Here is a 110081-nt window from a genome sequence, read left to right on the forward strand (position 1 = left end):
CCAATGCCCCGGGACCGCCCGATCGGCGGCCTCGGCGGGGCGTGCGGAGATCGGGACCATCTCGGCGATCTTGCCCTGACGGGTCCGGCGCCCGTCAGGCATCCGCTGCGGACGGCGGATCGCTCGCCCGGTCCGCAAACACGCCGCGAGCTCACGCCGCAGCGCGCCCCGTCCTTGGACGTAGATGGCCTGGTAGATCGTCTCGTGACTCACGTGCATCCTCGGCTGGTCGGGAAAGTCCCGGACCAGCCTGGCAGCGACCTGTTCCGGAGACCATCGCGCCCGCAGATCTGCCTGCACTCTGTCCCGGAGCACCGGGTCCACGGCCAGCTTCGCCGGTTTCGGCCGTTTCGCTCGCTGCTCGGTCATCTGCTGGGCACTGCTGGCCCGATAGCCCTGCCCGGTGCTGTTGCGGCCCAGTTCCCGCCCGATCGTGGAGCGATCCCGGCCCAGCCGGCGCCCGATCTCCGCGTCCGACTCGCCCTGGGCATGCAGGATCATGATCTCCTCCCGCTCAGCCAGCGAGAGATAACGGCCCGACCCAGACTTCGGCGCATTACTGATCACACCGCCAGCCTCGCCGAACAACCTTCTCCCGCTGGCCCGCGACACACCCACAGCCACCGCCGCCCGCTCCACCGGCAACCCCGCCCGAACCCGGCCCCAGAACGCCACCCGAACATCCCGCGGCAACCAACGACGACGTTTCCCAGCCATCACAACACCTCCACACCAGATGTTGCGACGACCGCTAGAACCCAAGCGGTTCTAACCGTCCTTACCACTCACGAGCCGTATCAGTAGTCCTTGAGTACCAAGGCGTTCGCGGCCTCGGTCAACGGTCGCATGGCCGCCTTCATGATCCGGCCCCGGAACGGCAGATAGGGCAGCGCCCGCATCGACTGGATCTGCTTCCATTGCGTGAACCGGGTCTGCTTCTTCTGGTTCATCGAGGCCAGCGCTTGGTTCTTGAGTACGAACGGCCGCATTTCCTTTTCGTACGAAGCGAAAGCGGCGCGATGATCCGGCGAAGACGCGAGTGACCCGGCCAGCACGTAAGCCCCGACGAGCGCCAAGCTGGTGCCCTGTCCCGAAAGGGGCGACGGGCCGTAGCCCGCGTCGCCCACCAGTGTGACCCGTCCTTCGCTGAAGCGGTCCATCCGGATCTGGGTCATCGAATCGAAGTACAGCTCGCTCGACTCCATTTCGCGGAGCAGCCGCGGCACTTCCCAGTTGTGGCCGAGGAAGTGGTCGGCGAGGAGTTTTCGTTGCTGCGCAAGGTCGTGCCGGTCGAAGTCGAGCTCCGGAGACTGGAAGCCGAGTATCACCCGCGCCTCCGTGTTGTTCCGCGCGCTGTACAGGCCGGCCATCTTCCCCGGTGTCATGTGGAAGGTCTGCCAGCGGTCCAGGTCGAGGAAGTTCGGCACGGTGAACACCCCGAGGTAGGTGTCCATATGGTGCGAAAACTGTTTCTCCGCCCCGAAAACCAGCGATCGCACGGCCGAGTGCAGTCCGTCCGCGCCGACGACGAGGTCGAAGTCGCGCGGTCCGCCCTGGGCGAAGGTGACCCGCACGCCGCCGGTTCGTTGCGCGATCCCGGTGATCCAGTCGCCGTACACGTACTCGATGCCGTCCTGGGCGACCGAGGCCAGCGTGTCCGTGAGGTCGTCTCGAAGGATCTCGACGTCTTCGCTGTCGGTGAGCCCGCCGGTCAGCGTGTGGTCGGTGACCTTCACCAGCGTCTTCCCGGCCCCGTTCACGAACGACATCCCTAGCGTGTCCGTGCCCAGCTCCCGGAGGCGCCCGAGCACCCCCATCCGGTCGACGACGCCGAGCGCCGTGCCGCGGATGTCGACCGCGTGCCCGCCGGTCCGGGGTGCGGGCGCCCGCTCGACGACCGTCGGTGCGAAACCGTGCCGCCGCAGCCAGTACGCCAGCGTCGTACCGGCGATTCCCGCGCCCGAAATCAGCACCTGCTGCATGTGAACTCCCCTGTGTACGCTGTTTTGAAGCACTGCGTACAACGTATGGACAGCACGCCCTTGCTCGAGGAAAACAGCGAGAAAGCATCGACCGCACTAGTGCGATTGAGCTAGTGCGGTGGCCGGATCGGGGTGCGGTGCCCGCGAAGTGCACTATGGCAAGGAGTCGACCATGACCGAGCCGCCCTACCTGCGGATCGCCGCCGAGATCCGCCGCCGCATCGTCATCGGCGAGCTGCGCGAGGGCGACAAGGTCCCGTCGACGCGCGGGATCATCGCCGAGTGGGGGGTCGCGATGGCGACCGCGACGAAGGTGCTCGCCACGCTCAAACGGGACGGCTTGGTCATCGCCAAACCCGGTGCCGGCACGGTCGTCGCGGGCCGCGCCCGGACGGCCGTGCCGAGAACCGAAGCGGAGCTTTCCCGCGATCGGGTGGTGAAGGCCGCGATCCGGATCGCGGACGCCGAGGGCATCCGCGCGCTCTCCATGCGCCGCATCGCGTCCGGCCTCGGCGTCGCGACGATGGCGCTTTATCGCCATGTCACCGCGAAGGAGGAGCTGATCCTCGAGATGGCCGACATGGCGCTCGGCGAGATCCGCTTCCCGCCCGAACCGCCGCCCGGCTGGCGGGTTCAGCTGGAGCTGATGGCCAGGGCCCAGTGGGCGTTGTTCCGGCGGCACCCTTGGCTGGCGCAGGCGCTCTCGATCACCCGCCCGCAACCGTTGGCGAACCTGCTGCGCCACGCGGACTGGGCCACCCGCGCACTGGACGGTCACGGCCTCCCGGCATCGACGATCATGTACGCGCACATCACGATCTTCAACCACGTGCGCGGTATCGCCCTCAGTTTCGAGTCCGAGGCCGAGAGCGAATCCGGGACGGCCGTCTCGGCCGACGCCTGGCTCGCCGTGCACGAGCCGATCCTCCGGGACCTGGTCGCCGGAGGCCGGTTCCCGAACTTCGCCGACGTCGCCTCGCGCGCCCCGTTCGACTATGACCTCGACACGCTCTTCGAGTTCGGCCTCCAACGACTCCTCGACGGTTTCTCGGTTCTCCTGGCGAAGGCGAGTTAGCCTCACCCCATGTCCTTCCCCGGTCCCGCCGCTCGTTCCGACGTCCCGCCGTTCCACGTCATGGACGTCCTTTCGGCCGCGCAGGCACGGCAGCGCAGCCACGGCGATCTGGTCCCGCTGGTCGCGGGGCAGCCGTCCGCGCCGGCGCCGCGTCCGGTGCTCGAAGCCGCCGAGCGGGCGTTGAAGGATCAGACCCTCGGCTACACCGAACAGCTCGGCATCCCGGAACTGCGCGAAGCCGTCGCGGCGCACTACCACCGCACGTACTCGGTCGACGTGAGCCCGCAGGACGTCATCATGACGACCGGTTCTTCCGGCGGCTTCCTGCTCTCGTTCCTCAGCGCCTTCGAGGCGGGCGACCGGGTCGCGATGGCACGTCCCGGCTACCCGGCCTACCGCAACCTGCTGAAGGTGCTCGGTTGCGAGGTCGTCGAGTTCGCCACCGGGGCGGAGACGAACTTCCAGCCGACGACGGCCCTGCTGGACGAACTCGGGCCGATCAAGGGGCTCATCGTGGCCAGCCCCAGCAACCCGACGGGCACCGTCCTGCCACCGGGTGAACTGGCCGCGATCAGCGGCTGGTGCGCGTCACACGGCGTGCAGTTGATCAGCGACGAGATCTACCACGGGATCTCCTACGGCGCCGGACTCGACTGCGCCTGGCAGTACGGGAGCGAGGCGCTCGTCCTCGGCTCGTTCTCGAAGTACTTCGCCATGACCGGCTGGCGGCTCGGCTGGATGCTCGCGCCCCAGCGGTTGCACCGCGCGATCGACGTCCTGACCGGCAACTTCACCATCTGCCCGCCCGCGGTCTCCCAGCACGCCGCGGTCGCCGCGTTCACCCAGGAGTCGTACGCGGAGGCCGACGGTCACGTCGAGCGCTACCGCGCCAACCGCGACGTGCTTTTCGCCGGACTCAAGGGCATCGGCATCGACAAGCTCGCGCCCGCCGACGGCGCCTTCTATGCCTACGCCGACGTCTCCGCGTACACGAACGACAGTCTCAGCTGGTGCCAGCGCATCCTCGCCGACACCGGCGTCGCGATCGCCCCCGGTATCGACTTCGACCCGGTCGACGGCGGCCGGTTCGTGCGGTTCTCCTTCGCGGGCTCGCGCGAGGACATCGACGAGGGCATCCGCAGGCTCGGCGACTGGCTCACGGCTCAGGGGGAACCCGGAATTCACCCTGAACGTTAGGCAGAACGCAGGCAATTACGAGCTCAGCCTGACAACCTGGACTCACCGGGCCCGCTTGGGCACGGTGAGGCAATCGGAGGATGCCATGTTCTGGAAGATCGTCGGCGGGCTGATTCTGGCTTGGGTGGCCTTCATGGTGCTCGGGTCCGTGCTCGGTTTCCTCGTGAAGGCCGTCTTTTGGATCGCCATCATCGGTGGCGCGGTCTTCCTCGGCACGGCCGCCTATGGCGCCATCAAGGGCAAGGGCACCCCGAAGCAGCTTCGCCGCTGAATCACTGAGCCGCTGAGTCACCGAGGGCTAGGGCTTGCGCGCCACCCCGCCGAGCGACGTGAAGTTCACGGTCGAGAGCGGGGTGAAGCGCGGGCCGTCCGGCCACCACAGATGCGGGTAGGTCAGCCCGGGTTCGACGAGGTCGAGTCCCTCGAAGAACGACTCGATCTCCTCGCGTGAGCGGTACAGCGTGTCGAGGCCGGTGCCGTTGAAGCGCTTCTCCAGCGACGTCGCGACGTCGGCGGCTTCGGAGCCGTCGGCGGGGTTGTGCTGGTGCAGCAGCACGACGAACGAGCCCGGGGCCAGCGCGTCGACGTAGGCGCGGACGATCTTCCGCGCCTGGTCGAGGTCCTGGATGTGATGGATGATCGCGCACAGGATCAGCCCGACCGGCCGGTCGAACTCCAGCCGGTGAGTGCGTGCGAGGCCCTCGATGACCTCGGCGGGTTCGGTCAGGTCGTTGCCCGCCATATGCGCGAAGTCGTTCGCCGCGAGCAGCGCGCGGCCGTGTGCCTGGACCACCGGATCATGGTCGACGTAGACGACCCGCGCCTCGGGGTTGTACCGCTGCGCGACCTGATGCGTGTTGTCCACGGTCGGGAAGCCGGAACCGAGGTCGAGGAACTGGTCGATGCCCTCCCGGTCGGTCAGGTAGCGCACGGTCCTGACCAGCCAGTGCCGGACCTCCTTGGCCATGACCTGCGCCTCCGGCGCGAGCTCCAGGATCTGGCGCAGCACCACCCTGTCGGCCTCGTAATTGTCCTGGCCACCCATGAGCGCGTCGAAGACACGCGCGATGCTCGGCCGGTCGAAATCGACGGGCACGAACGGACGCCGGTCGTCGGGACCTGGCATGGGCACCTACCGTGAAAACTCGGTTCGGGACACAGATCAGCTTAGGTCATCCGGATCACCGCGCGTAAGCGGATGAACGTCGAGGGTGAATTATTCCTCCGAAGAGCCGAAGGCAGATTGCGCTGTTGTCACGCCGACCCAGCGCTCCGCCTTCATCCCCACCGCCCGTGCACCGTCCACATTGGACTGACGGTCGTCGAAGAACAGGCAGTCCGCCGGTTCGGCGCCGAGTTCGCCGAGCAGGATCCGGAAGATCTTCGCGTCGGGTTTCATGCAGCCGAGATCGCCGGAAAAGAGCGTCACGCGGAACAGGCTCGCCCATTCCTGTTCGCGCACCCAACGTCCGAAGGTCGACGACGCGTTGGAGAGCAGCGCGAGCGCCGCGCCCGCTTCGTGCAGGCCCTGGAGCAACTCCAGCACGTCGGGTTCGAGGTGTGTCCAGCCCTCGACGTCGATGCGGGTCAGTTCTTCGGCGAAAGCCTTGTCGACCGGGACGTCCAGTGCGCGGCCGACGCTCTGCCAGTACTCGAGGTCCGAGCCGCCGGAGTCGTACCGGTCCCGTTCGGCCCAGTAGTGCGGCTCGAAATCGGCGAGCTCGTGGCCGAACGCCTTGGCCAGGGTGGGCAGCGCGTCGGTGTGCTCACTGATGACGTCGCCGTAGTCGAAGACGATCCAGTTCATGTTCAGCCCCCGGTCTTGATGCGATCGATGGTTTCTTCGACGTCGGCCGCCGAAAGGTCCCGGTGCAGCACGAAGCGGATCCGGCCCGCCGACGGCAGCACCTGGATCCCGAGCCGGTCCAGCCACGCCAGGCGGCCGACGAGGTCGGGCGCGGTGACCTGCACGATGTTGGTCTCGGGTGTGTTGACCTCCCAGCCGTGCTCGGCGAACCCGGCCGCGAGCCGTGTCGCGTTCTCGTGCGTCTCGGCCAGGTCGCCGACGCGGTCCAGCGCGACCAGCCCGGCCGCGGCCAGGACCCCGCCCTGCCGGACGCCGCCGCCGAGCATCTGCCGCATCCGCCGCGCCTTCTCGACGAACTCCGGGCTGCCCGCCACCACTGAGCCGACAGGCGCGCCGAGGCCCTTGGAGAAGCAAGCGGAGACGGTGTCGGCGCCGACCGTGAGAGCCGCGGGCGGAACCCCCAGCGCGACCGCCGCGTGCCAGATGCGGGCGCCGTCGAGGTGCACGGTCAGGCCCGCCTCTTTCGCCACCGCGACCAGCTGGGCGTGCTCGTCGGGCGGGGTGACCGCGCCGCCCGCCGAGTTGTGCGTGTTCTCCAGGCACAACAGCGGCGTGCGCAGCGCGTAGTACGGCCCGCGCGGGATGCCGATCGCGGCGGAAAGCGTGTCCGGCGTGGGCCGCCCCGGACCGGCGTCGTGCTCCAGCGGCTCCGCCATACCGCCCGCGAGCCAGGCGGCGGAACCGAGTTCGTCGGTGATCACGTGCGCGCCGCGCGGCGCGAGGAACCGGTCGCCGCGCTGGAGGTGGAGGCACAGCGCGATCAGGTTCGCCATGGTGCCGGTCGGCGTCCAGAGCGCGGCGGGCATGCCGAGGACCTTCGCGGCGCGCTGTTCGAGGGCGGTGATGGTCGGATCACCGTCGAGGACGTTGTCACCGACCTCGGCGTTCGCCATGGCCTGGCGCATGACGTCGTCCGGCCGGGTCACGGTGTCGGAGCGGAAATCGATCAGCGAAAGCGGGCTCGAGGTCACGGTACGATCACATCACATCGACGGGCATGCCATGAATCTCCTCCCCGGCTGGTCCGCTGAGCCCGCTCATGCAACCGTGGACGCCCCCGGTTCCGTCCTACCCATCGACGAGGCAAGAGCGGAGACAACAACCGCGTGAACCAGCGCGACGAACAAGAGTTCGCGGAGTACTTCGCCGCGAAGCGGGACTCCGTGCGCAGGACCGCGTACATGCTCTGCGGTGACTGGCATCGTGCGGACGACCTCGCGCAGACGGCGTTCGTCGCGCTGCACCGGAGGTGGAAGAAGATCAGGGAACGGGCGGCGACCGACGCCTACGTGCGGAAGACGCTGGTCAGGGCGGCCATCGACGAGTCGAGGCGGCCGTGGCGGCGGGAGTGGCAGACCGAAGAGCTGCCCGAACCGCCGCAGGACGGCTTCGACCTCGGCGAACAGGTCGTCACCAGGGAAGACCTGCTGGCCGCGTTGCGCGAAGTGCCCCCGAAACAGCGGGCCGTGCTGGTGCTCCGGTTCTTCGAGGGGCTGGACGTCGGTGCCGCGGCGAAGGTGCTCGGCTGCAGCGAAGGAAACGTGAAAAGCCAGACCGCACGCGGGCTGGCGAACCTCAGGCAGGTCATGGAGAAGGAGGAGGTGGCACGGGATGGACGAGAATGACCTGAAGGCGTTGTTCCGTGACGCCCCCGGCGACGCCCCGGCGTCGAGCTTCGACACGGCCGACGTCGTCCACGCCTCCCGGCGCGCGACCGCCCGGCGCCGCAACGGCATCGCGGTGGCCTGTAGCGCGGTGGTTTTGGTGCTCGCCGGAGTGGGCATGTTCGGCGTGCTCGGCGGAACCGATTTCCAGATGGGTACCGCGGCCAAGTCCGGCAACGAAGCCGCTTCCCCGGGGCAACCCGGGGCGGCGTCCGCACGTCCTCTTGACAGCGGGGAGTCCTCGAACTTCTCGAACCCGCCGCCTCAGCAGGGGGGCGGAGGGCCAGAGAAGACCGGCCAGATGACGGCCGAAGGCACCTACGGGTGCGACCAGGTGGACCGGGAGCTCGCCACCGCCCTCGCTGGCGAGCTCCCGGTCCCCGTGGATGTCGCCAAGTCGACGCCCGGCGACATCTGTACGACGGGGGCCAGGTCCGCGGGGTTCCAGGTGCCGGGTGGCTCGGTCGCCGTCGCGGTCTTCCCGGCGGGCGCGTCCGTGCCGCCGGTGCCCATCGGGGCGTCCAGCGCGCAGCGGACGACGGCCAAGGGATCACTGGTGGTCGTGGTGAGCCTCGGTGACGGCTCCGGCAGGCCCGCCTTCCCCGAGTCCGACGTCGACAGGTTCGTCGCCGTGCTCGCCGCCCGCTACTGAAGGCACCTGGCAAAATAGCCCGTCATGACCGTCGCAGCGACAACGCCGAAGGGTGAGCGAAGGCGCGCCGAACTCATCGAGTCCGCCGCGGCGCTGCTCGCCGAAGGCGGGTTCGACGCCGTGCGGCACCGTGCGGTCGCCGAGCGCGCGGGTTTGCCGCTGGCCTCGACGACGTACTACTTCGACTCGCTCGACGAGCTCGTCACCGCCGCTGTCGAGCACCACGCGAACCAGGAACTCGAAACCGGACGGCGACGGCTCGACGAGCTGGCGACCCGCAACCGCGGTGTCGAGGCCACCGTCGACCTGGTGCTGGACATGCTCCTCGGCCCGCTCCGCCCGGATCGCGAGGCCGACGCCGAAGCGGTCCTCCTGCGCTACGAGCGTTTGGTCGGGACAGGGCGTCGTCCGTACCTTCGCCCCCTGATGCGGACGCTGTCCGCGCAGCTGTACGAACTGCTCCACGAGATCTTCGAGCGCTCCGGCACGCCGGTGGACGGCGTCGAACTGGAGCGACTGGTCGCCCTGGTCGACGGCGCCGTGGTCAACGCGCTGATCGAGGTCGACCCGGAACCGAGGGCCGCCGCCGCGCGCATGCTGCAAGCCGCCCTGGCCTAGGCCGGATGGCGGCCGGTTAGTCTGGCCGCGTGACGGACAAGCCCCTCATCCCCAACGTGCTCGCCGGCCGCTACGCCTCGCGTGAGCTGGTCGAACTGTGGTCCCCGGAACGCAAGGTCGTGCTGGAGCGCGAGCTCTGGCTCGCCGTGCTCCGGGCGCAGGCCGACCTCGGCGTCGAGGTGGGAGAAGGTGTCGTCGCCGACTACGAGCGCGTGCTGGAGCAGGTCGACCTCGACTCGATCGCCGCCCGCGAGCGGGTCACCCGCCACGACGTCAAGGCCCGGATCGAGGAGTTCAACGCGCTCGCCGGGCACGAGCACGTCCACAAGGGCATGACGTCGCGTGACCTCACCGAGAACGTCGAGCAGCTGCAGGTGCGGCGCTCGTTGGAGCTGGTCCGCAGCCGCGTCGGCGCGGTACTCGCGCGGCTCGCGTCGATCGCGGTCGAGCACTCCGACACGGTGATGGCGGGACGTTCGCACAACGTCGCCGCGCAGGCGACGACGCTGGGCAAGCGGTTCGCCACCGCCGCCGACGAACTGCTCGTCGCGTTCGAGCGGCTCGACGAGCTGATCGGCCGCTACCCGCTGCGCGGGATCAAGGGACCGGTCGGCACCGCGCAGGACATGCTCGACCTCCTCGGCGACGAGTCCACTTTGGACGAACTGGAGTCGCGGGTCGCGGCCCACCTCGGCTTCGAGCGGGTGTTCACCAGCGTCGGCCAGGTGTACCCGCGGTCGCTCGACTTCGACGTGCTGTCCACGGTGGTCCAGCTGGCCGCGGCCCCGTCGAGCCTGGCGAAGACGATCCGCCTGATGGCGGGCCACGAGCTGGTCACCGAGGGCTTCAAGCCGGGCCAGGTCGGCTCGTCGGCCATGCCGCACAAGATGAACACGCGTTCGTGCGAGCGGGTCAACGGCCTCGCCGTGGTGCTGCGCGGTTACCTGTCGATGATCGGCGAGCTCTCCGGCGACCAGTGGAACGAAGGCGACGTCTCCGACTCCGTCGTCCGCCGGGTCGCGCTGCCCGACGCGTTCTTCGCGCTCGACGGCCTGCTGGAGACCTTCCTCACGGTGCTGGCCGAGTTCGGCGCTTTCCCGGCCGTCATCGGACGTGAGCTCGATCGCTATCTGCCGTTCCTCGCGACCACCAAGGTGCTCATGGCATCGGTCCGCGCGGGCGTCGGGCGTGAAACCGCGCACGAGGCGATCAAGGAGAACGCCGTCGGTGTCGCGCTCGCGATGCGGGAGCAGGGGCTGGCGGAGAACGACCTCCTCGACCGCCTCGCCGCCGACGAGCGCATCCCGCTCGACCGCGGTGAGCTGGACAAACTCCTCGCCGACCGGATCTCGTTCACCGGTGTCGCGCCGCGTCAGGTGGCTGCGATCGCTTCGCGCGTCGAGGCGGTCCTGGAGCGTTTCCCGGAGGCCGCTGGTTACTCTCCGGCACCGATTCTCTAGCTGCAGCTGAAGGACGCTTTCCCCGCATGCGATGTGAGGAAAGCGTCCTTCGCCGCGTGAGACGAGGGCAAAGGCCCCTTCAGCCACGTTGTGAGCAGTCCCACCACGGAGCGTTCACAGAGTGAGATGGGATTACTCGATCGGGCGAAATGCCTAATCTCGATCGCTGAACCCGGAGCGCCAGGCCGCCCATGAGGCTGCCTGGCGTGCTTGTATCGCGCCTTGGCGCCGAAACCCACGGAAGAAGCGATGAGATCCACGCTGTCGAAAATCGTCGCCGTCGTCACGGCTGGAGCGGCCACCCTCGCCCTGGCCGCCTGCGGCTCCGGCGACCCCGCCGCGAGCGGCCAGAAGCTGCGCGTCGGCACCCTGACCGACGCGCCGCCGTCCATCTACCTGGAGAACGGCAACTTCACCGGCTACGACAACGAGCTGCTCCGCGACATCGCGAAGCGTGAGGGCTTCGAGGTCGAGTTCGTCGGTACCGAGTTCGCCGGTCTGCTGGCCGCCGTCGCCACCAACAAGTTCGACATCGGCAGCTCCACGATCTCCACCACCGAGGCCCGCAAGAAGACCGTCGCGTTCAGCAACGGCTACAGCACCGGGTTCACCACGATCCTCACCAAGAAGGACGCGAGCCTCAAGGACGTCGGCGCCTTCAACGGCAAGCGGCTCGGCGTCGTGCAGGCGTCGGTGCAGGACGACTTCGCGAGCGGCAAGGTCCCCGGCGCCAACGTCGTCCGGTTCCCCGACTACAACGCCGGTTTCGCGCAGCTGAAGGCCGGCAGCCTCGACGGCTGGGTCGTGCCGAAGGACATCGGGCAGAAGTACATCGACCAGAACCCGGGCGTGCCGCTGGAGTTCGGCTACACCGTCGAGACCAAGGACACGCCGTCCGCGTTCGCCGTCCGCAAGGACAACAAGGACCTGCTGAAGAAGCTCAACGACGGCCTCGCGAAGGCCGTGGCGGACGGCACCGTCGCCCGCCTGCACGCTCAGTTCTTCAAGACCGAGCCGCTGCCGAAGGAACTCGAGCAGGGCGGCCCCGGCCTGCCCGTCCAGAACCCGGGGGTCTGAAAATCATGAAGAAAACCCTGATCGCGACGCTCGCCGCCGGTCTCGTCGCCGTGCTCGCCGCTTGCGGTGGCGGGGAATCCGCCGCGGACAAGACCCTGCGCGTCGGCACCCTGAGCGACGCCCCGCCGAACATCTACGTCGAGAACGGCAACTTCACCGGCTTCGACAACGAGCTGCTGAAGGCCATCGCCGCCAAGCAGAACCTGAAGCTGGAGTTCGTTTCGACGGACTTCTCCTCCCTGCTCGGCCAGGTCTCGAGCAACCAGTTCGACATCGGCAGCTCGGCCATCGCGCAGACCGAAGAGCGCAAGAAGAACGTCGACTTCTCCAGCCCGTACAACTTCGAAGTGATGAGCATCCAGACCAAGGACGGCTCGCCGATCACCGAAGAGAAGGCCCTGTCGGGCAAGCGGGTCGCGGTCATCCAGGCGACCGTCGGCGACAAGTGGCTCACCTCGACCGTTCCCGACGCGCAGGCCGTGCGCTTCCCCGGGTACGCCCCGGCGCTGGCCGCGCTCAAGAGCGGTGCCGTCGACGCCTACATCCTCGACCAGGCGATCGCGGAGACGAACGTCAAGGAGAGCACCGACACGAAGCTCAAGGTCGTCAAGTCCTTCACCACCGACGTGCCCCACGGCTTCGCGGTGAAGAAGGGCAACACCGAACTGCAGACGAAGATCAACGATGGCCTGAAGCAGGTCATCGCCGACGGCACCTGGGTCAAGCTGCACGACAAGTTCCTGCCGACCGCCCCGGTGCCGGACCAGTTCAAGGCGTGAGGATCACGATGAAGAAGTCACTCGCCGCCGTCGTCAGCGCCGCCCTCTTGGCGGTACTGGCGGCGTGCGGCGGCGGTGAAGACGCCGGCGCGGGCACTCTGCGCGTCGGCACCCTCAGCGACTCGAAACCCAACGCCTATCAGGAAAACGGCGTGTTCACCGGGTTCGACAACGAGTTGCTGAAGGCCATCGCCGCGAACCAGAACCTGAAACTCGAGTTCGTCTCCACCGAGTTCGCGACGCTGCTGAGCCAGGTCGCCACCGGCAGGTTCGACATCGGCAGCTCCGGGATCTCCCAGACCGACGAGCGCCGCAAGACCGTCGACTTCTCCATGCCGTACAACTACCAGTCGCTCGGTATCGAGGCCCGCGAGGGCGCCGGCATCACCGACGAGAAATCCTTGGCGGGCAAGCGGATCGGGGTCGTGCAGGGCACGGTGTCGGACAGCTGGCTGGCGGCCAACGCGCCCGACGCGCAGGCCGTGAGGTTCCCGCAGGACGCGGCGACGCTGGCCGCGCTCAAGACCGGCGCGATCGACGGCGCCATCTTCGACCAGGCGACCGCCGAGGACTACGCGGCGAAGAACCCGGACGCGAAACTCAAGGTGGTCAAGGCGATCACCACGACCATCCCGCACGGTTTCGCGGTCAAGAAGGGCAACACCGAGCTGGCCGGCAAGATCAACGCCGGGCTCAAGGCGGTCATCGCCGACGGAACCTGGGAAAGGGTGCACCAGCGCTTCGAACCGAACGCGCCGGTGCCCGCGGAATTCAAAGCCGGGAAGCAGTAAGTGGACGACTTCTTCAACACCTTCCTGAAATGGGAGTACATCTGGGAGGTCTTCCCGGATCTCCTCGGCACGGGCCTGCTGAACACGCTGATCCTGTCGGTGTTCTCGGCACTGATCGGCACCGTGCTCGGCATGCTGCTGGCCACGATGGGCCTGTCCAGCAAGGCGTGGCTGCGCTGGCCCGCCCGGGTGTACACCGACATCTTCCGTGGCCTGCCCGCCATCCTGACCATCCTGGTGATCGGGCAGGGCGGTGGGATCCTCATCCCGTCGCTGTCGCGGAATCCCTATCCGCTGGGCATTCTGGCGCTGAGCCTGATCGCGGCCGCGTACATCGGCGAGATCTTCCGCGCCGGTATCCAGAGTGTCGAAAAAGGACAGATGGAGGCCAGCCGCGCGCTGGGCATGAGCTACACCAAGTCGATGGCGCTCGTCATCATCCCGCAGGGGGTGCGGCGGGTACTGCCCGCGCTGGTGAACCAGTTCATCGCGCTGGTCAAGGACTCCAGCCTGGTGTACTTCCTCGGTTTCCTCGCCGAGCAGCGCGACCTGTTCCGCATCGGGCAGGATCTCGCGGCCAACACCGGGAACCTGTCGCCGCTGGTCGCGGCGGGCGTCGTCTACCTGGTGATCACCGTGCCGCTGACGCATCTGGTCAACTACATCGACAAGAAGCTGCGCACCGGCAAGAAGGTCCGCGTTGACGACGACGGCGGCGAGCTGGGACTCCTGAACGCCGGAAAGGTGCCGATGTCATGACGGCCGCAGTACGTTCGTCGAGCGTCGAACTCCGCGACATCCACGTCTCCTTCGGCACCCTCGAAGTGCTCAAGGGCGTCGACCTCAAGGTCGAGAAGGGCCGCACGACCTGCATCATCGGGCCGTCGGGCTCCGGCAAGTCGACCCTGCTGCGCTGCGTGAACCGCCTCCAGGAGCCCGACTCGGGCGACCTCCTGCTGGGCGGCGAGAGCGTCATCTCCGCCGACCCGGACGCGCTGCGCCAGCGGGTCGGGATGGTGTTCCAGCACTTCAACCTGTTCGGCCACCGCAGTGTGCTGGACAACATCACCCTGCCGCTGCGCAGCGTGCGGAAGCTCGGCAAGGAGGAGGCGGCCGAGATCGCGCACGCCCGCCTCGCCGAGGTCGGCCTCGCCGACAAGGCGCCGTACCGGCCGAGCGCGCTTTCGGGCGGGCAGCAGCAGCGGGTCGCGATCGCGCGGGCGCTCGCGATGGAGCCCGAGGTCATGCTGTTCGACGAGGCCACCAGCGCTCTCGACCCGGAGCTGGTCAAGGGGGTCCTCAACCTGATGGCCGGCCTCGCGGAGCGCGGGCTGACGCTGCTCGTGGTCACCCATGAGATGGGCTTCGCGCGCGGCGTCGCCGACGAGGTCGCGTTCATGGACGACGGGAAGATCGTCGAACATGACGCTCCGGAGGCGATCTTCGACGCTCCGCAGAGCGATCGCCTGCAGCGTTTCCTGTCCCAGGTGCTCTGACGCGGGCGACTCGCTAATCTGCGGCCATGGCGAGAGTGGCGAAGCTGGTCTATTACCCGGTCAAAGGCTGCGCGGGGACGTCGGTCGAAACGGCCGACGTCACCCCGGCGGGCCTGAGGTTCGATCGTGCCTGGATGGTCGTGTCCCCGGAGGGGGAGTTCCGCAGCCAGCGGAAGCATCCGGTGATGGCCTCGATCCGGGCCGAGGTGCTCGACGACGGCGCCCGCCTGCGGCTCGCCGCTCCCGGTGCCGAAGATCTGCTGGTCGAGGTGATCTCGGACGGGCCGCGGCATCCCGCGGCGACGTTCACTTGGCAGGGCAAGGGCGTCCACCAGGGCGACGAGGCCGCCGAGTGGTTCTCCGACGTCCTCGGCCTGCCGTCGGTGTTCGTCGGGCTCTCGCCGGAGCACGAGCGCGTCACCAACGGCGAGATCGCGGGCACCGCGGCCTTCGCCGACGCGCACGCGATCCTGCTGACCTCAGAGTCCTCTTTGGACGGTCTGAACGAGCGGATCGCGTCCCGCGGCGCCGAGGCCGTGCCGATGGACCGTTTCCGGCCCAACATCGTCGTGGCGGGCTGGCCGGAGCCGCATCGAGAGGACGAAGTCCGCTCGCTCACCATCGGCGGCCTGGAGCTGGGTTACGCCAAGGTCTGCATCCGCTGCACCGTGCCGATGGTCGACCAGGAGACCGGCAAGAAGGCCGGTCCGGAGCCGATCCGTTCGCTCGCCGACTACCGCCGCGAACCCGAGGGCGGCGTCTCGTTCGGGATCAAGATGGCGGTGACCGGACCGGGTCAGCTGGCCGTCGGCGACGAGGTGATCGTGCACTCCTGGGCTGGCCCCAGCCGGAGCACGTCGGCGGCCGAACCGCCGTTCACGGCGACCGCGAGCCGTCCCGCGGAATCGGTGTAGAGCACGTTCCAGCCCGGCGGCACCGTGCCGAAGGTGTCGCCGACCAGTGCCTTCACCAGGACGTGTTCGCTGCTGACCGAGACCGTGCCGGACAGCCCGGACAAGGCGAGATCGGCGGGGCTCGCGGCGAGCTGGACGTTGCCGAAGTGGTCGACCGTGAGCACCTCGGACACCAGCTTGCCGGGGAACACCGCGACGAACGGATCCGGCAGCCGCACGAGGTTTTCGACGCTGGGGCCGAAACTGCCGGGCGGGACGCCGAGCGCGAGATGCGCCGCCGCGGGGGCGAAGATGTCGCGACCGTGGAACGTCGACGACATCACCGGAAGGCGGTATTCCGGGGCCGTCAATTCGAAGGCGGCTTTCACTCCCCCGAGTGCATCCGCCGCCGGGAGCAGAAGTCCGTTGTCGGGCCCGACGAGGATTCCGCGCTCCGCGACCACCACGACACCACGCCGCGCGGTGCCGACTCCGGGGTCGACGACGGCGAGGTGCACCGCCTCCGGCAGGAAGGGCGCGGTCTGCGCGAGCACTTCGGCCCCGGTCCTGACCTGCTGCGGAGGCACCTCGTGGGTCACGTCGATCAGCCGGACGGCGGGCGCGATCCGCGCGATCACCCCGTGGCACGCGGCCACGAAACCGTCGCTCAGCCCGTAGTCGGTGGTGAACGAAACGCAGTGGATCGGCATGATCAGCCATCATCCTTGATCGCTAGGGTGCAGCCGTGACGACGCTCGAATACCCGAAGATCGCCGCCGGCAAGGTCCGTGAGCTTTACGCCGTCGATGACGAGCATCTGCTGCTCGTCACTTCAGACCGGATCTCCGCCTACGACGTCATCTTCACCACGCCCATCCCGGACAAGGGTCGGGTGCTCACCGCGATGAGCGTGTTCTGGTTCTCCCAGCTCTCCGATGTCCTCCCCAACCATCTGGTCTCCTACGACGACGAACGCATCCCCGCCGAGGTCCGCGGGCGGGCACTGCTGGTGCGACGGCTGGCGATGCTGCCGTTCGAAGCCGTCGCCCGCGGCTATCTCACCGGCACCGGCCTCGCCGATTATCGCGCGCACGGCACCGTCTGCGGGGTCGAACTCCCGCCCGGTCTGACCGAATCCTCCCGGCTCCCCGAACCCATCTTCACTCCTGCGACCAAGGCCGACCACGGCTCGCACGACGAGAACATCGCCTTCGCCGACGTCGTCGGGCAACTCGGCCGCGAACGGGCCGAGGAAGTCCGCGAGGCGACCCTGGCGGTGTATCGCCGCGGGGCCGAGTTCGCCGCCGAACGCGGCATCCTGCTCGCGGACACGAAGCTCGAATTCGGCATCGACCCCGACGGGAACCTCGTGCTCGCCGACGAGGTCCTCACCCCGGACTCGTCCCGCTACTGGACCGCCGGCGGCTGCACACCGGGCCGCCCGCGGCCGTCGTTCGACAAGCAGCCGCTGCGCGACTGGCTCACCGGTCCGTTGTCGGGCTGGCACCGCCTCGAGAGACCGGAGCCGCCACCGTTGCCCGACGAGATCGTCGCCGCCACCAGGGCGAGGTACATCGAAGCGTACGAACGCATCACCGGCTGTTCGCTCGACGACTGGCCCGCCTGATTCGCCCGGCTGACCTGCGGCGTTTACTCCGCCGTCAGTCCGGCGCAAGACCGGTCTGGCCCAATGGGCATCGTGGACGCACGTTTGCTGGTTTCCCTGTCCGGCGTGACCACCCGGACGTTGCACCGCTGTGCCGACCTCGCGGCCGAGCTCGACAGGCGCAAGGTCCCGTTGTCCGTGCTCTACGCCGCTCGGACCGGCGAGGGCCCGGTGACCGAGTGGGTACGGACCCGCCGCACCCGCGGCGACTCTGTCCTCCTTCACGGCTACGACCACCAGATCACCCCTACCCATCGCGCTGTCTACCTGGGCAAACGCGCCGAGTTCGCGGCTCTTCCCGCCCACGAGGCGAGGCTGCGGCTGATCGCGGCGAAGGCGGCGCTCGACACCACCGGGATGGCCGTCGACGGATTCGCGCCACCGCGCTGGATCGCGTCGGAGGGCACCGTGCAGGCCCTGCGCGAGCACGGCTTCACCCTGTGCGCGGACCTGGTCTCGGTGCGGGACCTGGTGTCCGGCCGGGTCCAGCGCGCCAGGGTGCAGGAGTTCGGCGGCCCGTCGCACCGGACGGAGACCGTCCGGTGCTTCGCGCTGGTGCTGGCCGCCGCCCGGGCCGCCCGCCGCGGCGGGCTCGTGCGGCTCGGCATCGACGCCGCGGACCTCGCCCGGCCGGGACTGCGGCAGGCGTTCCTCGACGCCGTCGACGTCTCGCTGGAGAACCGCGCGTTCGGCACCACCTACGGCTCGCTCTCGCGAACGCGGGTTAAATTGACGGGATGACCGACGAGGCCGGCCGGAGTGACGCACAGGCGACGCTGATGCGGCTCTGGCGGCGGTCGGAGCGTCCGACGCGCGGCAGGCCGTCGGTGCTCGACATCGACAGTGTCGTGGCGGCCGCGGTGGCCCTCGCCGATCGCGAAGGCGTCGCGAACGTGACGCTGGCGAACGTGGCGAGCGACTTGGGCGTCACGAAGATGTCGCTCTATCGCCACATCGGCTCGAAGGCGGAACTGCTGGAGCTGATGGCGGACTTCGCGATCGGCGATCCGCCGTCGCCGGTGCCGTCGGGCGGCTGGCGGGCGGGGCTGACCAGGTTGGCCCGGGCCAACCGCGAGGTGCTGATGAGCCACCCGTGGCTCGTCGAACTCCCGCTCTCCGGTCCTCCGGCGGGCCCGAATTCGGTCGCCTGGATGGACGCGATCCTGCGCACGCTGCGCGATACCGGTCTCGACTGGGGCACCAAGGGCGGCGTCCTGGTCCTGATCGGCGGCTACGTCCGCCTCGCCTGCGCGCAGGCCATCCAACTCGCCGAGGGCCGGAAGGACAGCGGGTTGAGCCAGGCCCAGGCCGAGCAGGCCTACGGCAAGGGGCTCGCCGAGCTGATCGACCCGGAGCGCTTCCCCGACGCGGCGGGCTTCCTGACCGCCGGACTCGGCGGGCCTGAGCAGCCCGAGGACTCGGACTTCACCTTCGGCCTCGACGTCGTCCTCGACGGCGTCGCCGCTCTCATCGACGCGAACTGACAAGCCCCGCTTCGGCATTAGTATCCGTCGGACACTTTTTAGTGTACGTTGGATACTAATGGGGTTCGAAGGGGGAAACATGGAGTCGTTGCCGACGAGTGAGCGGGTGCTCGCACCGGATCTGGCCAGGGGTTTCGCGCTTTTGCTGGTCGCGCTGGCGCATACCGCGAGCATCTTCCTGGGGAACTCGCCGGGAGTCGATCAGACACCGGAAGGCCTGGAACGGCCGTACTTCGTGGTGCTGTTCGTGTTCGTGCACGCGTGCGCGCTGCCGCTGTTCGGCATGATGCTCGGCTACGGGCTGGTCCAGTTCGCCGACCGGCAGGAGGCGCTGGGGCAGCCGTGGAAGCGGACGCGCGGCGTCCTGCTGCGGCGGCACGCGTGGCTGCTGGTCTTCGGTGCCGTCGACGGGGTGCTGTTCTTCTCCGGTGACGTGCTCGGCGCGTACGGGCTCATCGGCGTCGTGTTCGTCCTGCTGCTCTTGCGACGCGGTAAAGGGTTCTATCGAATTCCGGCGCTGTACCTGGGTTTCGCCGGCTGCTACCTCGCCGTGCTGATGTATCTGGTGCTCACCGGGAACTCCGGCGGAGCGCCGGTCCCGTCGCCCGAGGACACGTCGTCCCTGGCGCCGGCCTATGGCGATGCCTTGCGTGCGCGCCTCACGGAATGGCCTGCCATCACGGCGATCCTGCTGCCTTCGATCCTCTTCGTCTGGGTCGGCGCGTGGGCCGCGAAGAAGCGGATTCTGGAGGAGCCGAATCGGAACCTTCTCCTCGTCGGCGTGTTCGGCGGATTCGGCGTCGCGATCGCGGCCGGGCTGCCGATGGGCCTCTTCGCCGGTGACTACCTGCAGCTCGACGCCGAGACCGCCGGATTCGCCAAGATGCTGTACGAGGGAGGCGGCCTGTTCGGCGCCGTCGGCTACATCAGCCTGTTCGGCCTCATCGGCATGGCGGTCGACAAGAAGCGAGGCGTGGTCGTCACCGCGATCTCCGCCCTCGGCCAGCGCACGCTGAGCGCCTACCTGTTCCAGTCGGTGGCGTGGCTGATCCTGGCGCCCCCGTTCATGCTGGGACTGGGCGGCCAGGCGAGCGATCCGACGTTCGTGGCGGCCGCCTGCGGGCTCGGCGTGTGGCTGCTGTCGGTCGTCGTCGCGTACCTGATGCACCGCAAGGGTTACCGGGGCCCTGCTGAGATCCTGGTGCGGAAGCTCGCTTACCGGCGCGCTAAAGCTTGACCGGCTCCCCGACGTCGAGGACCTTGACCTCGGTGCCTTCCGGGGCGAGGTTGGCGAACAGGCCGTAGTGCATCTGCGGCCGCGCGAGGACGGCTTCGTGGATCGGCACCGCGAGACGCGGGGAGACCGCGCGCAGGTAGTCGACCGCTTCGCCCGCCTTGAGCCAGGGCGCGCCGGTCGGCAGGCCGAGGACGTCGATCTTCTGCTCGGGCACGAAGAACGAGTCGCCCGGGTGGTAGAAGGCGCCGTGGTCGACGATGTAGCCGACGTTCGGGATCGCCGGGATGTCCTCGTGGATCACCGCGTGCTCGCCGCCGACGACGTTGACGCCGCTGGAGCCGATACCGAAGGCGTCCCCGGGATTCGCGATCTGGAACTCGGCGCCGAGCTTCCGCACGGCGTCGGCCGAACCCGGGTCGACGATCAGTTGCGCGCCGGGGTTCGCCTCCAGCAGCGCGGGCAGCCTCTCCGCGTCGAGGTGGTCGAAATGCTGGTGGGTGATCAGGATGGCGTCCAGCTCGCGTTCGCCTTCGAAACCCACCGAGAAGGTGCCTGGGTCGATCAGGATCCGCGCGCCCTCGGTCTCCAGAAGGGTGCAAGCATGTCCAAAGTGGACAATACGCATCGATGTTCTCCTTCGCGGTAGGTCATTTCCAGCCTATGCCCGGAGGAGGGCGTCGCCAAGTTCGGTGCGCAGATAGCGGACTTCGCGCCCGTGCCGCCGCGTGTCCAGCAGGCCCGCCGCGCGCATCGCGGTCAAGTGCTGTGAGACCGTCGGCGCGGAGAAGTCCAGCCTTCGCGCCAGCTCGGTGGTGCTCGCGGGTTCGTTGAGCGTCGTGAGCAGCGCGGCCTTGGTGCGACCGAGCACCCCGGCCAGCGCGCCGGACGGGCGGCCGGGCTCCGACCAGAGTTCGGCGACACCGCGCGCCGGGTAGAGCAGCGACGGCTGCCACGGTTCCATCGTGATCACCCCGACCGACGGCCAGGCGAAGACGCCGGGGATCAGCAGGAGTCCCCGCCGGTCGAGAGGGAAGCGGCTGCGTTCCTTCATCTCGATCACCAGGACGTCGTCGACGAGCCGCACGCGCGGGTGGATGTCGTCCAGCACCAGCGCGACGCCGCCCGCGGCCAGCCGTCGCGAGCGTTCCTCGATGTCGGCGACCAGGAACCGGCGCATCCGCGGCCAGTGCGGTTCGACCAGTTCGGTCCAGGCGATCTCCATCTGGGCGGCCAGCAGATCCCTGGCCTCGGCCGGGTCGTCGGGGAGCCCGCTCAGGTCGGCGTCCACTTTGGACAGTTCGCGCGCGACCTGCTCCGGCGGCGTGCGGCGGATTTCGGCGAGCTGGGCCGACGCGGTGGTCTCCGGCCCGCTCGGCGGCGGGCTGAGGAAGTCGGTGATGTAGTGCCGCGCGCTCATCACCTTGGCGAAGTCGTCGATGGGCAGGTCCGGCAGTTTCGCGGCGGCCTCGCGCAGCCACGGCAGGTGACTCGGATGCCCGCGCCGTCCGAGCAGGGTCTGCATCGCGCCCATGGTCTCGTCGAGCGGGGAGATGCCGAAGCGGACGCGGTTGGCGCTCTCGGCGGTCAGGACCAGCTCGATCATCTGATTAGGCTATGCCCTAATCAATGGTTCTTGCCAGGCCGCGTCCGGCAAGGTCTCCTGCTATGACCTTGCTCCGCAATTCCGGGTATTGGCGCTGGTCGGCGGGGGTGCAGCTGAACCGGCTGCCCGCCACGATGGCGCCGCTGGCCTTCACCGTGCTGACCACCGCGACGACCGGTTCGTACCGGCTCGGCGGGATCATGATGGCCGTTTTCGTCGCCGCCGAAATGGCAGGCGCCGTGCCGACCGGACGGCTGCTCGACCGCGTCGGACCCGCGCGGGGTCTCGTCGTGATGCTGTCGCTGGTCGCCGCGGGACTGTTCCTGCTGGCCGCGGTCGCGTCCGCGGGCGCCCCGGACCTGGTGCTGCTCGCGCTGGCGATCCCGCCGGGCCTGGTCGCGGGCGGGCTGAACGGCGGCTTCCGGACGCTGCTCGCCGGAACGGTGACCGAGGAGGAACTGCCTCGCGCCGTTTCGGTCGACGCGATGATCCTCGAAGGCGTCATCGTCGGAGGGCCGCTGCTGGTGGCGCTCCTGGCGACGTCCGGTCCGGCCGTCCCGGTGCTCGCGATGGCTGTCGTCGCGCTGCTCGCGGCCCTGTTCGTGCCACGGCGAACCGCTTCTCGTGATCCACAAAGGACGGTCGAGCGCCAGCCGATCCCGATCGCCGCCTGCGTGCCCTGGCTGATGGGGCTGTTCACCGTCGGACTGCTGCTGTCGACCATCGAAGTGGGCCTGCTGCCGCTCGTGCAGCGCCTCGGCGCCCCCGATTCGACGACGGCGATCGTCATCGTCGTGCTGTGCGCCGCCAGCATCACCGGGAGCGCGCTCTACGCGGCGCGGGGGAAGGTCGGCGATCCCCGGCTGTTCCTGGCGGGCTTCGTGCTCGGCGGGATCGTGGTGTCGGCGGGCTTCGGATGGGCCGGGCTGCTCGGCGGGGTCGCGCTGATCGGGCTCTGCACCGGCCCGCTGATGGCCGTTTCGTCGGTCAACCTGCAGAAACTCCTGCCGGAGCGACGCCGGGCGGAGGGCTTCTCGCTGGCTTTCACCGTGCAGGCTTCGGGGTTCGGGCTGGGTTCGCTGGCGATCGGGGTGCTGCCGGTGTGGCTGTGCCCGCTGCTCGGTGTCCTCGCGGCCCTTGTCTCCTGTGGAATGCTGGTGGCACACCCCAGAGCTATTGGCACGCCGTCAGTAACGTCGTAGCCTGGGCTTTGAGCCGAGACACGGGAGAAGTCGATGACCGCAGTCCAGCCGAAGCCGACCGCGCACAGCGTGGGGGAGACCTTCGATTCCCTCAGCCCGGCGACCGACGAGGTCGTCGGCACCTACCCGGTGCACAGCAGGGAGGACGTCCGCGCCGCCGTCGCCCGTGCGAGGGACGCCGCCGAGTGGTGGGCCGGGCTCGGTTACGACGGGCGCGCGGAGCGGCTGCGCCGCTGGAAGGGCGTCATCACCCGGCGGCTGCCGCAGCTGTGCCAGGTCGTGCGCGACGAAACCGGCAAGCCGCTCGCCGACGCGCAGCTGGAGAGCGTCCTCGCCATCGAGCACATCGCGTGGGCGGGCAAGAACGCGCGCAAGATCCTCGGCAAGCAGCGCCGCGCTGCCGGGCTGATGATGTCGAACCAGGCGGCGACGGTCGAGTACCAGCCGCTCGGCGTCGTGGGCGTGATCGGCCCCTGGAACTACCCCGTCTTCACCCCGCTGGGCTCCATCGCCTACGCCCTCGCAGCCGGCAACACCGTCGTCTTCAAGCCGAGCGAGTACACGCCGGGCGTCGGGAAATGGCTGGTCGACGCCTTCGCCGAGGTCGTCCCGGAGTGGCCGGTGCTGCAGCTGATCACCGGCTTCGGCGAGACCGGCGCGTCGCTCGTCAGCACAGGAGTCGACAAGATCGCCTTCACCGGCTCGACCGGCACAGGCAAGAAGATCATGGCCGCGGCCGCCGAGACCCTGACGCCGGTGATCATCGAGGCCGGCGGCAAGGACGCCGTCCTGGTCGACGCGGACGCCGACCTCGAAGCCGCCGCTGACGCGACCGTCTGGGGCGCGTTCTCCAACTCGGGCCAGACCTGCATCGGCGTCGAGCGCGTGTACGTCCACGAGCGCGTGCACGACGAGTTCGTCGCGAAGGTCGTCGAGAAGGCGAAGGACGTGCGGGCCGGTTCGGACGAGGCCGCGCAGTACGGCCCGGTGACGATGCCTTCGCAGCTCGCGGTGATCAAGCGCCACATCGCGGACGCCATCGAACGCGGCGGCAAGGCGCTGGTCGGCGGCGTCGACGCGGTCGGAGACCGCTACGTGCAGCCGACAGTGCTCGTCGACGTGCCGGAAGACTCCTCGGCGGTCCAGGAGGAGACGTTCGGCCCGACCGTCACCATCGCCAAGGTCCGCGACATGGACGAGGCCGTCGAGAAGGCCAACGACACGAAGTACGGACTCGGTTCGACGGTGTTCTCGAAGTCGCGCGGCCTCGAACTGGCCGCCCGCCTGCGCACCGGCATGACGTCGATCAACGCGCCGCTTTCCTTCGCCGGTATCGCTTCGCTGCCCTTCGGTGGCGTCGGCGACTCGGGCTTCGGCCGGATCCACGGCCCGGAAGGCCTGCGCGAGTTCGCCAGGCCGAAGGCCGTCGCGCGGCAGCGGTTCACCGCGCCGATCGTGCTGACCTCGTTCTCCCGCAAGGAAAAGACCGACGCCCTGGTGGCGAAGCTGATCACCGTCCTGCACGGGAAGCGCTGAGCCTCCCGTTCGTCACCCCCCCAGCGCGCGCTATGAAAGGCCCGTTACTTGCAAATTTTGCAAGTAACGGGCCTTTCATAGCATTCCCGGGAGCGTGAAAGGGACCGTCAAGCGCCCCGGATGAGGTCCGCCGCCTTCTCCGCGACCATGATCGTCGGCGCGTTCGTGTTCCCGCGCGGCACCACGGGCATCACCGACGCGTCCACCACCCGCAGCCCGTCCACCCCGCGCACCTTCAGCGACGGGTCGACGACGGCGTTCTCGCCCGTCCCCATCGAGCAGGTGCCCACCGGGTGATAGAGCGTCTGCGTCTTCTCGCGCACGTAGTCGGCAAGTTCGGTGTCGCTCAGGTCGTGGCGCTCCGGCAGGAACGGCTTGTCCAGGTAACGCGCCAGCGGACCGGACTTCCCGATCTCCACCAGAGCCCGCATCCCGGCCAGCATCTTCTCCATGTCCACGGATTCGGCGTAGTACGCCGGGTCGATTTCGGGCTTCCACAACGGATTCGACGACTTCAGCCGCAGGCGGCCCCGGCTCGCGACGTCGACCAGGGTCGCCGCCGACGTGAAGCCCGGCACCGTCGGCTCGCGCATCCCGTTGTCGTAGAACAACGTCGGCGCGACGTGGATCTGCATGTCCGGCGGCGAAGCGCCGTCCGCGGCGGGGAAGAACGCGCCCGCTTCGCCGATGTTCGAGGTCAGCGGGCCGCGTTTGGTGAGCTGGTAGCGCACCAGGCCGCCCGGCGTCGCCGCGTCCACCAGATCGGTGGTGCCGCGGGTCGACCAGATGATCCCGCAGGCCGGGTGGTCGTGCAGGTTCTCGCCGACGCCGGGAAGGGCGGCCACGACGTCGATCCCGTGCTCCCGCAGGTGTTCCGCCGGGCCGACGCCGGACAGCATCAGCAGCTGCGGCGAGTTCACCGCGCCGCCGCTGAGCAGGACCTCGGCGGACGCGCGCACCGTGGTCTCCACGCCTTTGTCCAAATAGGACACACCGACCGCGCGCGTGCCCTCGAAGACGATGCGGGTCGCCTGCGCGTGGGTTCGCACGGTGAGGTTCGGGCGGGTCAAAGCGGGCCGCAGGTACGCGTCGGCCGTCGACCATCGGCGGCCCTTCTTGCAGGTCACCTGGTAGACGCCGGCGCCTTCCTGCGACTCGCCGTTGAAGTCGTCAGTGCGTTTGAGACCCCACGCGACCGCGGAATCCACCCAGGCGTGGGAAAGCTCGTGGGTGAAGCGGCGGTCCTCGACGTTCAGCGGCCCATCGGTGCCGTGCAGCGGCCCGCCGAGCCGCTGGTTCCCCTCCGCCCGTTTGAAGTACGGCAGGACGTCGTCGAAACCCCAGCCCTCGGCGCCGTGCCCGTCACGCCAGCCGTCGTAGTCCGCGCGGTTGCCGCGGATGTAGATCATCGCGTTGATCGACGAGCAGCCGCCGAGCGTCTTCCCTCGCGGCCAGTACAGGGTCTTGCCGGTGTGCTTCTGCTCGACCGTCTCGTAGTTCCAGTCCCACTTCGTCTTGAACAGGCCGGGGAACGCGGCGGGGATGTGGATCTCGTCGGCGTCGTCCTCGCCGCCCGCCTCGAGCAGGAGCACCCGTGCTGACGGATCCTCGCTCAGCCGGTTCGCCAGTACGCATCCCGCGCTGCCCGCGCCGACGATGACGTAGTCGAAGGAGTCCTGATCGGCCACGGTGCCTCCTGCTGCTGCTCACCCGGTGTTGGCGCCCCGCCAATGGGCTCATCTTGGCCCAGCGCCGCGCTCCGAGCATCCCCCAGTCGAAGGATTGAGGCGCGCTCAGTCGGAGTCGGGTGAAAAAGAGGTCACGCAGGGGCCGCCTTCGGCGCCGTCCTCGGTCTCGATCCGCCCCGGGCCCTGCACACCGTCGATGAGACCGGAGAGGTGCAGGATCGTCTGCTCGGCGGTGGTCAGCACGTCGGCCTTGTCGACGGTGTAGCTCGCCTCACCGTGGATGACCTGCTGAACGCCGTCGCGGGTGGTGTCGGGCACCTTGTCGCACAGCACGGACAACGCGGCCGGGATGTCACGGGCGTTGATCGCGTCGACGAACTTGGTCCCCGCCTCCTCCCCGGTCTTGACGTCGGGGCGCGGCGACGGCCGCGTTTCGATGCCCGGCAGGGGCTCGGGCTCGCCGCCGACCTTGGCGTCGCGCACGCACCAGCCGCCTTCGCCGGGGATCATCGCGATCCCGACGGCCAGGCCGGCGGAGGTGAACGCGGCCGAGTACTCCTGTGCCGCACGCTGGTGCGCGGGCGTGCTGAGCTGTGCGCCCGCGGCGGTGGCCATGGCCTGCTCGAAGGCGTAAGACCGCTTCGACCGGATAGCGCACCAGAGCTGGCTGACCCGTTCTTCGTTGACGCCGTTCACGAACGACTGGCTGAGCTGCTCGGGCGTCGCGCGTGACGTGGTGTCGGCCTTCGACTTGAAGAACCCCGGCGTCACGAAGCCGGTGAACGCGACACCTCCCGCGATCAGGACGAAGACCAGCACGAGGGTGATCCAGAGCCAGGTCTTCGGCTTCTTCGGCGGCGCGTACTGCCCGTAGGTCATGCGGCAACCGTAGTGAAGTAGGCTCGGGCGGTACCCACGACCTGCGTGAATAAGGAGCAGCCTGCCGTGGCCCGAGTCGTCGTCGACGTCATGCCCAAGCCCGAAATCCTCGACCCGCAGGGGCAGGCCGCGCTCGGCGCGTCCGGTCGTCTCGGCTTCACGGGGATCGTTGAGATCCGCCAGGGCAAGCACTTCGAGATCGAGGTCGACGACTCCGTCGACGATGCGACACTCGAAAAGATCGCCGAAGGTTTCCTCGCGAACCCCGTCATCGAGCAGTGGACCATCAAGCGGGTCGACGCGTGAGCGCGCGGATCGGGGTCATCACCTTCCCGGGCACGCTCGACGACGGTGACGCGGCCCGCGCGGTCCGCTACGCCGACGCCGAAGCCGTCCCGCTGTGGCACGCCGACGAGGACCTCAAGGGTGTCGACGCGGTCGTCATCCCGGGTGGCTTCTCCTACGGCGACTACCTGCGCGCCGGCGTCATCGCGCGGTTCGCGCCGGTGATGTCGTCGGTGATCGACGCCGCCCACCAGGGCATGCCGGTGCTGGGCATCTGCAACGGCTTCCAGATCCTGTGCGAGGCCGGGCTGCTGCCGGGCGCGATGATCCGCAACGCGGGCCTGCACTTCATCTGCCGTGACCAGTGGCTGCGTGTCGAGAACAACGACACCGCGTGGACCACCCGGTACGACAAGGACGCCGAGATCCTCATCCCGATGAAGAACATCGACGGCTGCTTCGTCGCCGAGCAGGCCACCCTCGACGAGCTGGAGGGCGAAGGCCGCGTCGTGTTCCGCTACGCCGGCGGCAACCCGAACGGCTCGCGCAACGACATCGCCGGGATCCGCAGCGAGAACGGCCGCGTGGTCGGGCTCATGCCGCATCCGGAGCACGCCATCGACGCTCTCACCGGGCCCTCCGATGACGGCCTCGGCATGTTCTACAGCGCCGTGGACGCCCTGGTTTCCGCCTGAGCGCGTGCTATGAAAGGCCCGTTACTTGCAAAATTTGCAAGTAACGGGCCTTTCATAGCACTTCAGGAGGCAGCGGCCACCAGAGCCGCGTAAGGCCCATCCGCCGCCAAAAGCTCCGAGTGCGAACCCAGTTCGGTCACCTTGCCGCCCTCGATGACGGCGACCCGGTCCGCCGCGGCCGCGGTGTGCAGGCGGTGCGCGATCGCGATCACCGTGCGCCCCTCGAGCACCGCGCTCAGCGACCGCTCCAGTTCCCGCGCCGAACCCGTGTCCAGCAGCGACGTCGCCTCGTCCAGCACCAGGGTGTGCGGGTCGGCCAGGACCACCCGCGCCAGCGCCAGCTGCTGCGCCATCGCCGCCGGGACGGCGACCGCCCCGGCCCCGACCTTCGTGTCCAGCCCGTCCGGCAGCCCGGCCACCCACTCCGCCGCGCCGACCGAGGCCAGCGCGGCCAGCAGCCGCTCGTCGGACCAGTCACCGGCGGGCAGCGTGAGGTTGTCCCGCAGCGTTCCCGCGAACACGTGGTGCTCCTGGGTCAGCAGCAGGACCTCACCGCGCAGGACGTCGTCCGGCAGCGTCGACACTTCGGCCCCGCCGATCCGCACCGAACCCGACGTCGGCGCCGACATCCCGGCCAGCAGCCGTCCCAGCGTCGACTTGCCCGCGCCCGACGGTCCGACGATCGCCAGCCGTTCACCTGCGGGCACCCGCAGGTCGATCCCGTGCAGTACCTCGCGGTCCGCGTTGTAGCCGAAGCGCACGTCGCGGACCTCGATGTCCTGACCGCGCGGAGGTTCCGAAACCGAAGCCGCCGAGGAAGACGGCCGGACCCCCAGCAGCCGTCGCAGCGAGGCCCCGGCGACCTGCATGTCCGCGAGCCAGAACAGCGCTTCGTTCAGCGGACCCGTCATGACCTGCGAATACAGCAGCATCGCGGTGATCGTGCCGAGCCCCTCCCAGCCGTTCGAGTAGGCGAGCAGGCCCAGCCCGAGCATCACCGGCACCGGCAGCACGTAGCTGATCTCCAGCGACGGGATCCACCACATCTGCAGCGCCCGGATCTTGCGCTCGCCCAGCATCGCCTCGTCGAGACCGTCGTGCCCGCTCTTCACCCGGCGGCCGGTCAGGTTCAGCGCCTCGGCCGTCCGCGCGCCCTCCGCGGTCTCGTGCGTGGTCGACTGCAGCTCGGACCAGCGGTCCAGCATCCGCCGCATCACGTCCGGCACCCGTCGCTGGTACCAGATGTTCACCGGTACCAGCAGCGGCAGCGCGATCAGCAGGCCCAGCGCCAGGAACGGCGACGTGATCACCATCGCCACCACCGTGAACACCACCGTGACCGCGGCGATCAGGATCTCCGGCGCGCCGAACCGCACCGCGTGGTCGATGCGGCTGACGTCGGTGGTCGCCCGGCTGAGCAGGTCACCGGTACCCGCCGCTTCGACCGTGCCCAGCGGCAGGTTCAGCGCGTTCCCGACGAACTCCTCGCGGTTGCGCGCCAGGATCCGCTCACCGAACACCCGCGCGCGCAGCCGCGCCAGGCCCTTGAACCACGCCTGCGCGCCCAGTACGACCACGAACGCGACCGCGAGCCAGGTGATCGTGGTGGTCGTCGTGCCTTCGACGACCTCGTCCACCAGCGAACCCAGCAGTTGCGGCCCGGCCAGCCCGATCGCGGTCGCGACACAGAACAGGCCGAGCATCACGGAGAACTCGCGCTTGTTGGCCCGCGCGGTCTCTTTGATCCAGCGTCGGACGTCTTTCTTGTCTGCCAGCGGGAGCTTCTTCATGCGGGCACTTTCGTACTCACGACCACATCGGCCACATGAGTCCACAATGGACTCTGGCTGAACACGACGGTGGTCTTGCCGCGCCGCAGCTTCGCGACGCGTTCGGTTATGCGAGCTTCGGTATGCGCGTCGACGGCCGAGGTCGGCTCGTCGAGCAGCAGGACGTCGGCGTCGGTCGCCAGCGCGCGGGCCAGGTTCAGCCGTTGCCGCTGACCGCCGGAAACCTCGCGTCCGCGTTCGCCGATGACCTCGTCGACGCCGTTGGGCAGCGCCTCCACGATGTCGTCGGCGTCCGCCGCGTACAGCGCTTCGGTGATCTCGACGTCGCCAGGCTCCGCGGGGGCGACCTGCTCGCGCAGCACCCCGGAGAACCAGATGTCCTGGTTGTGCGCGTAGACCACCCGCCGCCGCAGTTCGCCGAGGGCGACCTGATCCACCGGGACCCCGCCGACCAGGGCAGGTTCACTCGGATCGGTGAACCGCGCCATCCGCGAAGCCACCGCCTCGGCATCGGCGCCGACGTCGATGACGGTCAGCTTCCCGGCCTCGGCCTTGATCCCGGACGTCCCGTCGTACAGGTCCAGCAGGCCTTCCGGCAGCGGGACCGGCGCCTCCGGTTCGGCGAGCGTGCGTTCGGTGGTCAGCAGTTTGCACACCTTGCGCGCCGAAACCAGCGCGGCGCTCAGCACTCCCGCGAACTCGGTCGCCGTCGTCACCGGGATCACCAGGAACACCGAGACGCCGTAGAACGTGATCAGTTCGCCGACGCCGATGGTGCCGTTGATCGCCAGCTGCGCGCCCAGCCAGGTGATGACCACCGTGACCAGGCCCGGCAGCGCGACCTCCGCCGCCGAAAGCCACGCCTCGCTGCGGCCGACCTGGACACCGGCCGCCCGGACCCGCTGACTGGAGCGGCGGAAGCGGTCGAGGAACTGCTTCTCACCGCCGACGCCGCGAAGGATCCGCAGGCCGGAGACGATGTCCGCGGCCAGCGCGTTGACGTCGGTCTTCTCCTCGCGCTGTTTCGTCTGGCGCTTCTCCAGCGGCTTCAGCAGCGGGCCGATGCCCACCACCGCCAGCGGCACACCGACCAGCGCGACCAGCCCGAGCAGCGGGGACGTCGTCAGCAGCGCCGTCGCGCACACGATGAACGCGATCAGCGAACCGAAGGCCCGGCCGAGTACTTCGAAGGAGTCGCCGATCGGGTTGATGTCGCTGGTGGTGATCGCGACCACGTCACCGGTGGTGGTCGTGTCCCGCAGGTTCACGCCCAGCTTCGCCGCGTGTTCGGTGGCGAGCCGCTGGGTGACCCCGGCGCCGTGGATCCAGCAGCCGTAGGACGCGAAGTGCTGCACCGTTCCCGCGAGTGTCTGCGCGATCCCGAGCCCGGCGGCCGCGAGCCCCCACTGCCAGACGTCGGCCGAGTCACCGCGGCCGATCGCGTCGATGCCCCGGCCGATCGCGACCGGCAGCAGCGCGATCGGCAGCGACCAGAGCGCACCGCTGATCGCCGAGACGGCGAGCAGTCCCGGGCGCGCGAGCATCATCCTGACGAGGTACCGCCAGGCCGTCGGCTTGGCGGGCAGGCGTAGTCGCGGAAGGGGGTATGTGGCGGAAAGCACGATTATCGACGGTAAGCGGATCACCACCATCGGCGCGACCGATTTATGCGTGGGCGACCGCACGGTGAACAACCCTCTCCCTTATTCTGGCGGCCGTGGCGAACCCTGATGTGGACACCGTGACCAGCACCGACGTCGACACCACCGCACGCGCCGAGGCAACTCCGGAGCAGACCCAGCCGTACGTCGAGCTCGGCCTCGCCGACGACGAGTACGCCCGGATCCGGGAGATCCTCGGCCGCCGTCCGACCGACGCCGAACTGGCGATGTACTCGGTGATGTGGAGCGAGCACTGCTCGTACAAGTCCTCGAAGAAGCACCTGCGCTACTTCGGTGAGACGGCCACTCCCGAGATGAAGGAGAAGATGCTCGCCGGCATCGGCGAGAACGCCGGCGTCGTCGACATCGGCGAGGGCTGGGCGGTCACCTTCAAGGTCGAGAGCCACAACCACCCGTCCTACGTGGAGCCGTACCAGGGCGCCGCGACCGGCGTCGGCGGCATCGTGCGCGACATCATGGCGATGGGCGCGCGCCCGCTGGCCGTGGCCGACGCGCTGCGGTTCGGCCCGGCCGACGCGCCCGACACGCGCCGCGTGCTGCCCGGTGTGGTCGCCGGCGTCGGCGGCTACGGCAACTGCCTCGGCCTGCCGAACATCGGCGGCGAGCTCGTGTTCGACCCGAGCTACTCCGGCAACCCGTTGGTCAACGCCCTGTGCGTCGGCGCGATGCGCGTCGAGGACCTGCACCTGGCCTTCGCCTCCGGCAAGGGCAACAAGATCATCCTGTTCGGCGCGCGCACCGGCCTCGACGGCATCGGCGGCGTGTCCGTGCTGGCGAGTGACACGTTCTCCGGCGACGAATCCTCGGGCGGCCGCAAGAAGCTGCCCAGCGTCCAGGTCGGCGACCCGTTCACCGAGAAGGTGCTCATCGAGTGCTGTCTCGAACTGTTCGCGCAGAAGCTCGTCGTCGGCATCCAGGACCTCGGCGGCGCCGGGCTCTCCTGCGCGACCTCGGAGCTGGCGGCCGCCGGTGACGGCGGCATGCACATCTACCTCGACCGGGTTCCCTTGCGCGCCACCGGGATGACCCCGGCGGAGGTGCTGTCCAGCGAGTCGCAGGAGCGCATGTGCGCGGTCGTCTCGCCGGAGAACGTCGAGGCGTTCATGAAGGTCTGCGAGAAGTGGGACGTCATCGCCACCGACATCGGCGAGGTCACCGACGGCGAGCACCTGGTCATCACCTGGGACGACGAGATCGTCGTCGACGTCCCGGCGCACACCGTGGCGCACCAGGGCCCGGTGTACGACCGCCCGATCCAGCGTCCGTCCACACAGGACGCCCTGCAGGCCGACACCTCGGCGAAGCTGCCGCGACCGTCGGATCCGGACGAACTGCGCGCCGACATCCTCAAGCTGATCTCGTCGCCGAACCAGGCGTCGAAGGAATGGGTGACCTCCCAGTACGACCGCTACGTGCGCGGTAACACCGTGTCCGCGCAGCCGTCGGACTCCGGCGTCATCCGGATCGACGAGTCGACCGGCCGCGGCGTCGCCGTCTCGACCGACTGCAACAGCAAGTTCGTCTTCCTCGACCCGTACGAGGGTGCGAAGCTCGCGCTGGCCGAGGCGTACCGCAACGTCGCCACCAGCGGCGCGAAGCCGGTCGCGGTGTCGGACTGCCTGAACTTCGGCGCGCCGACCGACCCGGGCGTGATGTGGCAGTTCGAGCGGGCCGTGCACGGGCTTGCCGACGGCTGTGTCGAACTCGGTATCCCGGTCACCGGCGGCAACGTCAGCTTCTTCAACCAGACCGGTGACGTGGCCATCCTGCCGACGCCGGTGGTCGGCGTGCTCGGCGTGATCGACGACGTCACCCGCCGCATCCCGACCGGCATCGGCGCCGAGGCCGGGGAAACCCTGCTGCTGCTGGGCGAGACCCACGACGAGCTGGACGGTTCCGCCTGGGCGCGCGAACTGCACGGCCACCTCGGCGGACGCCCGCCTCGCGTGGATCTGGCGCGCGAGAAGCTGCTCGCCGACATCCTCATCGCCGGTTCCCGCGACGGCATGATCTCCGCCGCGCACGACGTCTCCGACGGCGGCCTGATCCAGACGCTCGTCGAGACCGTCCTCATCGGACAGTGCGGCGCCCGCGTCTTCCTCGACTCGGAGCAGGACCCGTTCGTGCAGCTGTTCTCCGAGTCCGCGGGCCGGGTGCTGGTCGCCGTGCCGCGCACCGAGGAACTGCGGTTCACCGAGATGCTGACCGCGCGCGGCCTGCCGTGGCGCAAGACCGGTGTGGTGGACCCGGAGTCGGGCTCGCTCGAACTCCAGGACATCACCGAGTTCACCCTGGACGAGCTTCGGGAGACCTGGGAGAAGACCCTCCCGGCGCTCTTCAACTGAGCTGAAGGGGCCTTTCCCCGCGTAGGACGCGGCGAAGGACGCTTTCCTCCCATCACATGAGGGGAAAGCGTCCTTCAGCTTTCTCTAGGCAGAACCGACCCGGTCGCGAGTTTCGCGCCCTCCAGCGACGGCGGCTCCACAAAAGTAGCTTCACTAAAGTCGACAGGCGCCGAGACGACCGTGTTGACCAGCGACACCTTCCGCTCGAAGCTCGAGCGGGTGAGCACGAACTCACCGTGGATCGTCGCGTTCTCCAGCAGGAACTTCCCGGAGAGCTGGGTGTCGGTGAGGTCGAGATACGTCAGCACCTCGCAGCGATCCGCGCCGAACCAGCCGACCCGCCTGCCGAGCAGTCCCAGCTTGTCGAGCCGGGCGTCGCTGAGATTGAGCGAAAGCGTCGGCCCGGTGGTCCCGGTGTGGGGAAGGATGTCGCGGATCAGCCGTTCGGCCGCGCGCCGGACCAGCCGTTCGCGTTCGGCCTCGGCCTCTTTTTCCTTGTCCCACTCGGTGTCACTCGGGAACTTCGGATGGTCGAACGGCCGCCGTAGGTAGGCGCACAACACGTCGAGCACGGTCTGCCGGTACTCCGGCCGCGTCCTGGCCAGGCCCGCGAGTGAATGCATCGCCCCGACCCGGACCTGGTCGGCGTCGTTGCCCAGCAGTTCGATCGACTTGGCGAAGCGCTCGTCGGAGATCCGGCTGCGCTCGATCTCGTGCCGGTCCTCCTCGGTACGCCGTCGCCGGTCGTTGAGCCAGAGCCCGTAGAGCGCGGCGATCGCCCCGCCCGCCAGTGCACCGGTCTTGAGCGCGTCTCCGCGACTTGTCGCACGATCCATGAGCAGCCAGGCGGTGACCCCGACCAGCACCGCGACCGAAGACAGCAACGTCCACAAAAGCGGTGACCTGAGCAGACGTTTCATGAGTCCTTCACTGTCAGCCGGGCACGGCCGTCAGGCAGGGTCTCGACGGTCCAGCCCGCCGGGAGTTCGTGGTCCCTCGCCGGTTCCACCGTCGTGTTGTACAGCGACACCGTGCCGGGCGGCTCGCGGAAACTCAGGTCGCTGTAGCCCTCGAACCGCGCGCGGCGCAGATCCAGCGTCTCCTTGAACTCGGCTCCGGCGAAGACGGCGTCCTTCGCGAAGACGCTGTCCTTGAAGGAAGCCTCGCCCGCGAACACCGTGCCGCGGAACTCGACGTCTTCGCTGAACTGCACTCCGCTGAACCACGCCCGCTGCTCGAACCGGGCTTTGTCGCAGCGGAAGAAGCCGATCAGCTTCTTCTTGGCCGTCCCCGCTCCGGTCAGGTACACCGGCCCGAGGAACACGCAGCCGGACAGGTTGGTGCTGCTGTACAAACCCCCGTAGCGCAGCAGGAGTTTGCCGATCTTCCGTTCCGAAAGGTCGAAGTACTCCAGCACCGCCCCGGTCAGGTCGAGGTCGTACCCCGGCGTGCCCTCGGAATCCGCGGCCGGGAGCAGTTCCCCGATGAGCCGCTGAGCGGTCTGCCGGACCTGGAGTTCTTGGTCCTGCTCCACGCTTCCTTCTTCGGGAGGTGTGTTCCCTTGCCGCTTCGCCGTTTCGTACCGCGGATGCTCGAACGGCCGCCGCAGGTACGAGCACAGGATGTCCAGCACGGTCTGCTTGTAGATCGCCCGCCCGCGGGCCAGCCCGGCCAGTGCGTGCAGGGCCCCCACCCGGACCTGGTCGGCGTCGTGCCCGAGCAGTTCGACGGCCTTCGCGAACCGTTCGTCGGAGATCCGGTCCCGGTCCTGGTCGGCCCGCCGCAGTTCGAGTTCCTGCCGCTGCCGCTCGATCTCCTGCCGTCGCTCCTCGACCCGGCGCCGCCGGTCGTTGAGCCACAAGGCGTAGAGCGCGACGATGGCGCCACCGGCGATGCCGCCGGTTTTCAGCGCCTCGCTGCGGCTGGTCGCCGGATCGGTCAGCAACCAGCCGCCGACGGCGAGCAGCAGCACGAGGGAGACGACGAACGTCCAGAGCAACGGGGAGCGGAGCAACCGCTTCATTCGCTCAGAATACGAAGAAGTTGCGGACACAGAAGGACTTGTCCGGGTTGTCGTCCGAAGAGATCCCCGACCCGCTCACCTTCTTGCCCTTGACCGTGCCCTCGATGTCACCGGTGATGAAACCGTCGCCGATGCCCGCGGTCGAGGTGACTTCCAGCTGCGACGGCGCCGGGGCCATGATGTCGATCGAGTCGCCCATGGTCGCCTTCATGTCCGCGCAGACCAGCGACAGCGCGCCCGCCTTGTCCCCGGCGCTCACCTTGGCCAGGAAGTCCTTGAGGTTCTGGACGCCCTTCGGGTTGCCCTCGGAACCCGTGCCCCCGCTTTCGGTGCTCTTCGGGCTGCTCTTGGGCGAGCTCGACTTCGGGCTGCTCTTCGGCGCGGAAGTCGGCGCCTTGCTCGACGACGAAGCGGGCGGCGGCGCGGCCGTGTTGTTGCCGTCATCCTTGCTGAGCAGGAAGCCCGGCGCGAGGAAGCCGGTGACACCGAAGGCGATCAGCACGACCAAGCCGATCACGATCCCGATGATCAGCCCGGTCTTGCTCTTCGACGGCGGCGCGGGCGGGCCGCCGTAACCCTGCGGGTAGCCCGGGTTGTTCGGGTCCCAGCCCTGCTGCTGGGCGTTCGGGTCCCAGCCCTGCTGGGGCTGCTGGTACTGCTGGGTCTGGTCCCAGCCCTGTTGAGGCTGCTGCGCGTTCGGGTCCCAACCCTGCTGAGGCTGCTGCTGGTACTGCTGGGTCTGGTCCCAACCCTGCTGCTGCCCGTACTGCTGAGGCTGACCGTACTGCTGGGTCTGGTCCCAGCCACCCTGTTGAGGCTGCTGTCCCTGGGGATCCTGGCCGTAGGGCTGGCCTGGCTGGGGTGGGTAGGTCATCGGTCACGCCTTCCGTGCTGGGGCCTGAGGCTGGAGATCAGACGGCCGGCGGTCAGCGCTGGTTCCGGATCCGCCCGTGCCAGGGGTTTCTGCTCGGAAAGGTACCTCGCGTGGGAAAGCGGCTCCCGGCCCGCTCGTCCTTCGGGACGAGTGAGCCGGGAGCCGGTTGTTCACGAAATGCGCAGCTCAGCCGTTGGCCAGTGCCTGCAAGCGGTCGTAGGCGCCGTTGAAGGTGTTCTGGTCGAGCGGGCTCGAGGTGTACTGCCACACGGTGTAGAAGCCCCAGCCGTTGGGAAGGGCGCCCACGGTGGACGCGTACCGCGCGACCCACAGCGGGACCGTGCCACCGAAGTTCTGCGACGTGCCGACACAGGTGTTCCACCAGCTCGTCGAGGTGTAGATGACGGGCCAGCGACCGGTGCGCTGCTGGTAGCGGTCGTGGAACGCCCGGATCCATGCCCCCATGGACGCCTGGCTCAGGCCGTAACAGGTGGCGCCGTACGGGTTGTACTCCATGTCCAGCGCGCCCGGCAGCGTCTTGCCGTCCTTGGACCAGCCCCCGCCGTTGTTGACGAAGAAGTCGGCCTGCGCCGCGCCGCCGGAGACGTTGGGCAGGGCGAAGTGGTACGCGCCGCGGATGAAGCCCTGGCCGTAGGAACCGTTGTACTGCTGGGCGAAGTACGGGTTCTTGTAGCTCGTGCCCTCGGTGGCCTTCGTCCACACGAAGCGCTTGCCCTGACCCCACCAGTAGGCCCAGTCGACGTTCTGCTGGTAGCTGGCGACGTCCATCCCCGCGACGGTCGCGAGCACACCGGCTTCAGGCTGCGGCCGGGCCGCCTTCTCCTTGGATTCCGGGGTGGAGGTGTCGCCCTCGACCCGCCGGATCTGCGATCCGATCGTGTGGTCGTTCTGCACGAGATCCTGTTCGATCGACATGATCTCCGGGGACGGGGCGGCCGACGCCTGGACCGTGCTGCTGAGCAGGAGCAGCGCGGAACCGACGGCGATGGTGACTCTTCGGGAAGTGCGCATACGACAATCCCTTCACGGATAACCCTCGCTGAGGACGACTAACTGCAGGTAGCCGTCCGGGCACGATTGTTGACGACGAGTGCCGGGTTTGTCACTAACTTCCGTGAAATTGGTGCTACGTGTGGGTGATTTTCATTTCCATGTTGACGGTGTTCTGTGATCTTGTAACACCCGGTCGGAGGGGAGTTCAGCCGTTCGACATCGCGCGTACGCGATCTTCCGTGCCGTTGAACCAGTTCTGATCGCCGGGCAGGCTGCCCTTGTTCGAGAACTGCCAAATGGTGTGGGTCTTCCAGCTGGCGGGCAGCTCGCCGATCTCCGTGTTGTAGCGCGCGATCCACAGCGGGTTCTGCCAGAACATGTTGCTGTTCCCGGTACAACGCTTCCACCAGCTCGTCGACGTGTAGATCGCCGGATGCCGTCCGGTCCGCCAGAGATAGGTCTCGGCGAACGACGCCATCCACGCGACCATTTGCGCCGGCGTCCTGCCGTAACAGGTTTCGCCGTACGGGTTGTACTCGACGTCGAGCGCGCCCGGCAGCGTCTTGCCGTCCGCGGACCAGCCGCCGCCGTGGTCGACGAAGTAATGCGCCTGCGCGGCGCCGTCCGAGATGTCGGGACGCGCGAAGTGGTACGCGCCGCGGATCAGGCCGACACCGTAGGAACCGTTGTACTGCTGGGGAAACCGGGGATTGACGAATCCGGTGCCCTCGGTCGCCTTCACGTAGACGAACTTCGCGCCGGTCCTGGACGCGCCGGGCCAGTCGACCTCGCCCTGATGTCCGCTGACGTCATGACCGAGCGTCTGCGCTTCGCCGCCGTACAGCGGCCCTACCGACACATTGACGCCTTCGTGCAGCGCGATCTGTGAACCGGCGTAGTGCTCCTCGGCCCCGTCGTATCTGGGCCCCGCTTCCCGTGCGACGGCGGGGGTCTGTGCGAGCAGCAAGACCCCCGCCGCGAGGACGGCCCCCCAGCCTTTTGAACACACTCTGCGACTCATCACGTCGCCACGATCCCCCGGGACAAGGGAATCAGCGACTCGAACATCACTCGAAAGAGTTGCATTCAGGCCGAAAAAATTGGGCCGAGTGGGTTAATCGAGCCCTAGCGACGCTCGTCCGAAAGGGCTTTGTCGAGGTGCTCCGAGGGGACGATCGCGGTGAGCCGATCATGCGGATTGATGGTCACGGGGTGCCCGGCGAGCAGCGGGACCATGTCCCGGCCCAGCACCGCGCGGGCGTGCGGCCATTCGCGCGGGACCAGCGCCTTCGCCGTGTAGGCGGGCACCAGCACCTGGCCGTCGGTGTTGTGGAAGCCGATGACCGTGCGCTGCACCGGAGAAAGGGCGTAGACGAACAGCGTCGAGTCGAGGAAGACCCGCGGCAGGTCGGCGGCCGGGCGGTGGTTCGTCCGCACCAGCTGCAGCAACTGCTCCAGCTCGTTGCGGGGCTCCGGGAAGCCGAGCGCCTTGGGCGAGGGGCGGTAGCGGTCGTTGGGGTGGAAGTCCTCGACGATCTCGCCCGCGCCGTTCACCGGGTACGCGCCGACGACCGCCCAGGACGGCACCGGGCCGTCGGGGTCGAAGGCCTCGTCGATGACGTAAAGCCAGCTGTTCGGATTGGCCCTGGCGTTGGCGCGCATCTCTTCGGTGATCTTCGGCTTGCCCGGTTTCCGCTTGCCCGCCGGGCTCGACGCCAACCGATCCGCCTCGTCCCGCTGCGCCATCGCCATCCCCACGTTCCGGGTGCCTGAAGGTTTGTTCGCGCTCACTCTACTGTTCTCCCATGGCCTCTTCGCGTTCGGTCGACCCCGCTGAGTTACGTGCCGCGATCACGGCGATTTCCCCCTGGTTGAGCGGATCCGGGCCGGAGCCCGCCCGTCCTGAGCTGGCCGCGGCGGTGCGGCTGAGTCTGCGGACGCTGGCCGCGGACGCCCCGGGGAAGAGTGTCGAAGTGCGGGTGCCGCCGTTCGCGGCGGTGCAGTGTGTCGAAGGATTGCGTCATACGCGCGGGACGCCGCCGAACGTCGTCGAAACGGATCCGCGCACGTGGTTGGAACTGGCGACCGGGCGGCTCGGCTGGGCCGACGCCGTCGAGTCGGGGCGGGTCACCGCCTCCGGGAGCCGGGCCGATCTGGCCCACTGGCTGCCCCTGGTCCGCCTCTGAACCCGCCTCGCGCGTGCAATGAAAGGCCCGTTACTTGCAAATTTCGCAAGCAACGGGCCTTTCATTGCACGCGGGACCTGGGATTACGCCTTCCGGCCGATCCCGCCCGAGATCGTCCGCTGCGCGGTGTTCAGCTCCTTGATCCGCGGGCCGTCCGGCCACCAGTCGGCGCACAGCTTGACGCCGGGCTCGATCATCTCGAGATCGTGGAACAGCTCCTTGATCTCTTCCTGGGTACGGAAGGTGCCCGAGCCCATCGGGCTGTGGATGAAGAAGTCCTCCATCTTGCGCGCGACCTCGGACAAGTCGTCCTGAGGGTCGGAGAAGTGCGAGATCGCGACGTACGAACCCGACGGCAGCGCGTCGATGTACTTCTTCATGATCTTGGCGGGCTGGTCCTTCGGCCCGTTGAAGTGGTGCAGGGTCCCGAGCTGCAGCAACGCGATCGGCCGCGTGAAGTCGATGTGCCGGACGATGTCCGGGTTCGCCAGGATCCGCTCCGGCTCGAAGATGTCGTCCGAGACGAAGTGGGTGTTCTCGTTCTCTTCGAGCAGGGCCCGTCCGTGGGCGAGCACGACCGGGTCGTTGTCGACGTAGACGACCTTGATCTCGGGGTTGATCCGCTGCACGACCTGGTGCGTGTTCTCGGCCGTCGGCAGGCCGGATCCCAGGTCGAGGAACTGGGTGATGCCCGTCTGGCTGGCGAGGAACCGGCACGCGCGGATCAGGAAGCCGCGGTTCTCGGTCGCCAGGTCCTGCGCTTCGGGGGCCGCCTGCTGGACCTTCCGCAGCACCTCCCGGTCGATCTCGTAGTTGTCCTTGCCGAGAAGGAAGGCGTCGTACACCCGGGCGATGCTGGCCCGCGTCGGGTCGACACCCACAGGCACTCGTTCCGTCCGGGGCGGGGCGTCGGGCATCTTGAACCTCACAAAACTGTGTCGGAAGTCTCGGACTCTACGTAGAGTAGAACCACGTACGCGGCGGGTAAACCGAGCCATCCCTGTCGTGTCGAGGTCCAAACGTGTACTTTCAGTAATCGGCTAGTTCCCCTGGCGAGTGTTGGCGTACGAAAGGTCCCCGGTCGATGAACGCGGTCACCCCGTCCGGCGGTGAGCAGTCCCTGGGTCCCACCGCGCGGCGGATGATCCTCGGCTCACAGCTCCGCCGGATGCGCGAGGACGCGGGGATCACTCGCCAGGAGGCCGGCTACAGCATCCGCGGCTCCGAGTCGAAGATCAGCCGTCTCGAACTCGGCCGCGTGGGCTTCAAGGAACGCGACGTCGCCGATCTGCTGACCATGTACGGGATGACCGATCCCGACGAGCGGCAGCTGTTCCTCGACATGGTCAAGGAGTCGAACGAGCCGGGTTGGTGGCGCCGCTACGGCGACCTGATGCCGAGCTGGTTCAACGACCTCGTCGGGCTCGAAGAGGCCGCGGCCCGGATCCAGGTCTGGGAGCCGCTGTACGTCACGGGTCTGCTGCAGACCGAGGACTACGCGCGGGCGATCATGAGCCACGGCCGCAAGGACATGGTCAACGAGCAGATCGATCGCCGGGTCGCGCTGCGGATGCGGCGCCAGAAGATGCTCTCCCGGCCGGACGCGCCGCGGTTGTGGCTGGTGCTCGACGAGTCGGTGCTCCACCGTCCGATCGGCGACCGCGACGTGCTGAAGGGCCAGATCGACTACCTGCTGGAGATGATCCAGCAGCCGAACATCTCGGTCCAGGTCCTCCCGCTCGATCGGAGCGGCTACTCCGCGGACAGCGCGTTCTCGCTGCTCAGATTCGCGGAAGAGGAACTGCCGAACATCGCCTACACCGAATACCTGACCGGCGCGCACTACATCGACAAGCGCGACGAGATCGAGCGGTACAGCCGGGCGCTGGACATGCTCGCGGTCGACGCGGAGACGCCGGACCGCAGCCGTCAGATGCTGCTGAAGCGCCGCGCGGAAATCTGAGCCGCTCACCGTTGTGGGGTTCGCCGCCGTCCCGGTGACGGCCGGGGTTTTCTTTGCGTACACCCGAAAACCCCGCCACAAGCGGTAGTTGTTCACCCAATGGGGTCGATAGTCCTCACACGTTAGTGGGACCTCCGGGGACTTTCGTCATCACGGTATGCGAATACTGCAAAAACTTCTGCACGTGCATTTACCGCTGCAGCCACACGTGCTAACTTTGGGATCACAGGCAAATGCACATGCAGATGCATCGCCCAAAGCTTCGTCGGGGAAGGTGGGGACCATGGCTGAACAGTTCGACAACGGCATCCCGGCCGATCGTCTTACCGGTGCGCACTGGCGCAAAGCGAGCTACAGCAACGCGATCGGCAACTGCGTCGAGGTGGCTCCGCTCGCGTCCGGAGAGATCGCGATGCGCAACTCGCGCTTCCCGACCGGGCCGGCACTGATCTACACCCAGGCCGAGATGGCCGCGTTCCTCGCGGGTGCCAAGGACGGCGAATTCGATGATGTTCTCGGGTGACACCATCACCGCGGAAATCACCGATATCGAAAGCGGCCTGCAGGAACTGATCCACCGCGGGTACCAGTTCGTGCACCCGTGCGACGCGAACGGCGAGGTCATGGCCGTGGTCGGCGTGCGAGTCCACGACAACGTGGTCGACGTGGTCCGGCTCAACGCCGAGGACGACGTGATCGCGACCCGTATGCCGGGTACCGAGGAGGACATCCTCGAACCGGAAATGTGGCTGTGGCGATCCGCCGGCGACGCGGCGACGGTGCTGACGGCACTGCTCGCGCTCCCGGACGAGCGGACGCCCGGCTCGCTGTTCCTCCCGGAGACCGCGACCAAGGGCTGCTGGGTCCCTGGCCGCGGCGGCACGTCCAAGTGGCTGGCCGCCGGTTGATCTCCGACACCCCAATGCACAGTCGACCGCCTCTGTCGAGGGGGAGCGGTCGGCTGGTCGGGGGTCGTGAGTGACGGGTCTTGACACCCGCCCGTCACTCACGGTCATTGAACGCTGTCGGCGTCCCGGCAGGGTCGACCGTGGACGCAGTCTCACTCACAGTAGTCAGTTGAAGCGTGTCCAGTGCCACGTCGCACGGCGCGTTGATCTCCGGCCCACCGTTTACACTGGTGGCGGCCTGCCCTCTTCTCCCCTGGGAGCACCTCGGTGGTTTCCGACCCGTCCCTCGCCGGACAGCCCGTGACCGACCAGCCCGATCCGGAACCCCGCGAGGAATGCGGCGTCTTCGGTGTCTGGGCGCCCGGAGAAGAGGTCGCGAAGCTGACCTACTACGGGCTCTACGCACTTCAGCACCGCGGCCAGGAAGCGGCCGGCATCTCGGTCTCCGACGGTTCGCAGATCGTCGTCTTCAAGGATCTCGGCCTGGTCAGTCAGGTATTCGACGAGCAGGTCCTGCAGTCTCTGCAGGGACACATCGCCGTCGGGCACTGCCGCTACTCCACCACCGGCGCGACCATCTGGGAGAACGCGCAGCCGATCTTCCGGACCACCGCGACGGGCAGCGGATTGTCCTTCGCGCACAACGGAAACCTCGTCAACACCGCCGAACTCCGCGATCGCACCATCGAAGCGGGTATCAAACCGCACCTCGGCCTGACCGGTTCGTCCAGCGACTCCGACCTGGTGTGCGGGCTGCTCGCGGCCAACGCCGCCGACAAGGGCATCGAAGCCGCCGCGCTGGAACTGCTGCCCACCCTCAAGGGCGCTTTCTGCCTGGTCTTCGCCGACGAGTCCACGCTGTACGCCGCGCGTGACCCGCACGGTGTGCACCCGCTGGTGCTCGGCAGGCTCGAACGCGGCTGGGTGGTCGCGAGCGAGACGGCCGCGCTGGACATCTGCGGCGCGTCGTTCGTCCGCGAGGTCGAGCCCGGTGAGCTCATCGCGATCAACGCCGAGGGCCTGCGCTCCTCGCGGTTCGCGAACCCCGAGCCCAAGGGCTGCGTCTTCGAGTACGTCTACCTCGCGCGCCCCGACACCTCGATCGCCGGCCGCAGCGTGCACGCCACCCGCGTCGAGATCGGCCGCAAACTCGCCGGTGAGCACCCGGCCGACGCCGACCTGGTCATGCCGGTGCCCGAATCCGGTACCCCGGCCGCCATCGGCTACGCGCAGGGCTCCGGCATCCCCTACGGCACGGGCCTGGTGAAGAACGCCTACGTCGGCCGCACCTTCATCCAGCCGTCGCAGACCATCCGCCAGCTGGGCATCCGGTTGAAGCTGAACCCGCTGCGCGACGTCATCCGCGGCAAGCGGCTCGTCGTGGTCGACGACTCCATCGTCCGCGGCAACACCCAGCGCGCGCTGGTCCGCATGCTGCGGGAAGCCGGCGCGCTCGAGGTGCACGTCCGGATCGCGTCGCCGCCCGTCCGCTGGCCGTGTTTCTACGGGATCGACTTCGCGTCCCGTGCCGAACTGGTGGCCAACGGCGTCGACCTCGACGGCATCCGCCGCTCCATCGGGGCGGACACGCTGGGCTACATCTCCCTGGACGGGCTGGTCGCGGCTTCGGAGCAGCCGAAGTCGCGTCTGTGCACCGCCTGCTTCTCCGGCGAGTACCCGATCGCGCTCCCCGAGGACGCGCTGATCGGGAAGCACCTGCTGGAGAGCATGGACTCGGTCAATGGCGCGGCGAAGCCCGTCAGCGCTGCCGGGTACGGTGCTGAAGACGCCATCCGGCGTCCCTAGTGGTCACGATCGGAGATTCGCCGGGTGTCTCGACGGCCCAGGTTCCCGCTGGACGCACGGCCGGAAGACCCGAGTACAACACCGGTACACGGATCTCCCGGCCGCACGCCCAGCAGAAACCTGGATCCGCCGAATACCCCCGACGAACCTCCGATCGCAACCACTAGTCCTTTCTTCCAGAGTTGGAGTCCGCTTCCGTGAGCGAGTCCACGAGCGCCACGTACGCCGCCGCCGGAGTCAGCATCGACGCCGGTGACAAAGCCGTTGAGCTGCTCAAACCGCACGCCGAGAGGGCCACCAGGCCCGAGGTGATGGGCGGGGTCGGCGGTTTCGCCGGGCTGTTCTCCCTGAAGCTGGACAAGTGGAAAGAGCCGGTGCTGGCCTCGTCGACCGACGGGGTCGGCACCAAGATCGCCGTCGCGCAGGCGCTCGACAAGCACGACACCGTCGGCATCGACCTGGTCGCGATGGTCGTCGACGACCTGGTCGTCACCGGTGCCGAGCCGCTGTTCATGCAGGACTACATCGCCGTCGGCAAGGTCGTGCCGGAGAAGATCGCGGCGCTGGTCGGCGGCATCGCCGAAGGGTGTGTCCAGGCGGGCTGCGCGCTGCTCGGCGGCGAGACCGCGGAGCACCCCGGCCTGATGGGCGAGCACGACTACGACCTTTCGGGCACCGGCATCGGCGTCGTCGAAGCGTCGAAGGTGCTCGGCCCGGAGCGGGTCCGCCCCGGCGACGTCGTACTCGCGCTCGGCTCGTCCGGCCTGCACTCGAACGGTTACTCGCTCGCCCGGCGCGTGCTGCTGGAGATCGCGCGCATGCCGCTCGACGGGCACGTCGAGGAGTTCGGCCGCTCGCTGGGCGAGGAGATGCTGGAGCCGACCAGGATCTACGCGAAGGACTGCCTCGCGCTGGTCGCCGAGGCCGACGTCCGCACGTTCGCGCACGTCACCGGTGGCGGGCTGGAGCAGAACCTCGCCCGGGTCATGCCGCGCGGCCTGGTCGCGAAGCTCGAACGAGGCACCTGGACCCCGGCGCCGGTGTTCGCGCTGATCGGGCACCGCGGCAAGGTCGAGCGCGCCGAACTGGAGAAGACGTTCAACATGGGCGTCGGCATGGTCGCGATCGTCGGTCCCGACGACGTGGATCGCGCGCTCGCGATGCTGACCGCGCGGCACGTGCCGGCGTGGATCCTCGGCGACGTGCAGCCCGCGGAAGACCCGGACGGCCCGCGCGCCGTGCTCTCCGGTGACCACCCGCGCTTCTAAATCTGCTTGGACTCAGGTGACACACTGGGTCCGTGGCTGATGACGTGGTGATCGGTACCCGGTTCGTGATCCCGGGTGCCGAATTGAGCGAACGGTTCTCCCGGTCTTCGGGCCCGGGTGGGCAGGGCGTGAACACCACGGACTCGCGGGTCGAACTTTCCTTCGACGTGGCCGGTTCGGCTTCGATCCCGGAACATCTCCGGGCCCGGATGCTGGACCGGCTTTCGTCGCGTCTGGTCGACGGCGTCGTCACGATCGCCGCGTCCGAACATCGCTCCCAGCTGATGAACCGGGAAGCCGCGCGGGCCCGGCTGGTGATGTTGCTGGCCGACGCGTCGGCGCCCCCGGCCGCCAAGCGGCGTCCCACCAAACCTTCGAGAGGTTCGAAGGAACGCCGCCTGGCCTCGAAGAAGCGCCGCGGCGATGTCAAGAAGTCACGCCGCAGCGGTTACTCAGATGATTGACAGGTGCACGCACTCGGCCACGGTCTCGAAGCCGACACGGCCGTAGACGCGTTCCGCCTGTCCGGCGCCCGGCGTCAGGAACACCGACTCGCCGCCACGAGCATGGGCCTCACGGGCCAGGTGCTCGGTCAGCGCCGCGGCGATCCCGCGCTGCCGGTACCCGTCGAGGACCCCGATCCCCGCGATTTCACTCGCGCCGTCGAGGACCGCCGTCGCGACCCCGCCGCCGACACATTCACCGGTTTCGGTGACCGCCATGACCGAGATCGTCTCGCCGTTCAGCTGGGAAGAGGACGGCTCGGCTTGCTCACCGGGGTCGGGTTCGCCGAACGCCACGGTCTGCGCCCGGATCATCAACCGGAGTTCGGCGGGGGTGACGGGTGTCTTCAGCGTGATCCCGCCGGGAACCGGCTGCCCGACGACCCGCCCCGGCGGGCAGACCATCAACGGGATCCGCCGTTCCAAGGCGTAGCCGCCTTCGACGAGCACGGCTTCGGCCTCGGGAGCAGCCTCGGTCAGGAACTCCAACCGCGGCGTGAGCCCGCGTGCGCGGAACGCCTCGGTCAGCTTCGCGACGTCCTGCGCGGTGGGCTTCCCGCCGTTGTCGGGGATCGCGTAGTTGAGGAACATGTGGTCGTTCCCGGTGGTGAAGGTGGCCAGGAACGGCCCGATCCGCTCGGTTTCGCGGAAGTTCGCCGCGGTGGTGCGGATGTAGGACTGCAGAGCATCGATCGTGTCTGAACGCACTGGTGGAAAGCCTTTCGGGCAGGAGAAAGAGACGCACGGGAGATCCGCGTGCGTGGTGGAGCTGGCGTGAGCGCCGGCTAGCTCGTGCCGACGCCGCTGAAGGCGTCAGGCATGAGGCATCCCTCTTTCTGAACGGACACTGCCTGGTACGAAGGCTTTCGCGATCACTTTCGCACGGCGGTCAACCGGATTACCGCCGCTGCGGATGCGCGATGCTCGAATAGCGCTCGTCCCACACCGACCTCGGGACCCGCAGCCGGACGGGGGCGTCGCACACCCGCCGGACCTGCGCCGGGATCTTCACCGGTGGCCGGACGTCCAGCCGGTGCCAGAGACGTTTGCTCAACGCGGCGCCGATCACGGCGCCCAGCGTGTTCAGGAGGATGTCGTCGGCGGAGGTCACCCTGCCCGCCTGGATCAGATATTGCGTGCCCTCCACCAGCACCGAGACGGCCAGCGCGCCCAGCGCGATCCGGCCCAGTGACCGCAGACGGCGGGACCGCAAGGGAAGCAGCGCGCCGAGCGGGCTCAGCATGAGGACGTTGCCCAGTGCCTGCCAAAGGTTGGCGCCGTCGCTCAACGCGAGGCGCAGGTCGGTGCCGGGTTCGAGGCTCAGTCTGCTGCCCTGCGCGCCGGTCACCGGCATCGTGACCAGGCACAACACCAGGAAGCAGGCCAGCGCGAGCGTCATGTCCACGGCGGCTGTCGCCGACGCGGAGAAGCGGTCAGCTTGTCTTCGCCGTCGATGCGCCGCGAGCAGCGGCCACCCGAGCAAAGCGTAAGGAATCGCGGTGATCGTCAACGGGATCATCGCGCCGAAAGCGCGGAGCAGCTCGCCCATGGCCCTTCCTTTCCGGAGCGCTCAAAGATCACCTTCGCATCACAAGATCGACTCGGCATGGCGGGGCGACCGCACTAAAAGGTGATCTTTTCCGGTAGCGGAAAGGGCTTTGCCGTGCTGGGGACCGGGCGGCGACCGTCCACTTTGGAGCCTGTGGACAAACCTGTGGACGGCCGCGGCGCAACCGGAAGAAGGTGTTATCTCACAAGGAAAAGCCTTGTGAGTGACCTGTGTACTACTTGGCGTGTCCAGCGAGTTCGCGCGCGCGTTCGATCAGCTTCTGCAGGTGCAGTCCGCGTCGCACGTCGCACGGATGCGACGTCGTCCCGCTCGCGGCCATCGCGGCGAAATCGTCGAGAAGCGCGGTGTACGACTCGCCCGCCGAACCCGGTTTGCGCCCCAGCGTGCGGTAACCGTGCTCGCCGTAAACGGCCACTTCGACGACCGTCGGCTGGATCGGCAGCCGCAACGACAGGGTCGCCGTACTGGTCACGCCACCCGCGTGGGCGAACAGGAGCTGCCACAGATCGTCCTCGCTCCGGTGGGCGGCGAGCACTTCGGTGATCTCACCGAGCGCCGCGTCCAGCAGATCGAAGGCGTGCGGACCGATGTCGGCGAGCGCGCCGGAGTCGTGCCGCCACGCCGAATCCTGGTACTGCCCGCCGAGCAGCGCGCCCGAAAGCCAGCGCGCCCCACCGCCGCGCCAGCCGCCCGCTTCCTTGATCCCGTCGAGCCAGTCGCGGGTCATCGGCGAGAAACGCAAGGTCAGGACCACGAGAGCGGCCACTTCGGCGGCCTCGACCGCGTCTACGAGGCGTCGCGCGCCGTCGAGATCCGCGGCGATCGGCTTCTCCAGGATGAGGTGCTTGCCCGCCTCGGCGGCCTTGACCGCCAGCTCCGCCTGAACGGCGGGCGGCACGGCGAACGCGACCGCGTCGACCTGGTCGAGCAGTTCGTCGAAACTGCCGACGGCCTCGGCGCCGTGCGCCTCGGCCAGTTCCGTGGCGGCTTCGGGACGCCTGGTCCAGACCGCGCACAAGCTCGTCCCGGGATGATCGGCGAGGCCCGGCGCGTGCACCGTCTTCGCCCACGGACCGGCACCGACCAGACCTGCACGCAGCTGTCCCTGTCCCACGGCACCAAGTCTAGGTGTGCCGTCGCGCAAGCTGAACGCACCATCGAGTTGCGTTTATTGCGTTTATTGCGAATAATTCGTTGAGAGCCGATACTGGGACCACGCTGAACACGGGAGCAGTGATGACTGCGCTGACCATTGACCAGATCGTCCCTGGACGCCACGACATCGATGTGGCGCTCGAGGCGCTCCCGCACGTCGAGGCCTATCTGGCCCGGCGCCACGAGCGGGACACCGTGAGCGTCGTCGTTGACGAGAACGAAGAATCCTTGGTCGTTCCCCGTGGGGTCGTCGACCTGATGGCTCGGGTGCTGACCTTGGTGGCCGCGGGCGAGAGCGTGTCCATCGTCCCGTCGCGCGCCGAGCTGACCACTCAGCAGGCCGCCGACCTGCTCAACGTTTCCCGGCCCTTCCTCATCGGGCTGCTCGAGACGGGACAGATCGAGTACCGGACGGTCGGTAAGCATCGCCGCGTGAAGGCGGGTTCGCTGCACGACTACCTCCGCCAGGACGATCGACGGCGTCATGAGGCAGCGGACGAGCTTTCCCGGCTGAACCAGGAGATGGGGCTGACTTAGCAAGTGGCCTTTGTGGTCCTTCTCGACGCGAACGTGCTGTACCCCAACGCTCTGCGCGATCTCCTGATCCGGATCGCGCAGAGCGGGCTCGTTCAGGCCAAGTGGACGGACGAGATTCTCGACGAGGTCTTCCGGAACCTCAAGGAGAACCGCCCGGATCTCGATCCGGGAAAACTCGACCGGACGCGGGAACTGATGAATCGCTCGGTCCGTGACTGTTTGGTCACCGGCTATGAGCCGCTCGTTCCGGCGCTCGCTCTTCCGGATCCGGACGACCGCCACGTGCTCGCCGCGGCCATCAAGGCGCGGGCTCAGGTCATCGTGACCGAGAACCTGCGGGACTTTCCGGACCACGCCCTGAGGCGCTGGGACATCGAGGCTCAAGGCTCGGACGATTTCGTGCTCGACCGGATCGCTCTCAACCGGAGGCTGGTCGTCGAGGCGGTGCTTCGGATCGCGGATTCCCGGCGCTCCCCGCCGACGAGTTTCGCCGAGATCCTCGACGCGCTCGAGCGCGCTGGGCTCAAGAAGTCTGTCGCGGAGCTGCGTTCATAGCGCGCGGGCCAGCCGGTCGTAGAGGTCCAGGAGTTCGCCGAGCTTGGCCGAAGTGGGGACGTGCGCGGTGTCGAGGTCGAAGACCCGGAACCGGTTGCGCGGGGTGCGCCGGTCCGCCTCCCGGATCATCCGGTCCTGCAACGCGAGCGGGTTGATGTTGTCGCGCAGGTGCCGGACGTAGACGCGCGGGATGCGGCCCCAAGTACGCAGGTCACCGCGGGAGTCGACGGCGCCTTTCCCGGCCAGCTCGTCCGGCATCATCGAGTTCAGGAACGCGTGGAACTCGGCTTCGGTGCTGTCGCTCATGAAGGCCTCTTTCGCCTTCGCCAGGCGCGCCGGGTCGGCGATGCGCCAGTTCGAGCGGAACGCTCCGACCACCGCCGGGTCGCCCGCCATGAACTCCAGCAGCACCGCAGCGTGTGTCGCCTTCCCCTCGTCGGTCGAGAGGTACTCGTCGGGGGTGCGGAGTTCGCCGCAGCAGAACGCGGTGTCGTAGACCAGCAGGTCGATCAGCCGCGGCACCTGGTTCGCGACCAGGCTGATCGCCGCGCCGCCGATACTGGCGCCGACGAGGACGACCGGGCCGTGCGCGGCCGCCCGGCGGACGGTCTCCACGGTCGCGGCGATGTGGTCGGCCACGGTCACCCCGGCCAGCGGCGACGGCTCGGTCGCGAACGCCGCGAGATCCTGCGGAGCCTGGTACGAAAGCCGGAACTGGGCGTCGGTCGGCCGTTGTCCGGGCAGATCGACGCCGACGCAGCGATAGCCGCGCAGCACGAGTTCGTTCGGGACGCCGGAGACGCCGTTCGCGCCCGCGGCGAAGACGAACGTCGGGACGCCGCGGCGGTCACGCGCGGAAGCCGAGCCGGCGGTGGCGAGTCCGGTGAGGCCGGTCAGACCGGCGACGGTGAGTGCCTTACGACGCGTGTGCTCGTTCATGCCGTCCATGCAACCGGGCGAGCCGGTCGCATGGACAGCCGAAGAAGTGGTCGTCCGCCGCTACGAAAGTTGCGGATCAGGAGTAGCTGTAGAACCCGCGGCCGGTCTTCTTGCCGAGCAGGCCGGCGTCGACCATGCGCAGCAGCAGCGGCGGCGAGGAGTACAGCGGCTCCTTGAACTCGGCGTACATCGAGTCCGCGATCGCCTTGATGGTGTCCAGGCCGATCAGGTCCGACAGCCGCAGCGGGCCCATCGGGTGCGCGGTGCCCAGCTCCATGCCGCGGTCGATGTCCTCCGCCGACGCGAAGCCCGACTCGATCATCCGGATCGCCGAAAGCAGATACGGCACGAGCAGCGAGTTCACGATGAACCCGGCGCGGTCCTGCGACCGGATCACCGTCTTGTTCAACGCCGTCGTCGCGTGCTCCTCCGCGCGACGGGCGGTGTCGTCGCTGGTCAGCAGCGAAGGCACCAGCTCGACGAGCGGCAGCACCGGGACCGGGTTGAAGAAGTGGATACCGACCACCTGCTGCGGGCGGTTGGTCGCCATCCCGAGCTTCATGATCGGGATGGACGAGGTGTTGGACGCGAACACCGCGTCCTCGCGTTCGACGATCTTGTCCAGCGACCGGAACACCTCGACCTTGGCCTGCTCCTGTTCCAGGATGGCCTCGATGACGAGGTCGCGGTCGGCGAACTCGCCGATCTCGGTGGTGAAGCGGAGTCGTCCGAGTGCCGCGTCGGCGTCTTCCTGCGAGAGCTTCCCGCTCTTGACGCCGCGTTGCAGCGACTTCTCGATCCGCGCCCGTCCGGAGTCCAGCGCCGGCTGGCTCACCTCGGTGATGATCACGTCCAGTCCGGCACGTGCGTGCACCTCGGCGATACCGGAACCCATGAGCCCGGCTCCGATGACACCTACCCGCGTTACGTCAGACACGGAACCCTCCTCGTATTTTGGGCAGCACGCGACACGCGAGGGTGGACCACGGGGTTCAGCCCGTCCCACCCTCGCGTGTCACGCCTGCTCAGCGGCGGTATTCGTCGTACCCGTCGTACGGGTCGTCGTCGTCCCGCTTGTCGTCCTCGTGCCCGTAATCCGAGGAACTACTGGACAGCTCGCGCTGCAAAGCATCGAAGTCGGTTTCGTGCGAGCTGTACTTGAGCTCGCGCGCCACCTTCGTCTGCTTGGCCTTAGCCCGGCCGCGCCCCATGGCTCGACCCCCTCGCACAGGGGCGGGGCGGCCGGGGGAATCGGCGGCCCCGCATCGTCTCGACAATTATTTCCTGCTGACACCGTACCGTGTCCGGGGGGTTGGATGCGACGTGGCACGGTGTGCCGGTGGCGACAGTGTTCACCGAACGCCGGTTACCGGCCGGTCGGTGGCGATAGTCGCAGGTCGGCGTGCCACGATGCTCGTGTGCCCCGTCCGTTCGCGGCTTATCTCCGCGTCTATGAGCCCCTGCTCGCGCTGGGTGATCCACCGGACGAACGCCTGCTCGAGGCCGTCGAAGCGGCCCGGCTCGATCGTTCGGCCGCGGGCGAGCGCGAGCAGACACTGTGGCTCAAGTCACAGCATGTCGGACGGCTGTTGCCCGCCGAGCTCGCGGACGGCAGGGCCGCGCCCAGTCTCGTCACCGACGTCCTCGTCCTGGACCCCGAAGACGTACCGGAGGGTGAGCACGGCGACGCCGGTCCCGGGCCGTTGATCTGCCCGATGGAGATCCGCGCACGCTCGGCCGCCGCGCTGGTGACCTTCCTCGGCGACGCGCATCCGGCGTTGAAGAACGCGGTGCTCGGCGCGGGCGGCGCTTCGCTCGACATGATCCGCTCGCGGGCGAAGTCCGCCATCGGCGACTTGTCGGCCTCGGCCTCGCACACGCTCTCGACGACGTGGACCGTTCCTCTCCCGTGGTTCGTGCTGTTCGATCCCGGGATGCGCCGGGTCAAACTGGGCAAGGGCCGCGACGACCCCGAGCGTGAGGTGTCGTGGCGGGTCTCCATCGCCGACGCGAGGCATCGCGCCCGCGAGGTCGGTGACCTGCTCGAAGCGACCTTCGGCGATTCGGCGCCCGGCCGGGTGCTGACCGAGACGCGGCGCTGGCTCGACAGCTTCCACCCCGGCTCCGCGGTCGAACTCGACTACGGCGGCCTCGTGCAGCTCTTCGCCGACTCGATCCTGCAGGCCGACACGACCGCCGAAGAGGTGCACGACATCCTCGACGCGCTCCGCACCGGCAACGTCGACGAACTGGCGGAACTGTTCGCCGACCTGCGCGACTTCTGGGGCGACCTGGCCGCGCGGGAACGCGCGAACTAGCCGAAGAGACCGGCGGCGACCCGCAGTTCGCCGACCGGCTTCCCGCCGCCGAGGACCGCCGCCTTGGGCAGCTGCTCCGCCTCGGTGCCCGGGTCGATGCCGAGGTGGCGCAGGGTCGCGAGCAGCAGCGGGATCCGTGCCCGCGCGGCACCGTCGTCGATCTTCAACGCCAGCGCGGTGCCGTCCGGCAGCGCGAACGAGTGCACTCCCTCGGCGCCGCCCTTCGAGAACAGGCCGTCGACGTTCTTCATCAGCACGGTGTCCTCGCGTCCGGTGCCCGCGACCTGCCACGGATGCGCGCGGACGGCGTCCGCGACCCGGCGGTCCGGCCCGCCCATCGCGGTGACCAGCCTGCCGAAGGACCGGGCGAGGCCGGTGAGGGAGAACGCGAACAGCGGGGCGCCGCAGCCGTCGACGCCGACCGTCTCGATCGTCTCGCTGGTGAGGTCGGCGATGGTGGCCTGGATGACCTTCTGCAGCGGATGGGTCGCGGCCGCGTAGTCGCCGGTGGACCAGCCGAGCTGGGTGCAGGTCGTGAGCATCGCGGCGTGCTTGCCGGAGCAGTTCATGGCGGCGCGGCGTTTCCCGGCCGCGGCCACGGCGAGCATGCTCGGCTCGTGCAGCGGGAACGCGGGCGGGCAGGCCAGCGCGTCCTCGGTCAGCCTGGCGCGGGAAAGCATCGACAGCGCGCCCTCGACGTGGCCGGGTTCGCCGTTGTGCGATCCGCAGCCCAGCGCGAGATCTTCGTCGCCGATCGTGAGGCCGGCGCGCAGCATCCCGACGGCCTGGAGCGGTTTGTTGGAGGAGCGCGGGTAGATCGGCCGCGCGATGTCGCCGGCGGAGAACCGCACCGACCCGTCCGGGGCCGTGATCACCAGCGCGCCGCGGTGCGTGCTTTCGACGAAACCGGAACGGACGACCTCGACCAGGACGGGATTCGTCACTCGGGGCCGCCGCGTTCGGTGTCGAGCAGGTCGTCGACGGACGCCGTGCCCTTGCGGTAGCGGGTCGCGATCTCGGCGTTGATCGTGTCCATCACGCCCTGCACCTCACGGCGGTACGAGGAGACGGAGACCTCTTCGTCGGCGTACCTGTTGAGGGCGTTGACCAGCTTCTCGTCCGAGAGCGTGCTGACGTCTGAAAGGTCCGTGTCGCCGATGAGCGCCTCGGCGAACCGCCGGTGCTCACCCGCCCGTGACGGCTCCAGCCGCTGATGCCTGCCCGAACCCGTGGCCGGGCCGATCGCGTTGTCCGCCAGGATCGCGGCCAGCCGCTCGACGACGCTGCTCTCACCGCCCGAGCTCCGGCGCTCCTGCTCGGCCCGCACGATGTCGATCCGCGCGTGCAGCAGCCGCCGCAGGTACGACAGGTCGGTCTCCTCCTGCGCGGCCTCGTCACGGCGCTCGCGCAGCACGGAAAGGGCCAGCTCGCCGAGGTCGCTGAGATACCCAGGGCCGAGCACGCGGTCGATACGACGGCGACCACCGGGCCGGACTTCGATCACGCGCGTAGCTTATCGCGCTCCAGCGGAAATGTTCCGCAGGGCGCGATACCACAAGGATCTCCGCCCCTCCCGAAGACCTCCCGCGCGCCGCCGCTCTTTCGGTCCCTTCCAGAGCGCGCCCCCCACCCGTCCCGGGGGCGGCCCCTGGTCCAGTCTACCGGGGGTGGCGGGGGAAAAGTGCTGGTCGGCGGAGTTGTCCACAGGTGGGCAGAGTTGTGGATAAGTGCGAAGGGGACTTTCGCCGCGTGTGATGCGGGGAAAGCGTCCTTCGCGGCGTGAGATGCGGGGAAAGGCCCCTTCAGCCCCGCCGGAGCCAGGAAGCGGGACCGAAGTACGTGAAGGCCCCCTTCCTGTACTTAGGCGCAAGGAAGGGGGCCTTCACGTACTGCCGCAGGGCTGGTGAGGGGAACTTTGAGGGACCCAGAGTCCCCCAAGGAGTCCTTCACGGACCCGCCCCAGCCAGGAGCCTCAAGCCAGAAGCCCAAGCCGTCAGCCTCGCAGCCGCTGGGCTGCTTCCCGCCCGGGTGCCGGGGCCTCGCCCGGCACGGAGTCCGGATCGATGGCCGCCTGCACGACGCGGTCCTCGGCGCCCACCAGCAGTTCGGCACCAGGTTGCGTCGAGCGTTTGACCAGCGCCAGCGCGATCGGTCCCAGTTCGTGGTGCTGCACCACGCTGCCGACGCGCCCGACCGTCCGTTCGCCGAGGACCACCGGGTCCCCGGTCTCCGGCGTGATCTCCGGCGAACCGTCCAGGTGCAGGAGCGCCATGTACCGCGGCGGCCGCCCGACGTTGTGGACCTTCGCGACGGTCTCTTGCCCGCGGTAGCAGCCCTTCGCCACGTGCGCGGCGGAGTCGACCCAGTTCACCTCGTGCGGGATCGTGCGCTCGTCGGTGTCGATCCCCAGCCGCGGCCGCAGCGACTCGACCCGCAGCGCGTCGAACGCCCAGCTGCCCGCCGGCCGGGCGCCCGCGTCGGTCAGGCGGCGCCACCAGTCGGCGAGTTCGGCGCGAGGAATGGCGAGGTCGACGCTGTTCCGTCCCGGCCACGGCATCCGCCGCGCGAAACCGCCGGGAAGGGACACGACCGAGTACGCGTCCGAGGCCGGCGAGACGCCCACGGAGGCCAGCACCCGGTCCGCGTCGGGTCCGAGGACGGTGATCAGCGCCAGCTCGTCCGAGACATCGCGGATGTCCACTTTGGACCAGAACTTCATCGCTTCGAGGTACTCGCGCAGGGTCTGCTTGCCGCCGGAGGGCAACGCACTGGACGCCACCGCGCCCCTGTCGCTGTCCAACCACACCGTTCCGTCCGCGTGCGCGACGACCATGTGGGTGTCGACGCGGCCGTGGGTGTCCAGTACGAGAGCTTCGGTGCCGGTGCCCTCGGCGAGTCCGGTGACGTGCTGCGAGATCACCAAGTGCAGCCAGGACAAGCGTTCTTCCCCGGTCACGGCCAGGATCTCGCGGTGTGAACGGTCGATCACGACCGCGCCGCGCGTCGCCGTCCGTTGTTCGGCGAAGGGATCTCCCCAATGCCACGGGACTCCCTCCTCCGGATGCCCGTCGGGTGCCGCGATCGGTCCGGGGAGGTCGAGCAGGGGGGAGCGGTAGGGCATGAAACCCATGCTAGTGAGTACCGTGTCCGTATGCGCGTGCTTGCCTTTCTCGACGGGACCCTGGCCGACCCCGAAGCCGCCCACCTGCGGGTAGACGATCTCGGACTGCTTCGCGGTGACGGCGTGTTCGAGACGATCCTCGTCGTCGACGGCCGCCCTCGTGAGCTCCGTCCGCACCTCGATCGGCTGGCCCGTTCCGCGGCCATGCTCGACCTGCCGGAGCCGGACCTCGCGGCCTGGGAACGCGCCGCGCAGACGGTCATCGACAACTGGTCCGGACCGGCCGAGATCGCCCTGAAACTGGTGTACACCAGGGGAATCGACGGCGATCCGGAGGCGAAGCCGTTCGGGTTCGCGCTCGGCGTGGAGATCGACGAGAAGGTCCAGCGCGCCCGCGTCGAAGGCGTCGCGGCGATCACCCTCGAGCGCGGTATCGAGCCCGAGCTCGCCGAGCGCGCGCCGTGGCTGCTGCTGGGCGCGAAGTCGATTTCGTACGGCGTCAACATGGCCGCGCTGCGGGAGGCCGCGCGCCGCGGCGCGAGCGATGTGATTTTCACCGCCGCCAACGGTTCGGTCTTCGAAGGGCCGACTTCGACGGTCGTCCTCGCGAAGGACAAGACGCTCTACACGCCTCCGGCGAGCATCGGCATCCTGCCGGGGACGACGCAAGCGGCGCTGTTCCGGGGTGCCGAGCGGGCGGGCTGGTCGATCAAGGTCGAGCCGCTCCAGGTCAAGGATCTCAGCGAGGGCGAGGGGCTGTTCCTCGCCTCGTCGGTCCGCAAGCTGACCAGGGTGCACACTCTCGACGGCGTCGCGCTGAGCGACTCCAGCGCGATCCACGCCGAGCTGGCCGCCGCGTACGAGAGCGAATACGCGATCAGCTGAGCGGACTGATGATCAGCAGGTGCGGCAGGATCGCTTCTTCGCGGTAGGCCGCGATCTTGTGGTGCCCGTCGAGGATCACCGCCGCGTCGATGGTCTCCAGGACGACCGCGACCGGCCGGTGCCCGCTCTTGATCGCCGTCCGGTAGTAGCCGACCCGCGAGACGTCGGCGGGCGGCCAGTCGGCGCTCGGGGTCAGATAGCGGTCCTCGGCCAGTCGTTCGGGGCCGGTGACCTGGTACTCGCCATCGGCGAAGAGATCGAGAAGCGGGCGGAGCGTATCGCCGAGCGGACGCCGCATCTGACCGGTCGCCAGCGCGATCCGCAAGGACTGCGGGAGTTCCGGTTGGGTGGGGACCGAAGTTGTGTCGATGACACCTGTGCCACCGTCGACCTTTACCTGTTCCACACCTTCGTGGACGAGTGAAAGCGGAGAAGGGTTCCGGGACGGGCCTGCGCGAGTGCCGGGAGTGACGCCCGTCTCACCACGGCCGCCACCGGATAACCACCGGTAGTTGGATGATCCGCCAAGAACACGACCGGCAGCCCGTTCGGCGGCACCTGCACGGCGCCGGTCAAGAGACCCTCGCTCGGTAGTTCCTTCTCCGCGTAGTCGTCCCCGCGAGTCAGGGCAGGCCCGTCGAGCCGGAGGCCGACGCGGTTGGATTCCGCCGTCACCGTCCAGGTCTTCGCGAGCCCGGCCGCCAGGTCTTCGAACCAGTGCGCCCGCGGACCCGGCTCGACGGGCACGACCAGCTCCGCCGGAGCGATCGTGGGCAGTACGACATCGGCGCCGCCAGGCAAGGACGGGGTGCCGAGCGGGAGCACGTCGCCCGGCTTCAGCGGAGCGGGCCCGATCTCCGAGAGGACGTCCCGCGAACGGCTGCCGAGTTCGGGGTCGGCCGCGATCCCGCCGGAGACCGCCAGGTAGCACCGCAGGCCGGTGGCGGGCGTACCGATCGCCACGACCTGGCCCTCGGCCAGCCACACCGGCGCGTGCGAGCCGACGGGGCGTCCGTCGACCTCGACGGGGACGACCACGCCGGTCACCGCGATCGTGCAGGACGTCGTCGCGCGCAGCCGCAGCCCGCCGAACAGGCACTCGACACCCGCCGCGGCCTCGTCGTTGCCAACGAGCCGGTTGGCGAGCTTCAGCGCCGGGACGTCCAGCGCGCCGGACGGCGGGACACCGAGATGCGCGTAGCCGGGCCTGCCCAAGTCCTGGACCAGCGCCAGCGGGCCGGTCTCGACCACTTCGAAGGCCCTCATCCGGCACTCCGGAACCGCACGCGATCGCCGGGCGCCAGCACCGCGGGCGGGTCGGCGCGCGGATCGAACAGGACGGTGCGGGTGTGGCCGATCAGCCGCCAGCCGCCCGGCGACACGCGCGGGTAGACCCCGGTGAACTCGCCCGCGATCCCGACCGAACCCGATGGCACGCGCGTGCGGGGAGTCGACAACCGCGGCTGCCGGAGTGGCTCGGGAAGTCCTGTCAGGTAACCGAAACCGGGCGCGAACCCGGTGAACGCGACGGTGTAGACGGCATCGGTGTGCAGCCGTACGACGTCCTCAATGGACACTCCGGCGTCCCGGGCGACGAGTTCGAGGTCTTCGCCGTCGTAGGTGACGTCGAGGGTGATCTCGCGGGGTTCGTCGTCGGGCGGATGTTCGAGATCGGCGCCCGCCAGGAGTTCACGGACGGCCGCGAGGGCGCCCGAGCCGGGGGTTTCCACCACCAGCAGGCTGCGGGCGCCGGGGACGAGTTCGGCGATCCCGGACGGGCGCGCGGCCGAGACCGTGGCGTGCGCCGCGATCGTCTGGGTCAGTGAATCGCAGTCGAGCAGGGCGGCGTGCTCGCCGTAGGCACGCCACCGCACGGGGAGACGGTCAGCCCACCACGCGACGCAGCAGCGCCGACGTGTGCGGCTGCAGTTCCTGGCCCATCATGGCGCGCTCCTCGACGTAGCCGAGCTCGCCGTTGACGATGCCGTAGAGCCGCGAAGAGGCCGTGACGTCCTTGGCCGACGACGTGCGGACGACGGCGTCGGTGCCCAGCTCCCAGGCCGGGACCGAGGCCTTGCCACGCGGCTTGCCGTAGAAGAGTTCCACGATGCCGGTGTTGTGGGTCAGCAGCAGTTCGATCGTGTCGTCGGCCTGCGGGCGCCAGAACCCGGACTCCCGCGCGGCGGGACGGATGACGTTGCCGTCCTCGTCGAGCAGCCAGGCGCGAGCCTCGTGCGTGAGGAAGGGACGGCCGTCGTGCGCGATGGTCAGCTGCATGCCGAACCGGCGCGGGCCTTCGATGGTCGGGTAGTCGACCTCGCCTTCGCCGCGCCAGACGCCGACCAGCGGCAAGAGCGCCAGGCAGGCGTCATTGAGGTTGGGGCCCTCGCGCAGGTTCGCCGTGTCGCCCGGGATGGGCAGGTCAGGAAGGGTGCCGTACGGAGGGAGGTTGCGTTCGCGCGTTTCTTCCGCGCGCTTCTCCGCGGCCTGGATGGCCTCGTCGCCACTCGCAGTCATGGGTCAGCGCTGGTCCGCGTAAAGCCGGTAGACGACGTACACGGCGAACCAGGTGATCGCGACGCCGGCGAGCACCAGCAGGGTCGTAAACAGGATCTCCACGACACGCACTTTAGTCGCTACCTGCCCGGACGGGCCTCCTGAGGGTCCGTGGCAGTGCCCACAGGAGCTGAAGGGGCCCTTCCCCGCATCAGACATGACGAAGGGGCCCTTCACTGCATCACATGCGGTGACGGGCCCCTTCAGCAGCAGTTAGGCGACCGAGACCTGGAGCTGGTGGACGCCGGGACCCTGAGCGGTGACGGAGGCTTCGCCGTTCCCGCTCTTGTGCAGCGCGCGCACCGTCCAGTCGCCGGGGGCCGCGTAGAAGCGGAAGTCGCCGTCAGCCGACGAGACGACCTCGCCGGTGAAGTCGCCGCCGCCGTCCAGCAGCCGCACGAAGGCGCCGCCGACCGGGCCTTCGGCGCCGGTGACCTTGCCCGCCAGCACCACCTGGCCGCGGGTGTCGTAATCGGCGGGCGTGGCCTCCTGGACCGGCGCGCCGCAGCTGTCGTCTGCCGCCATCACTTGGCTCCCAACTCGACCGGCACGCCGACGAGCGAGCCGTATTCCGTCCATGAACCGTCGTAGTTCTTCACGGCGTCGTAGCCGAGAAGCTCGTGCAGCGCGAACCACGCGATGGAGGAGCGCTCACCGATCCGGCAGTACGCGATCGTGGACTTCGCTTCGTCGAGGCCCTCGTCGGAGTACAGCTCCTTGATTTCGCCCTCGGTCTTGAAGGTGCCGTCCTCGTTGGCGACCTTCGCCCACGGGACGTTCAGCGCGCCGGGGATGTGGCCCGGGACCTGGGACTGCTCCTGCGGCAGGTGCGCCGGGGCGAGCAGCTTGCCGGAGAACTCGTCGGGCGAACGCACGTCGACGAAGTTGCTGGCGCCGATGGCCTGGACGACCTCGTCGCGGAACGCGCGGATCGAGAGGTCCTGCTCCTTGGCCTTGTACGCGGTGGCCTCGCGCTTGACCTCTTCCGAGTTCAGCTCACGGCCGTCGAGTTCCCACTTCTTGCGGCCGCCGTCGAGCAGCTGCACGTTCTCGTGGCCGTAGAGCTTGAAGTACCAGTACGCGTACGCGGCGAACCAGTTGTTGTTGCCGCCGTAGAGAACCACGCGGTCGTCGTTCGAGACGCCCTTCTCCGACAGCAGCTTCTCGAAGCCCTCCTTGTTGACGAAGTCGCGGCGGACCCCGTCCTGCAGGTCCTTGCGCCAGTCGAACTTCACCGCACCGCGGATGTGTCCGTTGTCGTACGCGGTCGTGTCCTCGTCGACCTCGATGAACACGACACCCGGGGTGTCCAGGTTCTCCTCGGCCCACTGGGTGGTGACCAGGACGTCTTCACGGCTCATGGAGCTGACTCTCTTTCTGGGTTAGGACGCGCGAGGGCTGGGACTGAAACGCTTGATGAGCAGGTACATCTCGCACCCGAGACAGAAGTTGAACGCCGCGTTGAGGAAGGCCGCGAACAGCGCGAACGCCGTCGCGACGAGCCCGAGCGCGGTCAGATCGGCGGCGAAGCCGACGGTGCCGACGACGGCGAACACGAAGCCGACGGCCTGCGCGAACCGCAGCGGGGCGGCGTCCTCGCGTTCGGTCGTGGGGCCCAGGCGCGGCGCGACGAGGAAGCGGTAGACCAGCGAGTACGGCGCCGGCTTCAGGCCGATGAAGGCACCGATCGCGAACACCACCGCCTGCGCCGCGAGCAGTGGCCACCACTGGGTGATGAGCACGACCGCGAGCACGATCGTCGTCAGGATGGCGGCGAAACGCGGACCACGGGGGTCGACGGCCGGTCCTGCGGACATGGATCCTCCTGCGAACGAGAGGGAAAAGAGGTCCGTGCCGGACGGGCACGGGGCAGCGGCTTCGAAAGCGCGATCAGCAGGCCGGACACAGGCTGCTGCGAACGCGGCACAGATCCACTGCGCGGCGCTGGGTCAGCAAGGTTCGGGGCAGCCTGTTCACGGGCACGAGGGTACGCAGAGCTCCCTCAGGTTGGGAACCGTGTTCACACCTTGGGACGCTTCCCAAAATTCGGGATCAGGCGTTCGCCAGGTGGGGTTTCAGGGCCTCGAGAAGGTCCTGACCTCGGGGAACGCCGCCGACGCGGAAAACCTCGCGGCCGTCGGGCGTCAAGGCCAGCGTCGTCGGAGTCCGCAATATCGAAAGTGCCTGGGCGACTTCCGGGGTCTCGGTGACGTCCAGATCGACGTGGGTGAGGCCGTCGGTCTTCTCCGCGAGCGCGGACAGGATCACGCGGGTGTGGCGGCAAGGCGCGCAAAACGTGGTGGAGATCTGGATCAGGGTGACACCTTCGGGCGCGAGAGCGGCGGAGACGCGCTCCGGCAGTGTGGACGCGCTGGACTTGGCCGCTCGCACGCGGCCGTTCCGTGCCTGGAGCAGCGCGCCCGCCACCCCGCCGAGCACCAGAACGCCCAGCAGCACCCACACTCCGGTCAAATCAGCTCACCCCTGCGTCGGATCAACCTTGTGGTTTGGCTCCACTGAAGGCGACGTTCTTGCCCTCGCCCTTGATGGTCACCGAGCCGCTGCTCACGCGCACCGACGTCGGGGTCACCGAGAACGGCATGGCGCCGGTGTCGATGGTCGCGTTGAAGTTCGGCAGCAGCGCGTCCTGCACCGCTTGGGGAACGACGGTGGTCTCCTTGTCATTCCCGAACTGCAGGCGCTTGGGCTCGATGCTGATCTTCTGGCCCTTCAGTTCGATCATCGCGAAGCAGAAGATCTCCACCTTCTGACCGGCGATCTGCACGTTGCCGGACAGCCGGATGCCCGCGCTGGAGCTGTCGATCGGTTCACCCTGCGCGTTGGTGGTGGGCGGCGTCGTCTCGCCCTGCCCGCTTTCGCCGTTGCGGACGTAGTCCTCGGTGACCGGTTCGATCTTCAGGTTCTGGATCTTGTCGAGCGGAGCCTGCTTCGCGATGTCGGCGGCCTTGATGGTCACCTCGCCCTTGAGCGTCGCGATGGAGATCGCCTTCGTGTTGCCGTTGATCAGATCCGACAGCGGCGCCGTGACGTCGCTCATGTCGGCGTTGAAGTCCACATCGCTCAACTTCGGCGGAACGGCGACGCCCTGGGCGTTGATGGTGATGTGACTGTAGTCACCGGAAAGGGCCTGCGTGAGGAACGGGAAACCGTGCACGGTGACCGCCGGATCGTTCTTCAGGGCGAGCTGTTCACGGGCCTTCTGGGAGATCGTGTGCTCGGCGAACGCCGCCGCCCCGAAATCGGCTCCGACCAGCAGGACCACCAGCACGACGAGGGCGATGAGCCAGCCCCGGCCACGCCGCTTCGGTCGCTTGGCGGACCGGCCGGGGGACGGTCGGTCGTCACGCGCCACGGGCCTGCTCACCATCGCGTCAAATCTCCTTCGTAAACCTCTTTGGCCAGGTGTGATCGATCCAGCACGGGGTAGGTCCCCGGGTGTTCACCCGCTATTCTCACTAAGCACCGGCTGTAGCCACGTTCGAGGCGACTACAAGTGAGGGCGGTGCGGCGATGAGCCTGGACCTTCTGGTGTTGACTGCGGAACCCGACGCGACCGCGGTGCTTCCCGCCCTGGATCTGCTGCCCCACACCGTACGCGTCCGTCCTCCGGAAGTGACCGCGCTGCTCGACGCCGGCCACCGCGACGTCATCGTCCTCGACGCACGCAGCGATCTCGCCTCCGCGAAGAGCCTCTGCCGTCTGCTCAAGGGCGCCGGTGAGGACGAGGCCTCCACGCCGATCGTCGCCGTCGTCGGCGAGGGCGGGCTGGTCGCGGTCAGCGCGGAATGGCGCACCGACGACATCCTGCTCCCGACGGCAGGCCCCGCCGAGGTCGACGCCCGGCTGCGGCTGGTCACCACCCGCGACGGCGCCGCGTCCCAGGTCGACGCCGAGCTCCGGGTCGGTGAACTGGTCATCGACGAAGCGACCTACACCGCGAAGCTCCGCAAGCGCACTCTCGAACTCACGTACAAGGAGTTCGAGCTCCTCAAGTACCTCGCGCAGCACGCCGGCCGGGTGTTCACCCGCGCCCAGCTGCTGCAGGAGGTCTGGGGTTACGACTTCTTCGGTGGCACGCGCACGGTCGACGTCCACGTGCGGCGCCTGCGCGCGAAGCTCGGACCGGAGCACGAGCAGATGATCGGGACCGTGCGCAACGTCGGCTACAAGTTCGAGCGCCCCTCCAAGGGGTCCGCCGCCAAGCAGCAGCAGGCCATCGCCCCGGACGCGAGCGTCTACGAGCCGAGCGAGCTTTCCGCGCACTGAATCCCTTCCTCTCCTGCCTGACAAGACGTCCAGGCGGGTACGGGGTTCCCGGGTAGGGTCGATTTCATGCTTGATCCGACGTGGACCGGTGAACCGGAAACGGAAGAGATCCGCGGCCTGCTCCTCGCCGTGCGCGAGGAGGACGGCCGTCCCGAGGACACCGGTTTCGCCGGTGGCCAGCACCTTCTGGGGCACTCGGACGGCGAGTTGGTCGCGTACGCGCACCTGGACACCGAAGGCGACTCGCACGGCAATCAGGTCGCCGAGCTGTTCGTCCACCCCGCGCACCGCCGCGCCGGTCACGGCAGAGCGCTTATCCGGGCGCTCGTCGAACGAGCCGGCGGGAAGCCGCTGCGCGTCTGGGCGCACGGCGATCACCCCGGCGCCGTCCACCTCGCCGGGACCGAGGGCTTCGAGCGCGCCCGCGAACTGCTGATCCTGCACGCGGACGTCGAAACGGCCGACTGGCCGGAACCCGCGACCCGCGAAGGTGTCACGTTGCGCGCGTTCGTCCCCGGTCAGGACGAGGAAGCGATGGTCCGCGTCAACGCGCGCGCCTTCGACTGGCACCCCGAGCAGGGCGCGCTGACCGCCGACGAGGTCCGCGCGACGGAGAAGGAAGCCTGGTTCGACCCCGAAGGCTTCTTCCTCGCGGAGGAGAACGGCGAGGTCGTCGGCTTCCACTGGACGAAGGTCCACGAGGCGGTCCCCGGCCGGTTCGGCGGCGAGCCCGTGGGCGAGGTCTACGTCGTCGGCATCGATCCGGACGCGCAGGGCGGCGGCCTCGGGAAGGCCCTCACCCTCGCCGGGCTGCGATATCTCCGCGACCGCGGACTGGGCCAGGTGATCTTGTACGTCGAGGGCGACAACGCCCCCGCGCTCGCGGTGTATTCGAAGCTCGGCTTCACCCGATACGAGGTCGACGTCCAATACGCTCGGTAACCGCGTTCACACTTGCGGCACTTGACCGGTCACGGAGAGCAGACGCGCAGGTCACGGCAGGGACACGGACCCCGATCGGACTAGTCACGCTGCTCACATCAGACGCCTTGTTCACTTGTCGTTCACCCTTTGACGGCCACCTGTCCACTGTCGGTGCTTAGTGTCCGGATCCGGCAGGAACGTTCCCGTTCCACCGATCCGGCGAAAGTCTCCCAGTGGAGGAAATGCAGTGAAGATCATGCGGCCCGCGGGCGCGATCGGCATCGTGGCTAGCGCCGCCCTCGTGCTCGGCGCCTGTGGATCCGACCCGGCGGCGACGAAGACCGAGGGCTCGGGCGCCGCGTCCGCGCCCAGCGGGACGGCCGGTGTCGAATGCGGCGGCAAGAACCCGCTTTCGGCTGAGGGCTCGTCCGCGCAGAAGACCGCGATCGACATCTTCGTGCAGCAGTACGCCGCCAAGTGCGCCGGTCAGAAGGTGAACTACAACCCCAGCGGCTCCGGCGCGGGCATCAAGCAGTTCAACGCGAACCAGGTCGACTTCGCCGGTTCGGACTCGCCCCTCAAGGACGGCGAGGAGGCCGAGAAGGCCAAGGCCCGTTGCGCCTCCGACGCGTGGAACCTCCCGCTCGTCATCGGCCCGGTCGCCGTCGCGTACAAGGTCTCCGGCGTCGACAAGCTGACCCTGACCCCCGAGGTCACCGCCAAGATCTTCAACGGCGGCATCACCAAGTGGAACGACACGGCCATCAAGGCGGTCAAGGGCAACGAGTCCGTGAACCTGCCCGACAAGCCGATCCAGGTCATCTCGCGCACCGACGAGTCGGGCACCACCGACAACTTCCAGAAGTACCTGAAGGCGGCCTCGAAGGGCGCCTGGACCCAGGGCGACGGCAAGAAGTTCAACGGTGGCGTCGGTAACGGTGCCGAGAAGTCCAACGGTGTGGCCAGCGCGGTCAAGGCCACCGACGGCGCCATCACCTACGTCGAGTCCGCGTTCGCGAAGGACGGCATCAACGCCGCCCTGATCGACAGCGGCTCCGGCGGTGTCGAGCTCACCGCGGCGAACGTCGCCAAGGCCCTCGACGCGGCGAAGTTCAAGAAGGAAGGCTCCAACGACCTCTCGCTGGACCTGAACGCGATCTACTCCAGCAACGTCGCGGGCTCCTACCCGGTCATCCTCGCCACCTACGAGATCGTCTGCTCCAAGTACGCCGACGCCGAGGTCGCCAAGGCCGTCAAGGCGTTCCTGAACGTCGCCGCCACCGACGGTCAGAAGCCGCTGTCGGACAAGGGCTACGTGCCGATCCCGCAGAGCCTGCAGGACAAGGTCCTGACCGCCGTCAAGGCCATCGCCTGACCCTGTTGCACACTGGCGACTGATCAGTAAAGACAGGCTGGACAGAAGTAGTCGATGAGCGATTCGTCTTCGCCCAGAACGCCCACCGGCGACCCCGGTGGGCGTTCTGGCGTCCGCGAGACCTTCACGGAGGACCCGATTTCGGAGCAACCTGCCGCGTCACCGCCCGAGAAGTCCTCGGTGCAACTCGCGAGCCCCAATTCCAGGACGGTGCGGCCCGGTGACCGCATCTTCCAGTTCCTGACCACCGGAGCCGGCGTCTTCGTCGTCTCGCTGATCGGCCTGATCGGGCTGTTCCTGCTGGTGCAGGCCATCCCGGCGCTCCAGGCCGACAACGTCAACTTCCTGACCAGCCAGACCTGGCAGACCGAACCGAACGACATGAAGTTCGGCATCATGGGCCTGCTGCTGGTCACGGTCTACAGCGCGTTGCTGGCGCTGATCATCGCGATGCCGATCTCGCTCGGCATCGCCCTCTTTCTCACGCAGTACGCGCCGAAGCGGCTGGCGAAGCCCTTCGCCTACGTGATCGACCTGCTCGCCGCCGTCCCGTCGATCATCTACGGCCTCTGGGGCCTGATGGTCTTCGCGCCGACGATCGAGCCCTTCTCCCAGTGGGTCAACGACACCTTCTCGTGGATCCCGATCTTCGCGGCGGGCAACGTCTCGCCGGACATGCGCGGCACGATCTTCACCGCGGGCATCGTGCTCGCCGTGATGATCCTGCCGATCATCACCTCGCTGTCGCGTGAGGTGTTCGAGCGGACCCCGACCCCGCACATCGAAGGCGCGCTGGCGCTGGGCGCCACCCGCTGGGAGGTCATCCGCACCACGGTGCTGCCGTTCGGCAAGGCCGGCTACATCGGTGCTTCGATGCTCGGTCTCGGCCGCGCGCTCGGCGAGACGATCGCACTCGCGATCATCCTGACCGGCGCGGTGGGCCGCGAGTTCACCTGGAGCCTCTTCGACGGCGGCGCCACGTTCGCCTCGAAGATCGCGGCGGACTACGCGGAGCTCAACAACGAGATCTCGGCGGGCGCGTACATCGCGGCGGGCCTGGTGCTGTTCCTGCTGACGTTCATCGTCAACTTCGCCGCGCGGTCCATCATCGCCAAGAAGGGGGACTGAGCATGTCCACCACGCTCGAGAAGACCCCCGCGTCCACTCCCGCCTTCCAACAGGTCAGCCTGGCGCGGAAGACCAAGAACGGCATCGCGACGGTCCTGATCTGGCTGTCGTTCCTGATCGCCGTCGTGCCGCTGGTGTGGCTGCTCGCCACGGTGGTCATCAACGGCGTCAAGCGGATCCCCTACAGCAACTGGTGGACCGAGGACTTCGGCTCGGTGCTGTCGGACGAGGTCGGCGGCGGCGTGCTGCACGCCGTCATCGGTTCGGTGCTGCAGGGCCTGGTCTGCGCGGTCATCGCGGTCCCGATCGGCATGCTGGTCGCGATCTACCTGGTCGAGTACGGCCGCGGCAAGCTCGCGAAGATCACGACGTTCATGGTGGACATCCTCTCCGGTGTCCCCTCGATCGTCGCGGCGCTGTTCATCTACGCGCTGTGGATCACGACGTTCGGCCTCCCGCGCAGCGGTTTCGCCGTGTCGCTCGCGCTGGTGCTGCTGATGATCCCGGTGGTCGTGCGCTCCTCGGAGGAGATGCTGCGGATCGTCCCGGACGACCTGCGCGAGGCCTCCTACGCGCTCGGCGTGCCGAAGTGGAAGACGATCATGAAGATCGTCCTGCCGACCGCGCTGTCCGGCATCATCGGCGGCATCATGATGGCGCTCGCCAGGGTCATGGGCGAGACCGCGCCGCTGCTGGTCCTCGTGGGCTACTCCGCCTACGTGAACTGGGACATCTTCGGTGGCGAACAGGCCGCCTTGCCGCTTCTGATGAACAACGAACGGGTCAGCAACCCGTTCGACGAAGGTACCGTCGCGTTCGACCGGATCTGGGGCGCCGCGCTCACCCTGGTGCTGATCATCGCGATCGTGAACCTCCTCGCCATGCTCTTTGCCCGTCTTGTCGCCCCGAAGAAGAAGTGAGCTGTTTGAGATGGCCAAACGAATCGACGTCAAAGACGTGGACATCTACTACGGCAAATTCCACGCCGTGGACGGCGTCACCCTCTCGGTGCCGCCGCGGAACGTCACCGCGTTCATCGGCCCGTCGGGCTGCGGCAAGTCGACGGTGCTGCGCACGCTGAACCGCATGCACGAGGTCATCCCCGGCGCCCGCGTCGAGGGTGAGGTGCTGCTCGACGGCGAGGACATCTACGGCAACGGTGTCGACCCGGTGCAGGTCCGCCGCACCATCGGCATGGTCTTCCAGCGGCCCAACCCGTTCCCGACGATGTCCATCCGCGACAACGTCGTGGCGGGCCTCCGCCTGGGCGGTACCAAGGGCAAGAAGCAGCTCGACGAGGTCGCCGAGCGCGCGCTGCGCGGCGCGAACCTGTGGAACGAGGTCAAGGACCGGCTGAACAAGCCGGGCGGCGGCCTCTCCGGCGGTCAGCAGCAGCGGCTCTGCATCGCGCGGGCGATCGCCGTGCGGCCGGACGTGCTGCTGATGGACGAACCGTGCTCCGCGCTCGACCCGATCTCGACCCTCGCCATCGAGGACCTGATCGGTGAGCTCAAGAAGGAGTACACGATCGTCATCGTGACGCACAACATGCAGCAGGCGGCGCGGGTCTCGGACCAGACCGCGTTCTTCAACCTGGCGGGCGTCGGCCAGCCGGGTCGCCTGGTGGAGCTGAACGACACCGAGAAGATCTTCTCGAACCCGGACGAGAAGGCGACCGAGGACTACATCTCGGGCAGGTTTGGATAGTCGCGCTGACGTAAACGCGCCGAAGGGGCGTCGTTCCGCATCCACCTCGCGGTGAGTGCGGAGGCGCCCCTTCATCGCGTTTACGTGGGCCTTCGTCCCAAAAGAGGGCGCGCGACGGTGAAGTCTCGCCGTCGCGCTGACGCGCTGACCGGCAAGACCTCTGCCGGTCACCTTGCCGGTTCCGTTGGCAGCCGGCCGTCGCCGACGCGAAGGGGCCCTTCACCGCGTGACATGCGGTGAAGGGCCCCTTCGCTACGTCTTATGCGGGGAAAGTCCCCTTCGGCTCCTAGAGCTCGTCCGGGCCGTAGCCGGGCATCTTGCCGGTCACCACGAAGATCATCCGGCGCGCGACCGAGACGGCGTGGTCGGCGAAGCGCTCGTAGAAGCGGCCCAGCAGGGTGACGTCCACGGCCGCGGCGACGCCGTGGTCCCAGTCCCGGTCCATGATGACGGTGAACAGGTGCTTGTGGATCTCGTCGACCTCGTCGTCGTCCGACTCGATCGTGCGGGCGGCCTCGACGTCCTTGGACTTGATGACCTGCTCGGCCTGCCTGGCCAGCTTGACGGCCACCTCGCCCATCTTGGCGAAGTCGCCTCGCACGGCGTCGGGCAGGACGGGGTCCGGGTGACGGCGGCGCGCGGCCTTGGCCACGTGCAGCGCCAGATCGCCCATCCGCTCCAGGCTTTCCGCCGCGTGGATCGCGGCGAGGACGGTCCGGAGGTCGGTCGCGACGGGTGCCTGCAGGGCCAGCAGCGCGTACGCCTGCTCCTCGCATTCGGCGCGCGCGTCGTCGACCTTCGCGTCGTCGCTGATCACCTGCTCGGCGAGTCCGAGATCGACCTCGAGCAACGCCCGGGTCGCCCGCTCCATCGCGTCGGCGACCTGGAGCGACATGCTCGCTAGGTTCTCGGCGAGCTGTTCGAGTTCGACATGGTAAGCCTCACGCATGGCCCAACCCTACGGGGAACAGGGGCCAAAAGCCGCATCCCAGAGTGAACCTGACGTGAACCCGGACTAACGAATGATCCTCAGCCTGAGCTGCCGCTCTTCTTGGAGCCGCTGGACTTGGCGGAGCCGGTCGGAGCGGTCTCAGTGTCGCCCGCCGGGGGCGCCGGGGCCTTCTCTTCCAGTGGCGTGTTGTTGATCAACGCCTGGAAGAGCGTCTTCGATTTGCTCTGCAACAGCACTTCGTTGCCGCGCTTGTTCGCCTCTTCGGTGGTGGGCACGGTGAGGAACTTGACCTTGTCCGAACCCATCCCCTTCATCGACTTCGCCAGCGTCATCATCTGGTTGATGCCGAGGTTCTCGCCGAAGGTGGCCTTGGCGAACGCGTCGATGAAGCCGCTGAGCTTGCCGGTGTCCAGGATGACGTCCTTCGACATCACCGTCTTCAGCAGCGCGCCGAGGAAGGCTTGCTGCCGTTTGATCCGGCCGTAGTCCGACGTCGGGTCGCCCTTGACGTGCCGCGCCCGGACGTAGTTCAGCGCCTGGTCACCGGAGATCCGCACCTCGCCCGCCTGCGGGATGACCATGCCGAGGGTGTCGTCGTCGATGGGCTTCTCGTTGTAGACGGTGACACCCTGCACGGCGTCGACCATGGACTTGAAGCCGTTGAAGTCGATCCCGACGAAGTGGTTCATCTTCATGCCGGTGATCTGCTGGATGACCTTCGTGACGCACTGCGGGCCACCGACCGCGTAGGCGGTGTTCAGCTTCGTGATCTTCTGCGCGGGCGAGGTCTTGTCCGAGTACGACGACGTCGCCGGGTCCCAGCGCTTGCATTCGGGACGGCTGATCTCGAGGTCGCGCGGGAAGGACACCATGACGACGCGCTGCCGGTCGGCGGGGACGTGCGCGATCATGACCGTGTCCGAACGGGCGCCCGGGTTGCTTTCCGCGTCGCCGACGCCGTCTTCGGCGGCCGCGCCGTCACGGCTGTCGGAGCCGACCATCAGGAAGTTCTCGTCACCGGTCTGGCCCGCGGCGTCCTGGATGTCAGCCGAGTCCTCGTCGAGCGAAGCGACGTTGTTGAACTTCGCGTCGAACCAGGTCTGCGCGCCCCACGCCGAACCGATGGACAGGAAGACGAGCGCGGCGACCACGGCGGCCGCGATCCGGCCAGCCTTGGCGGCCTGCTTGGTCTTGCGTTCCTTCTTCTCCTGCAGGCGGGTCTGCGGAGACGACTGCTCGGCGCTCTCGGCCGGTTCGGCGTCCGTGGTCGTGACCACCCGCTGCAGGGCCGTGCGGGTCTGCTCCAGCAGCGCGGCAGGACGCGAGGCGAGCCGTTCCCTGCGCTCGCGCTTCTTGGCCTCTTCGGCTTCGAGCTCGTCGTGCGCGGCGGAGAACCTGGCGAGCGTGTGGTCGATCTTGCGTTTGGTGATCGTCGCGTCGTCGATCGCTTCGAGCTCGTCGGTCATCGTGAGCCGGTCCATCTCGGACCGCGGCGGGACGCCGGGCGAAAGGGACGGCGACTGCTGGACCGGCGGCTGGGCCGGCGGTGGCTGGACCGGGCGCTGAACAGGGCGGCGAGGACGGCGCGGCGGTGCCGGTACCGCGGGCTGCTGCTGCGCGCCCGGGTTCACTACCGGCGGGCGGCGCTGCGTCGGCGCTTCGGGGCTGGGCGCGGCCTGCGTGGTGCGGCGCGGCTGACGGGCACGAGGCGCGCGCGGGCTCTCGGCGGGCTGGGGGTTCCGCGGCGGCGTCTGTGCCTGCGGCGGAGCGGAATCGGCCGGGCGAGGCGCGGGCTGCTGCGGCTCGACAGGGGCAGCAGGGGCCGGCGGGCGGGGACGACGGGGCGCGGGCGCCTCCGTCCTGGCCGTGCGCGGACGGGGTCTCGGCGGCTCGGGCGTCGGCTCGTCCTGCCGGAGACGGCGCGGAGCGGGCGTCTCGGCGGCGGGGTCGAAGACCGGGCGTTCACCCGTATGACGTGCGACGACGTCGGAAACGCTGATCCCGCCGTGGGTGTCCATCGAGCGGCGGCGGCCGCCGCGGCCGCGCTCACCGGCACTCCTGTCGGTGTGACTGTGGCGACCGGTTCCCGGGTTGTGGTGCTCGTCGGGCACTCGGTCTCCTTTCACAACTGGCGTCGAAGCTCTTTCGTTATCGTACGGACACCTCAGGTTCGTGACGACAACCATCCCGGAATTTTCTTCACCCAAGGTACCGAGAAGCGCCGAACGGTCCATGCGATCGGGTGAGCGGTCCTGGTTAAAGCTGCGTTAAAAGGGAGGAACCGTTACGCAGAGTGCGACGGTTTAACCGAGTGAGTGGCTAGGCGTCCGCGGACTCCGCGGCGTTCATCGTGTGGGGAATCGTCTGCGACGATTCCTTATCGTGATAGGCCACTTTGTTCCGGCCTGCCCGTTTCGCCATATACAACAAAGCGTCGGCGCGGCGCAACTGCCGCTCGGGTTCCACCGTGCGATCCGGTTCCGCGTGAATCTCGTGCGCGAGCCCGACACTGATCGTCACCGAGAGGCCGGGCCGGATCCGCGGCCACGGATGGCGGGCCACCCGGATACGGGCGGTGTCGGCGATGCGCACCGCGCGGGCGGCGTCGACGTCCGGGATGACGAGCGCGAACTCCTCGCCGCCGTAGCGCGCGCAGAACGCCTCGGGCGGAAGTCCCTGTTGCAGCAGGTCGGCCACCTCGCGCAGCACCCGATCGCCCACCAGATGCCCGAAAGTGTCGTTGACGCCCTTGAACAGGTCGAGGTCCACCAGCGCGATCGCGATCCCCGGCGGGCCGCGGTGTTCGACGGCCGGGCCGTGCAGCCATTGGTCGAGGTAACGGCGGTTGTAGCTGGACGTCAGCGTGTCCCGCAGGCTGCCGGCACGGGCGAGGTCGAAGGCGGATTTGAGGTGGTGGTAGGCGCGTCGCCAGTCACCCTGGGTGGCGAGAACCCCGGCGATCGACTCGTGAAGGCTGAGCAGATCGGTACTCGGCGCGCCCGGTGGGAACGCGGCCTCGTCGTCGGCTACCACGTTCACCTCCGCCACGAATTGGTTTTCGTCGTATAGGAGGCGGCTCTTGAGGTATCGGTACGGTCCGAAGTGAATATCGCTCAAGTGGACGACGGTTTCGCGCCATTGTCACGCACCGAAGTGCCGTTCTGTAAGGCCGAAAACGGCTCGACGTCTTTGAGCTGCGAAAACTGATCTTTCGCCCAGTAACTCACGTCTGCCACATCGTCATTCAGCAACAGTGCGTAATCACTCCAGCTCAGCCACCGCCAGTCGCCTACTTCATCCGGATGCGGTTCCGGGTCTTCGTCGACCCAGGCCACGAAGACCGGGCAGAACTCGTTCTCGACCACGCCCTCGAACGGCGGCGTCCGGTAGCGGTACGCCGGAAGGACGCACCGGAGCCCGTCCAGCCGGGGCAGCCCGAGCTCGAAGGCGGCGCGGCGCCGGACGGCCTCCTCGATCGGTTCACCCGGTGCGGGGTGCCCGCAGACACTGTTGGTCCATACCCGCGGCCACACCTTCTTCGACGCGGCGCGGCTGGTGATGAGCAGGGCCTGGTCGCTGCTGCGCAACAGATAGCAGGAGAACGCCAGGTGCAGCCGGGTGTTCTCGTGGTGCGCGGACAGTTTGGGCGCGGTTTCGCCGGTCGGCTCGCCGTCCTCGGTGACATAGACGATGCGTTCGGTGTCCACTTCGGTCGCGTTGTTCACCGGACCCACTGAACCAGCAGGCTCGCTGTAACCGGTACCGCGACCAGAGTTACCCCTGTTAGTGGGACGAGAGGTGCTCCACTAGCAAAGAAGTGACGGCCTCGGGCGCCTCTTCCACCACCCAGTGGGAGGCGTCCTGGATCATCTCGAAGCGGTACGGGCCGGTGACGCGGTTCGCGGTGTCGAGCGCGGCCGTCGAACCGAAGGCGGCGTCCTCGGTGCTCCAGATGTAGAGCGTCGGAACCTCGATCGGCCCGATCTTCCCGCCGGGACGGCCGGCGCGGTACCAGTTGAGCGCCGCTGCCAGCGCGCCCGGTTCGGATAGGCGCCGGACGTACTCGTCGATCTTGCTCGGCGACACCTTCCAGTCGAAGATGCGGCGCAGCGCGTCGGCGTTGTTCTCGAGCATCCGCCGTTCGGTGACGCGGGTCTGCCGCCACTCCGTCATGTACCCCGACCGGAGATGCTGGTCCTCGTCGGTCTTCATGGCCTCCGCCAGCGCCGCCGGATGCGGCGTCGAAACGACGGCGAGACTGCGGAGCCTGCCGGGATGCGCGTCGGCCGTCCACCACGCGACGGCGCCGCCCCAATCGTGCCCGACGAGATCGAATTCGTTCCACCCCAAACGATCCGCGATCGCGAGGACGTCACCGACGAGTTCGTCGATACCGTATGCGGAGGCCTGTTCCGGCCGGACGTCCGGCGAGTAACCGCGCTGATCCGGTGCCACCGCGCGATATCCGAGCACGCCGAGCGTCGCGACCTGGTGCTCCCATTCGACCGCGGCCTCGGGAAAACCGTGCAGCAGCAGGACAGGGCGGCCGTCTTCGGGGCCCGCCGCGATGGCGTCGAAGGTACCGGCCGCGGTCGGGATGCTCAGCTGCTCGATCACGAAGACGACTTTACGGGGGCCGGGCTCTTAGCCGCCGGAGTGCATGTCCTCGGCCTCGGGGACGCAGTCGTCGTCCGGATCGTCGAGCCAGCCGTGCGGCAGTGTGACCTTGCCCGGCGAGCCCTGCCGCCCGCGCGGACCGGTGGCCGCGCTGGGGAACGGCGCGTCGTGGTCGAGCTGGGCGATCAAGTCGTCGAGCTGGTCCAAACTGGACAGCATCGCGAAACCGCGGCGAAGTTCGGAGCCGACCGGGAAACCCATGAAGTACCAGGCCATGTGCTTGCGGATGTCGCGCATGGCCTTGTCGTGGCCGTCGTGTTCGACGAGCAGTTCCGTGTGGCGGCGCAGCACCTTGGCGACCTCGCCGAGATTCGGCGGCGTGGGCTGCGCGCGCCCGGCGAAGGCGGCTTCCAGTTCACCGAACAGCCACGGCCTGCCCAGGCAACCGCGCCCGACCACGACACCGTCGCAGCCGGTCTCGTCGACCATGCGCAGCGCGTCCTCGGCCGAGAAGATGTCGCCGTTGCCGAGCACCGGGATGCTGGTGACCGCTTCTTTGAGGGCGGCGATCTTCGTCCAGTCGGCTTGACCGGAGTAGCGCTGCGCGGCGGTGCGCGCGTGCAGGCTGACCGCCGCCGCGCCCTCGGCCTCGGCGATACGCCCGGCGTCGAGGTACGTCAGGTGGTCGTCGTCGATGCCCACGCGGAACTTGACCGTGAACGGCACGCCCGCCTCGGCCGCGGCCTTCGCCGACTCGCGCACGATGTCGGCGAACAGCTTGCGCTTGAACGGCAACGCCGCGCCGCCGCCCTTGCGCGTCACCTTCGCCACCGGGCAGCCGAAGTTGCTGTCGATGTGGTCGGCGAGGCCTTCGCCGGTGATGATCTTGACGGCTTCGCGCATGGTCTTCGGGTCGACCCCGTAAAGCTGCATGGACCTGGGCTTTTCGTTCTCGCCGAAGGTCATCATGTGCATGGTGCCGGGGTGGCGCTCGACCACCGCGCGGGCGGTGATCATCTCGCAGACGTAGATGCCCGCGCCGTACTCCTGGCACAGCTGCCGGAAGGCGACGTTGGTGATGCCCGCCATGGGAGCGAGCACGACCGGGGGATCGACCTCGTAGGGGCCGATCTTCAGGCTGGGCTTGCTCAGGGTGGCTGTCACGTCCTCCATTGTCGCCTGTGGTGTCGATCACGTCGACCAAGGGCTGCCCTGGCCGTCTACCGCGCCGATGGCGTCCGGCGTTTGCGGGCGGGACTTAAACGACGGTGTCAACTTGAACTTTCAACCTGTAGTCAACCGGGAGTTGGACTGAACTTGTCAGGGTGAACGTCTTGGTCTCATCTGGAGAAAGCTGGTTGACCACGCCGCCGGCGGTCCCGGCAATCTTCCCTTGGTTATCGAAAATGGTTGCCTTCAGGGCGACTGTGTGTTCGCTGGAGTCAACATTGGTTGCCTCACCGTAAACTTCGGTGCCATAAGATGTCGAGGTTGCACTGAAGTTGTCGATCGCAATCTTTGCGTTCTTGCTGGTTGGCTCATCTTGAGTTGATGCTGGAGTCGAAACGGCGATCGGCTTAGTCATTGAAGCGATCATGGCGAGAATCTGTTCTTTGAAAAATCGGGCCGCCCTGTTCCAGGATGTAGTCTTAACTACAATTCCAGAGTCGGACGACAGTCGAACGCTTAACTCGTCAAAGAATTCATCAATTTCAGACTCGCTTCCCAGTATGCCTATGTGCACATCGCCAATTTTCTGTGTTGCTTCTTGCCGTGTTAACGGCGGTACTACTACAGGATATGTGGGCTTCTCGAGGACCCAGGCTCCGCCTAGTTCCATAAGGCACATTGGCCTGCTAAGAAAAGTTTCAGAAACAAGTTCGATGACCAGGCTGGACTTCCGTAACTCCTCGCGGAGGTGGCTACGCACGTCTTGGCCTGATGGAATTCCCGACGAGCGGGCCGAGGAATAGAAGACGCGGTCTTCGGGCACGCCACCTAGAATTAGGGTGTCGCGAAGCAAGTCGGCAAGGGGGCGATCGGATGCGGCGTGGCTGATGAAGACCTTATTTGATTCCGTCAAGTCGACTACCTCTTCGGTCTTGTGGCGTAACGTTGGGTTCAGCACCTTGGCGCGGGCGGACCAATAATCGTTAAGGGTTTCGATGCTTCGAAGCGGTCGTATATGCCTGTTTATCAAAAATTCCCAGTTGCCATTTTTTCGCGTCGAACTACTCCACCACCAGCTGTCTATGGATAGCAGGTGTCCAACCTGTTCTAGCAGGCATGCCTGCCCTGCTGCTGGAAGTTGGAATCGTTTTGGCAGTTCCGAAGTCGCGAGCGTTGGCTCATCCGTGGCCTCGGTTGGCCTTCCGGGCCACTGCTTTTCCAGTTCGGCCGCGAATCGAATGGCCTGAAGGAAGATCGAAATAACTTCTTGGCTGCCGCTGCATGCTGATGCGCCCGCTACGGTGAGTCGAAGCTCGAGATCTGCGCGGAGAGGTTCCCGAACATCGGGAGACAGCATGCCGCTCGGCAAGCTGATGACGGCGTCGTACGCGTCAATCCCGAACTGTTGATCAAGCCTTCTGTCGACTTGACGGAGCGTCGGCCACCTGTTTTGGGCCACGAAGAGGTCCCAAATCGCCTGTAGGAAGCGGCGGTGGTTGTCGTCCACCGGCGATGGCAGCGTCACCCGCAAGATTCTGGCACGGCGGGTTGCATCTTGAGGTGGACGCCGCATGTCGGGAGTGTCGGCTAGCGTAAGTTATCAAAGTGTTGACATCGGGCAGCCGAAGTTGCTGTCGATGTGGTCGGCGAGACCCTCGCCGGTGATGATCTTGACGGCTTCGGGCATGGTCTTCGAGTCAACCCCGTAACGGACCGGCCTTGTGTCGAACCGACTCCCTCTACCCGGACGACCCAAAACCGCCCGTCACGTACCGCCGTTCCTCGGTAGGTCTTCGTTCGGTCCCCTCGGTGAGTCCCGCCTTGACCGTGTGGATTTTGGGACATCTGACGTCCCGAAATCCACACAGTGGCCGGGTTTTCACTTGATCCGGACGATTTTGCGGCAGCGCATCTGTCGCCGTCACCCGATCTCGGGTTCGGAAACTCGATGTTGCGAAGGAGGCACAGACCGTACCGATTGTGCCGGAAGGGGATGCTTAGGCTCGCCGGATGTCCGTGCTGCAGGCCTTCGCAGACGAGTCGTTCAAAGAGGACGACGACGGTGGCTTTTACGTACTCGCAGCCGCGATTCTCCCCATCGAACGGCATGCCGAGCTGCGTGAAGTCATGCTCGGTATGCGAGCCGGGCGAACGGGGAAGCTGCACTGGAACGTGCTGACCGGCGATCAGAAGCGAGCGGTAGTCAAGCGGGTCGCCGACTTCGAAGAGTTGCATCTGGTGGCGGTCGGAACCCCGGTGCCGGCGCGACGCCAGGAACGTGGCCGTTCGCTGTGCCTGCAACGCCTGGTGATGGAATTGCACGCGCTAGATGTCAGCCTCTTGGTCGCTGAAGGCCGCACAGTCCAACTTGACGCCCGCGATGTGCGCACCGTCCAGCAGACCCGTTTTTCACTGCCTCAAGGCGCCGCGTTTCGTGTTCGGCACGTTCGCGGTGCCGACGAGCCGTTGTTGTGGATCTCCGACATCGTCGCCGGGGCTGTTCGCGCTCGCCAGCAAGGAACTTCCGACTACGCCGACCGGTTGGCCGAGTACGTGATCGAGCTACAGGTCGACACCCGTGCCTGACCGCGGATACGCGTAAGGCCAGGGTCCCGGTATTCCCCGGGTGCACCTGGCCTTGCGACTCGTACGACACCCACGGTGCCGCACTCCGTGTCACCGAAATCGCTTTGGGTGACACCTCAAGCGTAGCGCATGTGGGCCAGATCGCGATGATCTTGCAGGTCGCGACCACATCGTCATCACGATTGAGTAGTGCTACGGATCCCGCGGCGGTCCTGAAGCCGCATGCTGTTCGCCATGACCACCGATGGGGATGTGCTCCTCAGGCTCGCCGGGGAGATCGACGACCTTGGGGCCCGCCTCGCGCGGGTCGGTACGGAGCTGCGGACCGCCCGGTCCGGGGCGGAACCGACGCACGAAGAGGCGCCGGAGCAGGCGCCCAAAGAGCAGGCGCCCAAGGAGCAGACGCTCAAGGAGCAGGCCGAGCAGCAGGCTCCGGCGCCGCCCGAGCAGCCCGCCGAGCCGCGAACCTCACCGCAGGCCGCCCAGGCCCAGCACCAACCGCAGGTACCCCTCCAGGCCCAGCCGCACCAGCAGCCTCAGCCCCAGATCCCGCAGCAGCCGTACCCGCGCTACTTCACGCACCCGCAGCACCCTCAGTACCAGGCCCAGTACCAGCAGGCCCAGTACGCGCAGTGGCAGCAGCAGAACCGCCAGCAGTACCCGCAGCCCCCGCAGCAGCCGTACCGCCCGTATCAGCCGGTCCCGCGGACCACGCTGTCCGAGAAGCTGAGCAAGGAGGGCGCCGGCAGCAGGCTGCTGGCCTGGGTCGGCGGCGCGGTCACGTTGCTCGGCATCGTGCTGTTCCTCGTGCTCGCCATCCAGCGCGGCTGGTTCGGACCGCTGCCGCGGGTGATCGGTGGCGCCGTCCTCGGCCTCACACTCGTCGGGATCGGCCTGAAGCTGCACCGCACCCCGGCGGGCCGCACCGGCGCGTTCGCGCTCGCCGCGACCGGGATCGGGGCGTTGTACCTAGACGCCATCGCCGCGACGACGATGTACGAGTACCTCCCGGCCTACGCCGGTCTCGCGATCGGGCTCCTGATCGCGGTCGGCGGGTTGCTGCTGGCCGTGCGGTGGAAGACGTCGCTGCTCGCGACGGCCGTCGTGCTCGGCTGTGTGGTCTGCGCGCCGTTGATCACGCAGGGTTTCACCCCCGAACTGGTCGCGTTCCTGCTGGTGGTCCAGGTCGCCTCGACGCCGGTGCAGCTGCGCCAGTCGTGGCCGTCGGTCGCGGTCGCCGCCGGGATCCCGCCGCTGGTCGCGTCGATCTTCAGCACGGCGTTCACCGGCTTCGGCGGCAGCGTCGCCAACACCGCCGCCGCGCTGGCCGCGGGTGCCGTCGGACTCACGCTCGCCCTGATCGTCACCACCAAGCGTCCGGGTGACGCCGCCGCGCTCGCCCTGCTCGCCGTCGCACCGGCGCCGTCGTTGCTCGCCGCGCTGTTCCTGCCGAAGACGTCGGCCGTGCTCGTCACCGCGTCGGTCGCGCTGGTGCTGCTGGGCGTGTGGGCGGCGGGCCAGTGGCTCAACGGCTGGACCGGCGACCTCGCGGGCGCCGCTGGGCTCCTGGCGGCCCTGCAGACGACGATGACGCTCTTCGACGGCAGTGCCCGCTCGGCGATCCTGATCGGCGAAGGGGTCTTGCTGGCCCTGGTCGCGTTGTGGACGAAGAAGCACGTCGCGCTCTTCGGCGGGCTGGGCTTCGCCGTCATCGGCGGGTTCATCGCGCTGGCCTTCGACGTTCCGCCGACGCTCTTCTTCCTGATCAGGAACCGGCCGGACGCCGACCTCGCCGCCGCCTTGCTGGTCGCCGTCGCGATCCTGGCCGTGTCGATCACGCTTCCGTGGGTCGCGCACCGGCTCGGGCTGTTCAAGGGCGCGTCGGAGAACGTCGTGCCGTGGCTCTTCGCCGGGGTCTGCGCGCTCTACGGCGCCGGCGCGATGGTCCTGTGCGGCGCGCTGCTGGCCGTCCCCGGCCGCTCGGGTTTCCTGGTCGGCCACGTGGTGATCACGGTGTCCTGGACGGTCGCCGCGCTCGTGCTGCTCATCCGCGGCATCGCGGTGGTCGGCCTGCGGGTGACCGGTCTGGTGCTGGTCGGCGCGGCGGTGCTGAAGCTGGTCCTGTTCGACCTCTCCGCGCTCGACGGCCTCGCCAGGGTCGCGGCCTTCCTCCTCGCCGGTCTGGTGCTGCTCGGCGCCGGGACGCGCTACGCCAAGCTCGTCGCGTCTCGCTGAGGCGGACACGGAAGAAATACCGGCGGGTCGTGGTTGGTCGGTTCATGACCTACCAACCCGACCCGCGCCTCGCCGAGCGGGCGAAGGAGAGCGTCGCCTGGCTGACCACCATCAGCCCGAAGGGCAGGCCTTCGCCTCGTCCGGTGTGGTTCGTGCTCGACGGTGAAGACATCGTCATCTTCAGCCGGCCGGACACGGCGAAGACCCGGCACATCGAAGCCAACCCCGAGGTCAGCCTCCACTTCAACAGCGACGAGCACGGCGGCTCGATCCTGGTGATCGGCGGCAAGGCCGAGATCCTGCCGGACGGTGTCGCGTCGGAGCAGCCAGGCTTCCTCGGCAAGTACGAGAAGCACTACCCCGCGATCGACTACGACACCCCGAAGTTCGACAGGGAGTACAACGTCCGGATCAGGATCCGGCCGGAGCGCACCTGGGGGTTTTAGAAAACACGGCTAGAAGTCGACCGTCACGCACGCCAGCCGTGCGCCCGCCGTCCCGGCGTGACCCGGGTCGGTGTGCGTATGCGTTTCGTGGATCACGATCGAATGGGCCCGCCGGGCGTCGAACGTCCAGTCCACTTTGGACACGGAGGCGCCGCGGCCGGCGGCATCGGTGGTGAGGTCGAGCCAGATCTCGTTGCGGGGGTTGGCATAGGCGGGATCCACCGACGGCTTCACCGGGTCTTCGACGTTCTGGTGGTGCGGGCCCGCGAGGTCTCCGGTGGCACCGCACGGCTTCGTGTGCGCGTGCGCGCCGTATTCGCGGTTGGGCAGCAGGCCGGTCACGAGGACCGCGGTCGAGGTGCCGTAAGCCTTCGAGGTCAACCCGAAGACGTGCGCGCGGGCACCGGGCGGGACCAATTCCGGTTTGTAGACCGTGAGGCCGCTCTTGGCGGTGATGACGTGCACCCGGGAACCGGGGGCGGCGGCGGTGGCGGGCCCGGCGCCGGAGGTGAAGGCCAAGGCGGCGGTGGACAGGACAAGGGCGACTAAGGGGACGGGGCGCATGCGCCCTGCTTAGTCCGCAAGACATCGGGCACGCCAGAGCGGTCACTCGGTCGGGCGATCATTCTCAAACTATGGGCAGGGTAAGTGAGTACTAATCCTCCGGATCGCACCTGGCTGGTCGCGGTCGCGGCCGCGCTTTGGGGCACTGACGGACTTCTGCGGCTTCCGCTCGCCGAAGCGCTCCCCGCGGCCACCGTCGTCTTCTGGGAGCACTTGCTGGTGGTGCTCGTGTTGAGCCCTCTCATCCCGGGCGCCTTCCGCGCGCTGCGCCGGGTCGGACCGCGGGAGTGGCTGGCCGTGCTCGCCATCGGTGGCGGTTCTTCCGCGCTCGCGACGGCGATGTTCACCGCCGCCTTCAAACTGGGCGACCCCGTGACGCCGTTGGTGCTGCAGAAGCTTCAGCCGGTGTTCGCCGTTCTGGCGGCGTATTTCGTGCTCCGCGAGCGGGTCCGTCCCGGATACGCCTTCTTCGCGATCCCGGCGCTGCTGGGTGCTTGGCTGCTGGCGTTCAAGGATCCGCTGAACATCCAGGTCGCCGCGGCGAAGGCGGCGCTGCTGGCGATCGGCGCGGCGGCGTTGTGGGCGGCGGGAACGGTGCTCGGCAGGCTGCTCTCCACCGAGCTGGCGCCGAAGGAGGTCACCACGCTGCGCTTCACCGTCGGGCTCCCGGTCGCGGCGGGGATCGTGGCGGTCCAGGGCGGTGGGTTCGCGGTCGGCTGGGACAACGCGGTCGGTCTCGTCCTGCTCGCGCTGGTTCCCGGTCTGCTGGCGCTGAGCCTGTACTACGTGGGCCTGCGGTCGACCCCCGCCGCGAGGGCAACGTTGGCGGAGCTGGCTTTCCCTGTCACCGCGGCTGTTATCGGCGTATCGTTCCTGAACGCGCATTTGTCCGGTACGCAGTGGTTCGGCCTCGCCGTCGTGGTCGTATCGGTGACTTCGCTCGGCTGGCACGAAAAAGTCAGGCGTCAACCGATGGTCTTGGAGCCGCCGCATGGTCGAGCACACCGAAGAGACGAAGAACGAGCGCCTGACCCGCAACGTCAGTGAACTCCTGCAGGAGCTCCGGGTCGCGCAGGCCGGTGTCCAGATCCTCTTCGGGTTCCTGCTCACTGTGGTGTTCACCGACGAGTTCCACGAGGCGAGCGGATTCGAGAAGTCCGTTCACCTGGTGGCCGTCCTGCTCACGGTGTGCTCGACGGTGCTGCTGACGGCGCCGGCCGCGTGGCACCGGCTGCTGTTCCGCACCGGGAACCGTGAGCGGATCCTCGTCTTCGGCAACCGGTCCGTCCTGGTCGGGCTCGGCTGCCTCGCGGCCGCGATCACCACGACCGTCGCGCTCATCGCCAAGGTCGTCTTCGGCCCGATCGCGATGACGATCCTCGGCGTGGTGACGGCGGTGCTGTTCGTCGTCCTGTGGTTCGTCGTGCCGAAGCTGATCGACCGGAACGGCGACTGATCAGCTCCGCGTGCGGACCGGGGTGCCGTCCGGCAGGCCGAACGCGGCGGGCGACACGGTCTTCGGGTCGTCCGGGCTCGCGCCGTGGATCACCCGGCGCGCGCCGACCCACGAGAACATCGCCTTGACCGAAGGCGAGTAGCCTGCCCCGTCCTCCGCGAGTTTCCGGTCGAGCACGCGGTATCCGGACGGTGTGCGCTCGACGAGGTAGACCATCGGCTGCCGGCGGAATCCGCTGCCGACGACGAGCCCGCCGCCTTCTTTCATGACCTCGTCGCAGCTCGCGACCAGGCCGATCTTGACACGCTCGCCGTCCGGCCGGGTCTCGATCACCTTCTGCGTGCACACCCAGCGGACGTCCGGGAAGCCGGTGCCCGCGAGCGTCCCCGCCCAGAGCTTCGCGCGCAGATGCTCGTCGATCGGAGGCAGCGCCTCCCTGGCGACGGCGTCGTCCACCGCCGGCATCTCGTCCACGATCCACCAGGTCGCCGCGGCCACCACCACACCGACCCCGGCGAGCACGGGCCAGCGTTTGACGTTCCCCATGTGACGAAGCTACCGAGCGGAGCAAGTGTTCATCCGCGGTTCGGGACGCGTTGCCCGCGGATCCGTAGGTTGCGGCCGTGAACGACTCCTCCAGACGGACCTTCCTGCGCGGCGCGGGCCTGCTCGGCGCCGGTGCGGCGGTGTCCGCGTTGCCTGCTCTCGGTGCCCCGGCGGCTTCAGCGACCTTCGGCCATCACGGCCCGGACACCGAAGACGCTTGCTTCACCCTCGCGGTCCTTCCCGACACCCAGTACCTCTTCGACGCCGACCGCGGCGACCCCGCGCCGCTGGACGCCACGCTGCGCCACGTCACGGGCGGCGACGAGAACATCGTGTTCCTGGCGCATCTCGGCGACCTCACCGAGAACGGGCAGCAGGGCGAGTTCGACCAGATCAGCCGGTCTTTCCAGCATCTCGACCGTCGCCGGTTCCCGTACAGCACGCTGGCGGGCAACCACGACATCAAGTCCTCGACCGACGACCAGCGCGGCCGCACGCCGTACCTCGACGCGTTCGGTCCGCAGCGGCAACGCGGCTCGCGGACCTTCCGCGGCGCGAGCCCGGACGGCTACAACAGCCACCACGTCTTCCGGGCCGGCGGTCGCGAGTGGCTGTTGCTCGCGCTCGACTGGCGGCCGTCGGCGGGCGGGCTGGAGTGGGCGCGGTCGGTGCTCCGCCGGAACCCGCGGCTTCCGGCCATCCTGACCATCCATGAATTGGTATGGGCCGACGAGGCGGGTCAGGCTCAGCTTTCGGAGTTCGGGCAGAAGGTCTGGGACGAGCTGATCGACGGGAACGACCAGATCTTCCTGACGCTCAACGGGCATTACTGGCCGCCGGGCCGCGCGGTGAAGCGCAACAAGGCGGGCAACGACGTTCATCTGCACATCACCAACTACCAGGACCGCTACTACGGCGGCAGCGCGATGATCCGGCTCTACCGGTTCGACCTCACGCGGAACGTGATCGACGTCCGCACGGTCTCGCCGTGGCTCGCCGACCAGGCGCCGCGGCTGAACGAGTTGCAGCGGCAGGAGATCGAGCGCACCGGCCCGGCGGACTACTTCAGCCTGGAGGTCGATTTCGACACGAGGTTCGCCGGTTTCGCGCCGGTCCCGGTCCCGCCCGCACGGCCCGCCGAACGGCAGCTGATCCGCGGGACCGTGGCGTACTGGCGGTTCGAAGGCCGCGACGGCGCACCGGTCAGCGCTGTCGATGGTGTCCGCGACCTGTCCGGCAGGGGCAACGACCTGGTCCGGGTGACCCTGCCCGGCAGCGCCGCGGGCGCGCTGCGGTTCTCCGGTGAGTTCTCCGGGCGGCAGCCGTCGAGGTCGAGCCTCCGGTTCGACGGCGGCAAGAAACCGGCTCGCGGGGCGTATCTGCGCACGGCGGACTCCGCGCCGATGAACGCGGAGGCGTTCGCTCGCGGCTACACCGTCGAGGCGTTCGTGAAGCTGCCCGAGGATTTCAAGGACGGCGGCCACGCGTGGGCCGCGATCTTCGGCAGGCAGGGCTCCGGCGGCAAGGCGGGGAAGACCGGCGACGATCCCGGCGAGCCCGCGGCCACACTGTCCCTTTCGGACGGTGCGGCGTTCCAGTGGGCGGTGTTCCCGGTGAACCAGAACGGGATCTCCACCTGCTGGGGCCACGAACTGGCGTTGAAGGAATGGATCCACGTCGCCGCTGTCAACGACGGCAGGCGGACGATGCTTTACGTCGACGGGTGCCCGGTGTTGCGGAATCCGAAGACGACGGCGGCGGGGATCGCGAATCCCGGCGGCTCCTGGCTGATCGGCGCCTACGCCTACGACTCGATCGTCGAGCAGGCGTTCCACGGCTGGCTGGGCGACGTCCGCGTGGTGGGGCGGGCGCTGGAACCCCGCGAGTTCATGCTCGGCTGAGCAGTTCGGGGCGGGCGGTTCAGGGCGGCGCGGATCGTGCGCGGTAATGGCGGGCTGTGGTCCCCATTATCGCGCACGATCATTTCCGGAGTGATACCGGGTCCCTCTTGACAAGGGGTGGACAATAAAAAATCGGCGCCCAAATCAGGAATGCTGATCTGAGCGCCGATTACCTGAGTAGTCTAAACGCTGTGAGGGGAACTTGTCAAATCAGGGGTACGACGAGGAATTGCGATCCGAACGGGAGTACATCGCGTCGCTCTACGAGCGGCTGGACACCGAACGTACGCGGGTGGGCGAAGCGTATGCCGGTGCGCTGAGGGGAGAAGGCTTCGCGCTGTCCGACCGGGAAGTCTCCGTCGGCACGAAAGCCCGCGAGATGGCCAGGCTGAAGATCGCCGACGAGGGCCTTTGTTTCGGCCGTTTGGACGCCCTTTCGGGAGGGCGGACGTACGTCGGGCGGGTCGGCCTTTTCGACGAACGGAACGACTACGAACCTTTGGTGCTGGATTGGCGGGCACCGGCGTCGCGCGCGTTCTACTGCGCGACCGGCGCGTCCCCCGAAGGAATGGCGCGACGCCGCCAGTTCCGCACCCTCGGCCGTAAGGTCCTCGATTTCACCGACGAGGTCTTCGGCCGTCCGGATCGGGCGGGGGAACGGGGTGACGTCGCGCTGCTGGCCGCGGTCAACGCGCCGCGCGGCGAGGGGATGCGGGACATCGTCGCGACCATCCAGGCGGAGCAGGACGAGATCATCCGGCTGGACCACCCGGGTGTCGTCGTGGTGGAGGGCGGCCCCGGCACCGGCAAGACCGCGGTGGCGCTGCACCGGGTGGCGTACCTGCTGTACACGAAGCGGGAGCGCATGGAACGCCGCGGCGTGCTCGTCGTCGGGCCGAGCAGTGGCTTCCTCGACCACATCGGCCGCGTCCTGCCGTCGCTCGGCGAGACCAGTGCCGTCTTCGCGACGCCGGGGGGCCTCGTCCCCGGCCTTCGCACCGAACGTGAGGACCCGCCGCCGGTGCAGCGGCTCAAGGGCTCGCTGGCGATCCTGGACGTGCTCGCGGCGGCGGTGCGGGACCGGCAGGAACTGCCCTCCGGACCGGAGCCGATCGAACTCGACGACGTCACCGTGCCGCTCGACGCCGAAATCGCGGCGGCCGCGCGCGAGGTGGCCAGGGACAGCGGCCTGTTGCACAACGAGGCGAAGGCCGTCTTCGAACGCGAGGTGATCACCGCGCTCACGGCCCGGGCGGTCGACCGGATCGGGGCGGGCTGGCTGCCGGTGGACGACAAGCACACCCGACCGGAGATGCTGAAGAACGTCCGGCGCGATCTGGAAGGCAGCGTGGGGCTCGGCACGGTGCTCGACCGCCTGTGGCCGGTGCTGACGCCGCAACGGCTGCTCGCCGGCCTCTACGCCTCGCCGGAGCGGTTGCGGGCGGCCGGGGCCGATCCGGCGCTGTTCCGCGAGGACGCGGCCGCGTGGACGGTGTCCGACGTGCCTCTGCTGGACGAGGCCGTCGAGCTGCTCGGCTGGGACCACACGGCCGAGCGGCGAGCGGAGGAGCGACGGCAGCTGGCACAGAAGGAGTACGCCGAGCGGGTGCTGGAACTCATCGAGGTCGAAGAGGATCACGACGACTACGAGTTCGCGCTCCGGCCGACCGATGTGCTGAAGGCCGAGGATCTGGCGGAGCGGTTCGCGAAACGCGACGATCGGGACCTGGCCGAACGCGCCGCCGCCGACCGGGACTGGACCTATGGCCACGTCGTCGTCGACGAGGCACAGGAACTGTCCGAAATGGACTGGCGGGTTCTGATGCGGCGTTGCCCCAGCCGGTCTTTCACCGTGGTCGGGGATCTCGCGCAGCGCCGGTCGCCGTCCGGCGCGCGGTCGTGGGACGCGATGCTCTCCCGGTACGTCGCCGACCGCTGGGTGTACCGGAAGCTGACCGTCAACTACCGGACGCCGTCGGAGATCATGGCGGTGGCGGCTTCACTGCTGGCGAGTTTCGCCCCCGACGTCGTTCCGCCGGAATCCGTGCGTTCGTGCGGCGTCCGGCCGTGGGCCCGTCGACTGTCCGAAGTGGACATGGAAGACGCCGTCGCGGAGTTCACCCGTGAAGAATCGGGGCGAGAGGGGACGTCGGTGGTCATCGGGCCGCCGGGGGTGCCGGGAGCGATCGCGCCGTCCGCGGCCAAGGGGCTGGAGTACGACGCCGTCCTGGTGGTGGAGCCGGAGCGGATCCTCGCGGAAGGCCCGAGCGGCGAGGCGGAACTGTACGTCGCGCTGACGCGGGCGACGCAGCGGCTCGGGGTGCTGCACAGCGGTCCGCTGCCGAAGGTCCTCCGCGGTCTCGAATCCGGACGGCGGACTCCGGACGCGTATCTGCGTTGCGTCTAGCCTCCCGCGCGTGCAATGAAAGGCCCGTTACTTGCAAATTTTGCAAGTAACGGGCCTTTCATTGCACTGAGCCGCGGGCTACCGGGTCAGGTTGCCCCAGGCGTATGTCTGTTTTGCGAGTTTCAGGTAGATCAGGGTCTCGGTGCTGACGACACCCGGGATGGGCCGGATGTCGTCGTTCAGCACACTCAAGAGGTGTTCGTCGTCCCGGCAGGCGACCTCGGCGAGCAGGTCGAAGCTTCCGGCCGTGAGCACGACGTAATGGACGTCCGGCAATCCGGAGAGCTGATCGGAAACAGCTCGCGGATCGCCTTGGACTCTGATCCCGACCATCGCCTGACGGCCGAGCCCGACATTCGCCGGATCCGTGACCGCGACGATCTGCATCGTCTCGTCCCGCAGCAGCCGTTGGACGCGCTGCCGTACGGCGCCCTCCGACAGTCCGACGGCCTTGGCCAGCGCTGTGAACGAGGCCCGCCCGTCGACTTGCAGTAGAGCGATCAGAGTGCGATCGGTATTGTCCAAACCTCTAGGTGTGCGCTGCTCCATCTGCGCGCGTGGTTCGTCACCCATGCCGTCCCTCCCTTTGTTTCGGCATGCGATTCTTGTCGCGCAGCGTATCGATCAATGTCTAGAATGCTACCGCCGTTAAGTTGTTTGTCGCGATTCTCTTTCTCGGAGCCGTCGTGCGAAGGATTCTGTCGCACGACCGGGAGGGCGCCGAGGTTTTCGGAAGGCGAGTCAGCCGAGATCGCGTTTCAGCAGGTCTTCCTCGGTTTCGCGCCGGACGAGCAGGGTCGCGGTGCCGTTCGAGACGCCGACGACCGGCGGCCTGCCGACGAGGTTGTAATTCGAGGCGAGCGAGTGGTGGTATGCCCCGGTGCACGGGACGGCCAGCAGGTCGCCGGGGTGGACGTCGTCGGGCAGGGAGAGCCCGTCGGCGAGGATGTCGCCCGATTCGCAGTGCCGCCCGACCACCGTCATCGGCCGCCTGGCCGCCCGGCTGCGCCTGCCGACCAGGCGTGCGGTGTACGCCGCCCCGTAGAGCGCGGGCCGCGCGTTGTCGCTCATCCCGCCGTCGACGGCGACGAACGTGCGCGAACCGCGTTTCACCGCGCAGACCCGGTACACGGTGATGCCCGCCGGGCCGACGATCGCGCGGCCGGGTTCGATCGTCAGTTTCGGCAGCGGGAAGGCGCGCGACGTGCATTCGTAGGCGAGTGCGACACGCAGACGCCGGACATAACCGTCGATGTCGAAACCGGTGTCCCCCGGCAGATAGCGGACGGCGTGCCCGCCGCCGAGGTCCAGTTCCCGCAGGGTGACGCCGTGGGTCTCGCGGAGCCCGGCGAGCACCCCGATCATCTTGCGGGCGGCCTGTTCGTAGAAGTCCACACGCGACACCTGCGAACCGATGTGGCAGTGCAGTCCGGCCAGGCGGAGCCCCGGCTGCGCGAGGACGGCGGAGACGGCTCGTCCGAGGTTGTCGCGGACCTCTTCGCGCAGTGAGAAGCCGAACTTCTGCCCTTCGGTGCCGGTGGTGATCGCCGCGTGCGTGCCGGCGGCGACGTCGGGTGTCACGCGGATCAGCACCTGCTGCGCGCCGGTGGCGAGGGCTCCGAGCTGCTCGATCTCGTCGAGCGAGTCCACCACGATCCGGCGGACGCCGTAGGACAGCGCGGCCTTGAGGTCTTCGGGGGTTTTCGCGTTGCCGTGCAGCAGGATCCGTTCGGCGGGGAAGCCGACCGACCGCGCGACGGCGATCTCGCCCGCCGAGCAGGTGTCGAGTGAAAGCCCTTCCTCGGCGACCCAGCGCAGGACCGCGCGGGTGCAGAGCGCCTTGCTCGCGTACGCCACCTCGGCGTCCGGCAGCGCCCGGCGGTAGGCGCGGGCGTTCTGCCGGACCTCGTCCTCGTCGAGCAGATACGCCGGTGTCCCGAACCTCGCGGCGAGGTGGGACACCGGCGCGCCGGCGAACAGCAGTTCCCCGCCGGGCCCGAGCCGGGTGCTCCGCGGCCAGACCCCCGGTTCGAGGTGGTCGGCGGCCTCGCAGCCGAGGCTGGGAAGGAGCTCGCTGAGCGTCACGGTTACCTCCGCGTCGATCGGTCAGTGCTCCGTCAGCACAACTCCGATCGGCCCGGCCCGGCCGCTTCGCCAACACCTCCCTGACGCCTTCCGGCGTGTCACTGACGCGTTGTTAACGCGCGAGTAACCCCGGCCACAGTGTTCAGGAGGCCGGTGTCAGCGAACCGGCTCCGGCACGGTGTCGAGCGCCCGCACCATGTGCACGGCCAGCGAGAACGCCGCCTCGTTGTCGAGTTCGGTGTGCTCGTTGACGATCTTCTTCACGGTGTCGACCCGGATCTCGTAGCGGGAGACGGGGACGGTGTCGGCGTTCATGGCGATCCTCTATTCGGTTGTTTCGGGTTTCGTGGCGCAGGTGCAACCGCGGCTGAACCCGCCTGCCGCGGTCGCGGTGCAGAAGCGCCGGGCGATCGCGTCGTGCGCGGACATCGGGTGCGGGCAGTTCGGGCAGCGGTCGTCGGCGGCGGGTTCCGCCACGTCGCCGAGGGAGCGGGAGGCGGTCATCGCGCGACCGCCGTCGCCGGGGCGCGCAACGGGGCGCCGACCTCGTGCAGATGTTTGAGGACGTATCCGTAGGACGCGGCCCAGCCGCATTGCGCGTAGTCGATGCCGTGCTTCGCGCAGAACTCCCGCACGATCACCTGCGCGTGCTTGAGGTTCGGCCGCGCCATGCTCGGGAAGAGGTGGTGCTCGATCTGGTAGTTGAGCCCGCCGAGGGCGAAGTCCACGACCGGCCCGCCGCGCACGTTGCGCGAGGTGAGCACCTGCTTGCGCAGGAAGTCGAGCTTGTGACCGGCCGACAGCGTCGGCATGCCCTTGTGGTTCGGGGCGAACGAGCAGCCCATGTACACACCCCAGAGGCCTTGGTGCACGGCGATGAAGACGAAGCCGACGCCCGGCGAGAGGACCACGAACACGGCTGTCAGGTACGCGGCGACGTGGGCGAGCATCAGCGCCGCCTCGAGCTTCCGGCGTTTGAAGCCGCGCTGGAACATCGCGGTCACGCTCGACGCGTGCAGGTTCAGGCCTTCCAGCAACAGCAGCGGGAAGAACAGGAACGCCTGGTACTTCGCCATCCAGCGCAGGAAGCCACGCCGCTCGGTGCCCTGCGCCTTGGTGAAGATGAGCGCGGCGAGGTTGACGTCCGGATCCTCGTCCTCGTGGTTGGGGTTGGCGTGGTGGCGGGTGTGCGTGCCGATCCACCAGCCGTAGCTGAGCCCGGTCAGTCCGCCGTGGACGAAGCCGGTGACGTCGTTCGCCTTGCGGCCGCGGAAGATCTGCTTGTGTCCCGCGTCGTGGCCGATGAAGGACAGCTGCGTGAACATCATCGCGAAGAACGCGGCGAGGAACAGCTGCCACCACGAGTCGCCCAAGTGCGCGAACGCGACCCAGCCGCCCGCGAAAGCGAGGAGGTTCAAGGAGATCTTCACCGCGTAGTACACGCGCCTGCGTTTGAGCAGGCCGGCGTCGATGACCAATTTGGACAGTTCGGCGAAGTCGCTGCCCTGCCTCGTCTGTGTGGAGGTCATGGGAGATCACACCGTTCTGGTCTCGTGAAAGTGGGCAAAATCCAGCAACGGGTTCAGAACACCGAAGGGGTCCGGTTCGGCCGAGAAGGGCACTGGTACCACAACACGCCACGGACGCTCCGTGGTCTTCTTCAAGCGTCCCACGCGAGCGGGGCGGAAGCAATTCACCAAATCAGCACGATCTGGCGTACAGTCAAGGACATCGAGGGAAACTTCCCCCGGTTCCGTCCGGTCGCGAGGTTCGACCGGAGACAGGAGCACCGGCCAGACATCGTTTCCCTCGCGTTCATGGTCCCGCCGGCTTTGACCGGTGAGCAGCCGCCCGCCGCGCTCCACCGCGCGCCCCGAGGCGCCCATAAGGGCCAAGCCGCGATCGTCGATGGCCACGACCCCTGACCTGTCGCCGTGTGCGCGCCCGCTTTTGCCGGGCGCGCACACGGTCTTTAATTTTTCAGCGCAGACAACATTTTCGAGCCCTTACGAATTCGCCGCCGGTCAGTGGGCGGACGTCCGGGCGGCGGAACCCAGCTTTGCCAAGGCTTCCTCGGCCCGACGAGCGCGACCGGGCCGGGTGTCCTGAAGAGTGGGACGGGTGTCCGGAGATCGCCCGGTCTCGGGTGCAACCGACCGGCCCGTTCCGCCCGTCTTCCTCGCATGCGAAGACAGTGGCTCTGGGGCACTCCGGCGAAACTGCTCCTCTTCGGCGCGGCGATCTTGTTCCTGAACGCCTCGTGTGGCCCGCCCGCGCTGGGCGACTCGTTCACGGTCCGCCTCGGCAGCTGGATCGTGCTCCCGAAGGAAGATCTCCGTCTCGGCTATCTCGCGGTACTGGACGAGCGGTGTGCGCCGGACGCCATGTGCGCGTCTGCCGGACGCGCGATCGTGACGATGTCCTACGCCCGACCGTCGACGGGCCCGAGGCTGTCCTTCACGATGGACGTGGTCGACCCGCGGCAGAAGACGTTCGGCGGCTATCGGGCCGACCGCGTGTCCCTCTCGCCCAACGCCGCCTTCCTCACCTTGCGGCTCGATCGGAGCGCGACGTCCACTTAGGACAGTGTGGCGAGGAACACTTCCAGCTGCTCGACGACGAACGCGTGGTCGTCGGCCTGAGGCAGTCCCGAGACGCCCACCGTGCCCACGGGCCCCACGCCGTCGACGATCACCGGGAAGACGCCGCCGTGCGCGGCGTACAGGTCCGGGTCCAGGCGCGAGTCGGCCTCGAACGTCGTGCCCTTCGCACGGAACCGCTCGCCGACGAGGAACGAGCTGTGCCCGTAGCGGTCGACGACGCGGCTCTTGCGGTCGATCCACGCGTCGTTGTCGGCCGAGGTGCCCGGCAACGCCGCGTGGAACAGCCGCTGGCCGCCGCGGCGGACGGAGACCGTCACCGGGAGGGCGTGGTCCCGTGCCGCCGTGAGCAGGTGGATGCCCAGCTTCAGCGCGGTCTCGTTGTCGAACCGGCTGAAGACCAGGCGCTCCTCCTGCGCGGCCAGGACGGCCAGGGTGTCATCGCTCATGCCACCCATTAAATCAACACTGTTGTGTAATAGCTACCGGAGTGCGTCCAGGGCGAAGGCGGCGTACATCGCGACGCCGTTGGCCATGGCGTCCTCGTCGAAGACCACGCGGTTCGAGTGGTTCGCCTCGACCGTGGCCAGGTCGGCATCGGGCGGGCAGGCGCCGAGGAAGGCGAAGGCGCCCGGAACGCGTTGCAGGACATAGGAGAAGTCTTCCGCGCCCATCACCGGGTTCTCCATGACCTCGGCGTTGCGGGCGCCGAGGACCTCGGCCGCCAGCTCCAGCACCCGTCCCGCGACCTGCGGATCGTTGACGGTGACCGGGTAGCCGGGGACGACTTCGGCACTCACGCGGACGCCGTGCGCGGCACCGATCGCCTCGCACACCTTCGGCAGTTCCTCGCGCACGAACGCCAGCGTCCGCTCGGACAGCGTCCGGATCGTGCCCTCCAGGAACGCCGTCTCCGGGATGATGTTCGTCGTCGTCCCGGCCTCGATGCGCGTCACCGAAACCACCGCGGGCTCGAACACGCTGACCTTGCGGGTCACCATCGTCTGCAGCGCGGTGACGATCGCCGCCGCCGCGGGCACCGGGTCGATCGCCTGATGCGGCGCCGAACCGTGGCCGCCCCGCCCGGTGACCTTCACGTGGAAGCTGTTCGCCGACGCCATGATCGGACCCGGTCGCGTCTGCACGATGCCGGACTCGACCTGGGTGAAGATGTGCAGGCCGAACGCCTTTTCGACGCGTTCGCCCGCGGCTTCGAGCACGCCCTCGTGAATCATGTGGCGCGCGCCGTGCTGGCCCTCTTCGCCCGGCTGGAACATGAACACCACCGAACCGGCCAGTTCGGCGGCGTGCTCGCTGAGCAGCCGCGCCGCGGACGCGAGCATCGCCACGTGGGTGTCGTGCCCGCAGGCGTGCATCACGCCGTCGTCGTCGGAGGCGAAGTCGAGGCCGGTGTCCTCCTGAAGCGGCAGCGCGTCCATGTCGCCGCGCAGAAGGATCGCCGGACCGGGCTTCCCGCCCCGGAGGACGGCGGTCAGCGAGGTGGTCGATTTGCCCTCGGTGATCTCCAGCGGCAGGCCCTCGAGGGCCTGCCTGATCGAGGCCTGGGTCTTCGGCAGTTGGAGGCCGAGCTCCGGATTCCGGTGGATCTCCCGGCGGAGCTCTACGGTTTTCGCTTGGAGCGCGCGGGCTTCGGCCAGCAAACCGGCGAAGCGCGCGTCGGGGAGGGTGGGCAGGTCGGTGGGTCCGGTCATGTCTCGATAGTGGCGCATGCGGCGCTTCAGGTGCACCGTGCGTGCGTTCCGAATGCGGGCGGAATACGGTGTGCGCATGGCGGTGCAAGAGCCGATCACGGGGTTCGCGGTGGCCGTGGTGCGGGAGGACGGTCGGTGGCGGTGCAGCTCTCTTGATCCAGGGGCACTCGCCGAACTCGACGCTGCGATCACCGAGCTCGGCAAACTGCGTTCCACCGGTGCCGCCTTCGGGCTGCTGGCGATCGACGACGAGTTCTTCGTGATCGTCCGGCCGAGTCCCAGAGGGCCCTCACTGCTGCTGTCCGACGCCGCGGCGGCGCTCGACTACGACATCGCCGCGGACGTCCTCGACGTGCTGAGAGTCGATCCACCGGACGAGGACGACGACGCGGTCTGGCCCGAAGGCGACCTGGAGATCCTGTCCGATCTCGGCTTGCCGGGGGCCGAGCTCCAGGTGATCGTCGGCGAGGTCGACCTCTATCCCGACGAACAACTCCAGATGGTCGCGCAGCGGTGTGGATTCGCCGCCGAGTTCACCAAGATCCTGGACGAGATCTGAGCCCCTCCGCCTCCGCCGCCGACATCGCCGCCGTCCAGGCGGCGATCGCGGCGGCGCGGGGTGCGGGCGACGACGTGCCGATCGGCGCCGTCGTCCTGTCCCCGGACGGGACCCCGCTCGCCTCCGCGCGCAACGCCCGTGAAGAACTGGGTGACCCGACGGCGCACGCGGAGATCCTCGCGCTGCGGGCCGCGTCCGAGATCTACGGTGACGGCTGGCGGCTCGAGGGCTGCACGCTCGCGGTGACGCTGGAGCCGTGCACGATGTGCGCCGGCGCCCTCGTGATGGCCCGGGTCGCGAAGCTCGTCTTCGGCGCCTGGGAGCCTAAGACGGGGGCCGTGGGGTCGCTGTGGGACGTCGTCCGAGACCGGCGGCTCAGCCACCGCGCGGAAGTCGTCGGCGGCGTGCTGGAGCCCGAGTGCGCGGCCCTGCTCGAAGACTTCTTCCACGGGCGCCGGGGTAACCGCACCGGGTGACAGATGTGTCGGTTCCGGCTCTCCGGGTACTCCAAGATCACGCGGCCGCAAACGGTGGCCGCAGTCGAAGGAGGAACGTCCGCCATGAGCGTTTTCGACAAGGCGAAGGACAAGGCCGAGCAGGCCATCGGCGCCGCCAAGGAGAAGCTCGGCGAGAAGACCGGCAACCAGGACCTCGAGAACTCCGGTCGCGCCGACCAGACCGAAGGTCAGGTCAAGGAGACCGGGCACGATCTTCGCGACCGCGCGGAAGGCGGCGTGCAGGACCTCAAGGACAAGTTCAACAAGTAGGCCACACGCAGAAGAGCCGGTCTCCGTGGAGACCGGCTCTTCGCTGCGGTGGCGGTGGGATTTGAACCCACGGACGGTTATTAGCCGTCACACGATTTCGAGTCGTGCTCCTTCGGCCGCTCGGACACGCCACCGCCGAGAACAATACCGGAGGGCCTTCCCGCCCTCGCAGGGGGTCAAGGAAGCTGCGCGGTGATCTCGTCGATCGCCGCCGTCTGGTTCTCGACGATCTCCTGTGCCAGCGCTTTCGTCTCGGCGTGCTCGCCCGACGACAGCACGGTTTTGGCCATCGTGACGCCGTTGCGCAGGTGTTCGGCCATCAGCGGGAGCCACGTCTTGTCGAACTCGGCGCCGGTCAGGTTCTGCAGCGAGGCGACCTGCCCGGCGGTGATCATCCCCGGCATCGAGTGTCCCGCGTGGCCCGCGGCGGGCAGTACGGCCGCGTTCCACGACTGCAGCCAGCCGGTCATCGTCTGGACCTCGGCCGACTCGGCCTTGATGATCTTGGCCGCGGTGGCCTTCACGTACTCGGAAGCCGACCGTTCCGAGGCCAGGTTCGCGACCTGGATCGACTGCTGGTGATGCGGGACCATCTGCTGGGAGAAGGTGATGTCGGCCTGGTTGGCGCCAGGGGTGTTCGGTGCCGCCGGTGCGGCGCCCGTGGCCGTCGAGCAGCCCGCGAGCACCCAGACGACCAGCCCGAACAGTGCCATCGGCAGTCGCCGTCGCATCGATACCTCCGTAGTCGTGGGGAATCCGGCCCTCCGCTCTGTGATACGGCTGTGACCTTCCGGCGGTTCAAAATCGGATTAGCCTCGGTAGGCATGACGGATCCGAAGACCGTGGTGACCGGTTTCCTTCAGGCTCTCGAAGAGCTCGACATCGATCGCGCGCTGAGCTTCGTGGCGATCGACATCGTCTACCAGAACGTCCCGCTGCCCCCGGCCCGTGGCCTCTCGGCGGTGGAGAAGCAGCTGCGCACCATGGCCCGCTACGGCAGCGGGTTCGAGGCGCGCACCCACCACATCGCCGCCGACGGCCCGATCGTGCTCACCGAGCGCACCGACGTCCTCCGGCGTGGTTCGTGGGAGGCGGAGTTCTGGGTGTGCGGCACGTTCGAAGTGCGCGACGGCCGGATCGTGCTGTGGCGCGACTACTTCGACTGGACGACGTTCCTGGCCGCGAGCGCGAAGGGCGCGGGCAAGGCCGCCGTCGCCGGGGCGAAGTCGCTCATCGGCAAGTACCGGGCGCGGCAGGAGCTCGAGCGCTGACCGGCGGCGGAAACGACACACCGCCGGTGTACGGGCTCCGTCCTCCCCAGACGGGTCCCGTGCACCGGCGGTGCACCCCCAGTTCCCCCCGCTCGCCCTCCCCGGCGAGCGTCTGAAAGCTCTGGCGATGTGAGGGAGGATTGTGCCCTCGCTCACATGGCCAAAGGTAACTCCGGAATTGCCGGGTTGTACCCGGACTTGAGGTTCATTTAAGGCAGGGGAACCCCAATGGGCTATTTGCGCGGCGTTCCCACCACATAAATGTCACCGTCGGCCACGGAGACGTCACGCGCGCTGGACGCGCCGGTCGCCAGAATGCGAGCGGGGTCCCGGAAACCGGTGATCACCTCGACGCGCTGGACCGGTTTCGGTGTGGTGATCAAGGTTTCCGGCTTCCAGACGCGTCCGTTCTCGAGCAAGAACGTTTCGATGTCCGGCTGTCCGTCCCGGGTTCCGTAAACGCGCCAAGTGCCGCCATTGAGCTGTTCGATCTCGCGCAATCGGAGTCCGTTCGCGACTTCGCGCACTTCCCACTCCCGGCCGTTCCACGCGCCCGCGAAATCGCGCGGCGAGCCCGCGGCGTCGAACTGGAACCAGGTGACGAACGGCTTGCCGTCGCGCTGCGTGCCGACCTGCAGGATGTAGTCCGGCGACTTGAGCCCGCCGGGGAGTTCGAGCGGGGTTTCGGCGACCTTGAGGTACCGCTCCTGCTCGGCGTCGTCGACCTGGGTGCCGAGGTCGCGGCCCGCCGCGGAGTGGAAGCGCAGGGTGCGGACGTCGAACGACAGGTAGTAGACGTTCCGGTGGTAGACGTCGTGCTTGTGCTGCGTCGGCCCGCCGCCCGCGAGCGTGTAGACGAACTGGATCCGCCCGGACGACGGCAGGTACCGCAGCTGGCCGACGTAGATCTCGTCCATGTGGTCGGCCCGGCCCAGCGAGCCGAACGCCCACTGCTTCCCGGTCAGCTGCACGGAGTTCTTCCACGTCTTCCCGTTGTCACGGGACACGATGTACTTCATCGGGCGGAAGTCGGTGTTCGCGGTGGGATCGAGTTCGTTCGTCGTCTCGCGGTAGAACAGGAACAAGGTGCCGTCGGTGGTCTTGACCGGCATCGGGTAGCTCGCCGAGGCGCCCTGGGGCACCTCGGTGTCGGTCCAGGTGCCTTCGAGGGAATGGGCGAGCGGCGCGCGGCTGATCACGGTGCGCGTGTTGTGCATGCCGCGGAAGATCAGCAGGTGGCCGTCGCCGGCGAGCAGCATCGTCGGGTAGTTGTGCGGATCGGACTCGCCGTCGGCGATCTTCTTCGGCGCGGTCCAGCCGCCGGTCCGGTGGTCGTAGGCCTGGACGTAGGTGTCCGCGGCCTTGCCCGACCACGAGATGAAGGTCTTGCGCGCGACGGGGTCGTACACACCGCCCGCGTTCGGCCGCCGGTCGGTACGGGACGCGACCGTGCTCGCCGGGGTCATCACCTCGAACGCCGCCTTCTCCGGTGGCTTCGCGGCCTGGGCGGGCGGGGTCACGAGACCTGCCGCGAGGAGTGGGATGAGCGCGCAAAGAAGTCTGCGCATGAAGACGCCTCCTGTGTGTGGCAGGCGGCGGATCTTGATCCTCTCACGGGGGAACACGGCAAAACCAGCCCTGAAAACGACGAAGGGGTTGGTGCGACCGGCCCAGCGGTCACGAATCGTTGTCTCGTCGTCTTCCTCATTTCACTTGTTCGGGGGAGTATTCCTCGACCGATCTTGCGAAGAGGGGACTCAGCGTGACCACATCCCGCCGTGCTGCCAGGAGACGGGCCCTGACCGTGGCCGTCACCTCCGGCCTGGTCGTGAGCGGTGCTGCCATCACAGCCGCTCCGGCCGCGCTCGCCGCGCCCAGCGCCGACGCCGTGATCGCCGAGGTCTACGGCGGTGGCGGCAACTCGGGTGCGACGCTGAGCAACGACTTCATCGAACTCGCCAACCGCGGCGCGGCGGCCGTGAGCCTGGACGGCTTCAGCGTCCAGTACGCGCCCGCGTCGGGGAACAGCTGGCAGGTCACGCCGCTGACCGGCGGTGTCGCGCCGGGCGCGCGGTACCTGGTCGCGGAGGCCAAGGGCGCGGGCGGCACCGTCGCCCTGCCGACGCCGGACGCCACGGGCTCGATCCCGCTGTCCGCCACGGCGTGCACCATCGCGCTCGTCCAGGGCACCACGGCGCTGACCTGCAAGACCGCCGCCGACTGCGCGGCCGACCCCCGGATCAAGGACCTGGTCGGCTTCGGCCCGGCCGCGGTCATCCGCGAGGGGGCCGCGGCACCCGCGCCGTCCAACACCGCGTCGGTCGCCAGGGGCTCGGCGCTCGCGGACACCGACGACAACGCCGCCGACTTCACCTCCGGTGCGCCCACCCCGACGAACAGCAAGGGTGAGACGCCGGGTGAGACCGGCCCGCCGCCGGTGACCGCCAAGATCCACGAAATCCAGGGCACCACCCGGATCTCGCCGTTCAAGGACCGGAAGGTCGCCGGGGTCACCGGTGTCGTGACCGCGATCCGGAGCTTCGGTTCGGCCCGCGGGTTCTGGGTCACCGACCCCGCTCCCGACGCCGACCCGCGCACCAGCGAGGGCCTGTTCGTCTTCACCGGTTCGACCACGCCCGCCGTGGCCGTGGGTGACGCCGTGACCGCCACCGGCACCATCCGCGAGTTCTACCCGGACGCGCCGGCGACCTCGCCGTACCAGTCGCTCACCGAGCTGACGAGTGCACAGTGGACGGTCGATTCGAGCGGGAACGCCCTGCCCGCACCGACCGTCGTCACGCCGGACTCGGTCCCGGACACCGTCGCCCCCGCGCCGGGCGGCAGCATCGAGCCGCTTCCGCTGGAGCCCGCGAAGTACTCGCTGGACTTCTGGGAGACGCACGAAAGCGAGATCGTCAGCGTCTCCGACGCGCGCGTCGTCGGCCCGACGTCGTCGTTCAACGAGCTTTACGTGACCACCAAGCCGAAGCAGAACCCGAGCGTCCGCGGCGGCGCGGTGTACCTGGACTACGACCGGCTCAACACCGGCGTGCTCAAGGTCGCGTCGCTGATCCCGTTCGCCGAGGTGCCGTTCCCGAAGGTCAACACCGGCGACGTGCTCACCGGCGAGACCTCCGGCCCGGTCGAGTACAGCAACTTCGGCGGCTACACACTGTTCGCGACGAAGCTGGGCGCCACCAAGGACAACGGGCTCAAGCGTGAGAGCACCCGCGCGCAGCGCAGCGGTGAGCTTTCGGTGGCCACCTACAACGTCGAGAACCTGTCCGCTTTGGACAGTGCGGAGAAGTTCGGCGAGCTGGCCAAGGCGATCGCCACCAACCTGGCGAAGCCGGACATCCTGAACCTGGAGGAGATCCAGGACAACAACGGCCCGGCCAACGACGGCACCGTCGTGGCGGACCAGACGCTGCAGAAGTTCGTCGACGCGATCGTCGCCGCCGGTGGCCCGCGCTACGAGTGGCGTCAGATCGACCCGGAGAACGGCAAGGACGGCGGCCAGCCGGGCGGCAACATCCGCGTCGGCTTCCTGTTCAACCCGGCTCGTGTGTCCTTTGTGGATCGTCCGGCCGGCACCGCGACCACCCCGGTCGACGTCGTCAAGGAGCGCGGCAAGACCCACCTGACCGTCTCTCCCGGCCGCGTCGACCCGGCCAACGAGGCGTGGGAGGCCAGCCGCAAGCCGCTCGTCGGCGAGTTCGTCTTCCAGGGCCGCACCGTGTTCGTCATCGCGAACCACTTCAACTCCAAGGGCGGCGACCAGCCGACCCACGGCCGCAACCAGCCGCCGGTCCGGAGCTCCGAGGTGCAGCGGGCCAAGCAGGCGACCGTGCTGCGGGGGTTCATCGACAAGGTGCTCGCGTCGGACAAGAACGCGAACATCGTCGTGGCCGGTGACCTGAACGACTACCCGTTCTCGCCCGCGGTGAAGACCCTGACGGCGGGCGGCGTGCTGAAGGACCTCATCGCGTCGCTGCCGGAGAACGAGCGGTACAGCTACGTTTTCGAGGGCCAGTCGCAGGTGCTCGACCACATCCTGGCGTCGAAGGCGCCGCGCGGGACCGACTACGACGTCGTCCACCTGAACGCGGAGTTCGCCCAGCAGGCGAGCGACCACGACCCGCAGGTGCTGCGGTTCCGGCCGAGCGCGGGCAACCCGGTCCAGGACGCGTTCTACGACCTGGCGGACTACCTCGAGAAGGTCCTCGGCCCTTACCTCCCGAAACCATAGTTTCCTGTTAAAGGCCTTGTCCTTGCAAATTTGCAAGGACAAGGCCTTTAAGGCACAGTTAATGCAGTCCGCGTTGGCGCTTCAGTGACTTGGTGGCGGAATAGCAGCAATAGTCGCATCAAAGATGTCAGTAGCCCTGTTCTAGGCGTCCTGGTTCACCGTCATCTATGTGATTCTCTGGATCACTGCCGCCTGCCATCAGTATCTCGGCCGTGGGGAGTGTGCGCAACGGGTCTATGTTCCGGGCAGGAACCGGCTCAAAAGAAAGAGGTTTACCCTTTAAGTAGGAGTCTAGAGCGACCTGTCGAGTGCGCCTGCTGCTAAGGTCGCTGGAATTGCGAATGGCACGCGAGTACGAAGTTATGGATGGATCCAAATCGAGGCCACGTGCAGGCTTTTTGTCGACCATTGACACCAGACTGTCTACCTGAGACGAGAACTCAACTAGCCTCTTTGAGATTTCTTCGCGCTCGTCTCGATTAAAGGGAATTTCGGAAGCCCTGGCAGCCAGCACAATAAATAGTGAATAAAAGTCAACTTTCCTTGACCAGCGTAGTCGATTCGGCCACGTAAGTAGCTTAGCTAGCTCGCCGAGTACTGCGTTAAATGTCTGCTCAACCCTAGTTCGATCAGGAAATTCCTCTTCAAAGGCGGCGTAAAACTTGTCTAAGTTAGACTTCTTGTTTTGCGGCCCGAAAAGCATTCCGGTAGCTAGTTCGCTAACGTATTCAACATCAATCATCCTGCGAAAGTCGTTGGAGCTGAATATTCCCGAGCTTACCCAAAAGTCAATCTGACTAAGATTCTTCATGCAGGTGATAAACTCGCCCCAATATGTTGCATGTCGCAGTTCTTGCTTGTTAAGTACAATATTATTCCTGTTCAGTCGAGTAAAGATGTCTCGGATTAGCTCGGTTGAGAGGCCGGGGAGTGCTCGAACTACGAACTTGTACTCGAAGATCCTGCGACGTTCAGTCTCGGGGAGCTGATCGAATTTGAGTCCGGCAAGGTTCTCCGATTCTTCGCCGAGGGCAAACTTGTTGGAGATGAACTCAAGACAGGCGCGAACTCTTTGCTGACCGTCTACTACCGTGTGTATCTCCTCGCCGCTACCGGTCACGGTTGTTTGAAGGTAAAGTTCGGGAACAGGAAGCCCTCGCAAAATGGAATCAATTAGGTAAGCCTTTTGTCGATCTTGCCAGACCGGATTCCTCTGGAAGGGAGGCCGCATATCCAGTTCCTGGTTTTGAAGTCTCCCCCAGAACCAAGAAACAGTCTGGTGTGCAACCTCCAAGAACTGCTGGGGATGTCCTGATTCAACTGCTCTAGTTGTGTTAGTCATTGAAACTTTCTCCTGCGGATATCAAGTTGGTCCTGATTCTGCGCAAATTATTTACTTGATATTCACGCAAGGACTGACAGTCTCGGTAAATTCGCCCGTTTATCTCGCGTCCTGTTGTCGGTTCGCGGTTTGATGCTCGTGAAAAGGCTCTTGTCCACTTTGCTCCGAACGGAAGCATGCCGAGGATCTTGTCCGTTGCAATTGCCCCATCGAATATGAGGCGGCCCCTGTGCCAATCGAGCACCTCAGCTTCGGAGCTTCCTGGCTTCAAGCGATCTAGCGGGCCAAGGCTTCGAAGTTGCAACCATGCTTCTTCAAAATGCCTGTTGCTAATTATGGCAACGTCGATGTCTGAATCTTGGTGAAATTCCGAGAATTTCTTTCCTGGAGACAGGCTGAAGCCTAATCCAGCGCTGCCGACGATGGACATCGGCAGTGGGTCGACATCTAGATCGTAGGCGAGTTGAAATTTCCATTCAGCATATTTGGTTCGAGATTCAAAGATCCAGGGTGTTCTATCTAACACGTGGCGATTGATGAAAGTTTCCGGGCTGAGTTGGATAATAGTTCTGAGCAGATCCTTTGTGGTTTGAGGATGCCCAGACCTGGATTCGCCAAACTCTGTTTGGTTTATTGCATGGGAGAGGGAGCCCATGATTTCGGCGCGGGTTAAACTGGCACCTAATTCATCTGAAGGCAATAAGTCACCGCTATTTATTGATAAGCTAGGTACGTGGTTTCAGGGCGCTGTGGAACTATTGGCTCACAGAAGCCACGTACCTAGAACTCGTTAGAACGCTAAATCGGCTGAGGATAGGTGTCGACATCCCAAGGCTGACTCGATGCGGGCATTCGAATCAGCTTAACGGGCTTTCGCTCACGCCACTTGTTCCAGGATTGAATTGTCATGCCTATGACGATGTTCCTCTTAGTGTGGCCGTAGCGATCATTGCGCATCCGAAGGAGCTGTCGACGTAGGACCAAACACGGATCGTTTTCGTATTCGGAAATGCAGTGCACAAGATTATAGAGGAATCTCTTGGCATCATCTGGGTCGATGCGGGAAAAGAGCCACATTAAAAAGGCGCAATTGTTTCGCTTCATGAGTGCGCTGACTTCTTCGTTGCCGAACCTAGCGGCAACCTTGGTTAAATCATTGGCTTCAGGGTTTGATAGCAAGTATTCGTGCACTTCAAGTGGGTCTACCTGGCGGAATGAGACGTGAGATATCCATCCGGTCTCATTCCATTCGAAGATTAAGCGTATGATGGTGCTCAGATCTCCGGTGTTGGTGTAGTTGTACGCCACGCGAAGCTGATCTCCCAGTGATCGAGCCCTGCCGATATCAATCGTGGCAATGGACGACCGTGAAACATTGAATACAACATATATTTTGACTGGCTGTCCATGTGCAACTATCGCCGCACAGCGGTGCTGTCCGTCGATAAGTTTCCCATTTTCATCGATCTTAATTGTTTCACCATTTAAGTGAAAGTCGCCATTGGTCATCAGTCTTGCGTAGTGCTTAACGCGCTTTGCGCTAATTCGGCGATTTGTTGCCATATTTGCGAGCCATGCCTTCGCCATTGCGGGAGTTACCGCAACGACATGTCCATATTGATCGGCTCGAGGGTCCTCCGTCGAACCCTCATTTGACTTTTCGTTCACATGTAGATTGTTGCGGTCGTGCAGGCGACTGGCTGGTAACGACTCTCGGAATCGAGACGTGACGACGAGAAGTTCACCCGTTCAGGGATAAGTTCTGTCATCAATAGTAGTCAGTTGCTGTTGTGATCGCTTCGGCTTGCGTCGAAGAAACTAGGAGCGTTTCGCGCGCCATCCCAGGGAAAGGACGGCCTGCACGAGTTCCTGGTAGCTCGGCTTGACCTCTTCCAGGTACTTCTCCAGGTACCCGGCCCGCGCGGTCGGCACCGGCTGCGGGTCTTCGTCGTCCGGCAGCCAGGTGAGACCCTCGACGTTGTGCTGGGCCATCTTCCACCACCGGGAAGCCCTGTCGACCGCGCGCTGCTCGCGTTCGGCGGCGTCCGCGACGGACTGGTGCGCCTCGGCGAGGCGGGCTTCCAGTTCGTCCGCGCGGGCGACCTCCCAGCCTCGGAGGTTCTCCGCCGAGGCACGCGCGAGGCCGACGATCTCCTTGTACCGCATGGCCGCGGTGATGCCGTCATCCATCGAGAAGCCCTTCCGGACGCTGGAACGGGATGATCACCTCGGGGGCGCCGTGGGTGGTGCGGTCGAAGAACAGCGCGCGACCCGGTCGCGGCGACCAGTGCACGACCTGCCCCGCGGCGAACGGCGACAGTTCGTTGCCCTGGACGTCCAGGGCGGCCCAACTGCCGATGTCGTCGGTGCCCGCGAAACCGAGCGTGTCCTTCAGCCGCGCGATGCTGCGCCACCAGCCGATGGTGTGGACGCCGTGCCCCGGACCCTGCTTCAGCAGCACCCGCAGCTGGTCCAAGCCGCTCTTGAGCTGGCCGGGCGCCTTGGCCTCCAGCGCGGGGATCGAGGCGTCGACGCCGTAAAGCAGGAGCACGTGAGCTTTGTCCAAAGAGGACAAATTTTCTGCGATATCGATTACCCGGCCGGGCAAATCGTCGACCAGTGTCGCCTCGTGGCCCTCCGCGCGCAAGCGCTCGGCCAACTCGGACACCGCCGGGTAGGACGCTTCGATGGGGCACGAGAGCACGAACTCCACCGCGCCGTCGTGATGCTGGCGAGCCAAGGAACGTGCGGCGGAGTCCATGATGGACAGTGCTTCCGCCGTCGCGGCGCCCAAGACCGCGACGTTCCGTCCCGGCGCCTTCGGCAGTTCGACCCCGCAGGCGGCTTCGTCGACGTCGATGGACTGACCGAGCAGCGCTCGCGGCTTCTTCGTGGGCTTCAGATCGTTGAAAGCCGGGAACTGTTCCAGCACCGGGGAATGCGCCCCGTCGAACAGCCGCGGCCGTTTGAACGACTCCGAGTACCGCTCCCACAACCGGTGCTGCAGCTTGACGAAGACGTCCTTGCTGCTCGCGTCCGGGACGTGGGCGAGCTGGTTCCCGTGCGCCACACCGGAATCGTGGTTGATCACCGCATGCCACTTCGGCGCCGAGACCGCCGCGTTGTTGGTCTCGGAGAGCACGCGCCGCGCCTTCGGCATCGCGATCCGCAGCGTGCACTGCTCGAACACCGCTGGCTTGCCCCAGAACGCCTCGATCCCGGCGACGTCCTGGCTCGCCAGCACCAGGTGGATGCCCTGGGAGCGGCCTCGCCGCGCGATGTCCTCCAGCAGCTGGGTCGCGGTCGCCGTCACGCCGTCGCGGCCGGCGAACAGGTACTGGAACTCGTCGATCACCGCGACGATCCGGGGCCAGTGCCCGCCGGGGTCCTGCTCGCGCAGGTCCGCGAGGTTGGTGACCTCGTGCAGTTTCGCCGCGGCGGACCGGCGCCGCAGCTCGTCGGCGAGGTAGCGCAGCAGCGCCAGGCCGAACTCGCGGTCGGTGTTGACGTTGACCCCGATGAGCTTGGCGTGCGGCAGCCAGCTGGCGTCCCGCCGTCCCGGCGCGAGCCCGGCGAACGACACGCCTTCCTTGAAGTCCAGCAGGTACAGCGCGAGCTCGTCCGGCGAGTACCGCGCCGCGAAGCTGCCGAGCAGCGAGTACAGGAAGTTCGTCTTCCCCGAACCACTCGGCCCGCCGATGAGCACGTGCGGGCTGGCGTCGCCGATGACGACCTCCACCGCCTCGCCCTCGAAGAAGCCGACCGGCGCCCGCAGCTCCCGCGCCGAACTCTCCTTGCCCAGTTCGGTGGGCAGCAGATCGGCGAACGCGCGGGGACCGCCCTGTTTGGCGATCAGGGCCTCGGCGATCCGCCCGGCGGCCCGGATGACCTGCCCGGACGGCATCGGCGGGTCGAGGTCGACGATCAGGTCGGGGCCGGTCATGCTGCTGATCGCGTGCCGGTCGTCGGTCAGGCTCAGCGATTCGACCGACGTCGACAGCATGGTCGGCACGTCGATCAGGATCAGGCAGATCCCGGCCGCGAGCGCCCCGGTGGCGACGCGTTTCAGCTCGCGGGCCCGCTCCGGTTCGAGGGTCTCCCCGTTGCCGTAGAGCACCGCGACGCGGAACGGTTCGACGCGCTGTCCGCTCGCCCGCCGGATTTCCCGCAGCGACGTGTGCCCCGCCTGCATCCCGGTCGCGTGGATGCGGCGGATGTGCCCGGCCAGTTCGTCGAGGAGGTCCTCGAGCCGCCCCGGGTCGTACAGCGTGAGCGCGCTCGTGCGGCTCAGCGGGTAGAGGTCGGGCAGGATCGCGGTCAGCTGCCCGACGTCCCACAGGTGGACGCGCACCGCGCCGGGTTCGAACGTGCTCAGCACTCGCATCAGCAGGTTCTGCACGATGCCGTCCACGGCGGCCCTGGTCTTCGGCGCCGACCTGATGGACAGATGCGACTCGTCGAGCAGGGGTATCGCGACGTCGAAAGTCCGTTGGATGTCCTGGCCCGGCACGGTCGCCGAGCCGACGCGCCACAGGCCCGGCGCGGTGATGCCGGGGTTCCCGCCGACGCGGCCGAGCCAGTTGCCCGGCTGCTGACCGGCGGGACCCGGCGCGTTGTTCGTGACCAGGTCGCGCAGGGCGCCCGGCCCGGCTTCCCAGTCCGCGTAGAACTGGCCGCGCACGCTGCCGAGCATGCCGAACACCTCGTTCGCGGCGGGATGCTGTGACCACTCGGCGTACTGGTCCGAAGTGGAGTTGTTCATCCCCACCCGGACTATGCGCTGTTCCAGCTCCAGCTTGGCCAGCTCCGCCTCGGCGGCCTGGCGGGCACCGGCGGCGGCGCCGAGGACGAGCCCGATCTGGTGACGGACTCGCTCCAGCGCCGTAACGACGCGATTGCGCTGTTCACTCGCTTTGCTGCCCATACCGGCTCGCCGATCTCAGAGGCGTGATTGGTAACCGCTGACCAGGTCGTCAGCGGCGGAAAGGCGCGTCAGGAGATTTTCCAGGCCCTCGTCGGCCTGCGCCAGCTGCGGCGGCACCCATGGCACGGCTTGGGCCTGCGGTTCGACCAGGGCGCGCCGGGACTCCTCCAGCAGGCTTCGGGCCCGCTCGGCATGGGCACGTCCGTCGGCGAGGCCGGTTTGGACGGCCGTCAGCAGCTGATGCAGTTCTTCGAGGTACATGGTTTAGAGGCGGGTCGAGTACGACTCGGCCGACGAAATGCCCGCCTGGATGGTGCTCTGCATGCCGGTGATGCCCTGCAGGGCCTCGGCGAGAAGCCCCTGTGCCTGGCTCACCTCGTGCTGGGTGCTGCCCTGGGTGGCCTGTGAAAGGGAAAGCTGGGCTTCTTCAAGAGACTGCGCTGCCTGCTGAAGTGCGGCGATGCTCGCAGATGCCTTCTCGTTCGCGAGCGCGATACCAGCGCGGATCTCTTCGACTCCGGCCATTTTGGCGGACTCCTTGGGACGTCGGGGGCTGGAACGACCACGTCTAAACTTAGCGTGATCAACTGACTCTGTTAAGTGAAGGTCCTGCTGTGTAATCAACAAGGCCCCGGACGTCGGAACGTCCGGGGCCTTGCTGATGGCGGAGGATACAGGATTCGAACCTGCGAGGGCGTGAACCCAACACGCTTTCCAAGCGTGCGCCTTAGGCCGCTCGGCCAATCCTCCGTGGGGAACTTTACCGGATGCCCTTCCGGCCTTTCGAAGGTGGGTCTGACCTGCCTTTCCGGCCGGAACGCCTCACGGGTGCGCGGGCGTGAGAACGTCGGCTACGACGCAGGTGATGTTGTCCGGTCCGCCGCCTTCGTTGGCCAGGTGGATCAGCCTCGGGACGGTCTCGGCGGGATCTTGGAAGGCACCGAGGACGTCCTTGATAACGGTTTCGACAACCGTTGCCGTTAACCCATCCGAGCACAGGAGAAGACGGTCGCCGGGGGCCGCGTCGAAGGTCCAGATGTCCGCTTCGCCGCTTCCGGTGCTCAGGAGTGCCTTCATGAGCAGTGAGCCGCGAGGGTGCCCCTCGACTTCCGAGGCGTCGATGCGCCCGTCGTCCGCGAGGGCCTGCGCGAGCGTGTGATCGCGCGTGAAGCGCTGAAGCGTGCCTTCGCGCAGGAGATACCCGCGGGAGTCTCCGATGTGCGCGGCGGCGAAATGGGCGCCGTCGAACAGCAGCGCGGTCAGGGTGGTGCCCATGCCGCGGGTCTCCGGTTCGCGCTCGGCCGTCGCGATCAGCCGGTCGTCGATCGCGCGGACACCGCCGGAGAGGACCTCGATCAGGTCGACGTCCGCGAGGTCGAAGCCGCTGAGGTCCGCGTCGAGCCGGGACAGGACGCCGACCGCTTCGGCGCTCGCGACCTCGCCGTGCGGCTGGCCGCCGATGCCGTCGGCGACCGCCAGCATCCGGGCGCTGGTGTAGAGCGAGTCCTGGTTGACCTGACGGCGTCGCCCGACGTCCGAGCCGGCGGCGTACCGAAGGGTGTACGTCATGTGACCCAGTAAAGCAGTTGTGTACTGAGTTCACAAACATAGGTCTGGAATGGTCAGCTTTCGGTTACGATGCGCCGATGGAGGAGCAAGCCACCGTCAGCGCGGCGGACATCGCGCACATCGCCGGCGTCGGCCGCGCCGCGGTGAGCAACTGGCGTCGACGGTACGGAGATTTTCCGCCGCCCGTCGGCGGGACGGCGTCGAGCCCCCTCTTTTCGCTGCTCGACGTCGAAAACTGGCTGCGTGAGCGCGGGAAGCCGTTCGAGCTGTCGCTCGGGGACCGGATCTGGCAACGGCTGCGGAACCTCGGCGACGACCTGTGGCTGAGCTCGCGGGTCGGCAGGGTGGGCACGTTCCTGTCGCGGCGGGCCTCCGGGGAGGAGTGGGATTTTTCGCCCCGCTACGACGATCCCGAGTTGCTCGAACTCCTGGACCGCTTCGCCGTCGAGGTGGGGGCGCGCGAGGCCTTCGAGTTCCTGTGCGAACGCTACGTCGAGGCGCACTCCCGCCAGCTGTCCGTCACGCCGGAACCGGTGGCCGCGTTGATGTCCCGGCTCATCGGTCCCGAACCCGGCGTCGTGCTCGATCCCGCGTGCGGGCTCGGGACGCTGTTGCTCGCCTCGGGCGGCACCCGGCTGCTCGGGCAGACCGACGATCCGGCGATCTCGTGCATCGCGGCGCACCGGCTGCTGCTCGCGGGCGCGGACATGGAGATGTACGGCGCGGACGCCCTGCCGATGGACTCCTACGAAGGACTTCTCGCGGACACCGTCGTCTGCGATCCACCGTTCAACGACCGGGAATGGGGTCACGACGAACTCGTCGGCGACCCGCGCTGGGAGTACGGCCAGCCGCCGCGCGGCGAACCGGAACTGGCG

Annotated in this window: 117 protein-coding genes and 2 tRNA genes (1 of these 119 running past the window's edge); 53 read left to right on the top strand and 66 right to left on the bottom strand. The window is 67.8% G+C overall.

From position 1 onward, the window contains the following. Both ACLJPX_RS35925 and ACLJPX_RS35930 read right to left on the bottom strand, forming a co-directional pair. Positions 1–717: IS30 family transposase (locus tag ACLJPX_RS35925; protein ID WP_410604806.1), on the bottom strand; the 717-nt coding region annotated here is incomplete at its 3' end. Positions 718–797: 80 nt separating this feature from the next. Next, positions 798–1982, bottom strand: a complete 1185-nt coding sequence (locus tag ACLJPX_RS35930; RefSeq protein ID WP_410604807.1) for an FAD-dependent monooxygenase — start codon at positions 1980–1982, stop codon at positions 798–800. A gap of 172 nt (positions 1983–2154) precedes the next feature. Between ACLJPX_RS35930 and ACLJPX_RS35935 the strand changes: the two genes are divergently transcribed. The 3 genes from ACLJPX_RS35935 to ACLJPX_RS35945 all read left to right on the top strand — a co-directional run bounded on the left by ACLJPX_RS35935 (position 2155) and on the right by ACLJPX_RS35945 (position 4525). Next, a complete protein-coding gene (locus tag ACLJPX_RS35935; protein WP_410604808.1) occupies positions 2155–3057 on the top strand; it encodes a TetR/AcrR family transcriptional regulator C-terminal domain-containing protein in 903 nt (300 codons plus the stop codon). 9 nt (positions 3058–3066) lie between these two features. Beyond that, positions 3067–4254: a pyridoxal phosphate-dependent aminotransferase gene (locus ACLJPX_RS35940; RefSeq protein WP_410604809.1), complete on the top strand. Its 1188-nt coding sequence runs from the start codon at positions 3067–3069 to the stop codon at positions 4252–4254. A gap of 85 nt (positions 4255–4339) precedes the next feature. Beyond that, positions 4340–4525, top strand: coding sequence for a hypothetical protein (locus tag ACLJPX_RS35945; protein WP_125784844.1), 186 nt, complete (start codon positions 4340–4342; stop codon positions 4523–4525). Between the two features lie 27 nt (positions 4526–4552). Here ACLJPX_RS35945 and ACLJPX_RS35950 read toward each other — a convergent pair whose 3' ends face one another. The 3 genes from ACLJPX_RS35950 to ACLJPX_RS35960 all read right to left on the bottom strand — a co-directional run bounded on the left by ACLJPX_RS35950 (position 4553) and on the right by ACLJPX_RS35960 (position 7092). Then, a complete protein-coding gene (locus ACLJPX_RS35950; protein WP_410604810.1) occupies positions 4553–5380 on the bottom strand; it encodes an SAM-dependent methyltransferase in 828 nt (275 codons plus the stop codon). A 90-nt stretch (positions 5381–5470) separates the two neighbouring features. Further along, positions 5471–6061: an HAD family hydrolase gene (locus tag ACLJPX_RS35955; RefSeq protein WP_410604811.1), complete on the bottom strand. Its 591-nt coding sequence runs from the start codon at positions 6059–6061 to the stop codon at positions 5471–5473. 2 nt (positions 6062–6063) lie between these two features. Beyond that, positions 6064–7092, bottom strand: coding sequence for a threonine aldolase family protein (locus tag ACLJPX_RS35960; protein WP_410604812.1), 1029 nt, complete (start codon positions 7090–7092; stop codon positions 6064–6066). A 135-nt stretch (positions 7093–7227) separates the two neighbouring features. Here ACLJPX_RS35960 and ACLJPX_RS35965 point away from each other — a divergent pair, with 135 nt between their 5' ends. The 10 genes from ACLJPX_RS35965 to ACLJPX_RS36010 all read left to right on the top strand — a co-directional run bounded on the left by ACLJPX_RS35965 (position 7228) and on the right by ACLJPX_RS36010 (position 15572). Next, on the top strand, positions 7228–7746 hold the full coding sequence (locus ACLJPX_RS35965; protein WP_020632335.1) for a SigE family RNA polymerase sigma factor: 519 nt from the start codon (positions 7228–7230) through the stop codon (positions 7744–7746). Then, on the top strand, positions 7733–8437 hold the full coding sequence (locus ACLJPX_RS35970) for a hypothetical protein (protein WP_410604813.1): 705 nt from the start codon (positions 7733–7735) through the stop codon (positions 8435–8437). The genes ACLJPX_RS35965 and ACLJPX_RS35970 overlap by 14 nt, the downstream gene beginning before the upstream one ends. 24 nt (positions 8438–8461) lie before the next feature. Next, entirely contained in the window at positions 8462–9055 is a 594-nt protein-coding gene (locus ACLJPX_RS35975) for a TetR/AcrR family transcriptional regulator (RefSeq protein WP_101611303.1), read from the top strand. Between the two features lie 29 nt (positions 9056–9084). Continuing rightward, positions 9085–10515, top strand: coding sequence for an adenylosuccinate lyase (purB, locus tag ACLJPX_RS35980; RefSeq protein WP_410604814.1), 1431 nt, complete (start codon positions 9085–9087; stop codon positions 10513–10515). Positions 10516–10764: 249 nt separating this feature from the next. After that, entirely contained in the window at positions 10765–11592 is an 828-nt protein-coding gene (locus tag ACLJPX_RS35985; protein WP_410604815.1) for a substrate-binding periplasmic protein, read from the top strand. 5 nt (positions 11593–11597) lie between these two features. Continuing rightward, positions 11598–12371, top strand: a complete 774-nt coding sequence (locus ACLJPX_RS35990) for an ABC transporter substrate-binding protein (protein WP_410604816.1) — start codon at positions 11598–11600, stop codon at positions 12369–12371. Between the two features lie 8 nt (positions 12372–12379). Next, the gene (locus tag ACLJPX_RS35995) at positions 12380–13162 is read left to right on the top strand and encodes an ABC transporter substrate-binding protein (RefSeq protein ID WP_410604817.1); all 783 of its coding nucleotides are present in this window, start codon (positions 12380–12382) and stop codon (positions 13160–13162) included. Next, positions 13163–13921: an amino acid ABC transporter permease gene (locus tag ACLJPX_RS36000; protein WP_101611299.1), complete on the top strand. Its 759-nt coding sequence runs from the start codon at positions 13163–13165 to the stop codon at positions 13919–13921. After that, entirely contained in the window at positions 13918–14658 is a 741-nt protein-coding gene (locus ACLJPX_RS36005) for an amino acid ABC transporter ATP-binding protein (protein ID WP_101611298.1), read from the top strand. The genes ACLJPX_RS36000 and ACLJPX_RS36005 overlap by 4 nt, the downstream gene beginning before the upstream one ends. 26 nt (positions 14659–14684) lie before the next feature. Then, entirely contained in the window at positions 14685–15572 is an 888-nt protein-coding gene (locus ACLJPX_RS36010) for an MOSC domain-containing protein (protein ID WP_410604818.1), read from the top strand. Here ACLJPX_RS36010 and ACLJPX_RS36015 read toward each other — a convergent pair. Further along, positions 15455–16261 carry an S-adenosyl-l-methionine hydroxide adenosyltransferase family protein gene (locus tag ACLJPX_RS36015; protein ID WP_101611297.1) on the bottom strand — a complete coding sequence of 269 codons (807 nt, stop codon included), beginning with the start codon at positions 16259–16261 and terminating at the stop codon, positions 15455–15457. The genes ACLJPX_RS36010 and ACLJPX_RS36015 overlap by 118 nt on opposite strands. A gap of 35 nt (positions 16262–16296) precedes the next feature. On the opposite strand from ACLJPX_RS36015, the gene ACLJPX_RS36020 reads away from it, so the two are divergent. The 4 genes from ACLJPX_RS36020 to ACLJPX_RS36035 all read left to right on the top strand — a co-directional run bounded on the left by ACLJPX_RS36020 (position 16297) and on the right by ACLJPX_RS36035 (position 19938). Further along, complete coding sequence (locus ACLJPX_RS36020) at positions 16297–17178, top strand: phosphoribosylaminoimidazolesuccinocarboxamide synthase (RefSeq protein ID WP_410604819.1); 882 nt, start codon at positions 16297–16299, stop codon at positions 17176–17178. Positions 17179–17241: 63 nt separating this feature from the next. After that, on the top strand, positions 17242–17958 hold the full coding sequence (locus ACLJPX_RS36025; RefSeq protein WP_410604820.1) for a DUF2334 domain-containing protein: 717 nt from the start codon (positions 17242–17244) through the stop codon (positions 17956–17958). After that, positions 17955–18701 (top strand): TetR/AcrR family transcriptional regulator, encoded by a 747-nt coding sequence (locus ACLJPX_RS36030; protein WP_410604821.1) that lies wholly within the window; start codon positions 17955–17957, stop codon positions 18699–18701. Before ACLJPX_RS36025 ends, ACLJPX_RS36030 begins: the two co-directional genes overlap by 4 nt. A 79-nt stretch (positions 18702–18780) precedes the next feature. Further along, the gene (locus tag ACLJPX_RS36035) at positions 18781–19938 is read left to right on the top strand and encodes a DUF418 domain-containing protein (protein WP_410604822.1); all 1158 of its coding nucleotides are present in this window, start codon (positions 18781–18783) and stop codon (positions 19936–19938) included. Here ACLJPX_RS36035 and ACLJPX_RS36040 read toward each other — a convergent pair. Continuing rightward, the gene (locus ACLJPX_RS36040) at positions 19928–20563 is read right to left on the bottom strand and encodes an MBL fold metallo-hydrolase (RefSeq protein WP_101611293.1); all 636 of its coding nucleotides are present in this window, start codon (positions 20561–20563) and stop codon (positions 19928–19930) included. The two genes, ACLJPX_RS36035 and ACLJPX_RS36040, sit on opposite strands and share 11 nt — an antisense overlap. Positions 20564–20596: 33 nt before the next feature. Beyond that, positions 20597–21541, bottom strand: a complete 945-nt coding sequence (locus ACLJPX_RS36045; RefSeq protein WP_410604823.1) for a DUF5937 family protein — start codon at positions 21539–21541, stop codon at positions 20597–20599. Between the two features lie 62 nt (positions 21542–21603). On the opposite strand from ACLJPX_RS36045, the gene ACLJPX_RS36050 reads away from it, so the two are divergent. Continuing rightward, positions 21604–22743, top strand: a complete 1140-nt coding sequence (locus tag ACLJPX_RS36050; RefSeq protein WP_410604824.1) for an MFS transporter — start codon at positions 21604–21606, stop codon at positions 22741–22743. 33 nt (positions 22744–22776) lie between these two features. Next, on the top strand, positions 22777–24279 hold the full coding sequence (locus tag ACLJPX_RS36055) for an aldehyde dehydrogenase family protein (RefSeq protein WP_410604825.1): 1503 nt from the start codon (positions 22777–22779) through the stop codon (positions 24277–24279). A gap of 107 nt (positions 24280–24386) precedes the next feature. Here the strand turns inward: ACLJPX_RS36055 and ACLJPX_RS36060 are convergent, their stop codons facing one another. Further along, positions 24387–25967 carry a GMC family oxidoreductase gene (locus tag ACLJPX_RS36060; RefSeq protein WP_410604826.1) on the bottom strand — a complete coding sequence of 527 codons (1581 nt, stop codon included), beginning with the start codon at positions 25965–25967 and terminating at the stop codon, positions 24387–24389. Positions 25968–26072: 105 nt separating this feature from the next. Continuing rightward, positions 26073–26846 carry a hypothetical protein gene (locus ACLJPX_RS36065; RefSeq protein ID WP_410604827.1) on the bottom strand — a complete coding sequence of 258 codons (774 nt, stop codon included), beginning with the start codon at positions 26844–26846 and terminating at the stop codon, positions 26073–26075. Between the two features lie 66 nt (positions 26847–26912). On the opposite strand from ACLJPX_RS36065, the gene purS reads away from it, so the two are divergent. Both purS and purQ read left to right on the top strand, forming a co-directional pair. After that, complete coding sequence (gene purS / locus ACLJPX_RS36070; protein WP_101611287.1) at positions 26913–27152, top strand: phosphoribosylformylglycinamidine synthase subunit PurS; 240 nt, start codon at positions 26913–26915, stop codon at positions 27150–27152. Next, positions 27149–27826, top strand: coding sequence for a phosphoribosylformylglycinamidine synthase subunit PurQ (purQ, locus tag ACLJPX_RS36075; RefSeq protein WP_410604828.1), 678 nt, complete (start codon positions 27149–27151; stop codon positions 27824–27826). The genes purS and purQ overlap by 4 nt, the downstream gene beginning before the upstream one ends. A gap of 62 nt (positions 27827–27888) precedes the next feature. Here purQ and ACLJPX_RS36080 read toward each other — a convergent pair whose 3' ends face one another. Both ACLJPX_RS36080 and ACLJPX_RS36085 read right to left on the bottom strand, forming a co-directional pair. After that, the gene (locus ACLJPX_RS36080) at positions 27889–29616 is read right to left on the bottom strand and encodes an ABC transporter ATP-binding protein (protein WP_410604829.1); all 1728 of its coding nucleotides are present in this window, start codon (positions 29614–29616) and stop codon (positions 27889–27891) included. Continuing rightward, positions 29613–31238 (bottom strand): ABC transporter ATP-binding protein, encoded by a 1626-nt coding sequence (locus tag ACLJPX_RS36085; protein ID WP_410604830.1) that lies wholly within the window; start codon positions 31236–31238, stop codon positions 29613–29615. The genes ACLJPX_RS36080 and ACLJPX_RS36085 overlap by 4 nt, the downstream gene beginning before the upstream one ends. Positions 31239–31357: 119 nt before the next feature. Here ACLJPX_RS36085 and purL point away from each other — a divergent pair, with 119 nt between their 5' ends. Then, complete coding sequence (purL, locus tag ACLJPX_RS36090; protein ID WP_410605068.1) at positions 31358–33643, top strand: phosphoribosylformylglycinamidine synthase subunit PurL; 2286 nt, start codon at positions 31358–31360, stop codon at positions 33641–33643. Between the two features lie 74 nt (positions 33644–33717). Here the strand turns inward: purL and ACLJPX_RS36095 are convergent, their stop codons facing one another. From ACLJPX_RS36095 to ACLJPX_RS36120, 6 genes are all read right to left on the bottom strand, one after another. Then, positions 33718–34563: a hypothetical protein gene (locus tag ACLJPX_RS36095; RefSeq protein ID WP_410604831.1), complete on the bottom strand. Its 846-nt coding sequence runs from the start codon at positions 34561–34563 to the stop codon at positions 33718–33720. After that, positions 34560–35666 (bottom strand): pentapeptide repeat-containing protein, encoded by a 1107-nt coding sequence (locus ACLJPX_RS36100; RefSeq protein WP_410604832.1) that lies wholly within the window; start codon positions 35664–35666, stop codon positions 34560–34562. Before ACLJPX_RS36100 ends, ACLJPX_RS36095 begins: the two co-directional genes overlap by 4 nt. A 4-nt stretch (positions 35667–35670) precedes the next feature. Then, entirely contained in the window at positions 35671–36540 is an 870-nt protein-coding gene (locus ACLJPX_RS36105; protein WP_410604833.1) for a Twin-arginine translocation protein TatA, read from the bottom strand. 186 nt (positions 36541–36726) lie between these two features. Beyond that, entirely contained in the window at positions 36727–37572 is an 846-nt protein-coding gene (locus ACLJPX_RS36110) for a lysozyme (RefSeq protein WP_101611281.1), read from the bottom strand. A gap of 187 nt (positions 37573–37759) precedes the next feature. Beyond that, on the bottom strand, positions 37760–38575 hold the full coding sequence (locus ACLJPX_RS36115) for a lysozyme (RefSeq protein WP_410605069.1): 816 nt from the start codon (positions 38573–38575) through the stop codon (positions 37760–37762). 104 nt (positions 38576–38679) lie between these two features. Then, entirely contained in the window at positions 38680–39306 is a 627-nt protein-coding gene (locus ACLJPX_RS36120; RefSeq protein ID WP_410605070.1) for a type VII secretion system-associated protein, read from the bottom strand. Between the two features lie 53 nt (positions 39307–39359). On the opposite strand from ACLJPX_RS36120, the gene ACLJPX_RS36125 reads away from it, so the two are divergent. After that, complete coding sequence (locus ACLJPX_RS36125; RefSeq protein WP_410604834.1) at positions 39360–39740, top strand: sterol carrier family protein; 381 nt, start codon at positions 39360–39362, stop codon at positions 39738–39740. Positions 39741–39823: 83 nt separating this feature from the next. Here ACLJPX_RS36125 and ACLJPX_RS36130 read toward each other — a convergent pair whose 3' ends face one another. Beyond that, entirely contained in the window at positions 39824–40621 is a 798-nt protein-coding gene (locus tag ACLJPX_RS36130; RefSeq protein ID WP_410604835.1) for an SAM-dependent methyltransferase, read from the bottom strand. 203 nt (positions 40622–40824) lie between these two features. Here ACLJPX_RS36130 and ACLJPX_RS36135 point away from each other — a divergent pair, with 203 nt between their 5' ends. The 6 genes from ACLJPX_RS36135 (at position 40825) to arfB (ending at position 46149) form a co-directional block, all read left to right on the top strand. Then, on the top strand, positions 40825–41703 hold the full coding sequence (locus ACLJPX_RS36135; protein ID WP_410604836.1) for a helix-turn-helix domain-containing protein: 879 nt from the start codon (positions 40825–40827) through the stop codon (positions 41701–41703). A 283-nt stretch (positions 41704–41986) separates the two neighbouring features. Next, positions 41987–42226 carry a DUF397 domain-containing protein gene (locus tag ACLJPX_RS36140; RefSeq protein WP_037320466.1) on the top strand — a complete coding sequence of 80 codons (240 nt, stop codon included), beginning with the start codon at positions 41987–41989 and terminating at the stop codon, positions 42224–42226. Further along, positions 42210–42611 (top strand): hypothetical protein, encoded by a 402-nt coding sequence (locus ACLJPX_RS36145; protein WP_410604837.1) that lies wholly within the window; start codon positions 42210–42212, stop codon positions 42609–42611. The genes ACLJPX_RS36140 and ACLJPX_RS36145 overlap by 17 nt, the downstream gene beginning before the upstream one ends. A 267-nt stretch (positions 42612–42878) precedes the next feature. After that, on the top strand, positions 42879–44417 hold the full coding sequence (gene purF, locus ACLJPX_RS36150; RefSeq protein ID WP_410604838.1) for an amidophosphoribosyltransferase: 1539 nt from the start codon (positions 42879–42881) through the stop codon (positions 44415–44417). 197 nt (positions 44418–44614) lie between these two features. Beyond that, positions 44615–45685, top strand: coding sequence for a phosphoribosylformylglycinamidine cyclo-ligase (purM, locus tag ACLJPX_RS36155; RefSeq protein WP_101613593.1), 1071 nt, complete (start codon positions 44615–44617; stop codon positions 45683–45685). A gap of 32 nt (positions 45686–45717) precedes the next feature. Further along, entirely contained in the window at positions 45718–46149 is a 432-nt protein-coding gene (gene arfB, locus ACLJPX_RS36160) for an alternative ribosome rescue aminoacyl-tRNA hydrolase ArfB (protein WP_233222919.1), read from the top strand. On the opposite strand, the gene ACLJPX_RS36165 is transcribed toward arfB, so the two are convergent. From ACLJPX_RS36165 to ACLJPX_RS36175, 3 genes are all read right to left on the bottom strand, one after another. Next, positions 46138–46896 (bottom strand): GNAT family N-acetyltransferase, encoded by a 759-nt coding sequence (locus tag ACLJPX_RS36165; RefSeq protein WP_410604839.1) that lies wholly within the window; start codon positions 46894–46896, stop codon positions 46138–46140. The genes arfB and ACLJPX_RS36165 overlap by 12 nt on opposite strands. Before the next feature lie 190 nt (positions 46897–47086). Continuing rightward, a complete protein-coding gene (locus ACLJPX_RS36170) occupies positions 47087–47737 on the bottom strand; it encodes a VanZ family protein (RefSeq protein WP_410604840.1) in 651 nt (216 codons plus the stop codon). 235 nt (positions 47738–47972) lie between these two features. Further along, positions 47973–48872: a Gfo/Idh/MocA family protein gene (locus ACLJPX_RS36175; RefSeq protein ID WP_101611271.1), complete on the bottom strand. Its 900-nt coding sequence runs from the start codon at positions 48870–48872 to the stop codon at positions 47973–47975. 122 nt (positions 48873–48994) lie between these two features. Here ACLJPX_RS36175 and ACLJPX_RS36180 point away from each other — a divergent pair, with 122 nt between their 5' ends. Beyond that, complete coding sequence (locus tag ACLJPX_RS36180) at positions 48995–49450, top strand: helix-turn-helix domain-containing protein (RefSeq protein WP_101611270.1); 456 nt, start codon at positions 48995–48997, stop codon at positions 49448–49450. A 3-nt stretch (positions 49451–49453) separates the two neighbouring features. Then, entirely contained in the window at positions 49454–50005 is a 552-nt protein-coding gene (locus tag ACLJPX_RS36185; RefSeq protein WP_410604841.1) for a PIN domain-containing protein, read from the top strand. On the opposite strand, the gene ACLJPX_RS36190 is transcribed toward ACLJPX_RS36185, so the two are convergent. The 3 genes from ACLJPX_RS36190 to ACLJPX_RS36200 form a co-directional block, all read right to left on the bottom strand. Next, positions 50000–50944 carry an alpha/beta fold hydrolase gene (locus tag ACLJPX_RS36190; RefSeq protein WP_410604842.1) on the bottom strand — a complete coding sequence of 315 codons (945 nt, stop codon included), beginning with the start codon at positions 50942–50944 and terminating at the stop codon, positions 50000–50002. The two genes, ACLJPX_RS36185 and ACLJPX_RS36190, sit on opposite strands and share 6 nt — an antisense overlap. Positions 50945–51020: 76 nt before the next feature. Next, the gene (locus tag ACLJPX_RS36195; RefSeq protein WP_101611267.1) at positions 51021–51881 is read right to left on the bottom strand and encodes a 3-hydroxybutyryl-CoA dehydrogenase; all 861 of its coding nucleotides are present in this window, start codon (positions 51879–51881) and stop codon (positions 51021–51023) included. 88 nt (positions 51882–51969) lie between these two features. After that, the gene (locus ACLJPX_RS36200; RefSeq protein ID WP_020632289.1) at positions 51970–52155 is read right to left on the bottom strand and encodes a DUF3073 domain-containing protein; all 186 of its coding nucleotides are present in this window, start codon (positions 52153–52155) and stop codon (positions 51970–51972) included. A gap of 207 nt (positions 52156–52362) precedes the next feature. Here ACLJPX_RS36200 and ACLJPX_RS36205 point away from each other — a divergent pair, with 207 nt between their 5' ends. Then, complete coding sequence (locus ACLJPX_RS36205; protein WP_410604843.1) at positions 52363–53262, top strand: hypothetical protein; 900 nt, start codon at positions 52363–52365, stop codon at positions 53260–53262. Here ACLJPX_RS36205 and ACLJPX_RS36210 read toward each other — a convergent pair. The 3 genes from ACLJPX_RS36210 to ACLJPX_RS36220 all read right to left on the bottom strand — a co-directional run bounded on the left by ACLJPX_RS36210 (position 53259) and on the right by ACLJPX_RS36220 (position 56383). Then, positions 53259–54206 carry an asparaginase gene (locus ACLJPX_RS36210; RefSeq protein ID WP_410604844.1) on the bottom strand — a complete coding sequence of 316 codons (948 nt, stop codon included), beginning with the start codon at positions 54204–54206 and terminating at the stop codon, positions 53259–53261. The two genes, ACLJPX_RS36205 and ACLJPX_RS36210, sit on opposite strands and share 4 nt — an antisense overlap. Next, positions 54203–54766: an aerial mycelium formation protein gene (locus ACLJPX_RS36215; RefSeq protein ID WP_101611264.1), complete on the bottom strand. Its 564-nt coding sequence runs from the start codon at positions 54764–54766 to the stop codon at positions 54203–54205. The genes ACLJPX_RS36210 and ACLJPX_RS36215 overlap by 4 nt, the downstream gene beginning before the upstream one ends. A gap of 489 nt (positions 54767–55255) precedes the next feature. Continuing rightward, positions 55256–56383 (bottom strand): YgfZ/GcvT domain-containing protein, encoded by a 1128-nt coding sequence (locus ACLJPX_RS36220; protein ID WP_410604845.1) that lies wholly within the window; start codon positions 56381–56383, stop codon positions 55256–55258. A gap of 30 nt (positions 56384–56413) precedes the next feature. Between ACLJPX_RS36220 and ACLJPX_RS36225 the strand changes: the two genes are divergently transcribed. Continuing rightward, on the top strand, positions 56414–57268 hold the full coding sequence (locus tag ACLJPX_RS36225) for an aminodeoxychorismate lyase (RefSeq protein WP_410604846.1): 855 nt from the start codon (positions 56414–56416) through the stop codon (positions 57266–57268). Here the strand turns inward: ACLJPX_RS36225 and ACLJPX_RS36230 are convergent. The 9 genes from ACLJPX_RS36230 to ACLJPX_RS36270 all read right to left on the bottom strand — a co-directional run bounded on the left by ACLJPX_RS36230 (position 57261) and on the right by ACLJPX_RS36270 (position 63212). Beyond that, a complete protein-coding gene (locus ACLJPX_RS36230; protein WP_101611262.1) occupies positions 57261–57674 on the bottom strand; it encodes a hypothetical protein in 414 nt (137 codons plus the stop codon). The genes ACLJPX_RS36225 and ACLJPX_RS36230 overlap by 8 nt on opposite strands. Next, positions 57662–58534, bottom strand: coding sequence for a biotin-dependent carboxyltransferase family protein (locus ACLJPX_RS36235; protein ID WP_410604847.1), 873 nt, complete (start codon positions 58532–58534; stop codon positions 57662–57664). The genes ACLJPX_RS36230 and ACLJPX_RS36235 overlap by 13 nt, the downstream gene beginning before the upstream one ends. Beyond that, on the bottom strand, positions 58531–59142 hold the full coding sequence (gene pxpB, locus ACLJPX_RS36240; RefSeq protein WP_410604848.1) for a 5-oxoprolinase subunit PxpB: 612 nt from the start codon (positions 59140–59142) through the stop codon (positions 58531–58533). The genes ACLJPX_RS36235 and pxpB overlap by 4 nt, the downstream gene beginning before the upstream one ends. A 10-nt stretch (positions 59143–59152) precedes the next feature. Next, complete coding sequence (locus tag ACLJPX_RS36245; RefSeq protein WP_101611259.1) at positions 59153–59785, bottom strand: FABP family protein; 633 nt, start codon at positions 59783–59785, stop codon at positions 59153–59155. A 252-nt stretch (positions 59786–60037) separates the two neighbouring features. Further along, positions 60038–60349 carry a DUF1416 domain-containing protein gene (locus ACLJPX_RS36250; protein WP_037320418.1) on the bottom strand — a complete coding sequence of 104 codons (312 nt, stop codon included), beginning with the start codon at positions 60347–60349 and terminating at the stop codon, positions 60038–60040. Beyond that, positions 60349–61185: a sulfurtransferase gene (locus tag ACLJPX_RS36255; protein ID WP_101611257.1), complete on the bottom strand. Its 837-nt coding sequence runs from the start codon at positions 61183–61185 to the stop codon at positions 60349–60351. Before ACLJPX_RS36255 ends, ACLJPX_RS36250 begins: the two co-directional genes overlap by 1 nt. A 21-nt stretch (positions 61186–61206) precedes the next feature. After that, a complete protein-coding gene (locus ACLJPX_RS36260) occupies positions 61207–61641 on the bottom strand; it encodes a DUF4395 domain-containing protein (RefSeq protein WP_410604849.1) in 435 nt (144 codons plus the stop codon). A 235-nt stretch (positions 61642–61876) separates the two neighbouring features. After that, positions 61877–62296 (bottom strand): TlpA family protein disulfide reductase, encoded by a 420-nt coding sequence (locus ACLJPX_RS36265; protein WP_184897082.1) that lies wholly within the window; start codon positions 62294–62296, stop codon positions 61877–61879. 22 nt (positions 62297–62318) lie between these two features. Then, the gene (locus ACLJPX_RS36270) at positions 62319–63212 is read right to left on the bottom strand and encodes a DUF2993 domain-containing protein (RefSeq protein ID WP_410604850.1); all 894 of its coding nucleotides are present in this window, start codon (positions 63210–63212) and stop codon (positions 62319–62321) included. A gap of 143 nt (positions 63213–63355) precedes the next feature. Here ACLJPX_RS36270 and ACLJPX_RS36275 point away from each other — a divergent pair, with 143 nt between their 5' ends. From ACLJPX_RS36275 to pstB, 6 genes are all read left to right on the top strand, one after another. Beyond that, positions 63356–64111, top strand: a complete 756-nt coding sequence (locus tag ACLJPX_RS36275; protein WP_410604851.1) for a winged-helix domain-containing protein — start codon at positions 63356–63358, stop codon at positions 64109–64111. Positions 64112–64177: 66 nt separating this feature from the next. Then, a complete protein-coding gene (mshD, locus tag ACLJPX_RS36280; protein WP_101611252.1) occupies positions 64178–65053 on the top strand; it encodes a mycothiol synthase in 876 nt (291 codons plus the stop codon). 229 nt (positions 65054–65282) lie between these two features. Continuing rightward, a complete protein-coding gene (gene pstS / locus ACLJPX_RS36285; RefSeq protein WP_410604852.1) occupies positions 65283–66410 on the top strand; it encodes a phosphate ABC transporter substrate-binding protein PstS in 1128 nt (375 codons plus the stop codon). Between the two features lie 210 nt (positions 66411–66620). Continuing rightward, positions 66621–67538, top strand: coding sequence for a phosphate ABC transporter permease subunit PstC (gene pstC / locus ACLJPX_RS36290; RefSeq protein WP_410605071.1), 918 nt, complete (start codon positions 66621–66623; stop codon positions 67536–67538). 2 nt (positions 67539–67540) lie between these two features. Beyond that, entirely contained in the window at positions 67541–68458 is a 918-nt protein-coding gene (gene pstA, locus ACLJPX_RS36295; protein WP_410604853.1) for a phosphate ABC transporter permease PstA, read from the top strand. A 10-nt stretch (positions 68459–68468) separates the two neighbouring features. Continuing rightward, positions 68469–69245 (top strand): phosphate ABC transporter ATP-binding protein PstB, encoded by a 777-nt coding sequence (pstB, locus tag ACLJPX_RS36300; RefSeq protein ID WP_101611249.1) that lies wholly within the window; start codon positions 68469–68471, stop codon positions 69243–69245. A gap of 286 nt (positions 69246–69531) precedes the next feature. Here pstB and phoU read toward each other — a convergent pair whose 3' ends face one another. From phoU to ACLJPX_RS36335, 7 genes are all read right to left on the bottom strand, one after another. Next, positions 69532–70194, bottom strand: a complete 663-nt coding sequence (phoU, locus tag ACLJPX_RS36305) for a phosphate signaling complex protein PhoU (RefSeq protein WP_101611248.1) — start codon at positions 70192–70194, stop codon at positions 69532–69534. 80 nt (positions 70195–70274) lie between these two features. Then, positions 70275–71678: an LCP family protein gene (locus ACLJPX_RS36310; protein ID WP_410605072.1), complete on the bottom strand. Its 1404-nt coding sequence runs from the start codon at positions 71676–71678 to the stop codon at positions 70275–70277. 838 nt (positions 71679–72516) lie between these two features. Then, a complete protein-coding gene (locus ACLJPX_RS36315; protein WP_410604854.1) occupies positions 72517–73245 on the bottom strand; it encodes a GGDEF domain-containing protein in 729 nt (242 codons plus the stop codon). Between the two features lie 65 nt (positions 73246–73310). Then, on the bottom strand, positions 73311–73922 hold the full coding sequence (idi, locus tag ACLJPX_RS36320; protein ID WP_410604855.1) for an isopentenyl-diphosphate Delta-isomerase: 612 nt from the start codon (positions 73920–73922) through the stop codon (positions 73311–73313). 58 nt (positions 73923–73980) lie between these two features. Next, complete coding sequence (locus ACLJPX_RS36325) at positions 73981–74814, bottom strand: alpha/beta fold hydrolase (RefSeq protein WP_410604856.1); 834 nt, start codon at positions 74812–74814, stop codon at positions 73981–73983. Between the two features lie 27 nt (positions 74815–74841). Continuing rightward, positions 74842–75987: a tRNA dihydrouridine synthase DusB gene (gene dusB / locus ACLJPX_RS36330; protein WP_410604857.1), complete on the bottom strand. Its 1146-nt coding sequence runs from the start codon at positions 75985–75987 to the stop codon at positions 74842–74844. A gap of 85 nt (positions 75988–76072) precedes the next feature. Further along, positions 76073–77509: a TIR domain-containing protein gene (locus ACLJPX_RS36335; RefSeq protein ID WP_410604858.1), complete on the bottom strand. Its 1437-nt coding sequence runs from the start codon at positions 77507–77509 to the stop codon at positions 76073–76075. A gap of 485 nt (positions 77510–77994) precedes the next feature. Between ACLJPX_RS36335 and ACLJPX_RS36340 the strand changes: the two genes are divergently transcribed. From ACLJPX_RS36340 to ACLJPX_RS36350, 3 genes are all read left to right on the top strand, one after another. Further along, positions 77995–78570 carry a DUF3800 domain-containing protein gene (locus tag ACLJPX_RS36340; RefSeq protein ID WP_410604859.1) on the top strand — a complete coding sequence of 192 codons (576 nt, stop codon included), beginning with the start codon at positions 77995–77997 and terminating at the stop codon, positions 78568–78570. A 222-nt stretch (positions 78571–78792) separates the two neighbouring features. Continuing rightward, positions 78793–80805, top strand: coding sequence for a DUF2339 domain-containing protein (locus ACLJPX_RS36345; RefSeq protein ID WP_410604860.1), 2013 nt, complete (start codon positions 78793–78795; stop codon positions 80803–80805). Between the two features lie 44 nt (positions 80806–80849). Then, a complete protein-coding gene (locus tag ACLJPX_RS36350) occupies positions 80850–81251 on the top strand; it encodes a TIGR03667 family PPOX class F420-dependent oxidoreductase (RefSeq protein ID WP_410604861.1) in 402 nt (133 codons plus the stop codon). 9 nt (positions 81252–81260) lie between these two features. Here the strand turns inward: ACLJPX_RS36350 and ACLJPX_RS36355 are convergent, their stop codons facing one another. Then, complete coding sequence (locus ACLJPX_RS36355) at positions 81261–81815, bottom strand: superoxide dismutase (RefSeq protein WP_410604862.1); 555 nt, start codon at positions 81813–81815, stop codon at positions 81261–81263. 84 nt (positions 81816–81899) lie between these two features. On the opposite strand from ACLJPX_RS36355, the gene ACLJPX_RS36360 reads away from it, so the two are divergent. Then, positions 81900–82862: a DMT family transporter gene (locus tag ACLJPX_RS36360; protein ID WP_410604863.1), complete on the top strand. Its 963-nt coding sequence runs from the start codon at positions 81900–81902 to the stop codon at positions 82860–82862. Continuing rightward, entirely contained in the window at positions 82807–83271 is a 465-nt protein-coding gene (locus ACLJPX_RS36365; protein WP_410604864.1) for a DUF6328 family protein, read from the top strand. The genes ACLJPX_RS36360 and ACLJPX_RS36365 overlap by 56 nt, the downstream gene beginning before the upstream one ends. Here the strand turns inward: ACLJPX_RS36365 and ACLJPX_RS36370 are convergent, their stop codons facing one another. Beyond that, the gene (locus ACLJPX_RS36370; protein ID WP_410604865.1) at positions 83272–83817 is read right to left on the bottom strand and encodes a hypothetical protein; all 546 of its coding nucleotides are present in this window, start codon (positions 83815–83817) and stop codon (positions 83272–83274) included. 77 nt (positions 83818–83894) lie between these two features. Here ACLJPX_RS36370 and ACLJPX_RS36375 point away from each other — a divergent pair, with 77 nt between their 5' ends. Together ACLJPX_RS36375 and helR are read left to right on the top strand one after the other, a co-directional pair. Further along, on the top strand, positions 83895–85718 hold the full coding sequence (locus ACLJPX_RS36375) for a LamG-like jellyroll fold domain-containing protein (RefSeq protein ID WP_410604866.1): 1824 nt from the start codon (positions 83895–83897) through the stop codon (positions 85716–85718). Between the two features lie 202 nt (positions 85719–85920). Continuing rightward, the gene (gene helR, locus ACLJPX_RS36380) at positions 85921–88125 is read left to right on the top strand and encodes an RNA polymerase recycling motor ATPase HelR (protein ID WP_410604867.1); all 2205 of its coding nucleotides are present in this window, start codon (positions 85921–85923) and stop codon (positions 88123–88125) included. 78 nt (positions 88126–88203) lie between these two features. Here helR and ACLJPX_RS36385 read toward each other — a convergent pair whose 3' ends face one another. From ACLJPX_RS36385 to ACLJPX_RS36410, 6 genes are all read right to left on the bottom strand, one after another. Next, on the bottom strand, positions 88204–88698 hold the full coding sequence (locus tag ACLJPX_RS36385; protein ID WP_410604868.1) for an Lrp/AsnC family transcriptional regulator: 495 nt from the start codon (positions 88696–88698) through the stop codon (positions 88204–88206). Positions 88699–88866: 168 nt separating this feature from the next. Then, positions 88867–90210 carry a diaminopimelate decarboxylase gene (gene lysA / locus ACLJPX_RS36390; protein WP_410604869.1) on the bottom strand — a complete coding sequence of 448 codons (1344 nt, stop codon included), beginning with the start codon at positions 90208–90210 and terminating at the stop codon, positions 88867–88869. Positions 90211–90366: 156 nt separating this feature from the next. Beyond that, positions 90367–90525, bottom strand: a complete 159-nt coding sequence (locus ACLJPX_RS36395) for a DUF6307 family protein (protein WP_168214436.1) — start codon at positions 90523–90525, stop codon at positions 90367–90369. Between the two features lie 9 nt (positions 90526–90534). Continuing rightward, positions 90535–90714, bottom strand: a complete 180-nt coding sequence (locus ACLJPX_RS36400; RefSeq protein ID WP_410604870.1) for an RGCVC family protein — start codon at positions 90712–90714, stop codon at positions 90535–90537. After that, positions 90711–91739: a fatty acid desaturase family protein gene (locus ACLJPX_RS36405; RefSeq protein WP_410604871.1), complete on the bottom strand. Its 1029-nt coding sequence runs from the start codon at positions 91737–91739 to the stop codon at positions 90711–90713. Before ACLJPX_RS36405 ends, ACLJPX_RS36400 begins: the two co-directional genes overlap by 4 nt. A 6-nt stretch (positions 91740–91745) precedes the next feature. Further along, positions 91746–92126 (bottom strand): hypothetical protein, encoded by a 381-nt coding sequence (locus tag ACLJPX_RS36410; RefSeq protein WP_410604872.1) that lies wholly within the window; start codon positions 92124–92126, stop codon positions 91746–91748. 267 nt (positions 92127–92393) lie between these two features. On the opposite strand from ACLJPX_RS36410, the gene ACLJPX_RS36415 reads away from it, so the two are divergent. Continuing rightward, entirely contained in the window at positions 92394–92792 is a 399-nt protein-coding gene (locus ACLJPX_RS36415; protein ID WP_410604873.1) for a hypothetical protein, read from the top strand. Here the strand turns inward: ACLJPX_RS36415 and ACLJPX_RS36420 are convergent. Together ACLJPX_RS36420 and ACLJPX_RS36425 are read right to left on the bottom strand one after the other, a co-directional pair. Continuing rightward, the gene (locus tag ACLJPX_RS36420; RefSeq protein WP_410604874.1) at positions 92789–93259 is read right to left on the bottom strand and encodes a heme-degrading domain-containing protein; all 471 of its coding nucleotides are present in this window, start codon (positions 93257–93259) and stop codon (positions 92789–92791) included. The genes ACLJPX_RS36415 and ACLJPX_RS36420 overlap by 4 nt on opposite strands. A gap of 33 nt (positions 93260–93292) precedes the next feature. After that, positions 93293–94522, bottom strand: coding sequence for a M20 metallopeptidase family protein (locus tag ACLJPX_RS36425; RefSeq protein ID WP_410604875.1), 1230 nt, complete (start codon positions 94520–94522; stop codon positions 93293–93295). Between the two features lie 76 nt (positions 94523–94598). Between ACLJPX_RS36425 and ACLJPX_RS36430 the strand changes: the two genes are divergently transcribed. The 3 genes from ACLJPX_RS36430 to ACLJPX_RS36440 all read left to right on the top strand — a co-directional run bounded on the left by ACLJPX_RS36430 (position 94599) and on the right by ACLJPX_RS36440 (position 95848). Next, positions 94599–95081 (top strand): tRNA adenosine deaminase-associated protein, encoded by a 483-nt coding sequence (locus ACLJPX_RS36430; protein WP_199192882.1) that lies wholly within the window; start codon positions 94599–94601, stop codon positions 95079–95081. A gap of 23 nt (positions 95082–95104) precedes the next feature. Next, on the top strand, positions 95105–95557 hold the full coding sequence (locus ACLJPX_RS36435; protein ID WP_410605073.1) for a nucleoside deaminase: 453 nt from the start codon (positions 95105–95107) through the stop codon (positions 95555–95557). An 84-nt stretch (positions 95558–95641) separates the two neighbouring features. After that, entirely contained in the window at positions 95642–95848 is a 207-nt protein-coding gene (locus ACLJPX_RS36440) for a CsbD family protein (protein WP_101611226.1), read from the top strand. Between the two features lie 46 nt (positions 95849–95894). Here the strand turns inward: ACLJPX_RS36440 and ACLJPX_RS36445 are convergent. Beyond that, a tRNA-Ser gene (locus ACLJPX_RS36445) sits at positions 95895–95982 on the bottom strand. 42 nt (positions 95983–96024) lie between these two features. Then, on the bottom strand, positions 96025–96579 hold the full coding sequence (locus tag ACLJPX_RS36450) for a DUF305 domain-containing protein (RefSeq protein WP_410604876.1): 555 nt from the start codon (positions 96577–96579) through the stop codon (positions 96025–96027). Between the two features lie 93 nt (positions 96580–96672). Between ACLJPX_RS36450 and ACLJPX_RS36455 the strand changes: the two genes are divergently transcribed. After that, on the top strand, positions 96673–97119 hold the full coding sequence (locus ACLJPX_RS36455) for a limonene-1,2-epoxide hydrolase family protein (protein ID WP_410604877.1): 447 nt from the start codon (positions 96673–96675) through the stop codon (positions 97117–97119). A 233-nt stretch (positions 97120–97352) separates the two neighbouring features. On the opposite strand, the gene ACLJPX_RS36460 is transcribed toward ACLJPX_RS36455, so the two are convergent. After that, positions 97353–98687: a BNR-4 repeat-containing protein gene (locus ACLJPX_RS36460; protein ID WP_410604878.1), complete on the bottom strand. Its 1335-nt coding sequence runs from the start codon at positions 98685–98687 to the stop codon at positions 97353–97355. A gap of 194 nt (positions 98688–98881) precedes the next feature. On the opposite strand from ACLJPX_RS36460, the gene ACLJPX_RS36465 reads away from it, so the two are divergent. Next, entirely contained in the window at positions 98882–101368 is a 2487-nt protein-coding gene (locus ACLJPX_RS36465) for an endonuclease/exonuclease/phosphatase family protein (RefSeq protein ID WP_410604879.1), read from the top strand. A gap of 127 nt (positions 101369–101495) precedes the next feature. Here the strand turns inward: ACLJPX_RS36465 and ACLJPX_RS36470 are convergent, their stop codons facing one another. The 9 genes from ACLJPX_RS36470 to ACLJPX_RS36510 form a co-directional block, all read right to left on the bottom strand. Next, on the bottom strand, positions 101496–102710 hold the full coding sequence (locus ACLJPX_RS36470) for a DUF262 domain-containing protein (RefSeq protein WP_410604880.1): 1215 nt from the start codon (positions 102708–102710) through the stop codon (positions 101496–101498). After that, positions 102703–103410, bottom strand: coding sequence for a hypothetical protein (locus ACLJPX_RS36475; protein ID WP_410604881.1), 708 nt, complete (start codon positions 103408–103410; stop codon positions 102703–102705). Before ACLJPX_RS36475 ends, ACLJPX_RS36470 begins: the two co-directional genes overlap by 8 nt. A 98-nt stretch (positions 103411–103508) precedes the next feature. Then, positions 103509–104378, bottom strand: a complete 870-nt coding sequence (locus tag ACLJPX_RS36480; protein ID WP_410604882.1) for a hypothetical protein — start codon at positions 104376–104378, stop codon at positions 103509–103511. Positions 104379–104528: 150 nt separating this feature from the next. Then, positions 104529–104900, bottom strand: a complete 372-nt coding sequence (locus ACLJPX_RS36485) for a hypothetical protein (RefSeq protein WP_101611221.1) — start codon at positions 104898–104900, stop codon at positions 104529–104531. Then, entirely contained in the window at positions 104893–107634 is a 2742-nt protein-coding gene (locus ACLJPX_RS36490) for an FtsK/SpoIIIE domain-containing protein (RefSeq protein ID WP_410604883.1), read from the bottom strand. Before ACLJPX_RS36490 ends, ACLJPX_RS36485 begins: the two co-directional genes overlap by 8 nt. Before the next feature lie 15 nt (positions 107635–107649). Next, positions 107650–107895 (bottom strand): hypothetical protein, encoded by a 246-nt coding sequence (locus ACLJPX_RS36495; protein WP_101611219.1) that lies wholly within the window; start codon positions 107893–107895, stop codon positions 107650–107652. Between the two features lie 3 nt (positions 107896–107898). After that, positions 107899–108159 carry a hypothetical protein gene (locus ACLJPX_RS36500; protein ID WP_101611218.1) on the bottom strand — a complete coding sequence of 87 codons (261 nt, stop codon included), beginning with the start codon at positions 108157–108159 and terminating at the stop codon, positions 107899–107901. Between the two features lie 137 nt (positions 108160–108296). Beyond that, a tRNA-Ser gene (locus tag ACLJPX_RS36505) sits at positions 108297–108384 on the bottom strand. A gap of 72 nt (positions 108385–108456) precedes the next feature. Beyond that, the gene (locus ACLJPX_RS36510; RefSeq protein WP_410604884.1) at positions 108457–109203 is read right to left on the bottom strand and encodes a PP2C family protein-serine/threonine phosphatase; all 747 of its coding nucleotides are present in this window, start codon (positions 109201–109203) and stop codon (positions 108457–108459) included. A gap of 77 nt (positions 109204–109280) precedes the next feature. On the opposite strand from ACLJPX_RS36510, the gene ACLJPX_RS36515 reads away from it, so the two are divergent. Continuing rightward, positions 109281–110081: the 5' portion of an N-6 DNA methylase gene (locus ACLJPX_RS36515; protein WP_410604885.1), read on the top strand. It continues 861 nt past the right edge of the window; 801 of the gene's 1662 nt are visible here — the first part of the coding sequence; the start codon lies at positions 109281–109283; its stop codon lies off the right edge, out of view.

It is taken from the genome of Amycolatopsis sp. lyj-90 (genome assembly GCF_046549035.1).
Classification (GTDB): domain Bacteria; phylum Actinomycetota; class Actinomycetes; order Mycobacteriales; family Pseudonocardiaceae; genus Amycolatopsis.

Coding starts and splice junctions, on each gene's coding strand:
- ACLJPX_RS36015 (WP_101611297.1), bottom strand. CDS start 16,261: ATGCCGATCCACTGCGTTTCGTTCACCACCGACTACGGGCTGAGCGAC.
- ACLJPX_RS36345 (WP_410604860.1), top strand. CDS start 78,793: ATGCTGTTCGCCATGACCACCGATGGGGATGTGCTCCTCAGGCTCGCC.
- ACLJPX_RS36275 (WP_410604851.1), top strand. CDS start 63,356: ATGAGCCTGGACCTTCTGGTGTTGACTGCGGAACCCGACGCGACCGCG.
- ACLJPX_RS36110 (WP_101611281.1), bottom strand. CDS start 37,572: ATGCGCACTTCCCGAAGAGTCACCATCGCCGTCGGTTCCGCGCTGCTC.
- pstA (WP_410604853.1), top strand. CDS start 67,541: ATGTCCACCACGCTCGAGAAGACCCCCGCGTCCACTCCCGCCTTCCAA.
- ACLJPX_RS36115 (WP_410605069.1), bottom strand. CDS start 38,575: ATGAGTCGCAGAGTGTGTTCAAAAGGCTGGGGGGCCGTCCTCGCGGCG.
- ACLJPX_RS36355 (WP_410604862.1), bottom strand. CDS start 81,815: ATGCGCCCCGTCCCCTTAGTCGCCCTTGTCCTGTCCACCGCCGCCTTG.
- ACLJPX_RS36135 (WP_410604836.1), top strand. CDS start 40,825: ATGAACGCGGTCACCCCGTCCGGCGGTGAGCAGTCCCTGGGTCCCACC.
- ACLJPX_RS35935 (WP_410604808.1), top strand. CDS start 2,155: ATGACCGAGCCGCCCTACCTGCGGATCGCCGCCGAGATCCGCCGCCGC.
- ACLJPX_RS36030 (WP_410604821.1), top strand. CDS start 17,955: ATGACCGACGAGGCCGGCCGGAGTGACGCACAGGCGACGCTGATGCGG.
- ACLJPX_RS36170 (WP_410604840.1), bottom strand. CDS start 47,737: ATGGGCGAGCTGCTCCGCGCTTTCGGCGCGATGATCCCGTTGACGATC.
- ACLJPX_RS36095 (WP_410604831.1), bottom strand. CDS start 34,563: ATGAAACGTCTGCTCAGGTCACCGCTTTTGTGGACGTTGCTGTCTTCG.
- ACLJPX_RS36045 (WP_410604823.1), bottom strand. CDS start 21,541: ATGATCGAGCTGGTCCTGACCGCCGAGAGCGCCAACCGCGTCCGCTTC.
- ACLJPX_RS36440 (WP_101611226.1), top strand. CDS start 95,642: ATGAGCGTTTTCGACAAGGCGAAGGACAAGGCCGAGCAGGCCATCGGC.
- ACLJPX_RS36430 (WP_199192882.1), top strand. CDS start 94,599: ATGGCGGTGCAAGAGCCGATCACGGGGTTCGCGGTGGCCGTGGTGCGG.
- ACLJPX_RS36035 (WP_410604822.1), top strand. CDS start 18,781: ATGGAGTCGTTGCCGACGAGTGAGCGGGTGCTCGCACCGGATCTGGCC.
- ACLJPX_RS36400 (WP_410604870.1), bottom strand. CDS start 90,714: ATGACCGCCTCCCGCTCCCTCGGCGACGTGGCGGAACCCGCCGCCGAC.
- ACLJPX_RS35955 (WP_410604811.1), bottom strand. CDS start 6,061: ATGAACTGGATCGTCTTCGACTACGGCGACGTCATCAGTGAGCACACC.
- ACLJPX_RS36145 (WP_410604837.1), top strand. CDS start 42,210: ATGATGTTCTCGGGTGACACCATCACCGCGGAAATCACCGATATCGAA.
- pstB (WP_101611249.1), top strand. CDS start 68,469: ATGGCCAAACGAATCGACGTCAAAGACGTGGACATCTACTACGGCAAA.
- ACLJPX_RS36370 (WP_410604865.1), bottom strand. CDS start 83,817: ATGGGGAACGTCAAACGCTGGCCCGTGCTCGCCGGGGTCGGTGTGGTG.
- ACLJPX_RS36415 (WP_410604873.1), top strand. CDS start 92,394: ATGCGAAGACAGTGGCTCTGGGGCACTCCGGCGAAACTGCTCCTCTTC.
- ACLJPX_RS36245 (WP_101611259.1), bottom strand. CDS start 59,785: ATGACTGCGAGTGGCGACGAGGCCATCCAGGCCGCGGAGAAGCGCGCG.
- ACLJPX_RS36200 (WP_020632289.1), bottom strand. CDS start 52,155: ATGGGGCGCGGCCGGGCTAAGGCCAAGCAGACGAAGGTGGCGCGCGAG.
- ACLJPX_RS36220 (WP_410604845.1), bottom strand. CDS start 56,383: ATGCCCTACCGCTCCCCCCTGCTCGACCTCCCCGGACCGATCGCGGCA.
- ACLJPX_RS36100 (WP_410604832.1), bottom strand. CDS start 35,666: ATGAAGCGGTTGCTCCGCTCCCCGTTGCTCTGGACGTTCGTCGTCTCC.
- ACLJPX_RS36385 (WP_410604868.1), bottom strand. CDS start 88,698: ATGGGTGACGAACCACGCGCGCAGATGGAGCAGCGCACACCTAGAGGT.
- ACLJPX_RS36470 (WP_410604880.1), bottom strand. CDS start 102,710: ATGACTAACACAACTAGAGCAGTTGAATCAGGACATCCCCAGCAGTTC.
- ACLJPX_RS36455 (WP_410604877.1), top strand. CDS start 96,673: ATGACGGATCCGAAGACCGTGGTGACCGGTTTCCTTCAGGCTCTCGAA.
- ACLJPX_RS36365 (WP_410604864.1), top strand. CDS start 82,807: ATGGTCGAGCACACCGAAGAGACGAAGAACGAGCGCCTGACCCGCAAC.
- ACLJPX_RS36105 (WP_410604833.1), bottom strand. CDS start 36,540: ATGACCTACCCACCCCAGCCAGGCCAGCCCTACGGCCAGGATCCCCAG.
- ACLJPX_RS36055 (WP_410604825.1), top strand. CDS start 22,777: ATGACCGCAGTCCAGCCGAAGCCGACCGCGCACAGCGTGGGGGAGACC.
- ACLJPX_RS36260 (WP_410604849.1), bottom strand. CDS start 61,641: ATGTCCGCAGGACCGGCCGTCGACCCCCGTGGTCCGCGTTTCGCCGCC.
- mshD (WP_101611252.1), top strand. CDS start 64,178: ATGCTTGATCCGACGTGGACCGGTGAACCGGAAACGGAAGAGATCCGC.
- phoU (WP_101611248.1), bottom strand. CDS start 70,194: ATGCGTGAGGCTTACCATGTCGAACTCGAACAGCTCGCCGAGAACCTA.
- ACLJPX_RS36490 (WP_410604883.1), bottom strand. CDS start 107,634: ATGGGCAGCAAAGCGAGTGAACAGCGCAATCGCGTCGTTACGGCGCTG.
- ACLJPX_RS35940 (WP_410604809.1), top strand. CDS start 3,067: ATGTCCTTCCCCGGTCCCGCCGCTCGTTCCGACGTCCCGCCGTTCCAC.
- ACLJPX_RS36120 (WP_410605070.1), bottom strand. CDS start 39,306: ATGGCGATGGCGCAGCGGGACGAGGCGGATCGGTTGGCGTCGAGCCCG.
- ACLJPX_RS36065 (WP_410604827.1), bottom strand. CDS start 26,846: ATGACCTACGGGCAGTACGCGCCGCCGAAGAAGCCGAAGACCTGGCTC.
- ACLJPX_RS36425 (WP_410604875.1), bottom strand. CDS start 94,522: ATGACCGGACCCACCGACCTGCCCACCCTCCCCGACGCGCGCTTCGCC.
- ACLJPX_RS36040 (WP_101611293.1), bottom strand. CDS start 20,563: ATGCGTATTGTCCACTTTGGACATGCTTGCACCCTTCTGGAGACCGAG.
- ACLJPX_RS36450 (WP_410604876.1), bottom strand. CDS start 96,579: ATGCGACGGCGACTGCCGATGGCACTGTTCGGGCTGGTCGTCTGGGTG.
- ACLJPX_RS36495 (WP_101611219.1), bottom strand. CDS start 107,895: ATGTACCTCGAAGAACTGCATCAGCTGCTGACGGCCGTCCAAACCGGC.
- ACLJPX_RS36460 (WP_410604878.1), bottom strand. CDS start 98,687: ATGCGCAGACTTCTTTGCGCGCTCATCCCACTCCTCGCGGCAGGTCTC.
- ACLJPX_RS35930 (WP_410604807.1), bottom strand. CDS start 1,982: ATGCAGCAGGTGCTGATTTCGGGCGCGGGAATCGCCGGTACGACGCTG.
- ACLJPX_RS36405 (WP_410604871.1), bottom strand. CDS start 91,739: ATGACCTCCACACAGACGAGGCAGGGCAGCGACTTCGCCGAACTGTCC.
- dusB (WP_410604857.1), bottom strand. CDS start 75,987: ATGGAGGACGTGACAGCCACCCTGAGCAAGCCCAGCCTGAAGATCGGC.
- ACLJPX_RS36250 (WP_037320418.1), bottom strand. CDS start 60,349: ATGGCGGCAGACGACAGCTGCGGCGCGCCGGTCCAGGAGGCCACGCCC.
- ACLJPX_RS35990 (WP_410604816.1), top strand. CDS start 11,598: ATGAAGAAAACCCTGATCGCGACGCTCGCCGCCGGTCTCGTCGCCGTG.
- ACLJPX_RS36485 (WP_101611221.1), bottom strand. CDS start 104,900: ATGGATGACGGCATCACCGCGGCCATGCGGTACAAGGAGATCGTCGGC.
- ACLJPX_RS36310 (WP_410605072.1), bottom strand. CDS start 71,678: ATGGACCGGCTCACGATGACCGACGAGCTCGAAGCGATCGACGACGCG.
- ACLJPX_RS35975 (WP_101611303.1), top strand. CDS start 8,462: ATGACCGTCGCAGCGACAACGCCGAAGGGTGAGCGAAGGCGCGCCGAA.
- ACLJPX_RS36235 (WP_410604847.1), bottom strand. CDS start 58,534: ATGAGGGCCTTCGAAGTGGTCGAGACCGGCCCGCTGGCGCTGGTCCAG.
- ACLJPX_RS35985 (WP_410604815.1), top strand. CDS start 10,765: ATGAGATCCACGCTGTCGAAAATCGTCGCCGTCGTCACGGCTGGAGCG.
- ACLJPX_RS35970 (WP_410604813.1), top strand. CDS start 7,733: ATGGACGAGAATGACCTGAAGGCGTTGTTCCGTGACGCCCCCGGCGAC.
- ACLJPX_RS36180 (WP_101611270.1), top strand. CDS start 48,995: ATGACTGCGCTGACCATTGACCAGATCGTCCCTGGACGCCACGACATC.
- ACLJPX_RS36340 (WP_410604859.1), top strand. CDS start 77,995: ATGTCCGTGCTGCAGGCCTTCGCAGACGAGTCGTTCAAAGAGGACGAC.
- ACLJPX_RS36025 (WP_410604820.1), top strand. CDS start 17,242: ATGGGCATCGTGGACGCACGTTTGCTGGTTTCCCTGTCCGGCGTGACC.
- ACLJPX_RS36270 (WP_410604850.1), bottom strand. CDS start 63,212: ATGGTGAGCAGGCCCGTGGCGCGTGACGACCGACCGTCCCCCGGCCGG.
- ACLJPX_RS36500 (WP_101611218.1), bottom strand. CDS start 108,159: ATGGCCGGAGTCGAAGAGATCCGCGCTGGTATCGCGCTCGCGAACGAG.
- ACLJPX_RS36125 (WP_410604834.1), top strand. CDS start 39,360: ATGGCCTCTTCGCGTTCGGTCGACCCCGCTGAGTTACGTGCCGCGATC.
- ACLJPX_RS36050 (WP_410604824.1), top strand. CDS start 21,604: ATGACCTTGCTCCGCAATTCCGGGTATTGGCGCTGGTCGGCGGGGGTG.
- ACLJPX_RS36080 (WP_410604829.1), bottom strand. CDS start 29,616: ATGAAGAAGCTCCCGCTGGCAGACAAGAAAGACGTCCGACGCTGGATC.
- ACLJPX_RS36420 (WP_410604874.1), bottom strand. CDS start 93,259: ATGAGCGATGACACCCTGGCCGTCCTGGCCGCGCAGGAGGAGCGCCTG.
- ACLJPX_RS35995 (WP_410604817.1), top strand. CDS start 12,380: ATGAAGAAGTCACTCGCCGCCGTCGTCAGCGCCGCCCTCTTGGCGGTA.
- ACLJPX_RS36190 (WP_410604842.1), bottom strand. CDS start 50,944: ATGAACGAGCACACGCGTCGTAAGGCACTCACCGTCGCCGGTCTGACC.
- ACLJPX_RS36140 (WP_037320466.1), top strand. CDS start 41,987: ATGGCTGAACAGTTCGACAACGGCATCCCGGCCGATCGTCTTACCGGT.
- ACLJPX_RS36005 (WP_101611298.1), top strand. CDS start 13,918: ATGACGGCCGCAGTACGTTCGTCGAGCGTCGAACTCCGCGACATCCAC.
- ACLJPX_RS35945 (WP_125784844.1), top strand. CDS start 4,340: ATGTTCTGGAAGATCGTCGGCGGGCTGATTCTGGCTTGGGTGGCCTTC.
- ACLJPX_RS35950 (WP_410604810.1), bottom strand. CDS start 5,380: ATGCCAGGTCCCGACGACCGGCGTCCGTTCGTGCCCGTCGATTTCGAC.
- ACLJPX_RS36225 (WP_410604846.1), top strand. CDS start 56,414: ATGCGCGTGCTTGCCTTTCTCGACGGGACCCTGGCCGACCCCGAAGCC.
- ACLJPX_RS36510 (WP_410604884.1), bottom strand. CDS start 109,203: ATGACGTACACCCTTCGGTACGCCGCCGGCTCGGACGTCGGGCGACGC.
- ACLJPX_RS36010 (WP_410604818.1), top strand. CDS start 14,685: ATGGCGAGAGTGGCGAAGCTGGTCTATTACCCGGTCAAAGGCTGCGCG.
- ACLJPX_RS36255 (WP_101611257.1), bottom strand. CDS start 61,185: ATGAGCCGTGAAGACGTCCTGGTCACCACCCAGTGGGCCGAGGAGAAC.
- ACLJPX_RS36350 (WP_410604861.1), top strand. CDS start 80,850: ATGACCTACCAACCCGACCCGCGCCTCGCCGAGCGGGCGAAGGAGAGC.
- ACLJPX_RS36395 (WP_168214436.1), bottom strand. CDS start 90,525: ATGAACGCCGACACCGTCCCCGTCTCCCGCTACGAGATCCGGGTCGAC.